The following is a 115,343-nucleotide window of genomic DNA, read 5'->3' as shown; positions in this document are numbered from 1 at the left end:
GTGGGGGAATTTAATGAGCAAGGAAACTGGTACCGAGGTGGTGCTGGGCAAATGCTATTTACTAATTGGCTCTATAGTGTACAACACGATCCGATGGCGCCTAAACTACCAAAAGACATTACTCAGAAGGACTTACTTAGACTACAGAGATTCTATGATATGTCTCCTGAATATCCAAGAATTGATTCCAAAGAAGCCTTGAGCCACCTTCCTATTCAGGATATTATCAAAAATCAGAATGGCCCGATGGGAATCTACGAAGAGATGATCACCAGAAAACCTAACGACACTAAATGGTTTGAAGGGGGATTGTATCATGATGATATGCCTTTTGATAAGCCAAGCTTCTGGTTTGTCTCCTGGTTTGATGTATCAGCCGGGCCAAACATTGCACTTTTCAATCATGCGCGGGAAAATGCAGTTTCGCAGATGGCGAGAGACAATCAATACCTGGTGATCGCTCCGGTACTTCACTGCTCCTACACCCGTGCTACAGAAAATACTATGGTGGGTGATCTGAATGTGGGTGATGCTAGATTGAATTACGATGAGATTATTACTGCATGGTTTGATGTATGGCTGAAAGGTGAAAAGTCTGAAGTATTGGAGAAAATGCCACGTGTACAATATTATACCATGGGCTCCAATAAATGGCAGACCTCAGATGTTTGGCCTCCTGCAGATGCAGTGATGACTACGATGTATTTGGACTCAGAAGGCAAAGCAAATACGCTTAACGGTGATGGAAAACTCACTGCGAAAAAACCTAGAAAAGATAATCCTGATACGTTCAAGTATGACCCAATGAACCCCGTAACTTCCTATGGCGGCAATGTCTGCTGTACAGGAAATGCAATTGATGGTGGAGGTGGCTCCAAAGATCAGTCTGAGATAGAGAAGCGCGATGATATCTTGGTTTATACTTCAGATGTTCTGGAAGAGGGAATCGAGGTTTCCGGTTTTATCGAATCCTACTTATACCTTTCTTCTGATGCAAAAGACACAGATGTAACGATCAAACTGATAGATGTCTATCCAGACGGAAAAGCATACAATCTAGACGAAACTATCCAGCGTGTACGCTACCGAGATGGATACGACAAAGAAGTTTGGATGGAAGATGGGGAAGTTTACGAAGTGAAAATGACTCCAATGAGTACCTCAAACTATTTTGACAAAGGACATAGAATCCGTATCGAAGTTAGCAGCTCTAACTTCCCTCGCTTCGATAGAAATATGAATACGGGCGGAAATACCTACGATGAGACTGAAGGCGTTATTGCAACCAACTCCATTCATCATGGTGGAAAGAATCTGAGTAGAATTGTGTTGCCGATAGTGAAGTAACTTAGAACACAATCCCACACCCAATTAAAAAAAGGAGAGATTAAGTTCTCTCCTTTTTTTAATTGGTAATTCAGAAATACGAATAAGCTAGTTTCAATTAGGCAATAATGTACCTATTTGAACAAAAAGGAGAAAAATTCCAAGCAAACAATAGAAAGTAAGGATATTTTTTAGGATTTTATAGAGGATTTAATATTTAACCTACAAACTATGATAAACAAACCTTTACTCACGATGATACTCCTTTTCTGTACGATTGGAGTATCGTGGGCACAATACAACATTAGGGGTACTGTGTCCGATGAAAGAACAGGCGAGCCACTCATTGGAGCCAGTATCCTTATAAAAGGAACTACTTCAGGAGCAGTGACTGATCTGGATGGAAATTACTCCTTGGATATTAGCAGCTCAGGAAGCGTAGAGCTGATAGTCTCATCTATAGGGTATTTAAAAAAAACCATTACAGTAAATCAAAATCAAACCGAAGTAAACATCCAACTGAATCAAGATGCTACAAACTTGGAAGAAGTAGTAGTAACAGGCCTAGCATCTTCTGTAAAACGCAGTAACCTTGCAAACGCCGTCACGTCAGTCTCCTCAAGAGATCTCACTGGTACAACAACGATTCAAACGACGGATGGCGCACTTTACGGAAAAGTACCTGGTGCTACGATCCGATCAAACGGTGGAGCTCCAGGCGGAGGAATCTCTATTCAGCTTAGAGGTATCTCCAGCTTACAAGGGGCGTCTCAGCCACTAATCATTGTAGATGGAGTGTATATCAATAACGCCTCCCAACGTACAGGTAGAGCTACAGTATCCGGCGCAGGTGGATCAAACCAAGATGATGGAGCGAACAGACTTGCAGATATAAACCCAGCAGACATTGAAAATATAGAAGTGCTGAAAGGGCCTTCAGCAGCAGCTATCTATGGAACTCGTGCCAATGCCGGAGTAATCATCATCACCACTAAACGTGGTGCTGAAGGCAGAACTAACGTCTCTCTATCTCAGGATATAGGCTTTGCCAAGCCATTGAGATTACTAGGGGTGGATGATTGGAGTGAGGAGAAAATTAATTTCTTCTTCCCTGAGTCAAGAAGACCCATAGAGCTTGAGCGCTACAGAGCAGCTGAGGCAAGCGGTACTTTTATAGATTATGAAGATTATTTTTATAACAATACTGCCTTACTTTTAAACACCAGAATTAATGTTTCTGGTGGTACAGAAAAGACTAAATTCTTTGTTTCTGGAAATATCACCAACGAAGATGGAACGGTCAAAAACACAGGATTTGAGCGTTATTCTATTCGCGCCAATATAGATCAAAAGATCACGGACAGAATCAGGTTAGGAGTCTCCACCAACTACATTAGATCCAACACGGATAGAGGCTTCACTGGTAATCAAAATAATACGGGAGCAAGTATAGGATATAGCATTTCTTATGTACCCAATTATTTTGACTTGAGAAGAAATGAAGATGGAACTTATCCTGTAAACCCGTACTTCTCTGAAAACCCTGTTTCTGTAACAGACAATGCTCAGAACAACTCTTTAGTAAATCGTTTTATTCAAGCGTTTACGTTAGATTTTGACATTCTAAAAACTCAGAATAGCTTTTTGAAAGCAACTGTATCAGGAGGTTTGGACTATTTGCAGAACTCCACTCAAATCTACCTTCCAGAGTTCTTACAGTTTCAGAGAGCTCAGGCTAACCCGGGAGACCTCTTCGTAGGAAGACAGGAAAGTTTTAACACCAACTTTCAAGCTGCATTGGTTTACAACTGGAATCTAGGCAGTATCAACATGAACTCACAAGCAGGTCTTGTCCGTCTGGATTTTGACAACAACTCCTTATTCAATAGAGGCAGAGGATTAGTTCCGGGACAGAGAAACCTAAAACAAGCCAATATTCAGGAGATCAACGAACAATTCAACAGCAAAATCCAAGAAGCAGGGGTTTTCCTTCAGCAAGAAGCAAACTGGGAAGATAAGATCATAGGAACGTTAGGCATCAGATGGGACAAATCCACACTGAATGGAGATCCAAACGAATACTATGCATTCCCAAGAGCAAGTGTGGCTTTTAATCTGGGAAATTTTGACTTCTGGAATAGCACAGTAATCAGTCAATTGAAGCCAAGACTAGCTTACGGAGAGACTGCTGGTCCAGTGCCATTTGGAGCTACTTTCACGCCATTGGGTGGAACTAACATAGGTGGATTGCTAGGTTCAACTGTTTCTACTTCCATTGGAAATACTCAGATTCAGCCAGAGACTGCTTCTGAACTTGAGTTCGGTGTGGATGCAGGTTTCTTTAACAATCGAATTAGTCTGGAAGCTACTTACTACATCAAAAACACGCAAAACAACCTTCAAAACCTTAATCTGGCACCATCAACTGGTGTGAACACTACACCAAGTAATGAGGCAGAACTTCAAAACAAAGGATTGGAACTAAGTCTGTCAGGTACATTAGTAGATAATTCAAACTTCAGATGGTTCTCAAGAATTCTATACTGGCAAAATGATATAGAAATGACAAGACTGGGCATCCCTACCTACATTTCAGGAGGTTTTGGATCCGGACTTGGTACATTTCTATATGCTGAAGGTTACTCTCCTACCACTATTGTGGGTACGCCAGCAGATCCTTCCATTCCAGGAGGATTTACGATATGGGGAGATGCACAACCAGACTTCAATCTTTCTTTCTCCAACTCATTCAGTATCTATAAAGGGATTGAATTCTCCTTCCTAGTAGATTGGAGAAGCGGCGGAGAAAATGTAAACCTTTCTTCCTTCTTGTCTGATGGAGGAGGAACGACCAACGGGTGGTTTGATGATGATAATGGAGATGGAATTCCAAATGGAAGACAAAGAGAACCAGAACCATACAACAATGCTGGTCGATGGGTTCAGGACGCTTCATTCGTGAAAGTCCGTGAAATAGGCCTTTATTATACTTTACCTAAAGAAACTCTTACTAACTGGTTTGGAAACACTGTTCAGAATCTACGTGTAGGCTCTTCTGTCAACAATGCATTCCTATTCACCGATTATGAAGGCTATGATCCTGAGACTTCCACCTTTGGAGCTCAAGCTGTAGCTAACAACGTGGATATTGCTCCATACCCTACTTCCAGAAGGATTTTCTTTCACGTAACCATTGACTTTTAATCCGACTCATCATGAAAAAAACAACAAGAAATATAGGATTTGCTATGATTGCAGCCACTATGATCGCTGGATGTAATCCTTTGGAATTCGACGATATCCAGGATCCTAATAATCCATCAATCGGAAGTATAGCTAATAATGCCAGCTCCGAACAGATACAATTTCTAATTACTGGATTGGAATCCAGACATCGAGGCTATGTGACTAACATTTCCCAAGCATGGAATACCTTTGGCCGGGAAATATGGTATCTCAATGCCTCTGACCCAAGGTTTCAAACGGATTGGCTAGGCCAGAATGGCCGAGTTCCAGATCGATCCTACTTTGGATTTGGCAATACCGGTGGAGGGTCTTGGGCCACGCCATACCAATCCATCAAACAAGCCGATGTACTGCAATTAGCTGCTGAAAATACTGTTAATATCACTGATGCTCAAAAAAGTGCAGTTATTGGGTTTGCCAAAACAATCCAAGGATACCAGTTTATGATTCCAGCGAATTTTGTCTATCAAAATGGAATCCGAATGGATGTGACTGATCCTCTGAATCCAGGCCCATTTGTAAGCTATGAGCAAGCACTTGATCAGATCAATACTATTTTAGACGAAGGTTTTCAAGCATTTTCCAGCGCAGGTTCAGGAGACTTCCCTTTCAGACTGACCAGTGGATTCAATGGCTTCAACACCATCGCAGGGCTTCAGCAAGTCAATAGAGCAATTGCAGCTAGGCTTAATGCCTACCGAGAAGATTGGCAAGGTGTTTTGACTGCGCTCAATGGGTCATTTATGGATCTGAATGGAAATCTAAATGCAGGCCCTGCTCATCCTTATGGAGCAGCACCAGACATTTTCAACCCACTCTTTTATTTGCCGAATGCAGCTGTGAACACCATCATCGTAGTGCACCCTTCTGTGCTGGATGATGCGACACCAGGTGACCTACGCGTTCAAAGCAAATTCCTTGAGCGAACTAATCCTGTCACCGTAACCACAGATGCCGGTGCATTAGTTGGTACACATCAAGATGCTAGATGGTCAAACAACACAGTTCCTATTCCTTTTATCAGAAATGAAGAACTGATTCTACTTAAGGCAGAAGCTCATGCTAACTTAAATCAAGCTGATGACGCAGTAGAGGCTATCAACATAATTCGAAATGCAGCTGGAATAGGTCCATACACAGGTGCTACCTCCACATCAGCTTTGATAGATGAGATTTTATATCAAAGAAGATACTCGCTTTGGGCAGAGCCTTGGGGACATAGATGGATAGATGCCAGACGATATGATCGCCTTAGCGACATCCCTACATCCTATGATGGAGGAGCTATTTTCACACAATTCCCTCATCCACAAGCAGAATTGAGCTGGGATGAATATGTTGGGAATTAAAATCCTAAATGATTATTATATAGGGAAGTTGTTAGCAGCTTCCCTTTTCATTTCTAAAATTTTATGGAAATGCCGAAACTTAAAATCAGCTAGCTTCATCTAGGATAATTTCTGAAAGAATAAATTAAAACAGTATTTCCAACCTAAATCCAATTAGCTGATGATTAGGCATAACTACTACCACTACTCTTCTTTTTAAGAAAAGTTAAAATAGATGAAAGCAATCATTTTTGAAAAGTACGGAAAACCGGAAGAGGCACTGGCATTAAAAGAAGTAACTATGCCTATTCCCAGTGATAATGAGGTTTTGATTAAAATACATTCTACTCCAATCAATGATTATGATTGGAGCCTAGTCCGTGGTAAGCCTTATTTGTATAGACTCATGTTTGGCATTTCAAAACCTAAAAATCCAATCGCGGGGATGGAGCTTTCAGGAGTTGTTGAGGGTATTGGGACAAAAGTGACTAAGCTTAAATTGGGTGATGCAGTTTATGGAGATATTTCAGGATTTGGTTTTGGGACTTTTGCAGAATACATCTGTATCCATGAGGATGCTGTCCTTGTCAAGCCTGATGAACTGAATTTTGAACTAGCAGCTGCGATCCCTCACGCTTCTACCCTAGCACTGCAAGCGCTTCAGGATATAGGAAAGATTGAGAAGGGACAGAAAGTACTCATTAACGGTGGCGGAGGCGGCGTAGGAACTATAGGTCTTCAACTGGCAAAACTTAGTGAATGCCATGTGACTGGAGTGGATTCAGGCGAGAAACTAAATATGATGAAGTCACTAGGCTTCGATCAGGTCATTGATTATAGAAAGGTGGACTTCACAAAATCTGGAGAAACCTATGATCTAATTCTGGATTGCAAGACAAATAAATCCCCATTTTCATACTTACGGGCTTTAAAACCATCTGGAATCTATGTATCCATAGGTGGTAATCCCTCCAGTTTAATCTCCGTCCTTTTTTGGGGTAAGATTTTCTCTTTATTCTCTAAAAAAAAGCTTCAAATCCTTAGCCTAAAACCTAATGAAGGATTGGATCAAATAGCCCAACTGGTCATCCAAAAGAAAATCAGACCTGAAATAGACGGCCCTTATCCTCTTGAAGACACCCCTAGACTAATTCAGTATTTTGGAGATGGGAAGCATACAGGAAAGGTGGTGATCAGGGTGAGTGAATAAAAATTTCTCAAATTCTGAATATGACAGTTAAGTTTAAAGCTTTGCCCTCCGCGGTCCCTTTGCGGTAAAAAAAACACTATTTTCACTGAACTAATGACAGCATTAGAAAACAATCTTATCAGCTACTTTGGTGTGATGCCAGAAGAGAGTTTGCAGGCTATCAGCTCGCGCTTTCATTTACAATCAATGAAAAAAGGGGATTGCTTTTTGAAAACAGGTACACCTTCAAGAAAGCTCAGTTTTATTAAATCAGGGCTTATGAGAATTTACAAGCAAACGGAGGACAAGGAAGTCACCCAGTGGATTTCTACTCCTGGTTATTTTGTAGCAGATCTTTCCAGTTTGCTTTTTGACACCCCGGCACGCTGGACCATTGAAGCCTTGACGGATGCTGAGCTTTTCACCATCAGCGGAGAAGACTATAAGTCCATCGGAAATGTAGTTCCCAATTGGCATGAGTTGGAAAAGCTATTTATCGCCAAATGCTTTACCTTTTTAGAAGACCGGGTTTTCACCCACCTTTCCATGACTGCCGAAGAACGGTATTTGCATTTCTTTGAATACAATAAGGAGCTTTTCAACCAAGTTCCGCTCCAATACATCGCCTCCATGCTTGGCATGACACCGGAAACTTTCAGCAGAATCAGAAATAAGCAACTCAGCCAATCTTCTTGATTTTTATCAAGAGCGCCCTCCTTGCTACTTGCCAATTTTGCCTCAACACTAAAACAATTAACAATGAGGAACTTATTAAAATTGGAAGAAGCTGCACTATTCCTACTCAGCATTTATCTTTTCAGCACTTTAGACTTTGCCTGGTGGTGGTTTCCAGCACTCTTGTTGGTTCCAGACGTAGGAATGATCGGGTATTTATTTAATCCGAAAATTGGAGCTTTCATTTATAATCTATTCCATAACCGGTTAGTGGCTGCCGGTATCGCATGCTATGGATTGGTATTTGAAAATGAGTATTGGATCCTAGCTGGGCTTATCTTATTTGCGCACATTTCTTTGGATAGAATGATGGGCTATGGTTTGAAATTTAACGATAGTTTTCACCATACGCATCTGGAAAAAATAGGAAAAAAGAGATGAAATCAGGGATTAACATAAGAAAACTCAAATCCAACTAACTCATTTTCAGATAATTGTTTTGATTAATCACTATTTTATGTAAATTAGGAATCTAATTCCAAAATTACATAAAATGGATTATTTTGATCGACATATAAAAGACAAGGCTCTATCACTATTAAGTAAATTCCCCTTATTAGCTATTACTGGCCCCCGTCAATCCGGAAAAACCACTTTCGCCAAAAGATTGAGACCAGATTTTACTTATGTAAATCTGGAATTGCCGGAAGCGAGGAATTTCGCTAAATCTGATCCTCTGGCTTTTCTCAGATCTTATCAAAATGGAGTTATTTTGGATGAAGTTCAGTGGGTACCAGAGTTATTCTCCTATTTACAGGTATTGACTGACGAAAGAAATATACCGGGAGAATATATACTTACCGGGTCTCAAAATTTCCTCCTTTCTAATCAAATCACCCAATCCCTAGCTGGACGGGTGGCTATGTTGAACTTACTTCCATTTTCAAAGGCAGAATTACCCCCTCATATCCAACTGCAATCATGGGAAGCACTGACTGTAAATGGTGGATATCCTAGAAAATATCAGTTTGACATCTCTCCAAACGACTACTATCCCAATTACATCCAAACTTACATCGAGCGTGACGTGAGGCAGATCCTAAATGTGATGGATTTGGGTAATTTTCAAAAGTTTCTCCAATTGCTAGCGGGAAGAGTTGGCCAGATCTTCAATCAAAGCAATTTCTCAAATGAACTGGGAATCGATCAGAAAACCGTAAATGCTTGGCTTTCCGTATTGGAAACATCCTTTATAGCATTTAGACTTCCTTCCTATTATCGCAATTTCAACAAGCGGATTTTGAAATCACCGAAAGTGTATTTTTATGACACCGGTGTACTGTGCAGCCTATTGGGGATCAAGCGTGCAGAAGATTTGAATGTACATTTTGCACGGGGTTCCTTATTTGAAAACCTAGTGATTTTAGAACTCATGAAAAAAGAACTCAATTCTGGACATATTCCAGCCATGTACTACTGGCGGGACAGCAATCAAAACGAAGTGGATCTTTTGCAAGAAAATAGCGGGAAATTGACGGCTATAGAAATCAAATCTTCAGAAACCTATCATTCAGATTTTCTCAAAGGCTTGAAATACTTCCGAAAAATAGCACCTGAAAGTGCTGCGAAACTCATTTACGCAGGAAGTCTAAACCAAGAACGAGAAGGTATTCAAATCAGTAATTTTCAAAATTTATAAATCAAGAACTCTCAATACTTAAGGAATCCCAGATTCTGGAGAAGCAGGGCAACTCTAAAAATGTGTACTCTGCGCAATCCTCCGCGGTCTTTGCGGTAAAATACTAATGACCTGCTTCTGGAGAAGCAAGACAACAAAGACCAGGGCAAAAGAATAATACGTTTATTGGTAAAAAAATATGAATAGCGCTCTCCGCGAAACCTCCGTGACCTCCATGGTTAAAAAAGGATTCCACAATCATGCCTCCGAAATTGGCTTTTTCCCTATTTTTGCCCCTCTAAATACAAATCCGATTATGTCTATTGCCAGCAAATACGATCCAGCAGCTACCGAAGCCAAGTGGTATGCCTACTGGATGGAGCACAAGCTTTTTTCATCGAAAGTAGATCCTAACAAGGAACCTTATGTGATTACCATGCCTCCACCAAACGTTACAGGCGTCTTACACATGGGGCATATGCTGAACAATACCATTCAGGATGTATTGATCCGTCGGGCTAGAATGCAGGGCAAAAATGCACTTTGGGTTCCGGGAACTGATCATGCTTCGATCGCTACCGAGACCAAAGTAGTAAACTTGCTGAAGGAACAGGGAATCGATAAAAAGTCCCTTACCCGTGAGAAATTCCTGGAGCATGCCTGGGAATGGAAAGAAAAATACGGCGGGATTATACTAGACCAACTGAAGAAGTTGGGTGCTTCCTGTGATTGGGACCGCACGGCCTTTACCATGGATGCAGGCTTGAGCGATGCGGTAATTTCTGTTTTCGTGGATTTGCACCAAAAAGGGAAAATCTATCGTGGTATCCGAATGGTCAACTGGGATCCCAAAGGCAAAACAGCCCTATCCGATGACGAGGTAATCACCAAAGAAATTGCGTCTAAGCTTTATTACATCAAATATCAGATCGAAGGGACGGAAAATGAATTCCTTACTATCGCTACCACGCGTCCTGAGACGATAATGGCGGATGTGGCAATCTGCGTCAATCCAAATGATCCTAGATTTACGCATCTGAAAGGCAAGAAAGCCATCGTTCCGCTGATCAATAAAGCCATCCCAATCATCGAGGATGAGTACGTGGACATGGAGTTTGGTACAGGTTGCCTGAAAGTAACTCCCGCTCACGACATCAATGATTACGAACTTGGACTGAAGCATAAACTGGAAGTAATCGACATCCTGAATGATGACGGAACGCTGAATGAAAAAGCCCAGATTCTGGTTGGCGAAGATCGTTTTGTTGCCAGAAAAATGATCGGCAAGAAACTGAAGGAAATCGATCAGTTGGAGAAAATAGAAGACTACAAATCTAACGTAGGTCACTCCGAAAGAACTGATGCGGTCATCGAGCCAAAGCTTTCTTTGCAGTGGTTCCTGAAAATGGATGAGATCACCAAACCAGCCCAAAAGGCTGTATTGGAAGATATCATCCAATTGTATCCACCGAAATTCAAGAACATGTATCGTGCTTGGATGGACAATGTACGCGACTGGTGTATCTCCCGTCAACTGTGGTGGGGACATAGAATTCCCGCTTATCACCTTCCAAACGGAGAATTTGTAGTTGCTAAAACTGCCGAGGAAGCCTTGCAACTTGCCAATGAGCAATTTGACGGTACGTTTACTTTGGCTGATTTACAGCAAGACGAAGATGTTTTGGATACTTGGTTTAGCTCTTGGCTTTGGCCTATCTCTGTGTTTGATCCGGAAGTATTCACTACGGGCAAGCCGAATGAGGAATTAAAATATTACTACCCAACTAATGACTTGGTAACTGCACCGGAGATTCTATTCTTCTGGGTGGCGCGTATGGTCATTGCTGGCTACGAATACATGGGCGAGAAACCTTTCAAAAATGTGTACCTCACTGGTATTGTTCGTGATAAACTAGGCAGAAAGATGTCCAAGTCTTTGGGCAACTCACCTGATCCTTTGGACCTGATCGCACAAAACGGTGCTGATGGAGTACGTACAGGAATGCTCTTCTCCTCTCCTGCCGGAAATGATTTGCCTTACGATGACAAGTTGGTCGAGCAAGGAAGAAACTTTGCCAACAAGATCTGGAATGCGTTCCGACTGGTAAAAGGCTGGGAAATAGATCCAAATTTGGATGGTTCTGCAAATGCTTCCAGTATTGAATGGTTTGAAAACAGATTCAATCAGGCTTTGGTAGAAATAAACGAGCACTATGAGAAATTCAGGATTTCCGATGCCTTGATGACTACCTACAAATTGGTTTGGGGAGATTTCTGCTCGTGGTACCTAGAGATGATCAAACCTGAATACCAGCATCCAATTGACCAAGCGACTTACGACAAGACGATTGAATTGTTTGAAGATATTCTGAAAATCCTTCATCCATTTATGCCATTTATCTCCGAAGAGCTTTGGCACCAAATCAAGGAAAGATCAGTAGAAGAATCATTGATATTAGCTTCTTGGCCTCAAGAAAAAGGATTTGACAGCAAGATCATCGAGGAAGCAAATCAGGTTTTCGAGGTAGTTTCTCAAGTGAGAAACCTACGTGCTTCGAAGGGTATGTCTCCAAAAGAATCGTTGGATTTGACCATCAATGCTAAAAATGAAGCATTGTACGGAAGATTCTCAGCGGTTTTGAATAAGCTAGCGAATTTATCATCGCTAAACTTCGGTGAGAAGGTGGAGAATGCAATCAGCTTCGTAGTGAAGTCTGATGAGTGCTTTATCCCAATGGGCGATTCTATCAATGTAGAAGAGGAAAAGGAGAACATTCAGAAGGAGATTGATTATACCAAGGGCTTTCTGAATTCCGTGATGAAAAAGCTCAGTAACGAGCGATTTGTAGCTGGAGCACCTGCACAAGTGATCGAAATGGAGCGCAAGAAACAAGCAGATGCTGAAGCCAAGATTAAGGCTTTGGAAGAGAGTTTGGCTAAGCTGGGATAAGATGATAATTCTCCCGCAAAGGTGCTACGGCGCAAAGGAAATCCTAAGGAATTGAATAATTCAAAAATAATTGCAAAACCGGAGGCTGATAAAGTCTTCGGTTTTTTTTATTTGATCTTCCTGGAAGAACGACCACAACTAATCACATAAAACAAAACTTCGAGATTTTGAAAATCTCAAAGGTTATGAAAAATAAATCTTGCCTTTTGCGAAAACCTCCGTGAACTCTGTGCCTAAAATTAAAAAAGCCCGGTTGAACTCAAACTCAACAGGGCTTTAACATTTATACTTTAGGAACTTATGCAGCGTTTCTAGCCGCATTGATTATTCCAAACATACTTCTTAAAATCAATTTTTGAAGTACCTCAGTGGTATTACCGGTTTCAAGGATTTGCTGAATCGCATATTGCTGTACCGTAATCAATGGCAACACGATACGCTCACGAATCTCGATTGACTTCTTGATCACTTTATTATCACCCATCAATTCCTCCATTGAAGAAACTTCTTTCAGTTTTTCAATAGATCTGAGATACTCATCATACATGATCTCCCAGAACTCTCCATAATTCTTATCCTGCTTCAAATATGCTGTAGCTGGGTAAAAACATTTCGTAAGCGACTGCATAGAATTCCCAAGAAGTGCTCTGAAGAAAAGACTGTTGTTATACAATTCTTTCAACTCACCCAATTTCCCTTTCTTTTCCAACACCTCAACCGCCGCTCCGACTCCATAAAAACCTGGAATATTCTGCTTCATCTGAGCCCAGGAACCGACGAATGGAATAGCACGAAGATCTTCAAACTTCAAGCCTTCACCTTTCCCTCTCTTCAAAGGTCTGGAGCCAATATTGGTCATTCCAAAATATTTCAAGGGAGTCACATGCTCCAGATATGGAACAAATTTCGGATGACTCTTGAATTTCTTATAGGACTCATAAGCCTCTCCGGCTAGCTCATCTATCAAAGCTCGCTGCTCAGTATTTAGATTCTTGTCGGCTCCTCCATACAGATGGTTTTCAAGACCTGCACTCAGGAGTTGCTCAAAGTTGTAAGTACAAGACGCTTGCTTACCGTAATTTGCAGAAATCGTCTGCCCTTGGATCGTAACCTGGATCTCTGAATTCTCTACTTTTTCTCCTAGCGAGGCGTAGAAATTATGCATATTTCCTCCACCACGGGCAGGTGGTCCACCTCTACCATCGAAGAACACGACTTCGATTCCATTCTCTCTGGAAACTCTGGTCATCTCTTCTTTGGCTCTTAGAATTGACCAGTTGGCCTGAAGATATCCACCATCCTTGGTTCCGTCCGAGAATCCAAGCATGATCGTTTGCTTATTTCCTCTAAACTCCAAGTGCTTTTTGTACTCAGGCATATTGTAAAGACTGGTCATGATTTCCGGCGCTTCCGCCAAATCATCAATCGTCTCGAAAAGCGGTACAATATCCAAAGGCATATTTTCCTTGCCTTTACCTAAGATCAACTTATTCAGTTTAAATACTTCAAGAAGGTGCTTTCTGGATTGGCAATTGGAAATAATGTATCTATTCATGATCTCCTCCCCACTTTCCTGCTGGATAGATTCAATCACGCCCATAGACTTCAAAATCTCTTGGTTGAATTCATCTTGTAAAGAATCGATTTCAGGCAGTTCAGTTAGGCTCATGATCTGGGCTATCTGCTCGTCTTCCGAACCTTGAAGTTCTTTACCTTGAAGTGCAAAAATCTCTTCAATCAACGTATCGTGCTTCCGGCTATCCTGACGCATATCCATGCAAGCGAAGTGGAAACCGAAGATTTTTACTTTGAGAATAAACTGATCTAAAACATCCAAGAAAAGTCCTTCGTGATGCTTGATTAGACCCTCTCTTGCAGAAAGCAAATCTGCAAGCAACTGCTCTTTTGTTTGATATACTGGATTATTTTCAAAAAGAGTAGAATAAAGTCCTCGCTCGATGTTGATCAAAATCTCTTCAACATGCTTGAAAGTAAGCCTTCTCCGCACCTTACGAACATCTTTGTAATAGCATTTTATAACCCATTTTTTCAGGCGAGCCGCTACTTGCTTGGTGATCTCGTGCGTCACAAATGGATTACCATCTCGGTCTCCTCCTGGCCAGAATCCGACCTTGAGCAATCCCGGATTATCCCAATCATGAAGCGGAATATTCAAAGAGCCGAGAAGTCGAATCATAATATCCGAAATACTCTCATAGAAAATGTTTTCGAGGAACCAGATCAAGCTGACAGCTTCATCGTAAGGAGTAGGTTTTTCACGTTTTGTGAAGCCTGTTTTCCCTAATTGCTGCAAAAGTGAGTTGATCTTACCGATATCATCCGTGCGGATAGCATTTTCTAGATCTGTGATGATCGCGAGTACATTGCCAGGATAAAACTGCGTCGGGTGAGCAGTAAGTGTAAGACGTACTGAGAACGTTTTCAACTTTTCGATCAGCTCTTCCCTTTTGTTGTCATTATCAGTTCTATCGACCAAAGCCTTGATTGTTCCTTTACCTTTAAGGTCATGGATTTTCTCATAAGCAGCATCCTCGATCGAGTCAAACAAAACAACTTGACGTTCAACGTATTGAATCATCTGGAAAAGCAGATCCGATTGCTGCTCAGGAGTAGAATCAGGCATCAATTCATCGAAAAACCCTGCAATAATTTCCTTCGGAGTCAATCCTTTTTGGAAACCATTCTGACATGCTGTCCCTAAAATCGGAAGCAGAGTTCCGGTACGGTAAATGTCATTGAAGGGAAGATCTAAAAATAAACTGTTGTAAATGGTGAAGCGCTTGGCTACTTGGGTATCATAAGTTTTATACATTATTCTTCTTCCGGTTTAATGGTTAAGCAAATTAGTAAAAATTCTAAAAACTGAAATAACTATTGACTATTCATTAAAAAATAATCCAATTCTCTTACTTTTCAGCAATCAAACAAGTCTTTTCTCGATAAAAACACAAATTCATCATTTCAGATAATTCAATATCTTTCGGTTATGCAACGATCACTTTTATTGGCAGGACTTCTCGCTATCTCTTTCTCTTGTACTACGGAAAAATCAACTGAAGAAATAATAGAAACATCCATGACTTACTCCTTCCTGGTAGGCACTTACACTGAAGATTCAACTCAGGGAATCAATCAACTTGATTTTACTCCTTCGGAAGAAAAATTAGAAATCAGAACGATCTTTCCAGGCATCAAAAGCCCTTCCTTTGTTTTGGCAAATTCAGCTGGAGACAAGGTCTTTACTTTAGAGGAAATAGACAATGTTCCGGGAGGAAATATTATAAGCCTGAGCAGAAATTCAGACAAACCTTCTCTCACTAAAATTTCTGAATTACCAAGTTTTGGAGATCATCCCTGTTATCTGGCACTTTCTCCAGATGAAAAATTCCTGACTGCTGCCAACTATAGTGGCGGAAATTTTAGTGCTTATAAAATTGACGAAAAAGGAAATTTAACCCATCTGCAAACTATTCAGCACGAAGGAAGCAGTGTAAATAAAGGCCGGCAAAGCGCTCCACACGTTCACAGCACGGTATTTAGCCCAGATGGTAAATACCTTCTTGTGGCCGACCTGGGAACTGATGAGGTATATGTTTATGATTTTGATGCAAATTCTCCTGAACCACTGACTTTAAACAATGCCTATAAAACAACTCCCGGTGATGGACCAAGGCATTTGGTTTTTTCCCAGGATGGAAAAGAAATTATGCTCGTGCAAGAGATGACTGCCGCCCTAGAAATCTTAAGTTTTGACGAAGGAAAAATCACTCCTAAACAACGCATTTCTCTCATTGCCGACGATTATAAAGGAGCTATTGGAGCTGCGGAAGTTCGGCTTTCTCCTGATGGAAAAAATATTTATGTCTCAAATAGAGGAGATGCTAGTAGCCTTTCCGTTTTTGCTAAAAAAGATGATGGCAAGTATTGGCTAATTCAACAAACAACATCCGGAGGCATCATGCCAAGAAATTTCAATCTGACCGCAGATGGCAAATACCTACTTTCAGCTCACCAGGCAAGTGATGATATTGTGGTTTTTGAGCGAGATTTGGACACAGGAAAGCTCACCCAAACGGACTGGAAGGTGAGTGTTCACCGTCCTGTTTATCTTTTCAGACTTGGTGACTAGGAAGGTTGCTCCCAAACAATCTCGGAATTGTAGCGAATGTGGCCTTGATCGATTTCCAGAGGAGAATGTAGATTATTCTCATATAATTTACCAGTCCCCAAACCCTGAGGAATAGTGGCGGCCAAGCTATCTGCAAGCTGAGCTACGGCATTCAGACCAATATTGCTTTCCAAAGCTGAAGTCATCCACCAGCCTATATTTCTTTCTTCTGCCAACTTAATCCATTCCTTGGTTTCTAAAATCCCGCCTAGTAAAGTGGGTTTTAAAATGATATGCTGAGGTTGAATTTTATCCAGCAATTCAGCCTTATTCCTCACTCCTATCAGCTCCTCATCCAGTGCGATTGGCAGTGCAGTAGCTTCGCAAAGCTTCTTCATCGCCTGCCAATTCCCAGCTGCAATTGGCTGTTCTATGCTGTGCAGACCATATTGGGCTAGTTGTTGAAGCTTTTTGAGTGCGTCTTCTGGAGAAAAGGCACCGTTCGCATCTACTCTAAGTGTGATCTGATCTTTTGAGAAACGATCTCTTATATAGGATAGAAGATCCAATTCCTGCTGAAAATCAATAGCACCTATTTTCATTTTGATGCAGTTAAAGCCATTGGAAAGTTTCTCTTTTATCTGAGACAGCATAAACTCTTTCTCTCCCATCCAGATCAATCCATTGATTGGAATAGTTTTATTTCCTTCAAAAAAATCATTCCCAAGAACCTTCTTTTGACCTCCATTCTTCAAATCTAGAATGGCAGCTTCCAAGGCAAAACGAATACTTGGTAACTCAAACGGAATCAGTTCCTTTAATTGATTTAAAACCTCTATTTCATCCTCGACAAAAGCAACCTGACACATTTCTGACAAGGTTTTTCCTAGAATTCCCTCAAAATCCTCCCGGTCATCCAAACTCAATTTTACCAGCGGTGCAGCTTCTCCCCAACCTATAACATCCGGTTGATCAGCGTAAAAAGCTTTGATCCAAAATACTTCTTTGGTTTTTAAAACCCCTCTCGAAGTACCTGCGTCAAACTTAAAAATCAAAGTTCTCTTAAGATAGTCAAAGTTGATTTTTGAAGAGTCTGACATGGATTAGGGAAGGTTTTGGAAGTAACTTGCAATGACTTGGGCTATATTTGCAGGCAGAAATTAACCCCACCATGCAGATCCCAGCAATAGATTTACGCGAGTACGAATATACATTACCAGAAGAAAAAATCGCCAAGCACCCATTGGCAAAGCGTGATGCTTCTAAACTTTTGCACTACAAGGACGGTCAGATTTCTCATTTAAATTTCAGCAACATTCCTGATTTGCTTCCGGCAGACACGCTTTTGGTTTACAATGACACGAAGGTAATTCCCGCTCGATTGATTTTTCAGAGGGAAACAGGAGCTAGAATAGAGATCTTTTTACTACAACCAATCTCTCCTACTACAGTGATCCCTGAGATCATGTTGGCGAAGCATCCCGTGATTTGGGAGACAATGATCGGGAATGTAAAAAAATGGAAGCCCAGCGAAGTACTAAAAGGCCAAATTCCATTTCAGGGTGGCACTATAACCCTTGAAGCCAAATTAATTGACAGAGAAACTCGAAAAGTAGAATTTTCCTGGGATAGAACTGATGTAGCATTTGTGGATGTGGTTGAAGCCAGCGGTGAAGTCCCACTTCCACCCTATTTGAATCGCAAACCTATTGAGGAAGATAAATCCCGGTATCAGACAGTTTACTCTGAAAAAGAAGGTGCAGTCGCTGCTCCTACAGCGGGGCTACATTTCACCCCAGAGATTTTCCAACAACTTAAATCCAAAGGAATCAAAGAGGCTCAAGTTACACTACATGTGAGTGCAGGCACTTTTCAACCTATCAAAGCAACTCATGTCACTGAGCACCCCATGCACAGCGAGCAAATCCATGTGAATCGGGAAACGATTGAAATGATCCTATTGCACCTTGGGAATGTGGTGACAGTTGGAACTACCTCCGTGCGGACTTTGGAAAGCCTATATTGGTATGGAGTAAAGTTGATCGAGGGAAAAGATGAGGAATTGAAAATAGAAAAGCTATTTCCTTATGAGGATAGAAAAAGTTTGCCGTCTGCTCAAAAATCCTACGAAGCTATTCTTATTTATATGAAGGAAAAGGGTTTAGAAACCATCATGGGAACCACAGAGATATTTATTTTTCCCGGATATCAGTTCAAGGTTGTAAAAGGATTAATCACCAATTTCCACCAGCCGGGCTCCACTTTGATTCTCTTAATCGCTACAATTCTTGGAGATGATTGGAAACGCGTTTATGTGGAAGCGCTGGAGAATAACTACAGGTTTCTAAGTTATGGAGATAGTAGTCTTTTAAGGATAGATTAATAGAAACACCAACAAAAATCAGTTGAAGACTGAGAATAGTCAGATTTAAGCTTCTTGCAAACTGAATTCAGCAAATTCTGAGTAGTCTATTTCTTTGACCATTAAAATCATAGCATTGGCAAATTCCTGTTTGCATGCAAGTACTTCATACGTATAATACAAGTCATCAGTGATGGTAATCTCTAAAGAACCGAAAAAACGATTTAGTTCATCCTGGGAATTTGAACGAATAGATACACATCCATTTTTCAATTCGCTTTTCTCAATCAAAAATTTGGCAGAAGATGTTTGGATTTTCATAGTTGGCTTTTTAATACGAACAAATTTAGCCCCGCTAAACTTCAATTCTATACCCTATACAGGGTATTTTTCATAATTTGGGTAAGAAAATGTCAAATTATTTTATTTGATTTTCAGCCCCTTAAGTAAAAAGAATTCATCATAGAAATCCTATCTGGTAATGATTTGTTAAAGTCTAATCAATTGGCTTATATTTGCATCGCTTTACAAGGTGGATGAGGCAAATAAATCAGCTTACATCCTAAAAATTCATCGAAAGGATGAAATCGTAAATCGAAAACTAAGCCGAGTAAAAATATCTAGAGAGTTGGGTGAGTGGCTTAAACCAGCAGTTTGCTAAACTGTCGTACGTGTCAAAGCGTACCGGGGGTTCGAATCCCCCACTCTCTACCAGTAGGCTACTGAAAAAGAGCGAGTTACGATCCTAAAAATTGTAAACTCGCTTTTTTTTATTGCTATAATAAATCATAATCACTTAACTATCATTTAGTTACATGATTTTCAGTGGGAATCAAACTACTGTGTGGACCAATCGGAAAAACTGCCTTTGCTGCATTTAATCGCGGTCATACCCCTATAATTTTCATAATTTCCTGTAATTCCAGTGCGTCATTCGTGGCGTTCGCCTAGTCAAAAAAAAAGACGCTCTGAAATCTTTATAAAATACTGAATTACAAAATGTTCAATATCTGATCATCTTGTGATTTAGAACTTGCATTCCGAGTTTTGTTCAACCTAACTAATCAAATCATGTTAGAAAAAAGCTTCGGATTGCTCTTCTTTTGAAACAATCGACAAAAAACACCAAAGGAGACAAGTATGTGTACTTGCGAATTACAGTTGACGGAACAGCTAAAGACCTGTCAACAAAAAGATTATGGAGCCCAAAACGTTGGAATTCAGCCATTGGAAGGGCAAACGGTAACAAAGAGGAGGACCGCACCTTAAACGCCTACCTCGATTCTCTCCACCACAAAGTACTTCAGGCGAAAAAACAGCTAATTGATTAAGATAAGGAAGTGACTTCTGAAGCATTAAAAAACGTGTTACTTGGAATTGGAGAAAAGAAAAGGATGATTCTTGAAATATATCAATTACACAACGACTAGGTAGAGACCTTATTGGATAAAGAATTTGCCTATGGGACACTTCAACGCTACCGCACATCCTTGGACCATACGCGAAGTTTTATTCGCTGGAAATACAATAAGGAGGATATGGATATCAAATCTCTTGATTACGATTTCATCTCTGGCTATTCCTTTTGGTTAAGGTCTATCCAATACTGCAGCCACAATACCACAGTAAAATACGTGGCCAACTTTAAGAAAATCGTCTTGATCTGCATAAAGAATGGCTGGCTTCTTAAAAACCCATTTATTCAGTTCAAGATGGTCAAAAAAGAAGTTAATCGCGTCTTTTTAACCTGGCATGAAATCCAAACTATCACTAACAAAAGATTTGTGACTGACAGGCTAAATCACGTGAGGGATATTTTTCTCTTTAGCTGCTATACTGGACTTACCTATATAGATGTCAAAAACCTCAGCAGAAATCAGACATCCACAGGAATTGACGGAGAACAGTGGATCTATACCCATCGGCAAAAAACAGACTCCCCTACCCGTTTGCCTTTATTGCCAAAAGCATTGCAGTTGATTGAAAAGTACCAAGACCATCCACAATGTAAAGATGGGACTAATGTATTGCCAGATTGAGTAACCAAAAGATGAATTCCTATCTAAAAGAAATCGCGGATGTATGTGAGATCAATAAACCGCTCACCTTTCATATTGCCCGGCACACTTTTGCTACAACCATAACCTTGGCCAATGGAGTCCTTATTGAAACCGTATCAAAAATGCTGGGACACAAATCCCTTAAGCAAACGTAGCATTATGCCAAAATCCTGGATATGAAGATAAGCTTTGACATGAAGGCGTTAAGGGAAAAGCTACAGTGAATTCAGACCACCCCTTTTTAATAAAGAGCCAGAAACTCAAAAATGAAACTTAAATTGAACAGTAACAATGGAAAATAAAATCGAAATATATCAAGGAGCAAATGGACAGACTCAAATTGAGGTAAGATTTGAGAATGAAACTACTTGGTTGACAAACAACCAGCTAGTAGAGCTTTTTAAATCCAGTAAAGCAAACATCAGTGAACATATCAAACACATTTTCGAATCTGAAGAACTGGACAAAGACTCAACTGTTCGGAATTTCCGAACAGTTCAAATGGAAGGTAAAAGAGCCGTTGAAAGAGAAAGAGTGCATTATAACCTAGATGTAATAATCGCTGTCGGTTATCGAGTTAACTCCAAAAGAGGCACACAATTCCGTCAATGGGCAACCCAACGGCTTAAAGACTTCCTTGTTCAAGGCTATGCGATCAATGAGGCAAGGCTTTCTCAGAAGCAACAAGAAGTCCAGACCCTGAAAGACGGAATCCGAATCCTAAGCAGGGTAATAGAACAAAAAGCAATAGATCAAAACTTGGATTGGCTCAATCATTTTGCCAAAGGTCTTGAGTTGCTCGATGATTATGATCATGAGAACCTGGATAAAAAAGGGTTAAATAAGAGACCTGCACATTATCCAGAGATGGCTGAATACAAAGAGGTAATCCTGTCAATGAAATCAGATTTTGAATCCGGTGTATTTGGGAAGGAAAAAGACGGAAGCTTTGAAAGTTCAATTGCACAAATCAGTAAAGGATTTGGTGAAGAGGACTTCTATCCGACACTTGAAGAAAAAGCTGCTACGCTTCTATATCTGATTGTCAAAAATCACGGCTTCGTCGATGGCAATAAAAGAATAGCCGCAGCTTGCTTCCTTCTCTTTTTGCAGACAAATGATCTATTGCACAATGGCGAAGGACATTCAATCATCAGCAATGATGCATTAGCAAGCCTAACCTTGTTCATTGCTTCCAGCAAACCTGAGAGCCTGTCCCGACGAATGTCGGGAAGATGGAAACGGTGAAGAAATTGGTGATCAGTGTATTAAATAGAAATTATTAAAATCTCCATCTCATACTATTCAATTAGGGGTAGGTTCATTCTACCCCTTCTTATTTGGTAAAAAAACATCTTTAGTCGATACTTTACTAAGTCCATTATAAAAACAGGATTAAAAGTTTCAAAAAATGATCTTTTCCTACGTTCCATGACATTGATTTTTGTTAGGTGAATACATGGAGGCTGTAGTCTATTAAAGCTAGGATAACGGCATAAAATGCAATTGTGATAGTTTCGTGATGATTAGACTTTATCTTTCCGACCCAGATTATTTTTCTTATGAAAAAAGTACTTGTCGTTGAAGACGATCCAAACATCAGTCAGTTGATTCAGATCCACCTGAAGGATTTGGACTATAAAATCCATGTAAGAAATAACGGTAGGGAAGGATTTGAGGAAGCAAATTCAAATACTTACGACCTCATCATATTAGATATCATGCTACCGGAGATGGATGGTATTGCCATCTGCCAACGCTTACGGGCTCTGGATAATTTCACACCAATTCTCATGATCACGGCTAAGTCAGAAGAAATTGACAAAGTCTTTGGTCTGGAGTCAGGAGCGGATGACTACATCACCAAGCCCTTTAAAATACGTGAGTTTATAGCCCGAGTAAGGGCAATCATGCGCAGGCAGGATCAGTTTGCCTTGCTTGCAGCAAAAGAGGTGAAGCTGATCAAATTTCAATCACTGGAAATAGATGAGAAAAAGCGGAAAGTGATCTTGTCGGGGAAAAGGATAGATCTCACTCCGAAGGAGTTTGATCTTTTGGCGCTATTGGCCAAGAATCCCGGTAGGAGCTATTCTCGCTCAGAACTACTCGAGCTAATCTGGGGATATGACTTTTCTGGCTACGAGCATACGGTAAATGCGCATATCAATCGTCTTCGCGCCAAAGTAGAAGCCGATCCTAACAATCCCGTGTATATCCTTACCACTTGGGGGGTAGGATATAGATTTAACGATGAATTTTAAGCCATAATCATGAAAAGTTTATTTCTAAGAATTTCCTTAATTTTTATTTTGGTCTTGTTGATTGTAGGCTGTTCCTATGTTCTTATTACAGCGGTAACTGCACAGCGCTATTTCCAGGAAACCACGCAGCGCCTCAATGCTACTGTAGCGGAATATATGATCAAAGAGGTCAATCCATTTGTGGACGGCGAAGTGAACGAGGCAGCACTTGGAACCATTATGCATTCAATGATGGCAGTGAATCCTGGCATTGAAGTTTACTTGCTTGACCCAACGGGTGAAATCCTATCCTTTGTGGTTTTAGATCAGCTAGTCAAGCTCAAGCGGGTTGATTTAGCTCCTATCAAAGAGTTTATAGCAGCAAAAGGAGATGGTTTTGTGATGGGCGACGACCCTCGAAACCCAGGAGAAAAGTCCGTTTTCTCTGCTACTGCTGTTTATGAGGAAGATCAATTGCTTGGGTATGTCTATATTATTTTGGCCAGCGAAAAATATGAAACCGTTGCTTCCGGAGTTCTGGGAAGCTATTGGATGCAGTTGACTTTTAATTCAATTCTGATCACCCTTGTTGTTGCCTTATTGATTGGCTTGGTCCTAATTGCGTGGTTGACCAGACACTTGAGAACCATAGTCAAAACTGTGGAGCGATTCAAAGACGGTGACTTGCATGCCCGTGTTCCAGATTACAAAACCAATTCGGAGTTTGCTGTATTGGGAGATACCTTCAACCACATGGCGGAAAGAATTCTTGACAACATTGAAGAACTCAAAAAAGTAGATAGTCTCCGCCGGGAATTGATTGCAAATGTGTCCCATGATCTCCGAAATCCTTTGGCTATCATCAATGGGTATATAGAGACGCTTCAGATTAAGGGTGATTCCCTTTCCTCAGAGGAGAAGGAAAGCTACTTGAAAATAATAGGAAATAGCACCGATAAGCTTACGCAATTAGTTGCAGACCTATTCGATTTATCCAAATTGGAGTCGGGGCAAATGCACATGAAGAAAGAGGATATAAATGTCCAGGAATTACTTCAGGATAGTTGCTTGAAGTATGAACTGCTGGCAAAATCGAAAAGAATTTCAATTGAAACCAGCATATCACCAAGCTTACCGATGGTTAGTGCTGATCTATACCTCCTAGATCGTGTGATTCAAAACCTGCTTGACAATGCCGTTAAATATACTCCTCTGGATGGTGAAATCAGTATTGAAGCCAACCCTAAAGGAAATGGAGTAGAAGTCAAAATCAAAAACTCTGGTGGTGGCATTCCTCAAGAAGATCTTGAAGCAATTTTTGATCGATATTATATGATTGATAAAGAAAGACAAGGAGTGGAAGGAACCGGGTTGGGCTTGGCAATAGTAAAGCGAATCTTAGAAGCCCATGGGTCTGAAATCCATATCGCGTCTGATTCTAGTAGTTTTACGGAGTTTGTTTTTGAACTGCCCGTGGAAGCATGAGTCAAGTGTATATAATATATGGATATACGGAATGATGCCAGTAACCAATATTTCTCTGCTCAACCGGCCTGAAGACCGATGACCGAAGACCGAAGTGGCCTCAATTCTTAAGTTTAACATATCCTATGCTGTTTTTGCCTTCTTACAGGTAGAAAAGTGGATATACATAATCTAAAATCTGGAAGAATTAGCCCTTCCAGATTTTTCTTGTCCATTTTTTGATTTCGAAAAATGGAAATTATGCATTTTCCCCCTACTCCATTTAATAACCTCAAATACGGTGGCCGAGCGAAGTCTAGGCCATTGTGATCTACTGGCAAAGAAGCGTATAATCAGAATATAATAAAAAGAAAGCCAACTAGGATTAATTAGTTGGCTTTTCCAGTTACTGCTAGTTTGGCGGATTCTATTTCAATTCAGCAAACCCAAATGGAATAGCAGCAGCACCGCACCAGATTATTCCATGAGTGAATTTAGAACTGGGTGGTCCGGTTAGCGAAAAAAAATGCTCACCGGATTTCCCTACGATAGATACCAATTGAAAGGAATCACTTTCTGCTAATTTAAGTCTATTAGAGGTTGACAAATACACGGTTACAGTTCCCGTGGTGAATTTTGACGTAAAATCTTCGGTAAGCCTCAAGAATAATTTTCCGTCTTTAGCCTCAACCAACTGAACCATGCCTTTGGTGCTTGTTCCACTTTGAGCCAAAAGGCTACCAGTCCTTAAAACTGTAATGGGGCCATCCACTTCGACAGCGTCTGCAGGTCTCATCATCTGATCAGCGTCATTCATTGAGCCACTGTCGCACCCTAGAAGAACAATGCTAGTGACTAGTGAAAAGAGGAGTTTGGTGAAAGTTTTCATGAGGGATCAATTAAAGGTTTGGAGATTTCTGAAGAGTATTCTATTTCTACTGTAGTTAATCATGCCCTGCCTTTTCAAGGCAGAAAGTGTCTTGGTGACGGTTTGTCTGCTTGAATCGGAAAGCAAGGCAAACTCCTCATGGGTCAGATTGATTTTCAGGAGTGTTTCTTCTCCATATTTATGACCGATTTTCAGTGCCAGTTCCTTTAATATAGACTTGATACGCTGCTCAGCATCTAAGGAGATCAACCGTTCATGACGTAAAGAAGCTTCCACCGCGCGATCAATTAATTTTTGGGTCAGCTGCGATTTGACTTCAGGGGAAAGGCTGGCAGAATCATCTATTTTCTGGATCATCGTCCCGTCTTCCAGCGCAATGGCATAACAGAGGTTTTTTCGATGGATCAGGGAATCAGGTTCTCCTTCACCGATTACATCACCCTCAGTGGCAATCTTTTGAATCGTTAGAGTCCCATTTGAAAGCATTTTTTGAAGTTTAATGCTTCCACTTTTTACTAGAAAGAACCCATATGAAGGTTGATCTTGCTTATAAATTACCTGCCCTTTTGAGTAGCTTTTGTAGCAAGGGAAATTTACTTGAACTGCTTCTCTATGCGATTGAATGTGGCTCGTTATCATTATTTCTTTGGTTTATATTCATAGTAAACTCCTAGGCTGAATACACCTGAGGAATAGATATTTTTCCTGGAGTAGATCCAGTCGTTGAAATTCCGGTAGTTCAAATTCACTTGAATGTTTTTATAGACAGGAACAGCCGCACCAAAACTATAGCTGGTGTATTCTGAACCGTCGCCACGTACAAAATCCGTCGCGACGGCTATATTGTCCACTGACTTTAATGCGTTTAATCGTGCATTTACCCAAACAAAACCAGAGATATGGTAGCCGATCTCAGCACCTAAAGCAAATTGATCGGAAAAGGAAATCCCCTCGTATTCTGTTCTGAAATTATAGCTGGTGAAAATATTCCCATAAAATGGGATGTTCGGCAGTGCAAACGAAGAAGCCAAAGTGCTCCAAACGTTAAATTCCCCGTCTCCAGACGGCAGGTTGATTTGCTCGAAGTCATTGACGATGCTTTGGGCAAAGTGGTTGGCTTTGCCAATAGGGAGCTCTGGAGCAACAGAAATACTTAGCGGAAAATACTTTTTAAGCAGTGCATGTTTAAACTCCAAACGTAAATCCCCAAGCCCACCCACCGTTTCAGTAGTTTCAAACCCATTCCAGGTTTGAAGAGGCCAATTAGCAATAATGTTGAATTTGTCAGTCACTCCGTATTCCCCATAAAAGACCAATGATTGTTGGGAGAATTGGTTGGTTTCAAGTTTCTCACCATTCAAAGCATAGTAATTGTCAGATTTCATAGTCTGAAACCCCAGTTGATAGAACCCTTCCGTTTTCTCTTTCGTCCACCCACTTTGTGCCGCAATTTCAAATGAACACAAGCACATAAACCCAAGGCTTATGGCCTTGAGTTTAGCGCGTACTTTGTTATTGGGTACCACCTGGCTATTAGAGCAGAGGAGCATTTCCAAAAGGAATACCTACTGAACCGCACCATAAAAGTACGTGAGAGTATTTTGCAGTATTCATTCCTGCGGGAATGGCAAAGAAATTCTCGCCAGCCATTCTCACTGGCCCTAATACCAATAAATCCGGATTTCCATTTCCGGGATCTGCCATGAAAGTGGAAGATGTAGAAAGATAAACCGTGACAGTACCTGTAGCCAGTGCCGTATTGAAGTCCTGACTTAATTGTAAGAATTCCTTGCCTTCGGTATCTGTCCCGATACTGGCGGTACCCATTGATCCGGCACTATTTTGATCAATAAAGCTACCACTTCGGGCTACACTTAGAGTTCCGGTAGGCCGGGTGGGATCAATGGTAACCGGATCATTGTCATCAGAGCAAGAGACTAAGCCTAAAAAGGCTACATAAAAGAGGATCAATACTTTTTTCATGATTGTTAGGTTTTGGTTTACCCAAAATTGCCCTTAGGGTATCACAAAAAAGTCACGGAAGAGTAACCATTCTATATCCGGGTGTTCTTTGGTTGAGGATTAAAAAGCTGAATTATGAAAGTGAATTCTTGATCTCCCGAAGAGGTCTAAAAATACCGAGGAAAATAGCATTAGCTAACTTGAAAGTCTCCGGAAAAAGTAAATAATCCTGTTCCTTTTTGAGGCATTGTGATTGTTTATGATCTCAGATTGAAATGCTTTCAGAATCATTGCACAGTTTGGGTTACCTCATAAAAAGCCGGAAAGCAGGCGATAAACTTTAGCCTTCTGTTAAATAACAAATTCAACCTTCATTCTTTTTTTAATCTCTGCCTAATATTTAATTCTAAAACATAAAAATCAATTGACATGCTGTAATTCCTAAGGAAATAGAGGGATTCTATCTTGCCTTACGATGAAAAGGAAAAAAAATAGGATTTGTCAAGCACAAAGAATTCTGGTTTACAGCCTGATCCCTATTACCCTGTTTGTTTCTCTATTGCCCAAAGGAAATTTGGAGCTATGGACCAACCAGTTTCACCATCCCGTTCTTGATTTTTTCTTTCTATACTGGACCAATCTAGGCGATGGAATTTTGTTTTTATGGCTGATTCCCATCTTAACCTTGAAGCGATTATCCTATGGAATATTTATGTGCATCAGCGCGCTCCTGCAAGGGATAGTTATAAGTATTTGTAAGCAGGGACTATTCAAAGGCATGCCAAGGCCAGTTGAATACCTCCAAGGAATAGACTTTTACCAGGTTCCTGGGTTAAACCTGCACCATTGGAACTCTTTTCCTTCAGGACATACAGCCACTGCCATGGGGATTTCAGCGGGGTTAATGATCATTTTTCACAAAGACCGAATACTAAAAACATGCATTTTTGCTCACAGGACTTCTGGTTGCATTCAGTAGAGTTTATTTGATGCAACACTTTTATATCGATGTTTTAGTTGGATCTCTGGTTGGAATAAGTTGTACCTGGGTAGCGAGAGAACTTACACTTCGGTATTTTTCAAAAAAAATCTTCCGAAAATCCCTATTCAAAACAAAGCCCTCCAAAACCCGAATTCACAGAATCAAACAACAGCTTACGGCAAGACGGGCATCTGCCTGATCAGGACTGTTTCCTTGTTTTCAAAAGGATCCTTCGCCCTGAAAATCTCCTGAAATTGAGCAGGAAATGATTCTAAATGCTTCGCATCCGTGATGATGATAGCGTCACTATTTTCATCTGGGACCCAGGCGGGGATTGTTTTCTGCAGTTGAAGTGGAAAGGCGGGATTGAAACTTCCCCAATAAACCACCTCTTCGCTAGTTTCCAGGTAAGGCATGGAGAGCACGACTGGATTCTGTCGGTCTAGCAATGGAAGGATCTCTGTGAAAAGTAAAAGTCTTAACACCCCATACCCCAAAGCCAAAGAAAGGAAGCTTCGCCAAGGGTTTTGACGCCAGAGGAATGCACCTAAAACAAAAGCCAAAAGTAGCGCAAACAGGGGTACCGAAAGTTCTTCTCCCAAATAGAGCAACTGTAGATCCCTGCCAAAAAAGATCACAACTGGAACGGCCATCAGCATAACTCCTATCAGTAGATTAGTGACGAAAACCCCCTTAAGTTTCTTGATTCCTTTAACCTGCCATCCCAACAGCACTGCCATAAATGGAAATGCAGGAGCTATATAACCTGGCAGTTTGGTGCTGGATAGCGAGAAAAAGCATAACGTGATCCCAATATATACCAGAGAAATCAGAAGGAGCGGTTGAGAAGTCAACTTTCTGAAACGTCCCCTCCATGGTAAAAACAAGAACAGGGAAGCAGGAAAAAAACCGCCAAGTGCGAACAAAAATGGCAAATAAAAAGGCCCACCATGTCCCTCCATGGGTTGGGAAAACCTGGAAATATTGTGTTTAAAAACAAACTGACTGAGCCACTCACCTCCATAATGATAGTAAACCAAAAAATACCAGGGCAAGGCAATCCCGCAGAATAACAAAACCGACATGGGATCCAGCATCCTTTTCCAAAGGGATTGTGGGGATTTGCGCTGCAAAAGTAGGTACCCCAGACCTGTCCCTGCTACTAACACCAATGCTACAGGCCCTTTGCTTAAAAAAGCCAACGCCAGATAAACAGATGCCAGACGCAGGTGCTTTTTGGGATGTTGCTCGTCTTGGAAAAAAGCCTCCAGTTTCAAAATACAAGCGGTAAGAAATAAAATCAAAAAAGGATCCGGAACAGCCAAACGAAACTGAATGCCCCATTGCAAAGAGGCAATCAACCCGACATAAGCCCAACCCGCTTCCTTTTCCCCAAATCGCTCCCGAACTCGGAAGAAAATCAAAAGACCGCAGACCCAACCCGCCAATGCTGGAAAGAACCTGGCAGCAAATGCGTTCACCCCAAATAACTTGTATGCAATACCAAAGAAAAAATAGTGCAAAGGTGGCTTATCGTATCGGGGTTCCCCATTGAAGGTAGGAAAAAACCAGGAAGCATTTTCCCACATTTCCCTGGCTGCTTCCGCATTTTTGGCTTCATCTAAAATATAAATACTAAAGGAATCCAAGCCCCAAAAGGCAGTGAATAAGCCAAAGGCCAATAGCATCCAAGATTCAAGTTTGAGGGGGATCATTTACCCCCGAAAGTAAACCCCACTGAAATAGAATAGGCTAAGCCTATGTTAATCTTCTGTTAGATAAAAAAAAATCGAAACACAACGTTTCGATTTTCCTAAAATTATCCGGCTTAAGGCTACTTCTTCTTTTTTTGAGCAGCTTTTTTCTTGGCCTTTTTTTCCTTCAGCTTCTTTTGCGCTTTCTCCTTTTTGGCTTTCAGCTTTTTCTTTTTCGCTGCTTTTTTCTTGGCTTTCTTATCCTTCTCCTTCTTTTTGTCCTTGTCTTTGCCTTTTTTCTCGGTTTTCTCTTTTTTCTTGGCTTTGTCTAGCTGCTTCTTTGATCCCTTTAGATCTTTGGCACTTTTTTCTGATTTATCCGTGCTTTGAACCTTCGCTATTTCTCCTTCCACTTCTCCCTTTATTGTTTTATCAGGTGCACTAGAACTAGTTTTCTGAGCAGTACCTGCCAGATCAGATTCTTTATTGCTACCCTGATCCTTAGTCCCCGAATTGTTATTTTCTACCATTTTATTACTTGATTAAAAGTACCTCATTGTTAATTTACTATGATGTAAATGTATAGATATGACCCCTATTGTTAATATTAAGTTTTCATTTAAAGCAAAAACTTAACATTGGGACAGGCTATTAGGGGAACAAGGGCTATAGCCTTGATGAGGTATTATCTGATGCCATTCAATTAAAACCTTTGCTCATGCGTTAAATTCTTAGCCAGGGAATCTTAAAATGAAACGTCCTGGACGGGGCTGGATAAAGGGTGATTTACTCAGTTCACAAATGAATTAGGCCATTTGACTTCAAGCTCCTTCAATCCATTCATATCCCGTATCCATGTTTCAAATTCCCGCTTACCTTCTTTTATCACAATCACTCTTCCTCCTGCCAATGGATCCTCCTCTAAGTTTTTCATCATTTTGGTCACCCGGCCGTAGGCTAATGCAATGCCATGGTGTACCCCTATGTAATCGTTGATATGGTCATGGCCTACAAAAGTACCCATGACATCTCCGGCTTCCAGCATGGCTGCAAACATACCCGTATTTATTTCCGGGCTACATTCCTCCTCATTTTTTACACCTATGGCTGGATTGGTTTCATTGCTCCAGGCTTGTGCATATTCTGGCAGCGGAATATGAAAAAATGCCAGCGCCGGCAAAGGATTTCCCCTGTTAACCTCAGTAAATCCCTTACTCTTTTCCCTATACCACTGTACTTGTGAAAAGTCAAACCATCCATATCCTCCTACTTGTGGCTGTAAGGTACTGTTGCTGTTGGAATCCATGATATAGATCAGCGCTTCCTCTTTGGATTCCTCTCCGGCAATCGTCAACACAAAATTTGAATTACCATATGTCTCTTCTTTGTCGGCATTGAGGCAATGAGGAAATTCAGCCAGAAAGTTGGCAATTTCTACTCTACTGGCATTATGCTGGGAATCATGGTTACCAAAAGCAACGACCCAAGGAATACTAAATTCTGCAAAAAGATCTTCAAACAACTGATATGCCTGAATGGGGTCATCCTGGGTCACTACATCGCCGGTCAATACAACCAGATCGGGTCTTTCTTCTAAAATAATGCCCCTTACTATTTCAAAGACATCCCTATTTTTATTCCCTGGAATATCTATATGTGTATCTGTAAACTGAACAATTTTAAAATCTCCACCAGCATTGAAGGAAAGTATGGGTTTATTCTGCGCCAGAGCTGTGTTGAAGAATACGGTTAAAAGTAGGAAGGAAGCTATTTTATATAGCATGAAACCGGATAGAAATGAGTAATGGAAAACTTTTAAGAAAGCAGTGCAACTACTAGAGAATTCATAGTAGTTACACTAGCCTTATCCCAACTAGAAAAATTAAGCTCGGCTAGCCTGCCAAGGCCCTGTAATCGCCAAAGTAAGCCCCGCATGTTGGATGTTAACAAACAGGGTTTTACCACTTGGGGAAAAACATGCGCCAGTCAACTCGGATTTGTAACCTACATTCAGGCCGAGGTGATAGATTTCACCTTTTGGCGTAATCCCGACCAACCGTGGATCAGAATTATCCTCGCAAAGGATCACATCTCCCCAAGGCGCTACAGTCAGGTTATCACAGGCTCTTAAGATATTTTTATCATTAGGTTCGGCAAAAAGCTCCAGGTGTCCTCCTGCTTTTTCATTACCCATTTTCTCCTTTCCAGAGGCAATGTACCGAAACACCTGACCCTGCTTGGCTTTCCCTCCATTGGTACAGGCAAAATACACTTCATCATTTCCATACCACATGCCTTCTCCCCTGGCAAACCGTGCTGCCCCCTGATCAAAGCCTCTTAATCTCAGATCGTCTTCCTCTGGATCCGTATTTTCCAGGTCTATCCATTCCACTTCAAGCTTATTCCCTGTGCTCATTGTCTGCAAATCCCAGTTTCTTGTATCAAATCCTTTTTGACCTTTAATACTGAGTGCCTGAAGCTTTCCTCCTGCCCGAAAATTCCCCTGCTCTCTTGGGATAAACCGGTAAATAAGTCCATCCCCCCGATCTTCGGTGAGATACACAAAGCCACTGTCCGGGTCCACTGCTACTGCTTCATGGTTAAATCTCCCCATCGCCTTTATTGGCACTGGCTCAGCCAAAACCGCTTGATCAGACAGAGGCACTTCAAACACGTACCCATGATTATGTTCATTGACTCCTTCCAACTTGCTGTCAAAAGTCTCTTCACAGGTAAGCCAGGAATTCCAGGGAGTGGGGCCACCAGCACAATTCCTGATCGTCCCGGCTAATGAGAGGTACTGGTATTCCATTTCCTGAGTATCCTCATTGAACAAAAACGTTGTAGTGCCTCCCAAACTCGGATTCTTGCCAAAGCCCCGATCATAAATATCAGATTCGGCCAGCTCCTGAAGCTTGGAATTATCCAATCCAAATGGCCCATTTTCCGGATCATCGGATGAGATTTCGTGATTTCTGATAACCCAGACTTTCCCGTCTTTGGCACTGAAGGCTGCCATGGCATCATTACGTCCTGGAGACACGAATCCGTCATCCATCAGTTCTCCCGATCTGGATATGATTTTATAGGAAAAGCCTTTGGGAAGATTGAAAATACCTTTTGGATCTGGCAGCAGCGGGCCGTATTGGTCATAAACTGAGGGAATATTTCCTGCAAAGGCAGATGCACCAAAAGACCTAAGTCCCATGAAGCCTATACTGACCATTACTGAGTTTTTCAAAAATGACCTTCTTCCAGGTGTGTCTTGCTGTTGCTTCCTAATCATATGTATAGCTTTCTGATTGATTTTTAAGATTTGTGCAATATTAGATTACCTACTTATTCTTACCATGAATCAAACATTACCCTTTTGTGAAATGGGATAGCCGGTTTTCCCTGCCTATAGTAGCCCCAAAATAGGGTTTTCACATTCCTCTTCCTGAAATCCGCTTCACAAATCTTTAACTTTTTGATAATGCGATAAGACTAGTCCCTTTTACCATTCTCAAGTCATTAGAATATAAAACATAGGCAGGATAACTGCTGAATTCTAATTAGGCAAGTAATAATGGATCGGTCAAAAAAAGAGATCAAACTACTGGTAGAGAACTATCTGGAGGGGACTATGAGCAAAACTGAGTTTGATCAATTCCTGACAGGATTGGACGATAAAGCTGTTAGTCAGGTCTATTCTGAAGTACTAAAATCAAATTTTGAAAAAACAATCGCCAAAGCTTATCCTGAGCCAACTGTCACACAAAAGCCCAAAGCGGAGAAGACTTTTGTTGCCAACTATCCCAAAATTGCGGCAACCGTGATTCTTTTGATTTGTATGGGAGTTGCGATCTTTAATTTCCTTCAGAACTCCAGCCAACAGGAAGTGATATCCTACCAAACTGCGCAAGGAGAGCAACGCAATCTTACCTTGCCTGACGGATCTGAAGTAAGCCTGAATGTAGCCTCCAAACTGGAGCAATTTCCTTTTGAGAATCAGGTCAAACGAGCGGTAAGGTTAGAAGGTGAGGCTTTCTTCCAAGTAGCTAAAGACAAAATCCATCCCTTTGAAATCCAGACCCAAGACATTAACATTCTGGTTATAGGCACGGCCTTCAATGTCAATTCTTATTCGGAAGACAACTCCATAGCGATTGCTGTCACAGAAGGGACTGTAAAAGTTTCCTTTCTTCAAGCAAGTGAGGAAATAGTAGAAAAGCTTACCCAAGGACAGCTGCTTACCCTAGATAAAACCTCCCAAAGCTATTCAGTCCGGGATTCTGAGGATCCTGTGTTCTGGAGGGAAAAAGTATTGCATTTCAGCCAGACGGATTTCTCTCAGGTAATCCATTCCCTGGAAAGATGGTACGACGCAGATTTAGCCGTGACCGATTCGAGTCTTTATCAAATTAAAATCACCGGTCAGTTTAAAAACAAAAGCCTGGAAGATGTAATCCAATCCATAGGATACCTGACCAATAGAGAAACTGAAATCACAGCATCTATCAAAATACATAACCCCCAGTGAACCAAAAGAAAAACCACACCGGAGAGAATTTGACGAAGACCTCCAGCGTGGCAGTATGATCAAGTAGTACACCACTTAAACACACACAAAGTATGGAAATTACATTTACTAAAAAAAATCCTTTGCCACCACGCAGCCTATGGTTATTGCTGCTCCTATTCCTGCCCCACTGGGCTGAAGCGGGGCTGCACCGCAGTGAAAGAATAATAGAAATGCATCAGACCAAGCTGAGTCTAAGGGAATTTATCACGGAAATTGAAACCCAGAGCGAATTCAAATTCATCTATGCAGATGGGGTTCATGAACTTTTGGGACAACAAATAAAAGTAAGCCCTAAAGCTACTGTCCAGCAGCATCTGAAAACTGCAGAAACCTTCACTCCCTTTCAATTCAAAATAACCGGAGAGAATATTCTGATCAGAAAATCACAACAAACGCGTGCAGCTATCCCGATCACAGGACTGGTCTTGGATGAAGACAACCAGCCCTTAGTCGGCGCTACCGTGCTGATCAAAGGAAGTACCTCTGGAGTAGTGACGGGTATAGACGGCACCTTTAGCATTGATGTTCCTTCCAATGAAGCCGTATTGGTGTTCAGCTACATAGGATTCGAATCTCAGGAAGTTGTAGTCCAAAACCAATCTTATATCAAAGTAGTCTTACTTTCCTCCTTTGCCGATATGGAAGGTGTGGTAGTCACTGCGTTGGGAATAGAACGAGATGAACGCTCCCTGGGCTATTCTGTTGCAGAAGTAGGTGAAAACGCCTTCCAAAACGGAAGCCAGGACAATGCCTTACGCTCAATCGCCGGTCGGGTTCCAGGTGTGAGTGTCAATTCCACCGGTGGGGCAGGTTCCTCTGTTAGTATGATCATCCGGGGAATCTCCTCGTTGAGCGGGGATAATCAGCCCTTATTCGTTGTAGATGGAGTTCCGATTATCAACACGCTAAACAACGTGTCAGAAATCGGTGCAGACAACAAAGTAGATTACGGCAATGCCATTTCTGATTTGAATCCGGAGGATATAGAAAGCATGTCTATCCTAAAAGGCCCAAGTGCAGCCGCACTGTATGGCTCCAGGGCGGGAAATGGGGTCGTATTGATCACCACCAAATCAGGTAGAAAAGTAAATGAGGTAACGGTGAGTGTTTCCTCCAATACCCTACTGGAAATCCCCTACAAGTATTTGCCATTCCATAGTAGGTTTGCTACCGGAGTACGGCCTTACACACCGGACAACAATCCCTACCCAGGAGGCCAATTGGTCATAGAAGAAGGTTCTTCGGCAGGTGCAGGACCGGAATTGGACAAAGGATATGAAGCCATTCAGTGGAACAGCCCCTTGGATGCCAATGGGAACCGAATCCCCACTCCCTTAGTCTCCCATCCGAATAATGTATCAGATTTTGTACGCACAGGTGTCACCACTACCAATGGAGTATCTGTGGCAAACAACAATGAATTCATCAACTATCGAATCGGATACACCAATCTGAGTAATTGGGGCATCATACCCAATTCAGATTTTGGCAGGGACAACCTATCGGTCAATACAACTTTAAGAATTGACCCTAAGCTGACCCTGAGCTCAAGCATCAATATCAACCAGACAGGATCTGACAACCGTCCTGCGGGAAACAGAGGTGCCAACCCACTGGAAGCTGCCTATAAAGTGTCTCCGCACATCGATATCAACGAGCTTCAATCCTACTGGGTACCCGGGCAGGAAGGAATCCAGCAGCGCTCCCAGGCTATTGGCGATTATGACAACCCCTACTTTCTTGCCTACGAAGTAAACAACAGTTTCAAAAGAAACAGGATATTTGGCAACCTGGGGCTGGAATACCAGTTCACAGAGAATTTTAAGGTAAAAGCCAGCTATATGCTGGACATGTATTCAGAGCGGAGAGAATCCAAAATCCCGATAAGCTATACTGCAGATCCCAATGGAGGATATGGCCTCATCAACCTGGACAGAACGGAAAGAAATGCCGACATCCTTGCCACCTACACCAAGGATTATGATAATTTCCACATGACACTTTCCACCGGGGGAAACCTGAGATTCAACCGCAACCATGCAGTGCAGAATTCTACCAAGGCAGAGGGTTCGGGACTGATCGTACCCGGTGTATATACCCTGAGTAATACTTCAGCAGACAACCTGATTTACAATTCATCCATTTCAGAAAAAGCCGTGAACAGTATTTACGGGCTGGCAAACTTTGGTTTCCGGGATTTGATTTACTTGGATGTAACTGCAAGAAATGACTGGTCCTCTACCTTGCCGGAAGCCAATAGGTCCTACTTCTATCCTTCTGCCTCACTCAGCTTGATCCTGAATGAAATGCTGGATATGGGCAGTTCCATAGACCTGCTGAAATTAAGAGCCGGCTGGGCCCAGGTAGGTAACGATACAGATCCATACAATCTCTATCAGGTTCTTGCCAATAACGGGGAATGGGACAGCCAAACCCGACTGACCGTACCGGACAACCTTAAAACACCAGACCTTAAACCTGAAATTTCCACATCCTATGAACTTGGGCTGGAAATGGCTGCTCTCCAAAACCGCCTGCGGTTTGATCTGACCTACTTTAATACAGACAATAAAAACCAGATCCTTCCTGTCACCTTGCCATCCTCTTCCGGCTTTACCTCCAAGTTTGTCAATGCCGGACTGGTAAACAGCAAAGGCTGGGAAGTAATGCTGGGATTTACCCCAGTGAAAACGACGGATTTCACCCTGGATCTGAACTTTAACTACTCCAAATACCGGAGCCGGATCGTAGAGCTGACAGATGAAGTCGATGTATTCTACCTATGGTCAGACTCACGTGGTGGGGCTTGGACTTATGTAGGCGATGAGATCGGGGACATTTATGACCGGGGATTAGTGACGGTAGAAGATAGGGAATCCCCTTACTTTGGATATCCTATTCTGGATGAAGATGGAAGCTGGCAAGCGATAAACCAGGCCTCTGCCAAAAATAAAATCGGGAATTTCAACCCGGATTTCTTAGCCGGTATGCAGGTAAACATGAGCTATAAGCGCTTTTCCCTAAGCTTAAATTTTGATATGAGAATGGGTGGGGATTTCGTATCCCAGACTTTCCGATATTCTGAATCCGATCTCAAAACCCAACGTTGGCTGGATCAGATCATCAATCCAAACGGACTTTCAGGTGATGCCCTTCGGGACTATTTAGTGGACAACCAGGATCAGTTTATCACCGATGGCCTGAATGTAGTGGGCGGACCTACTGCAGAAAGCGGCGGTTTTCCCTTCGATTACAATGTCACAGTAAACGATGGGGTATTTAACCCAGGCGTCATCGCCCAGTACGATGAGGAGGGGAACATTACTGGCTACACTGAGAATCTAGGCGGAGAAAACACCAAATACATCCCCTATGCAGACAACTATCCTTGGAGCTTCTTCAAACCGGCCACCTTCGATGCTTCCTACATCAAGTTACGGGAAGCTGCCATTTCTTATCAGTTACCAGTGGATTTGGTCAATAAACTGAAAATGAAGTCCATCAATGTGGGCGTGTACACCAGTAACCTAATTCTATGGACGAAAGCAAAAGTAGGAATCGATCCCGAAAATGCATTTCAGCCGGAAGCAAACGGAACTTTCAAACAGGGGATAGAGCGGTACAATGTCAATCCTTGGGTCATCCCGGTAGGATTTAAAATCAATGCATCTTTCTAATCAACGAGACTATTTTGGACATCAGATAATTCCTAAAATGAAAAAACACATCAAACATATCAATGCTTTTGCTATAGGATTAATCCTCTCAGGATCCATGACAGCATGCGTGGATTTGACAGAAACCAATATCAATCCAAACGGGGTGGAATCCACGGCTGTGCACCCCAACCTTTTGCTGACTACCATTCTTTCCAACACCGCTACCTCAGAGGTGAATCTGGGTTTTGGAGATATAGCGGGAGTAATGCAGCATACGCAAAAAGATGCATGGTTTACAGGTCATAACAATTATGAATGGAGTAACCAGAGCTGGACTGCCAACTACAGCATCCTAGAAGACATCAAAATGATGGAACAGCGGGCTGAAGCTTTGGAACTTCCCTTTTATGTGGGGGTAGCAAAAGTGATGGATGCCTACCACTTTGCCAGAATTGCGGACTTATGGGGTGATGCCCCTTATGCGGACGCGGTAAGTGGAGATCAGGGAGGGGAACAATTTCTCCTGCCTGCCTTTGACTCACAGCAAGAGATCTATGAAGGAGTGATTGCCGAACTAAAAGAGGCGAATGACCTGCTGGCAGCCTTAGGCACATTTGAGGCTACTCCTCAGGATATCCTTTTTGGAGGAAATGTGCTGAAGTGGAGACAATTTGCCAATTCTCTCCGCTTGAGACTTTACCTGAGGATATCCGAGAAAATGCCAGAGATGGCCAGTCAGGGAATGCAGGAAATCCTGAATGATGCGTCTCGCTACCCAATCATTACGGTTGCTTCGGATGATGCGGCCATCGCTTTCCCAGGTGGCACTTCAGCCAATTCCTGGCCTTCCAATACAGAATTTGACGGTTCCAATGGCAGCAATTACCGCAGGATAAAAATGTGTGCAACATTGGTAGAGGTGCTCCAATCCCTGAATGACAACAGAATTTCAGTATGGGCTGAAAAAGTACAGGTGCCGATCGTCCTAGATGAGAGCTTACCTGCCGGTACAGATGAAATCATAAACGGAAAGCGATACATAGATGCCGATATAGCTGCAGAAAAAACAGTGGACACCGACCCTGAGTATGTAGGCATTCCACCTGCAGTTTCCAATATACCAAGTGAGTACAACCTCAATCCCACTCCGGGACAGCAATCTTACAATCCCCACGTATCCTTTATCAATGAACGATACACTGCTCCTTCAGGACCATTACTGAAGGCTAGACTGCTGAGTGCGGCCGAAGTTCACTTCATTTTAGCTGAAGCTACGCTATCCGGATTGGTGAATGCAGGATCTGCAAAAGATCATTATGAAGCCGGTGTAAAAGCATCCTTTGAGGCCTGGGACTTGGAAAATGATTTTGAAGAATACATCACTGGAGAAGCTGCTTTTAACAATAGTCTGGAGCAGGTCATGACCCAAAAATGGATTGCAGCGTGGACAGCTTCCACAGAATCCTGGTTTGACTATAGAAGAACGGGCTATCCAGAGCTAGTGGCAGGACCCGCAGCAGTAAGAAGTGTTCTTCCCATCCGCTTTTATTACATGCAGGATGAATTGACCATCAATGAGAAAAATGCCAATGAAGCAGTAAGCCGCCTGGAAACTACCCAGTTTTCCCAAGCTGATGACAAAAACAGTGCATGGTCCAAGTTCTGGTTGCTACAGGGCACCGGAAAACCATGGTAAGCCCATTGCCCGGATTTATGGTTTCCGGGTAATATTCGAGTCTATTTGACAAAGCACAGGCTGCCCCATTCCCTTGGGTGCAGCCTGTTTTTTTTCTTGAAACTTAGCTCTTAAAGGGCTAAAGAAACCCACAAAGCGCACTAAAAAGGATTGGAGAATAAATGTTCACTAAACCCTGCTTGCATTCGCAAGAAACTATCACGGGATAGTCGCGGAAGACTAAAAAATTGAAAATTAAAGAAGCGTAACGCTCAAAATAAAAAGTAAAACATCAGTATCAGACCGTTGACCAATTCTGACCGAAGTCGTTTTTTGATCTGAACCAGGTGGTTTTTGACGGTATTGGCAGAGATATTTAATGTCTCTGCAATTTCATCATAGGATTGGTTTTTACCGTATTTCAGGGTTACGATTCGCTGCTTGTGTTCAGACAATTCGGATAGGGCTTTTTCCAGCTTTTCAAAATTCAACCCCTGCTGCTCTAGGCTATCTTTTTCATGGGGTTGATCCTGGATTTTCTGCCAGAGTTCTTCGGTTCCCTGCTCGGTTTTCTTAAGTTCTTTAAGCCGGTCAAAGGCTTTATTCCTCAGGCATATAAACAGGAAGTTCTGTACATCATCGATCTTATGAAGATTGTCTCTCTTTTCCCAAAGCTGGATGAAGACATCCTGTGCAATATTCTCCGCTTCCTCCCTATCCTTTACCAGCTTTATCACCAACTCCACGGCAGCATTCCAAAACTTTTCATAAAGCTTGGAAAAAGACTTTTCGTCAATGACTTCTATGCGATGGGACCTTCCAAATAGTATAGATTTCATGGGTTTGACTTAAAACCGAATTTATCGAATATCCTACCCAAAGTATTTAAGCCAGTATTAAGAATGGGTGAAGTAAACAAGATGGCAAGACTACTTCCTTTTTTTCAAGCCTACGGTTACCTTTCATCCCTGAGCTTAACCCAAAGTTCCGGCAGGTCTGTCTGAACCATGGATGCACCATATTCTAGCAGCTTCTGTGATAGTGGCGAATGGGGATTTACCCGAAGTTCATCATCCAGTGATCCCAAAGAATTGATCCAGGTCCGTAGTCCGAATTTTTGCGCCTTAAGCATAGTTTTAGGTGTATTGAATCCCGGGTCAATATGGACAACCACAGGAGCCAGCTTTCTGTAAGCCTTTCTTATTTCATTGGTTTTGTATAGTCTGGGCATCAAGAACGCTTCTGGTAGCTTGGCTCTTATTTCCCCTAGGACTTGCCATTCCGAATCAAAAAAAATGACTTCATCCAGCACATCCATTTCTTTTACCACTGTCATCACTTCCTCTACTTTATCAGTTTTCATATCCAAATCCACCATGATTTTACCCTTGGTCAAAGCCAGCGCTTCGGCTAGTGTGGGGATAGCTAATCCGGAATCTTTACCTTCTAAAACCAAGGTCACATTCTGGAGCTCAGCGCTGCTCATTTTTTCTATGTCCCCTGAGCCCGTGGTCGTTCGGTCTATGGTCTGGTCATGCATCAGATATACAATGCCGTCTGTGGTTACCCGGACGTCGATTTCGACTAGATCCACTCCCAGATCTATCGCTTCCTGTATGGCTTGAAGGCTATTTTCGGGGTAGCTATGATGTGCCGAACGGTGTGCTACGACCAGTAGTTCATCTGTATTCAGCAGTTTATCCCGGATTTGCTCAACCTGTGAAAATGCATCTAGGGCTGCAAAAAATAATAAGAGTACAGTCAGTACAACTCTACTCACAATTACGGGGGTATTTGTCTTATTTTTCATTTCTTCTGAAGTCTTTCTGGGGAGCTGGGAATGTTGTTAACAAGGGTATTTTCGCCTTGGGGATTTTTATGAATCTCAAAGGAATCATATAGTTCACCAAGCGCAGTGTAGGTTTTAAAGCTGAGTATATTATCCTTTACCTTGATCCACTGATAGGTCTGGGTGCCGTAAGCTTTTCGCTCCATCCACTCATCTGTTTTGACCTCATACATTTTCGGCCCGCCCACGGATACCACATAGACGGTACCTTTTCCGTAATCCAACTTCCCCTTTTCATCAAAAGCCCTGCCCCGGGCATAGGCATGGTCATGCCCCTGTATTGCCAGATCCACCTTGAACTCCTGTAAAATCGGCCGGATATAATCGATCATCTTATCGTGGTATCGATTTGGGTGAGTGGCATATACCGGATAATGAAACGTGATCACAGTCCATTTCCGGGGATTATCAGTCAGGACTGCTCTCAACCAATCCATCTGTGCTTTTCTGTACTCCGGGGATTCATCGATCTGCTCTCCATCGAGTGAAATGATTTTGAGCTCCGGGAAATTTACTTCATAGGTAGTCTCCTCCAGTCCTTTGGGCCCGTTGGTAGGCAAGTTGAACTGGGCATTCCAGTGTGGGGTAAGGGTAGCAGGATTTTTGGAAAACTCATGATTGCCTGGAGTCATCATAGAAGGGATACTGGCGTGGATCCATTGCCCGGCTCCAAACCACCCGCCCCATTCAAAATCTGCACTTTCATGGTTGACCAGATCACCTGCATACACCGTAAAATCCATTTTGGGCAAGTTGATGACTGCTTCACGAAAAACCCGGCTGAACATCGCTACCACCTCATTTTGCACGTCACCGAAATACAGAAAATTCACTTCCTTATCGTCTTCAGGAATGGTAAACTGGAACCATTCAGACCAGAATTCGCCCCCACCCACCCGGTACACATAACTGGTTCCAGCCTTCAATCCAGTCAATTTTACCTGATGGTAGTTGGCATGTATGGTTGGCTCCTCATCCTGTTGGGAAACGAGGGTTTCGGTCACTGCCTTAAGCTGTGTCGTCTTATCCCGGAATTCAGGTCCGGCAGTAGCCTGGGCAACTTCCAGATGAGAAATAACCCGCGTGGTATCGGTACGCCAGTTCACATGGATTGCCTTCAAAGGATTTTCAGATAGATTCAGGATAATCCGGTCCGGCCTTGGACTTGGCAGAAGGTACGAATTAGGATTTAGAGATGATGTATTCTGGGAATAAGACAGCGTTGGGCATACCAGAGCCGTCACCAAAAACAGTCGTTTTAGGACACTTAATTTACTCATTATCAATTTTTTAATAGCTATTTCCTAAGTTTTACTTAGCTTTGAGTGTTGATTTTCACGATAGCTTTTGTTCATACTAAAGACTTCAATAGCCTACGTTCAGGCCATTGATTCATGTTAACTTTATATGAAGATGAAAAGAATTATTCTTAATGTCCTGGCACTCTTAGTGCTGGTGATTACATCGAAGCCCGTACAGGCTCAAAGCACCAAAACTCCCTTGTCTGATTTTCTGGCAAAAGACAATCCAGCATTCGATTTTGAAATCAAAGACAGCATCCTGCATCAAGGAATCACCCAATACGAGCTGGAACTTACCTCACAGGAATGGAAGGGCATGATCTGGAAACACCGCCTGGTGATCCTAAAACCCGCACAACTCAGTTCTGACAAAGTCCTGCTTTATATTGGAGGTGGTAAAACAGAAAATGGTATTCCTGTCATGCGTGAACGTGACAATGCTATTGTGGAGAATATGCAAAGAATTGCAACTGAAAACCAAAGCTTAGTAGCCCTTGTATTTCAGGTGCCCAACCAACCCATTTTTGATGGAAAGACAGAAGATGAGATTATTTCCTATACCCTTCATCAGTTTCAGCAGACAGGGGACTTAGAATGGCCGGCATTGTTTCCCATGGTCAGATCAGCGGTATCCGCCATGGATGCTGTCTCAGATTTTAGCAAAAGGTTTTTGGATTTTCCAGTGCACACATTTACACTCACCGGACTCTCCAAAAGAGGCTGGACTACCTGGCTCACAGGATCACAAGACCCAAGGGTAACCGCCATTGCCCCTATGGTGATCGATGTACTGAATATGCCAACGAGTCTTCAATATCAGATTGAGACCTGGGCAGATTACAGTCCTGAGATTCAGGATTACGTAGATTTGGGCATTCCCCAACAGGCAAGCAGTGCCATGGGACAGGCAACAATGGAGATGGTCGATCCCTATTCTTACCGCGCAAAGCTGACTGTCCCCAAGTTGATATTTATCGGGACAAATGATCCATACTGGCCTGTGGATGCGGTTAAAAACTACATCGACAGCATTCCTGGACAGAATAACCTGATCTATATTCCCAATGTCGGGCATGATCTGGGAGATGGAAAAATAGCTTTTCAGGCCTTAGATGCCTTTGTAGCCTATCAGAATGCGGCAAAGTCTCTTCCTGAAGTTTTTACCACATTTGCTTCTCCAAAACACAATAAGCTAGTCATTCAATTGAAGGCATCCGAGCCCCCGTTAAAAGTGGAAATCTGGGAAGCTGAATCAGTAGAAGACAAGGATTTCAGGGATGAAAAATGGAAGTCAAAGGCGCTGGAATACAATTCCGAGAATGAAATTTCACTGCCCCAAAAAGGGCAGAAGGCATTCTACATTGCGTATTACTTCAAGTCGCCTACGGGGAAAGATTTCTATGTAAGCAGTAGAATGTTTAGAGCAGACAGTCAGGGATTGGTGAAGTGATTCCATGGATTAAGAACTCCAAGGTCTTAGCCCAGAACAGTTTCCTGATCAAATAAACTCATACGGTGAAGTTGTCTAACCAATAAGGAATTATACCGATTGTCGCCCGTTGACTATTACATAGATCGGCTTTCATATCAGTATCCCAATTTCATTTCCTTTCACTTTTATCACCTGCCATCATTGCAAACCTACTTCCCAAAAAACCCAATAAAACAACTGAAGATCAGCACTTTATCATAACAGCTAATTTCGATAAAACAAATCCAAATGATAGATTCTTTGCTGCACTTCTTTACTTTCCATGGGCTCAAAATGAAAAACTTCTACCCCCTGTTTGACTACCTGTATTTGATATGGCTGATCTAATTTGTTTGTCAAATGATGGATGGTAGTAAGCTCAGCGAGGTCCTCAAACCATGAAGCCATTCCATACAAGGAAACAAAGGGTGTTTGCGCCAGGCTTTGATAGACCTCTGGAGCAAGCGTCATAGAAACTGGCCCACCACCACGAAATCGTGTTTTTTCAAGGATAGTTTTTCGATAGGATTGAGTTGGGGCATTCATCGAAGACCAAGTATCCAGAGTAAATCCTGTAGCGGTAGAAAGGGAATCTAACTTCTCCTGCTTTGGGGAGATTCCAAGTACAGCATCGACCACATGGGTTGCCTCATGAAGTAAGATATATACCATCGCATTTAAGTCACCGGCATCAACAATTACTTTGACATCGGAATTCGGTTCATAGTTCCCCTGTTCTTTCCAGGTCGCCCATTCAGAGATGGTCTGTTGAAGAATTTCTGCACGAAAAGTAATGGTAAACATCTTTGTGTCCTCTGAATCGCCAACTGGTGAAGTGAGTGCGGTATTAGGCATATTATCAAGAAAACTAATACTGTGGAGATGTTCTTTGAGAATTTCCTGATGTACTGGTGGAAGCACATCGAATGCCTGTTCTACTATTTCCTGCTCTTCAATAGTGAGTATATGATTCACTGGATCCATTCCCATTTCCTGAAAATTCGAAATTATTCCATCCGGAGTTAAGTCAACTCTTTCATTCAGACGGAATTCATCTCCGACTTTCTGAGCGCTAACCTTTACGGTGAAAAGGACTAAAGCCAGGGCTGCTAAGATGTATTTGTTGCTATTCTTTGTTAACATATAGAAGGGTGATTCGGGGTGTATAACCACAAAATTAAATCAGAAAGCATGATTAAATGAGAAAATGTCGCTAGGTAGGCTCCTGATTAAGCCCCTTTCTGGTCACTTTTTCAAACTATGAAGGATCATACCCAATAATACAAGAAAACCTCCTGAAATCGCATAACTATCCGGTATGGTATCATTCAAAAGAATTAGCTCTCCAGCCAATGCAAACAGCACTTCGGTGGATTGCGTAGCTTCAACTGCAGCCAATGCCTTCTGGTCTTTTTGGACTTTGTCAGTAGCCTTAAAGAATAATACCGTTGCTATTACCCCAGAGAAGATAGCAATCCATAAGGTGGTGCTTACCTGAGCGGCTGTTGGGAACTTTTTGAATGCAATTCCAAGGATAGAGAGTAAAATCCAGAATGGAAGGCTGGCTAGCGTCATGCCAAATGTTCTCTGTAGGGCATCCAGTTTTCCATTGGTGACTTCCATCATTTTTCTGTTTCCAATGGGGTAAGCAAATGCGGCGATCAAGACCGGGGCAAAGCCTAGGATTAAATTGTTCACAGAAACCTGCCGGGCATGACCGGCCTGCATGAGTACTACCCCCAAGAGAATAATGAGTGAAAACAGTATCGTTTGAAAGGGTAATGGTTTTATAGACTGGGTTTGCTGCAACCAGGGAGCCACTACTATTCCGGCAAGAATGGTTATTTGCCAGGTTCCTGCTATCAGCCAAGATGGACCAAAAGCGGATGCAAAAGTGAGCGGTGCATAAAAAAAACCAAATCCAATGGTACTCCACAGCAACCATTGGCCTGGTTTTTCTTTAATAGCAAGGATTACTGGTCTGAATTTTTTGGATAAAAGGACCAAAACCAACAACAATAGTGTAGTCCAGAAATATCGCAATGAAGCGCTCCATATCCAATGTCCACCTCCAACGGCCATAACCCTATTCAAGACAAACGTAAGAGCAAAAAACAGCGCCGATAGTAATCCTAAGATTAGTGCATAGCGTTTATTGGATTTCATGTGTTTATACTTGTTTTTCTATTGTCATATGAAATCGTCTAATTAAGAGGTTGGATGTTGATTCGGACTTTACGATGGAATGGTAGAATCCAGAAAAACCAGCAATAAACGCTTAACCCTACATCAGGGACAAGCATTCTTTAGTTAAAATTTCTTTCTGAAAGCTGTAGGTGAAAACCCCGTGCTTTTGGAAAAAAAGCGGATAAAATAAGCCACGTCCTCATAATTTAATTGGTGTGCTATTTCTTTTACAGTGAGTGAGGTATGAACAAGAAGTCGTTTGCTTTCGTGAATAATCCTGTTTTTGATAATGGTATTCAGCCTCTCATTACTCAGCAGTTTTATTTTCTTGCTTAGGTTTTTAGGTGTGACAAATAACATATCCGCATATTCTGAAACCGAATGATGCGTTTTAAAATTCTGCTCAACCAACTGACTGAATTTGCGCAAAAACTGCACATCTGCATCCTGGTGTATTTCTGTAAACTGGTGAACCTGTTTCCAAATCCGTGTAGCTTTAAGAATTACCATTTTCAATAAAATGCGCAACATTTCCTCTGTACTGCTATCCTGAAGGGACATTTCTGCTTTTATTTCCTGTATGACCTGTTGTACCTCAGCAGACTGCTCCGGAGTCAATTCAACAAATGGAACTTCAAATACATTATTGTAGAGAATGCCATCACAAGAAACCTCATGGTCATGCATTTCAATACAATAAAAATCCCTGTTAAAAAAAATGAGTTCCCCTCCGTGAATAGTGCTCAAGGCTTGGATCATTACCTTAGGATTGAGAAAGAGAAGAGCGTCACTTTGTAAATGATATTCCTGAAAATCAACCTTCAACTCATACCCTATAGGCAAAAACAACAGCTTAATGTGGTCATGATAAGGCTTGAATTCATTCCCGCTTTTGGGTAGCATGCTAAGCTCTAGATGGCCAATTTTTTTATAGTTGAATTCTTTAATCATTATCGGAAAGTAAAATGGTTGGTTAATTAAGCCAATCGAAATTGAAAAGAATAGACCCTAGGGGTATTTCAAGAGTTTAACAGGAGTTTCGCAGTGGGCAAATCCCTGCTGTAAAACCCCCGTTCTCAACTTGAGGAATCAAACAATTCTTAGGCTATGGATCTGTTCATCTTTACAAGCAAACTGATAAGTCAAAACCAATGGACTACCCGGGAAATTTCCGGATATTTCAGCTTTGAGTTCCTGCGTATCAGTCAAATATTCAATAGGTCGCATCATGGTTTTATAAGTATCATTCGCTCCCCCAATCCATGATTTAATTTCATTTCTTCCGATATATTTATGAGCTTCGTCATGGACTATAGCAGTTTCAGCAAAACAATTGGAGAATTTAATACTATCGTAACTGTTTTGTGCTTCTATTAAACTTGCAATAAGCTTTGGTAAATTTGACATGGCGTGAGTTTTTATGGTTGAAAAACTTGGAGCTCCATCTGCAGAGCTCCAAAAAAGAGAGACTCATTAGTTCAGGGCAAACTTTTCAAGCTCAGTATTGAATTTTTCTGCCTCTTCAACAAACAGTGCATGTCCGCTATTCTCAAACCGCACAATAAAGGAATCCTTGATTCCTTTATTAAGCTCTTCAGCAAAAGGATATGGGCATAGCTTGTCCTGAGTCCCTTGAAATATGGCGGTAGGGATTTTTATTTTTGAAAGTTCAGGGCGTAGATCGAGATCCTTTAAAGCACTTATTGATTCAGTTACCGCATAGGGAGAAGCCTGTAAATTGATGTTCTCCAGCCATTTTTCCACATTTTTAGAAATAGTGCCCTCTTTGGCAACAAAGGCACTCCCCAGTCCTGCGATCAAATCCTCCCTTGCTGTCATCGTTTGCATAATTAAACCATCCGCATCTGCTTCGGATATACCGTAGGGAGATCCTTCCCGCTGTTTCCAAGATGGAGCCGCAGCTCCAAAAAGCGCAAGTTTACCCACATGTGCCGCATCGTATTTAGTGACATAATGCAGTACCACAGCTCCTCCCATCGAAAATCCACCCAAAACTGCATCTTGGATATTTAGCTTTTCCAATACCACTTTGATATCGTCGGAAAAGACTTCAAAATCATACCTTCCATAAGGTTTGTCTGATTCACCAAAACCTCTCAAGGTGATACCAATTACCCTAAACCCTTTTCTACTCAAGTACTGGTATTGATATTCATACATCTCATCACTTAATGGCCAGCCATGAATCAAAACGATTGGTTGCCCCTCGCCTAGGTCAGTAATATGTAATTTCACATTTTTTTCGACCTCAATATATTCTGCTCGCCCTGCCGAAGCATCGACTCTCTTGCTTTGTGCCATAAGGCTGCCAGTGAAAAGAGAAACCGCAAGTGCTAGTGCTAAAATTGATTTTTTCATTTTTCTGATTTGATAAAAATTGATAACAATAAGTCCTGCAATGTTAGAGCGGAAGGATCTAGCTTCCATAGCATGATTTCGGCCTAACAAAGCACCTTAGGAGTTAAGAGTTTATAAATTCCAGGATATCTTTATTGATTGTTTCTGCCTCAGTGGTTGGCATTCCGTGGGAGAAACCAGGATAGGTGATCAATTTTCCGTTTTGTAACAGTGAAGCTGCTGGTACAGCAGTAGTAGCATAGGGAACAATTTGATCATCCTCACCATGAAGAACCAAAACTGGGAATTCCACACTTTTTAAATCTTCCGTGAAATCAGTTTCAGAAAACACTTTGATGCAGTCGTATTGGGCTTTAATTCCACCCATCATACCCTGACGCCACCAATTATCCTGGATGCCTTTGGTTATTTGCGCACCCTCCCGGTTATATCCGAAAAATGGAATTGTAATGTCTTGATAAAACTGAGCTCTGTTGTATCGGGTATTATGACGAATATCATCAAACACGGCTAATGGGACACCATTTGGATTCCTTTCATCTGCAATCATATACGGAGTGATTGCACTGATTAAAACCACTTTAGCAACGCGGCCCTTGCCATGTTGAGCTGCGTATCTAATGGCTTCCCCACCGCCAGTAGAATGACCGATATGAATGACATGATCAAGGGCTAAAAACTCTACCAGTTCAGCTACATCAGCTGCATAGGTGTCCATGTCATTACCGCTGAAAGTTTGTGTTGAACGCCCATGACCACGCCTGTCATGCGCAATAACTCTAAAACCATGCGCCAGGAAAAACATCATTTGTGCATCCCAGTCGTCTGATGACAAGGGCCATCCGTGATGAAAAAATATTGGCTGGCCTGAGCCTAGATCTTTGAAATAAATTTCTGTTCCGTCCTTTACTGTGAATTTGTTCATGACAATAATTTTTATTGGTTAGTATGATTTGATGAAGCAAAGTTGCCGGTATATTAAAAGGCTAACAATGGATGAATTCCCCTTTGGATTGGAGATTTTCCCCTGAGTTGGTTATTGACAGGAGGATAACTCAAACCTGAGAGGGTTTCATCCCAAAAGAATAGACAATAAGCACTGCAGCTTGCATGTTTTCCCTTCTGTTAGGAGTATGAATTCAATCAAGATTACTTATATAGCTGTGGACTATTTATGCAAAAATACTGCTGTCCCAGAGCGAAAAATGATGACAAATGACAATAAAAAGTGTAGATAAATGTCTATTTAATCAATGAAGCAATTAGGAATTGCCCACTCGACTCCGCTGCGATTCGTACTGTTTTAAACGATCATTCCTTACTTAAAACCCAAACAGGGAAATTTTGAGCGTTTATTTAATAGAAGTTTGTTTACGTATTCGGCTAAGGGTGTCTTTCGTAACTCCTATGTAAGAAGCAATGACATGTTGCGGGAAGCGTTGCAACAACTCCGGGTATTCACTTACAAAATCAGCATAGCGTCTTTCAGAGGTATAGCTGATAGATGAAGTTATTCGCTTTTGAGTTGCGATATTATTCCGCTCATCCATTTTTCTCATCACTTCCATGATTGAGGGGACTAGTTTTATCAACTTCAATAAATCCGAATTAGTAATTACAAACAACTCCGAATCTTCCCAAGCATCAATCGTATATCGGGATGGAGCAAGCGTCACCCAGCTTTCCCTGTCTCCTACCCACCAATTTTCAATAGCCAATTGCACAAAGCGTTCAACCCCTTTTTCATCCACATAATACTGACGCAAGGCCCCCTTGACGATGAAAGCAAAATGTTTACACACTCCACCTTCTTGTAAAAAATATTGTCTTTTCCTTAACCTTCTAAAAGAAAAATGACTCTTGATGGCCGTACAATCATCGTCTGAAAGTAAAACTGAAGAGTGTTTTCTTATATAGTTAAATAATGACTCCATCGAAAATGCTATCAATCCTTCAAAGATAGCTTGAGAATGGAAAATAAGCTAAGTCTATGGTTTACAATTCCAACAGATATACCTGATAAGCAAGGATAGCTGTGTGAACTTAAACCAATTTTTAATTCAAAATAGGTCAACTCAAACCCTCAAAGTTTTGGCTGTAAATAACCTGCTGAAAAAAAACCGCCATCCTTAAAAAAAGAGGATAAAAGAGTGTCTTGATTTTCATAAAAAGAAGTTCCATCAAATTAACTATTGACTTTAAAATCACCCCTTCCTAATCACCAAATGCCTCTTCGCCGGATCATTCACCAGCCTATCCATTTCAAAAAGGATAATATCCCGCACATCCTGCTTGGTCTGCAGGTAGTTTCTCTGCACAATAGCATGATCCAACTTTCGGATTTCAGGGATAGGCACATAGTTTCCTTGCTCCTTTTTGAGGGCATTGTTGTCATTGATAATCTCGGAATGAAAAGCTTTTAAAGCCATTTTTTAATCTGGGTTATCGGCTACCATCCCGACAAATTCTCCTGATGAAAGAGAGGATATGGTGGAAGTTGGAACAGCTGATTCCAACTGTTTAGATTTGCTGATGGAAGTGTCTGCGCTGTTAACAGATAAATTTCTCCTGTCTTGCATAATAGCCCAATTTTCTAAGAAAATTGCATTGCAGATTGCTTAGGCAACAATTCAGCAACAATGAACTAGCATCTCTAGACGCGTATTTCCCCAAATACCTTTATTTGAATAAACTTCGCAGTATTAAAAACCCAAAAAAAAGAAATCTTATTTCAACGTTGTAATCGACCTTTCCAACACAGGCAACATCTCAGTTCTCAACTCATTAAATAACTTACGGATACGGCAAGTCTCTTCATCTTCACATTCCGAACAAGGTTCATAATACCGTTCCGATACACAAGGAATTAAAGCAATGGGACCATCAACGATCCTCATTATTTGGGCGATTGAAATACCCTCTGGATCCTTTCCAAGGGTATAACCTCCTTCAGCCCCCCGTACACTTTTTACCAACTGGTGGGATTTAAGGTCTCGCAAAATGTTCTCCAAAAACTTATAGGGGATATGTTCTTTTTCTGATATTAATTTGGCAGACATGGGTGCCAATTCAGGATGATCATTAATAAAAAGAATCGTCTTGATGGCGTATTTTGCTCGTTTTGATATCATATCATTCTAAAATCGACCCAAAGTACAAAATTTTAGTCCTAGCCAAAAATATGATAGAAGACCTGCTGTCACCATTTAACAGAATATATCAACTATCCTTAGTTACCTGTTTGAAAATAGAGTCAAAAAATAATTTCAAAGCATTTTAAAGTTTATAAAAAAACAAAAATTACATTTACCTATTATTCCTACCAATTAGATAGGATTAATAGGTATAATTGTTTTAATGTCTCAAAATATAACATCATGAAAAAAGTAATTGCATTAACACTCACCCTATTGATTTGGCAACATGTGGTCAAAGCTCAGGCAACTCTAACAGGAATAGTACTAGACCAGGATAAACTTCCGCTGATCGGTGCCACCGTGAATATTAAGGGAACGGACAAGTTCACCATCACCGGTGAGCAGGGAGAATTCTCCTTAGCATTACCAGCCAGGTTTCCTGTCACACTCAAAGTGAATTTTGTAGGATTTAAGGAATTTCTACTTCCACTGAAAGCTGAACCGGTAAACCCACTTTCCATTACACTGGAAAATGATGCGGAATTGGCTGAGGTGCTGATCACTGCCAGAAGAAGAACCGAAGCTGTGCAGAAAGTGCCCATACCGATTGCCGTGGTGGGCGGCCCAAGGATTGCCGATGCAGGTGCATTTAATGTAAACAGGATTAAAGAACTGATCCCTACCGTCCAGCTCTACTCTTCCAACCCACGTAACACCACCTTAAACATCAGAGGCCTTGGTTCCACCTTCGGGTTGACCAACGACGGAATAGATCCGGGAGTAGGCTTTTATGTGGATGGAGTTTATTATGCCCGGCCTGCTGCTACCACACTAGATTTTATAGATGTGGAGCAGATTGAGGTGTTACGTGGACCTCAGGGTACTCTTTTCGGAAAGAACACCACTGCAGGTGCATTCAACATCACCACTAAAATCCCGGAATTTACCCCAGGAGGCAAAGTTGAGCTTAGCTATGGAAACCTGGGCTTTATCCAAGCGAAGGCATCGATTACCGGGCCGCTCTCCAAATCACTCGCTGCACGACTTTCATTTTCCGGTACTCAGCGAAATGGTACAATTGAGCATGTTAACTCAGGCAAGTTCATCAATGATATTAACAATCTTGGCTTTAGAGGACAACTCCTCTACAATCCATCCAGCAAGCTGGAGATAATCCTGGCAGGTGATGCCAGCTTCCAGCGTCCCGACGGGTATGCGCAGGTTCCGGCAGGCGTGGTCACCACCCAAAGACCCGAGTTCAGACAGTTTGATACCATTATCAAAGATTTGAATTACAGTCTTCCAAGTACCAACGCCTTTGACAGGCTAATAGACCATGATACGCCCTGGAGATCAAAAAATGACCTGGGAGGCATTTCGGTAAACATAGATTACGAACTGGGAAATGGAACATTGACTTCCACCACCGCATGGAGGTATTGGATCTGGGGACCTTCCAATGACAGAGACTTTACCGGATTACCCGTTCAGACACTCTCCCAGGCTCCTTCCAGGCATGACCAGTTTTCACAGGAAATCCGCTACGCAGGAGACTTTTCAGATAAGCTCAGTGGTGTCGCAGGCATCTACTTCCTTGGACAAAACCTAGAGACCGATCCTTTCCACTCAGAAGAAACAGGGGCTTCAGCATGGCGGTTTCTGCAGAACAACCAAGACCCGCTTTGGCAGACGCCTGGGCTTTTGGATGGGTATGGAATCCGAACTACCAGCCAGCTAAAATCAAGCAGTGCAGCGGTCTTTGGACAACTTGACTGGTCAATTACAGAAAAATTAAGTCTTCTCCCCGGGATACGCTTCAATTACGATAAAAAAGATGTGGATTATAACCGGACCACCTATGGAGGACTCCAAACTGACGATCCCGAACTTCTTGCTCTAAAAGCCCGTGTCTATTCCCCACAAAGCTTTCAGGTAGATGTATCAGAGCAGAACTTTTCCGGACAGGTGACGCTCGCCTACCGTCCAACAGAGAAATTGAGCACCTATGCCACTGCATCCACAAGCTATAAGCCCGTTGGGGTCAATCTGGGAGGATTACCGACAGAAAACGGTGAGCCCCTGACCGAATTGGCAACGGTTAAGCCAGAGTATGTAACCCATTTTGAACTGGGTCTCAAAGCAAGCCCTACTAAGGGAACAAACTTTAATGTGTCAGCCTACCACACCTCAATCGAAGATTTTCAGACCTTGGTACAGACCCCTGAACCAGGGGTGAACAGGGGCTATCTTTCCAATGCCGAAGAGGTACGGGTGATGGGAGTGGAAATCGACGGCAATGTCCGCCTTTCCCGGAATTTCACCATTACAGGCTCGGTGGCCTACACCGACGGCATCTATGAATCATTCACTAACGCACCTGTTCCCTTGGAGGAAGTGGGCGGAGAGATTACGTTCAAGGAAATTTCAGGGGAAAGACTACCGGGCATATCCAAATGGGCAGGCTCTCTTGGAGCTGAATTTACAATCCCTACAAAATTCTTTGACCAGCAGTCCAATTTCTTCCTAGGCGCTGACTCCTATTTCAGGTCAGAATTTTCCTCTAGCCCTTCTCCATCGGAATTCCTGAATGTGCCCGGTTACGGTCTGGTCAATGCGAGAACGGGATTTCGTAATTCAAATGGATTGTCTGCTTTTATCTGGACACGGAACCTACTCAATAAAGACTATTATGAGCAGTTGCTTCCAGCTTCAGGAAGTACCGGCTTGTACGCAGCAGTGCTGGGAGATCCTGTCACCTATGGCATCACGCTGAGGTATCAATTCTAAGAAAATCCAACCAACCGCACTGAAAAAAATCCCGGAACCTAACTCTAAGGTTTCCGGGATTTTAACTTTTATAGATACCAACTGTATACCCCCCCATCAGCAGGGATCACTTTTTCACCAAGAGCAGATTTGGATAGAAAGGAACCATCACTTTGTAGATGAAATTTGAAAATGGGAATAAAGGAAAAACTTGCGAAAAGCCAAACTCCTTGCGGTACTCTGTTTTTTAACTGACTATACCATCTACCAATAAACATTTTAGCTTAAATCAGTTTCAATTCCACACTTCAGCTACTGTTGAAATTAATAACACACCAACAATTCGAACTTTTCATTAAAAAACATTTGTGTTGCTGAGCACATCCCAAGAGGATTTAACTGGTCAAACTATCAAGGGAGATGAAATCAAAAGAAGGATAAATAAAATGTTCTGATGCTCAGGGAAATAATCAATATCCCGACAGCTATCATCAGGTACTTTGGCTTCACCAGTTTACAGATGTACGCAGCAAATGGAGCCGCAATAATTCCTCCCAAGATCAGTCCAAGAACCGGAGCAAGACTTAATTCTTTGACAAAAAACAGGAATGTTGAAGCGCTGGCCAGAGAAACAAAAAATTCCACAAAATTTCCCGTACCTATTGCATAGCGTGCTATTTTTCCTTTGCTCAACAAAGTACTGTTGACAATAGGACCCCAGCCCCCTCCTCCTATGGCATCTGCAAACCCTCCTGTGGTGGCAAGTACCGGTAGGCTTTTACTTTCACGGTTGAATTTTGGTGCATGCTTTTTCTTTACCTTTCTGAGGATCACAATTCCCATTACTAACAGGTAAATAGCGATAACAGGCTTGATCATGTCCCCGTTTACATTTGAAAGTAAAAATGCCCCTATCACAGAACCCAATACCCCGGGGATCAAGAGCTTTTTAGCCAATTTCCAATCTACATTTCCCATTTTCCAATGCGAAATTCCGGAAGCTAGACTAGTAAACACTTGAGCAAAGTGAACCCATGCAGAAGCGGCTGCAGGTGGAATTCCGATACCCAATAAGATCGAATTGCAACTCACTCCATAGGCCATTCCCAGGGCTCCATCTATACTCTGTGCGACAAAGCCCACCAATAAAAACCATAAAAACATCTCGGCATCTACTTCCCAGCTTTTGATTGATTGGGTAAGTGTCTGGGTCACCATCAATACGAACACCATTGCCGCAAAGGCAAAAAACATAGTCCAAAACGGCTCACTCTTTAATCGGGATACTAATTTCTGCATGGTCAAAAGAATTGATTCTTCAAATCTAAGAAGTATTTATACATATCATATTAAACAAGTAGGAATTATATGCTTTAAATTCCTGGAAAGGTTTAAGTAAAAAGCAGAAATAATGGAATCTATATAAAAGCTATTGAAAGCTAGCGTCAGAATATTTCAAGGAAGTTATTCAATATCCAAAACAGAACCCAAATTCCAATTTTAGCCCAATTCTGGAAAACTGATTTTACTATTTTAGTTTGCACTAGATTAAATCAAACCTAAAACAAAGAAGTAGATGAAATTTTAATAATCATCCGTTCCTAATCACCAAATGCCTCTGACCTGGATCATTCACCAGCCTATCCATTTCAAAAAGGATAATATCCTGCACATCCTGCTTGATCTGCAGGTAGTTTCTCTGTACAATAGCATGATCCAACTTTCGGATTTCAGGGATAGGCACATAGTTTTCCTGCTCTATTTTGAGGGCATTGTGGTCGTTGATGATCTCCGAATGAAAAGCTTTCAGAGTCATTTTACAATCTGGGTTATCGGCTACCATCCCTACAAATTCACCGGAGGAGAGCGAAGAAATAGTAGAAGGAGGAACGGCTGATTCCAGTTGTTTTGATTTGCTGATCGAAGTGTCTGCACTGTTGATCGAAAGGCTTTGTCTGTCCTGCATGATCTTCCCAATTCGATCCGACAATTGCTTTGCCGAGTCTCCAGTCACCTGCCCCGAAACAATATTCCCAACGATACCCATGATCACATCTGCAAGCTCACGCCCATAGTCTTTTCTGAGCTGGCTGAGATCCTGAATGCCCAAGGTGGTTGCTACTTTATTACTCCGAGCCGTGGCAATCAGACTGTCCATACCATTCAAATATATCGTCGGAAACTAATCGAAAATCAGACTACTTTTTAGCTTTCCTTTCTGCTTAACCAGTTCATCGATATTCAAAGATTTCTTACCATCAATGCGTAATAATCCAATTAACCGTAGATTCAAAAAAAGCTGCTTCGACTTCTAAGCAGCTTTTGAAATTAACCTTCAACCAAATTAAATATTACGTCACCTATCCTCATGAAAGCCCACCCTCATAATAGTTACCAAAGGGGTATCTAGTGGCATAGTATGAACCAAATTCAAATCCTCTAAATCGTACACTTTGATGTTAGTTCTTGAACCCCCTAGCGCATATAGATAGTTCTGTGAAGCTGTCAAAACAGGAGATGGCTCATCAAGAATCCTATATTTTTCATATTCATCACGGACTACTCTTGCTGCAGGGTTCAGGTTTGTGGCAATTGACATGGATTTAGCTAGCAATTCGTTTCCTGAAATAGCATCCAGAACTATGATCTGATTCGCCTCATTTTGGATGATAAATTTTGAACCATCTTCATTGAAAAAGTAACTTACTACATCATCGCCACTATATACATTAGTGATACTTTTAGCGACTGGGTCAATTTTGAAAACTCCCCTATTCCCGGAGTTTCCATAAAATACCTCTGATTGGTCATGTGCCTTAAGGCTACCTAGCCAGTTCCCTGATTCCGAATTCAATCCATCGCTGTTCGGGATCAAAAAGAGCTCCTTCTCTTTCGATGCTACCAAAACCCCTTCCATACCTCCGAATAGCGCATATTTCCCATTGGATGCATCGCCGTGAATTCCACTTACCACAGCCGTTTCAGACTCCGCGACTAGAGCACCTTGCTCATCGATTAATTTTATGGTTTCCGGCAAAGGACCCGGAATAGCTGGATTCTTGAAAGTAACCGCGAAGTAATCGCCTGCTAGCCAGGTCGCAGCTCCATGGTGCACACCATTCCCCATGTCCTTGATGATCTTAGGTTCAAAAGATGGAAGTCCGATTTCCTGCTCGTGTGCCCAAGTAATAGATCCATCGCCGTCGTTAAATATGACAATGTTTTCATGTGAGGTAGAAAAGTGTGTGGGAAGCGGTGCCATGGCAGCAGTTGCTACCCACTTTGGCTCATATTCATGTCCATGATCAATATGGAACTCGATCCCAGAATCGAAAAACCGAACTTCTCCTTCATTTCTCATGACAGAGGTAATATATCTTCCAGAAGAACTTAGATAAGGACGGCTTCCTGCTGCAAATGGTGCAACGCTGAGAGCCCGAGCCGAGCCAGCCACTGGATTCATTAATCCGATGTTTCCGGATTCATTGATTGTGACTAACCTGACCCACTCGCTTTCTGTGGCGTCAAAAGTTTCCTGCTGGTCAATAATTGGATCTTCATTTTCCTGACAGGCAAATGCTGCCAATAGCACAAGGCCATAAAATTTTGTAAATCTGTTCATGCTGTGTTTTTATAAGGTGTAGCAAAGTAAAATCAAATCACTATTAAATGCAACATAATTGCAATTAAATTGCAATTATGTTGCATAACCTTTTTATAAAAACCATGAATGCTAGTAGCTGGAAAAACTATAGACTTAAAGGATTTTAATACTAATCCCCTGTAGCGTCTGCCAGCCTTCTTTGTCTGTCACCCGGATCAAAAAATGATAATCACCCGGATCTATACCAGAGGGAATATCGATTTCAGCCTCCGCTTCATATTCAGTTAAACCAGTAGGTATAGTGTAAGTCTGGATAAACAGCATAGGATTAACTGCCGCCTTGACAGGATCCGACTCGCAGTCATTGACCTCTGTGCTATGGGTGTGGTGGTCAAAATTGTGGTGGATGTCGAGACTGTAGCTTCCCAGCTCCACATTGTCGCTAAACGATGCTCGGAACTGCATGGTCTCTCCTCTTTCCACTACACTGCATTGTATAGGAAAAGAATTCGCTGTAGCGATAATCTCAGGATATTCCAGGTCGATCGCCGGCTTTTCATCTTCACCACAGGCAGTCAGTACCGATACTGCTAATAAGACTATAATGTAGTTTTTCATATTTTATCTAAATTGATTTTCACAGGCTGATTTCATATCGAAAAGGGACATTTTCACAATCATATCCCAGATGCATTCTAGTTTCCCACTATTTCTCGCGTTACCCAAGATTAAAACCCTGTCACATCAAGCTCAAAATAATGGTATAGGCTGATGTCATAAGTGGAATTGGTATAGACAACTCCGAAATAATACTCGTCTGACTGCCATGCATTTTCGCCGGATGTAAGATCTCCAGAAGGATCGTTGTTGTCCACGGGCGACCCGATTTTAAACTCCGGGGTTGGCCGTGTAAATCCGCCATTCCCATCGTAAATAACATTGGCAAAAGAATAAACATCCTCTTCATTTTCATGTGTGAACGTATCGTACACAATCACCTTGGAAAAATCGATGCCATCTACCGATTCTGGTTTATGGTTAAGGTCTTTTCTGATAAGCAACAAGTACAATTCACCATCTCCCTTTACATTATTGATGGCTACATCAGATTTAAGGATTTCATCTTTGGAAAACTCCACATTTTCGGGATTGATCAAGTCTTCATTCACATAGTGAAAATCTCCCTGGTCAGTGGTAATCATCCAGATATAAAGTATAGGATCAACCTCCAGATTGGAAGGATCTACAATCTGTATTTCAGCTTTTTCCTCCAATACAGTCCCATTCTCATCGGTCACGATGATAATAAATTCGTATTTGCCTTCCACTGCATTCTCAGGAATATCAAAATGCTGATGAACGTTGGTATTTTTCGCACCTTTAAACTGCTCCCAAGTCACTTCATAACTCCAGTCTCCAGCATAAGACTCACCCGCTATTTGCTCAATCTTCACCTGGACCAGATTAATCTTATCACCTGCCACGATATCCGCATTTAGGTGAAAGTCTCTTCCGATTACTCCGATATGATTGTTACCCGACCCTATCTCCACATTTTCCAGTGTAGGAGAAGGTAAGATCGGCTCCGTTACATCCTCGCAGGAGCTGATCAAAAAAGCACTTAAGAAAACGATTAGTAGAAAGTAGAATCTATTTTTCATTGTATTAGTTGGTTTAGTTAAAAATTGTAATTCAGTGAAAGCGTGATATTCCGCCCAGCCTCAGGCAGATTAATGAGCCTATAAAAGCTCGTGTGGTTCAGGTACCGGGTATTAAAGAGATTCTGCACCTGGGCATCTACCTGGATTTCTTGACCCAAGAGAGAAATGCCAGAACCTGCGCGTAGATTGACCAACTGATAGCCTGGGGTAACTGTCTCCGGAGGAACGATATTGGCCTGCTCAGCCGTCATGCGAAAGTCCACAGCGAAGTAAGGATTGCTAAAACCCCCTTTGCTTAGAGGCTTGTAGGTAGCGTTGATAATCCCAGATGGTGGCGGGGAAAAAGGAAGGGTAAATCCTTGCTTATCGCCAGACATTTGCTCGCTATAAACGAACTCGCCTAGGAATTCAAAACTTAGCTGCTCTGTCAATTGATGCAGCACGCTTAGTTCGGCTCCGTATCGTAGGACTTCAGCTTCAGTATAATTAAACACCTGGTTTCCGGCACCATACAGCACATCCATTTCGGCAGTGGGATTTAAGTAGATGTAGTTCGAGAAATAATTGATAAAAGGACTGAAGGACAGCAACCATTTCTCCTTTTTAAGCTCAGCGCCCAGATCCAGCTGTAGGGATTGCTCCGGATTTAGGTCAGCATTGCCCCGCTCGTAGCGGAAATAGTGATAATTGACCCCATTGGCCGCCAGCTCCTTTGCAATTGGCATACGGAAACTGGTACCCAGATTTCCCTTTAAGATCAGATCTCCCGGAGTATAATTCACACCCACCGACCAGACCAGGCTGTTGAATTCTCTTTGAAAATCGACCGCTCTATACAGGTAATCATCTGCATTAGCCTGGGAAGCATCTTCTACACTGGGAAACCAATCCTGGTATTCCTCCACGTGAATCTGGCTGTGATCATAGCGCAGGGCAGCGGTAAGCTGCCAAAGCGGAGTCAGTTTAAACTTATCAAGGACATAAAATCCATAGCTGTATTGCTGAAAAGCCGGGATCAAAAATCCCCATCCTCCTATATCATTGTGCTGGTATTCCCCACTGGCACCAAACGCCAATTCGTGGCTATCCAAAAAGAGCTCATCTTTTAGGTTTACAGAAAATACTTCTTTATCAAATGCTCGCTCCAGATCAGAAGGATAAAGCATCTCGGAAGGATAGATTGCCGGCATATACCCATGATTGACATATTGGCTCCATTCCTTACGGTCATTTCGCTGATAGCCGAGGTCAAGTTGGAAAAAGTTATTTCCGGCAACATAGCTGGATTTATTGATCACTTTGGTATGCGTCACCTCCTGAAAAGGCAGGAGAATATCCCGACTCGATCGGTCATGAAGTTCAGTGTCCACCTGTCTTGGCTCCAATCCATGGGCATTGGCAAAAAAACCGGCTTTAGTGCTGACTCTACTCACTCTAAGTGTATTTCGGAAATTCTTACCCAGGTACCCTACCCTACCCGAGAAATCAAGTTCATTCCCGGCAGAATTTCTGACTTGCCCCTCATGAAGTGCCACACCAAAATCATATACAAACACGGAGTCTGTAGGGACTTTGAAATCACCATAATCAGCCATTGTCAGTCTTCCTTCGGCAAACCAGTTATTTTTCCTGTAAAAAAGATTAGCGGAACCACCAAACCAAGCATTGTTTGACCGGGCCCCCAGCTCTATCGAACCACCGATGCCATCCTCTGAAGGAGGGAGCTTTTCCCGGATATCTATCACGCCGCCTATTGCATCTGAGCCATACTTGAACGATGCAGGACCTTTGATGATCATGATCTGATCTGCAGCAAACTGATCCACTTCAAGCCCATGATCAGCCCCCCATTGTTGGCCTTCATGTTTAATGCCGTTCTCCACCACCATCACCTGATTAAATCCAAGTCCCCGGATCAGAGGTTTGGAAGCTCCCGACCCGATCCCAATCATGCTGATACCGGGAATTCTCTCCAGGGATTTCATCAGGCTCCCACTGCGGTTTTCACGGATAAAATTCTGCCTGACCATCTGGATACTGTTGGATTCTTCTCGGCGGATCATCTCGGCCTGATCCATGACCACCACCTCTTCCAGTTCCTGGATTTCAGGAGTGGTGTCCGATACATATTGCCCAAGGGAGTCAAAACTCGAAAATTGGAAAGTAGTAGAAATTCGGTTTGCAGAAGCTCCCATCAGGGAAATAGCTTCGCTTGCTCCCGGCAAAAACAAGACAGAAATAAAGAAGGTAAGACGGGTCACTGACATTTAAATGCAATTATATTGCAAATATAAACTTAAAAAATACTGAAACAATGTTGCATATAAAATAGTGGTACATTTTATATAAATCGCCTCATAGCGCCATATAACACATTTTTTAATTCCATACCGTGGTAAATTATAAGGTTTTTAAATGCAATTCATTTGCATTTAAAAACTATTCACACATATTTGCAATAAAGTTGCACAAATGTAAACTATGGGGAAAACAATTGCCAGAGCGACCATTTTGAGAATAATTCAACACGCTAGTCATCCAGTCAGCTACTCTGAAATAAAGCAGCAGTTAGAAAATACCTGCAGCAGGGTGACACTCTACCGCATGCTGCTCAGGCTGGAAAAGGAGAAATCAATCTATAGATTTCCTGATTTCAATGGGGATTTCAGATACTCATTATGTACGGAAAAGGATCATTCCTCTACCCACAATCATTTTCAATGCCTAGCGTGCGACAAAGTTTATAGCCTAGAGGCAGAACACATAGAAACTTCAATTCCTGAGGAATACTTAGTCCAGACAGTACATATTATGACAGCAGGTATATGTCCTCATTGTCAAATTTTTAAAGAAAACTAAATCAAATCTATAACCAACAAAAAGTAAAAAACAATGAACAAACTTAAACACGCATTACTTATCCCGATTTTGGGACTTGCACTTTTCTCCTGCCAGGATGACGAGGATGTAAACTTTGACGCTCCGGTAATCTCCGAATTTCAATTTGGTGAAGGAGGCACACATGCTACAGACGGGACTGCCTATAGAGGTTCTGACCTACATCTGGAAGCCGAAATTTTGGCAGAAGCAACTGTAGCATCTATCACTCTTACCATTCATGGACATGACTTAGTGGTAGGTGAAGGTGAAGAGGAATGGGATTTCTCCCAAACCTACACGGATGAAAAATACTTAGTCAGAAATCCTACTTTCCATGAGCATGTAGATATTCCTGCAAACGCTCCAGCTGGAGAATACCATATCACCCTGGAAGTTACAGATGAGGCGGGAAATACCTCAGAGGTAGAAGGACACCTAGAAGTATTGTCATTGGTAACTATCAGTGGTCTTGAAATGGACGAAACAGTGGCTAGAGGCAATGATTTTCATGTTGAATTTATGATCAATGCAGTACACGGCATCCATCAGGTCTCAGTTGATATCCATGCCCATGGAGTTACTCCTGGGGCAGGTGAAGTGGAATGGGAATTCGAAGAAATCTATGAAGAAGGTTACCATGGTTTGACCGAGGCTGAATTCCACGAGCACATCGATGTACCTGCAAACGCACCTGCTGGTGAGTATCATATCACCTTCTCCATTGAGGATGAGGAAGGAAATATCCAGGAATTTGAATCACATATTGATGTGACTGCCTAAGGTATTTACACTATACTAACAACAAGGGCTGCCTAATCGCAGCCCTTTTTTTTATGGATCCAACTTCAATTAAACCTCTCTTCCTGATACATTTATTCACTAATAATTTATATTTTCATCCCAAGACATTCCTTGGAAAATAAATACATCTACTCTCCTCCCTTCCTAATCACCAAATGCCTCTGTGCCGGATCATTCACCAGCCTATCCATTTCAGAAAGGATAATACCCCGCACATTCTGCTTGATCTGCAGGTAGTTTCTCTGAACAATAGTGCTGTCTATCTTCCGGATTTCAGGTATGGGAACATAGTTATCCTGCTCCTTTTTCAGGGCATTGTGGTATGGCCGATCTTCTTTTTGCCTAAGCCCTTTTCCGGCGGCACAAGGAAGGGGCTTAGACTACTTTAGGGGTAAAAATTAAAAGTTAAGCTTATCTCACCGCTCATCGAACCTAGCTGACTTAGCTATGTAGACTAGCTTTCATAGGGATAATATCCAGTGATCTATGCTAAAAAAATAAATGCTAGATAGGCACCTTCATTTTTCCCGCTTGGCCAGATCAAGGTAGGCCGGGCCTTCCAATACTTTACCATCAACTGAAAAGCGGCTACCATGGCAAGGACAATCCCAGCTTTTCTCGGCACTATTCCAATGTACCACACACCCCAAATGTGTACACACTGAAGAGACCAAATGTAACTGTCCACTATCATTCCGATAAGCCGCCACCTTTTCTTCACCAACTTCCGCAATCTTACCCTCTCCTTTTTTCAAGAGATGTGCAATTGCAAACATTCACACCAGGAATTTTTTTCTGGTAAATTGGCAGTAAATAAAAAATCCATGAACAACTCAGATTATTTGACCATTCAGATAGGAAACAAGCTCAAGGCGATCCGAAAAGAAATAGGATGGAAACTCGGTGAACTGGCAGAAAAGTCAGGTATGAGCATGGCCATGATCTCCAAAATCGAGAATGGACGTGTGATCCCCACGTTGCCTTCCTTGCTTCAACTTATTCAAACCCTCAATCTGAATGTCTCGGATTTCTTCGCTGACCTGAAGTCCGAAAACGACTTCAAAGGATATATACTCCGGAAAAAAAGTGAGTACACCTCTGTAAACAAAGAGGAAGAGTCTATAGGCTATGAGTATGAGATGATCCTGAACTACCCCATTGAAAAATCCTCTATGGAGATCTCTCTGCTCACATTAAAAAGCCATGCGGAAAGAGCCAGAGTGTCCACGGCCGGATTTGAATACATCTATCTAGTAAAAGGAACTATCAGCTATGAGTTGGGATCTGAGACGTTTCAGCTGGAAGAAGGAGATTCTCTCTTTTTTGATGGAAATATCCCACATGTACCAAAAAATGAAAACACAGAGGATGCTGTCATTCTGGTAGTCTATTTCATCACTCTTAATTAAGTATTAAGCGCTAACTCATGCTGCTTTTTTGATTTGAACTGCAACAAAAAAAGGGTAATAATGCACACAGCAGTCATGATCACACCTGCAATCTGATTGAGATCCCCCAAGAAGTTTACCCAAGTGACTTGCGTGGTACTGAATTCCTTGAAAAGCATCACTCCCACACTTCCTGTGTACCCAAGTGCATCTGCTGTGTAAAACAAAAAACCAACATTGCCGCTGAAACGGAGAAGTGCTACAAAACGCTCAAAAATCAAACAGTGGAACAGGATATAAGGAAGGTAAAGCCCTACCCCATTGATCACCATCCACCAGACTGGAGATACCATCCCCCTTTCAAAGAACCAGGTCAGGACCACGATCCCTATACAGCATACCATACTTAAGTAAATACCGTAGTTAAATGCCTTGCGGTTGTCCCGGATCAAAACCCCAAACGCAGCCAATACCAGCACCAGAACTGCCACAGGGATTTCTGTGTAGGTAATCAGCTCAGGGCTGCCCTGCATCCCGAGCTCTGCCCAAAACTCCACCATAAAATTGTCCCGGAAATCCCGTACTATAGTCAGCAAAACATACACGACCACCAGCCCTCCAAATACAAGCCCGTGCTTTCTCAGAAAGTCCCAGCGTTGTCTGGCATTCATAGGCAGGCGCTCAGAGCGCAGAGTTAGATCTTCTTCACTTCGCTGCTGGGAGACACTCAGCATCCTGACAGCTACTAGAAAGAGAGGAAAAAATAGCAGACCGGTAAGAAATGGCATGATGTACTCTCCCACCCCAAAATCCTGCATCAGCCATACCCCCACAGTTTTTACAAAACCTGTCGAGAAAATAAACGTCGCACTCAGTGCCGCAGCCAGCAGCTCAGTATTTTTCCTTCCTTCCAGGTAAGAAAATACCAAACCGAAAACCATCCCTAGTGGCATACCATTCAGGAACAATGCAATTGGCTTGAAATCAGTTGGTAAAAGTGCAAATGCCAAAAGCATTAACAGACCGAAGCCTACCAATCCTACTAAATAGGTCGCTCGTTTGGCTGAGGTCATTTCAGAAACCAACTTGATTCCGACAAACTTCGAAAACATATAGCCCATGACCTGGCTGATCACAAGAACTGTCTTAAAGTCCAAGCCGAAAAATTCTAAATCCAGGTATTGACCGGCCAAAAATGCCTTCCTCACCGCATACATACCCGTGTAACATAAAAACGCACCCACCATCAGCAATACTGTTGATTTCTGAGGAAGGTATTTATGTAAGAGGGTGTATGTATTTTTCATGTTGTGAAATTTTTCCTTCTTAACCAGAAAGGAATCATCTATAATTGCTTAAACTGGCAGTTATCCTCTCCTTGAAATCTATTAAAACTGTCCAAACAAGGTAATAGGCTTCAGAGCAAGCAGTTAAGAACCCCTTCTGATTGATGTCTCAAAGGTATTGGAGGGAGATCTGAAATATGAATATTGAATGTTAAGTGATTATTATGTTTTCTAACAGGAAATTAATTTTCCAATTAGGAAATTTTTTAAGTTTATTTGCAATCGAAACCGATGGAGCTATCCTACAAGGTGACAAGTAGAAGGAAATTTTAAAAGATGGATAAAGAAGCCTTAGCAATGGTATTTACCGAAGCAGAAAAGCCATTTTCTGCCGTGGAAGTAAATATTCCCAAATTAAAATCAGGAGAGGCAATCGTAGAGATCACCTATACTACTATATGCACCAGTGATCTGCACTCCTATTATGGGCGCCGCTGCGCACATGTCCCTAGTGTGCTGGGTCACGAAGTCATTGGCAGGATCACAGCACTTGCAGCAGATGGAGTTGCTGATTTCTATGGAGAAAGCCTAAGAATCGGCGATCTGGTGACCTGGTCTGTCTATGCGCATGACCACTCAGGAGCCATGGCTGTCAAAGGAATTCCGCAGAAGTCCCAACCTCTATTTAAATACGGTCATGAGCGTATCGGAGAAAATGACATACTCAGCGGGGGTTTTGCTACCCATTGCCATTTGAGAAAAGGAACAGACATCTTTAAGATCCCTGCAGAGCTATCTGCCAAGGAATCCACCCCTCTGAACTGCACCCATGCCACCATTGCCGGTGCTCTGAGGCTGGCCGGGAACTTGAAGAATAAAAATGTACTGGTAATCGGTGCAGGAATGCTGGGGATTTCCGCCTGTGCTATGTCTAAATCCAATGGGGCGGATCAGGTATGTGCAATGGATCAAACAGCACAACGCGCAGAAAACACCAAGAGATTCGGAGCAGACAAAACTATTGATGCCAGCCTTTCTACTGAAGAAGTGCTGGAAATCACACAAGCTATCGGTGGGATAGATGTGGTCATAGACACTTCCGGTTCTGCTGCTGCCATGGAAAAAGGCCTAAACATTTTAAACATTGGAGGAATTGCCGTCTGGGTAGGTGCAGTATATTCGGAGCGGAATATTTCCATCAGTGCTGAGTCCGTGGTCAGAAGAATACTGACGATCAAGGGGCTTCATAATTACATTCCGGAGGATCTTGCTTTTGCCATCAAATTTCTGGAAGCAGCACATACACAGTATCCTTTTGAAAGTCTGGTGGAAGCGGATTTTCGGCTGGAAGAACTGGATGAAGCATTTAAAACTGCCCATGAATCCGGCAAATACAGAGTGGGAATCACTCCAAACTAACCAAATAATTCAAGTAAACAATCCAATAAAATGACAGATAAACACTACATCAGCCTGATCGTTTTTGACATGGCAGGAACAACGATAAATGAGAACAATGTGGTTTACAAATCTCTTCAGAAAGCAATCAATAAAGTAGGCCATGATTTTTCATTAGACACAGTGCTTTTGATTGGTGGTGGAAAAGAGAAATTACAAGCGGTAAGAGATATCATGAAGTCTGCATATACCAGTACAGAAGAACTGGAAAACGACGCACAAACAGCTTTTGCAGACTTTCTGAATATTCTCAAAGAAGCTTACTCCATGCTCGAGGTGAGCGCCTATGAGGGCACTTTAGCGCTTTTTGGCTATTTAAGAGAACACGGTATCAAAGTAGCACTGAACACCGGGTACAATAAAAAAACAGCGCTTTCCCTTCTGGAAAAGCTGGCCTGGAAAGAAGGGGAAACCTTCGATGCGCTCATCACAGCCGACGATGTGACAAACAGCAGGCCGGCACCGGATATGATCTTTGCTGCTATGGAAAAGTGTGGGATAAGCAATGTAAAGGAAGTGGCAAAGGTAGGTGACTCTATCGTGGATATAGCCGAGGGGAAATCTGCCGGATGCGGACTGACACTAGGTGTGACCACAGGTGCCCAGACTGCTGAGCAGCTGAATACTGCCGATCCCGATTTTATCATTGATTCCTTGTTGGAACTCAAAGACATTGTTGCTTTAAAAAACTGATATCCGACACCTTCTACCCACCCTCCATGAACAGACGCATTTTTCTAAAGAATTCAGCCTTGGCAGGTTTTAGTTTTGTCCTTCCTAAGATCAGCCATTCCTTTGCAGGCAGACTTAATAAAACCATCCAACTTGGACTGATTAGCGATCTGCACCAAGACATCATGCACGATGGGTATTCCCGCATGGAGCGCTTTGTGAAGGAAGTAAAAAAATCAAAGCCTGATGCGATCGTTCAACTAGGTGATTTCGCCTATCCCAAGCCCGAAAACGCAGCGGTAATCGATCTGTTCAATGGTGCAAATCCCAACGCATTTCATGTGATTGGAAACCACGACACGGACTCAGGCCACACCAAAGATCAGTGCCTGGAAAAATGGGGTATGCCGTCTCCCTACTATTCCAAAGAAGTAAAGGGACTGAAATTAATTGTATTGGACTGTAATGAAAAAGGCTCTGCTACGCATACAGGAGGCTATGTTTCATTTGTGGGATCAGTTCAGATGAAATGGCTAAAGGAGGAATTAGAAGCTACCGAACTACCAGTTCTGATCATTTCCCACCAGCCTCTAGCCGGGATTATTGCTGTGGATAATGCCAAGGAAATCCAGACCTTATTAAGCCAGCATGCTGAGAAAATTATGCTTTGCCTGAATGGACATTCCCACCTAGACCAGCACCTGCTGATTGAGGGGGTAAATTATCTGCACATCAATTCAGCCTCTTATTATTGGGTAGGTGGAGATTATGAGCATGAAAGTTACAGTGAAGAAATAATAAAAGAGCACCCCTGGATAGCCATGACCTGCCCCTATGAAGAAAGTCTTTTTGCATTTCTGACCCTGGATCCAGCCTCCAAAACTGTAACAGTGAAAGGAAGAAAAAGCAAATGGGTGGGCAAATCTCCTAAACAACTGGGATATAAAATTGAGGAGGAACCCAAGCTCTTAGACTGGGTGATGCCTGAAATCAAAAACCTCAAAATCTCCTGATAAAATTTAAATTCTAGTTCTGTTTTTTCAAATAAGCAACCATATGAATCAACCACATGCAATCGTAATCGGCGCTGGAATCGTAGGCTTGTCTATGACCCGGGCGCTTCATGCCAAAGGCTGGAAAGTCACCGTAATCGAGCGACACCCACAGGCTCAGGGAGCATCGGTAAGGAATTTTGGAATGATCTGGCCAATCGGACAGGCGCAAGGCCCAAGCTATCAAAGGGCAATGCGTAGCCGGGAAATCTGGCTGGAAATGGCTGATAAAGCAGGTTTCTGGGCTGAGCAGACTGGCGCATTGCATTTGGCCTATACCGATCTGGAGCTTCAGGTGGTAGCTGAATATGTAGCTGCCATGAAAGGTAAAAACTCCGCCCAGCAGCTTGCGGTGGAAGAGACCCTGGTAAAAAGTCCGGCAACTGTGAAAAAAGGACTGAAAGGAGCACTCTGGACCGAAGAAGAGATGATCGTGGATCCTAGGGAAGCAGTGGCAAAAACTGCCAATTACCTAGAAAGTCTGCCTGAAGTTGACTTCGTATGGAACAGGTCGATCTCAAGGATTGAAGGAAATACCGTTTACAGCGGACAGAAATCCTGGTCAGGAGACAAAATATTTGTATGCAGTGGGGCGGATTTCGAAACCTTGTATCCGGAATTGTTTGAGTCCACTCCTATCACAAAGTGTAAGCTCCAAATGATGCGACTCGTGCAGCAGCCACAGAACTGGCGAATAGGCCCGCCTCTATGCGCAGGGCTCAGCTTTATACACTACAAGGGCTTTCATGTGGCCGAGTCACTAGAAGCTTTAAAGGAAGTATATGAAAAACAGTACAAGGAGCTATTGGACCTAGGCATACATGTGATGGTATCACAGAATGGAATCGGAGAACTCACGGTAGGCGACAGCCATGAATACGGGCTTAATCTCACCCCTTTTGACACCCAGCATATCAATAAGCTGATCCTAAATGTACTGAAGACATTTGCACACTTTAAAGACTGGGAAATCGGCAGTTCCTGGCATGGTATCTATCCCAAAATGACCAATGGCGCAACGGAATTTGTACACCAAGTAGATGATACCGTCACCATTGTCAACGGGATGGGTGGCGCAGGAATGACACTCTCTTTTGGACTGGGCGAAGAAGTAGTGGCTTCCAGCCTAAGCTTATGAGGTGACAGCTAGAACAGATCAAAGTGTAATCAATTGATAATTTGGTAATGGGGTAGTGCGGGGAATACCTGGAAAGGCACAAGCACCCATGGTGACAGGCGACTTCAGCCGATCATAAGACTTATGGAGAATAACGGAGTGCGGGTGATGTTCTTTGGACATCTACACACCTACATGCGTACGCTACCGATGAAGGAAGATAAAGTCAACCTCGGTGAAGGCATACACTTTGTACAGGTAGGCGGAATGGGAGGAAATCTGGAGGATTTTGCACCGACCAGAATTCCATTTGCTGCCAAGACGTACAGAGGCTATCATTATCTTACTGGCAACCTCACCTCGGAGGGATTTGAGTTGAGAATGTATAATACCGAAGGAGCTATGCTAGACCAGCTACTACTTTCAAAATAGCGAGTCATTGATCCTTTCAGATAGGCTATGCTTTCTCCTCAAAGAAATAGACTACCAGCATCTGAACGGGCGCATCCCCTATGTTTACCGGATTATGCTCAAGTCTCCCGTCAAACAACATAGAATCACCAGGCTCTAGGTCAATTTCCTGATCTCTGAAAAGGTAGCGTACAGAACCTGAAATGATATACTTGTATTCAAAAGCCTCCGTCTGTACAAAATCCCGGCTGGACCCTGGCTGTATCTCCAAAAGCACAATATCTATAGTACTCTGCTTTACTTTTTTGGTGAAAATGCGAGAATACTCATAGCCACTTGCTGCTTCCTTTTCAAATCTCACATAGGCGGACTTTCGCTGCACTAGGATGGGGGCTTCCCGCGCATGTAGGTCTAGTTCGGAGAAAAAGGAATCCAGATCCACTTTCAAGGCTTTGACGATCTGAATCAATACCAGCAAGGAGGGAATGGTGCGGCTGTTTTCGATCTGTGAAATCAGACCCTTGGTGACTCCGGCAAGATCGGCAATGTCCTGCAAGGTCATCCCTTTTTCCTTGCGAATGCTTTTAATCTTATTGCTGATCTGTACGATCACTTCATGCTCCATTTCTTGCTATTCTGGTGTTGCTAACCTATCTATTTATACATGAGCAAAAAAACATACCTCGCTAGATTTAGCTAAAATGTCCAATAATTTGATAAAATATTGGCCAAAACAGTAGGTTGATTGAGAATATAATGAAAAAGAAGGGAGCTTCATGCAATGCATTAACTCCCCAACATTAACAAACCAATTGATCAATGTTTAGTAAAATTAAACATCAAAGTTGTTTTAAGATAAATAATCAGATTATCTGTATGTTAATTTATACGAAGGTCAAAATGGATTTGGCTAGAGGCGGTAGAAAACCAGACTGGCAAAGTTTGTATTTAACAACTCATTAATATATTGACTATTAAAAGTAATTATGAAAAAAAAGATACGCTGACCCAGGTTCAGAAAAAACATATTGCTTTTGTAAATGTGAAATATCAGGGGTGTTTTGAAGACATCACAAATCCTTAATGCTGTTTATATTGGAATTTTGTAGTCAACACTTTATTTAGTATTTATAAACTTAGTAATTATGCAAAACAGTAGCGCCAAGCTCAGTACTGCCATGAGAATTGAAATGGTATTTGATCTTTATAGAAAATTCGGTCAGGAAGACTACATAGGTGAACCTGTATCCCAGATCGAGCATATGAGTCAGGCTGCTCAGATCGCAGAAAAAGAAGGATATGAAGATGAAGTGATCTTGGCTGCATTTTTTCATGACATAGGCCATCTATGTGTGACCCAGGGAGATGTAGAAACTATGGAAGGCTACGGAGTTCTCAGCCATGAGAAAATCGGAGCTGACTTTTTAAGAGAGCTTGGATTTCCGGAAAAGATAGCGAAGTTGGTCGAAAACCATGTCCAGGCAAAGCGATACCTGACTTACAGGCAGCCGGAATATTTCGAAAAACTCTCTGAAGCAAGCCGGAAAACGCTGGAGTTTCAAGGTGGAAAAATGAATGAGCAAGAAGCTGTTGCCTTTGAGACAGATCCCCTGTTTGAGCTATCCCTAAAGATGCGTACCTGGGACGAAATGGCAAAAGAAGAGCATGTACCTTTGCCTGATCTAGCCAAGTACATTCGGATAGCGGATCGAATGCTATCCTAAACCCAAAAATCCAGAAATAGTATAAGACTGACTAGTCACTTTTTTGATCTCCAATTCGTCTCTCTCACCCGAATCAAACAGGTGAAGAAAATAAGCTTTTCTCCCAACATAAAAAACACCTCTGCGATAGCCGGAGAGGTGTGAGTAAAAGCCGGATCCCTAACTGGGATCAAGAACCTGAAAATAGAAGACAAGCAAGTTATTTCACCATCTCTTGGATAGCAGGAGCAGCTTTAGCTTCAGGATAGTCCATTCCCAGTAATTGAAAGATCGTCCGGGCAATCATGGCAGATTGCCATTGACCCTGAGACTTCATCTCCCCTGTAGCCGGTGTATCTGGCCCTATGGCCGCCATCCAGATTTCCCCTGCTTCAGGCACAGATTCACCGTGACTTCTCCAGGAGGTTTTGCTGATGCCACGACCGTGGTCGGTGGTGATGATCATGGTAGTTTTGTCTTTGTATTGAGGATCAGTTTGTACAAAGTCCCAGATTTCCCTGATGTAAGCATCAGTCTGCTTAGCTGACCAGATGTACTGATCGTAGTGATTTTCGTGAGCCCAGTCATCGGTCTCCCCATAGGAGATATACAGCACTTTTGGCTTCTTGTTTTTCAAAGCAGCCATGGCATAACTTTGGGTAAAGGCATCCAATCTCACCCCGCCCCAAGGGCCACGGATCTCTGATTGCAGTTTGTTGGTCAGGATTTCTTCGGGAGAAAGATCATCTCCTTCTGCGATATCAAATCCTGCATTCACCGGAACCCCGCTCCGCTCCTCATTGACTATAAACGGAAACACATCCCAAGAGCCAAAGGCCATAACCTTATTCTGAAACTCAGGCAGGCGATTCAGATACTCCAGCAGGGTCACATTAGGATTGTTGATTTTATCGTTGCTGTTAATGTGCTGATCATCTGCAAACCCACTTAGCACTTCATTGTACCCAGGGTAGGAAAACCACATTTTATTGCTGTTGTCCACTTTGTTTCCATAGGCACGGTTGCCATAGAGCTGACCTTCTTTTGCGAGGGTATTCCAGAAAAAAGGCATCAGCATTTCCCGCCTTACCAATGGATCTTCATTCCAAAAATCGGTTAGCAAAGACCCCGGCACTTTGATCATACCAGTATCATCCACCAGTAAGGAATCAGCACCTGTAAATACTTCCTGCCACCTAATACCATCCAGGGTAATCAAAATGATATTTTCAGTTTTATAATCCTGTGCCTTCAGGCTCAGTGCCTGGAAAAGAAGCAGCGTGAAAAATGCACAAGCAATTGATTTGTTAAGCATGATAGTTCTAGCTAAGTTGATTAGTAAAAAGTCACCCTCAGAAACAAATCCAAGGGTGAGCTTTCATTCAAGTTAAAGAAATAATTAATCTACATCCCACCAAACACGGGTGGTAATAGCATCAGGGCCCTGACGTCCTACTGCGATCTCGTAATTTTCTCTATTCAGCGCCTGCACGCTACCTGGGTACATAAAGCGAACGGGAACCGTATTGATGTAAGCAGCAGGTCCTGGAGTGATTTTAGGGTAATCCGTTCTTCTCCAGTCATACCATGACTCCAAACCCGAGAAGAATAAGGCCAACCATTTTTGAGTGCCTATTTTCGACAGCTTTTCTTCCGTAGAACCCGTATAGGCTACCCTTTCCTGTGCCAAATAAGCCTCGTCAACTACCAGTTTATCTGCGATCTGTGGAAGATTGATGATTTCATATCTACTTTTGTAATACGCAATAGAAGACTCAATTCCGTTTGTATAATAATCTTCTGCAGTACCTGCGGAGATATACCCTTTCTCTCTGGCTTCCGCCAAAATAAACTGCAACTCAGGATAACCCATCAAGATCGCCTGTGCACCTATCGGGTTTGCCAACGGAGTACAAGCTGAACAAGACCACAGGTAGCCTACCCGGGAGATAAAGTTAGAGCCTCCTTTTAGCGGATCCCCGGATGGAGAGTAAGCTAAAGCTTCTTCGTCTGCCAAACCATTTGGCACTCCCTGATAATCATCCTCCTCACCGATGACACCAGCACCTGAATCGTTGGTAGGCTGTGCATAGGCAAACAATCTTGGATCATCCAGCTCTTTTAGCACTGTTTCCATTCGTTCACTCAGTCTATATTCATCAAATGAACCTGATCTGGTCGTGTATAAAGAGTGCTGGTTTGGCACATCCTGAAGTGGCTGCAAGGCTGCCTGATCCTCGTTTGAGGTGAAAATCGGGAACTGGGTAGGATTGGAAACAATTGCCTGCATCCCTGCTGAAGGGTCCATACGGTCAGAAAGCCTCATCAAAATTCTCAACCTAAGTGAATTTGCGAATTTTCTCCATCTCATAATATCGCCACCGAATAAAATATCCCCTTCTACCCCTTCTGAGGTAGATCCTAGTAGGGTATTTGCCTGCTCCAGCTCTGCAAGGATTCCTTTATAGATATCCTCTTGGGTATCAAAAACAGGATAATTCGTACCATCCTTGGCATTGATCGCCTGACTGTATGGCAAATCCCCATAAGCATCTGTCATAAATGAGTACAAGCTGGCTCTTAGAACCAGGGCAATACCCACATAATTGCTTTGTTCAGCTTCTGTGGAGATTTCTATCACATTGCTGATATCCCGCAGGGAATTATAGAAGGAGCCATAAGGATTTCCTTCAGGCCCCCAGTTGTACCGGTCTTCATTGGTAAACTGGATTTTGGCGGTCTGCTGCATCACTACGTTGCCTATTCCCCAGGCTTTACCGGAGATTTCGCCAGCCGTATTTCTGATTACTGTAGGCAAAAGCAAATTTGAAGAAACGGTCTCGGGACTGTTGGGATTAGTATTTATTTCATCGAAATCCTTATCACAGCCACTCAGCGACAGCATAGCCGCCAACCCGATTCCTGCTATATATTTAGTATTAAAATTCATGTTTTTCTGTTTTAGCGATTTTAGATTCAAACTTGAGCGACTTAAAACTTCACATTGATGTTAAAACCCATACTTCTAGTAGAAGGGAAAGCCATATCTTCCACACCTGGAATAAGAGTACCTCCACCCATTGAGAGAGTTTCAGGGTCAAAATGAGGATTCTCAGTCCAAAGTGCCAGATTCCTTCCTACCAAAGAGACTTTCACATCTTCAAAAGGAGTCCTGCTCAAGATGGACTTAGGAATGGTGTAACCTATAGTCACCTCTCTTAATTTCAGGAATGTGGCATCGTATTTCGCAGCCTCCACATTAGATCTGTTGTAGTAGGTATTGTGCCAGTTTCTGGAAGTAGTCTCATAGGTGTTCGGACTAAAGCTACCGTCAGCATTTTGGACTACCCCAGGAGAAACTATTCCGTTGCCTTCCCCTTCCAAATCATACCCAGTCTCACGTCCGTAAAGCGTCTCAGCCAATTGACCTGAAGTACTTCCGATAGTTTTGGTTCGTGACACCACTATGCCTCCGTATCTGAAATCAAACAGGAAACCCAGATTGATTCCTTTGTAGCTGAAGTTGTTTTGCAAGCCCAGCATCCAGTCCGGATTATAATTACCCTGATATTTCAATTCAGGTGCAGTAATTGGAGTTCCTGTGCTGTTGTGGATGATCTCGCCAAAAAATTCTGAGTTTTCATCTTCCACCCTAGCAAAGCCCTGTCCGTAGATATTGCCCATTCTCTCGCCTACTCTAGCTTGGATATTCGCACCGTTTCTCCCGGTCAGGGTATAGGTATTCAGTCCTTCAGTCAGCTCAAGTACTTTTCCTCTGTTTCGGGTGAAGTTTGCCAAAAAGCTCCAGTTAAAACCATTGGTCGTGTTGACAGGATTGGCACTCAAAACGATTTCTATCCCTTTGTTCTGTATTTCCCCGGCATTGATAATCCTGGATGCATAGCCCGTGGCAATATCCAGCTCGATAGGGATAATCTGGTTTTTGGTTCTGTTGTCGAAATAGGTGAAGTCCAAACCTAACCTCCCGTTAAAAAACCGTGCGTCCAGGCCTGTCTCGAAAGCAGCTGTTTGCTCAGGCTTAAGCTCTGAGTTAGAAAGTCTGTTTGATTCGGATTTGGCCTGAATAGATCCCCATGCGGTCTGGGAACTGTACACATTAGAGAGGCTGTAAGGATCTGTATCATTCCCTACCTGGGCGTAGGCAACTCTGGCTTTCAGGAAAGAAAGGAATTTTGGCATAATCACCATATCAGAGATCACCGCTCCGAAGGTTGCTGATGGGTAGAAATAACTGTTGTTATCTGCCGGCAGGGTGCTAGACCAGTCATTTCTTCCGGTCAAATCAAGGAAAAGGATATTTTTATAACCAATCTGCCCAAAACCATAGAGGGAGTTGATTCTCTTCTCCGAAGTATATTGGTTCACCTGAAGATTCACCGCAGTATTGGTGAAATTATAGATCCCCGGTATCAATAACTGCGGTGCAACAGTCTGCACATATCTGTTTTCCTGACGCATCTGGTTACCGCCAACGGCTATACTATAAGTAAAAACGTCATTGCTGCTCTCTGAGTAAGTCAGCAAGAAATCAGAGTTCATCTCCGAGAAATAAAGTGCATCTTCCCGGTAATTGCCCTTAGGGAAACGCTGGGTGCTGAATGCTCGCTTTCTATCTCTCAATTCATTGTACGTATCCAAACCTGTACGTAGCATTAGGCTCAGCTTGTCTGTAAACTTATAGTTGACTGAGATATTTCCATAAATTCTATCCTTAGCCTGTCCATTGGTATTTTCATACACATTGAAGTACGGGTTGTCGTGGTAGTTGTAGTTATAGTTAAACTGCTGCTCACCTTCCAGCCCTGGCATCCAGTAGTCTCTCAGGCTGGCAGTATTCACCTGACGGCCATACCAGATCCACAAGTACATGAGGTTTTCTGTTCCGTAGCTGATGTTTGGTCTATTACCACTATCGCTTCTCTGATAATTAATGGTAGAGTTTACTGTTAGCTTATCTGTAAGATTGAGACCTCCATTCATTGAAATGGTGTTCCTTTTCAAATCTGTATTGGGAACTATCCCTTTTTGATCCAGATTAGTGTAGGAAAGACGGATGTTTGCGTTTTCATTTGAAGCAGATAGCGCTATGTTATTAGAAAGCGTTACTCCAGTCTGAAAAAAATCATTGATGTTATCCGGGCTGGATACCCATGGCGTAGCAGTAATTGTACTTCCTGCGGGAGCATTCAGGTCACCTCCTCTAAAACCAGGCACATCTCTAGGAGAATCAAACTGTGGAATCATCAATCCAGCATCCAGTCTTGGTCCCCAGCTTTCATCCACACCATCTGCAATCCCGGAACCTGCACCATTCACAAATTCAAATTGTCCACCATTTCCCTGTCCGTAAGTATTTTGCCAATCAGGCAGCATCAAGGGGTTGTCAAACGTAGTGTTGGAATTAATGGTAATCCCCAAGCCTTTTTTGTTCTTACCAGATTTGGTGGTGATCAAGATTGCACCATTTGCAGCTCTGGATCCATAAAGAGCAGCCGCAGCGGGACCTTTTAGTACGGTCATGGATTCGATATCATCAGGATTTATCTCTCCAGCGGCATTTCCATAATCCACTTCCTGGTTGGATGATCCAGAGGATCCCACAATATTGTTGGAGATGGGAACACCATTAACCACGAAAAGGGGCTGATTTGCATTGATATTCAGGGAAGACTCTCCTCGGATAGTGACCCGGCTGGATCCGCCTATTCCTGAAGAGCTATTAGTCACCTGCACACCCGCTACTCTCCCACTTAAGGAATTGATAACATTAGTTTCCCGGGCTTCGGTAAACTTATCACCATCCACGGCCTGAACAGAATAGCCTAGCGCTTTAGATTCCCGCTTTACGCCCAGTGCAGTCACTACCACTTCATTGAGAGCCAACCCTTCACTGAGTGTAACATCAATCACCGTGGAAGATCCAACTGCTTTTTCAAGGGCTTCAAATCCTACAAAAGAAAAAATCAAGGTTTCGCCTTCGGAGGCCTGGATGGAATATTTTCCATCGATATCCGTCACTGTACCACGGCTGGTGCCTTTCACAAGAACTGTTGCTCCCGGTAAAGGATCATTGTTAGTGTCAATTACTTTCCCTTCTATCATGCCTTGTTGGGCGAAAGAAAAGTTGATGATAAACAGCAGCACAGCTGTTATCAAACATTGCCAAATGCTTTTTTTAGCAGTCATTTTAAGGTAGAGGTTTTGAATAAGAAATAGTTAAGTTTAAAATTTTACTAAAACTATACTCTATCTGACTGAGAGCAGTTAAATCTGCTTTATCAAAAAATGAATTAATTCCGAACTAACTTCTCAAAAACTATATATAGACATATAAACAGCAGAAAAGTTATTACAAAAACCTAGATCTGAATCCTGTATTTACTTTTTATTAACAAAAAAGTATGGATTTAAAAGTAAACAAATATTAAACTTTCGGAGTTAGGTCACCGGAAATTCTATTCAAAACTTATCTCTATCAGCAAAGTATCAAATTGCTAAAATAGTTTAACTGGTAGATATTGACGAGAAACTAAAAAGGTGACCATCTTTCCAGTCCGCCTTATGCCAAGCAATCCATGGACGCAAGGGAATGATTGCTTGGGATGGGGCGGATCTTCTTGCTGCCAACGCCATCTTCCGCCGGAACTAGGAAGTGGGCTGAGGGATGTTTTTTTGCTTTAGTTAGGGCTTGCTGAAAAAGTCTCAGGCATGCCAGGTTCAAGGCGGCCGAGTGAAGATGTATGCTTATATTTCGAATGAGGCCAACGTAGAAGATGGTATGGCTGAGGCTAGCTTGAAAATCCCTATTTTGGGATTTTCAAGCGCCTGGATAATGACCTATAGTCGTCAAAAAGCTTGTAGTTGCTGAAAAACCGCTCGCATAAAAAATGGGCTAATCATTCAAAATAATAGATTTTAATCTATTCATGGCGTTTTTCAGCAGGCCCTAGTTAAATCTAGATCATAAACATGTGATAATCTTACATCACTCAGCCTAGCAAAGACAGCAAGGCATACAAGTTCATAGACTTACATGTAATTTACCAGTTTCTAATCATGAGAAAAAACCCTAATTGTTTGGCTAAATAACCCAATAATTCAGGTAGCCTGAAGGTGTTTCAAGGACCACTTTATAAATATCAGATTCAATATTGTTGAGTGGAATAGTCATTCCCCCCTTTTCTAAGAGCACATCAGCTACCAGCCAATAATTGTCCAACCCGCCGGTTTTGAAACTGTTAGTTGTAGCAATCCAGACTCTGCCTTTTTGCTCTTTGGAAAGTGGTTTCCAGGTCAGGGAGATTTCACCGTTTTTCAATTCAGCTTTAAGATTAGTTGCATCTACAGTACCGATAAAGGGTGTACCATCCAGTTCCATGGCAATTTTCTTTGGAATTCTTAAATCCATATGATGGACGATGGAAGGCAGAATATCGACCATTGTAGGTGTTTGCCTGAAATGGATATTTGTATTTTTGGAATTGGTAACTATCCAGGTTGCGCGTTCCCTTTCACTATGCCCTCCATGACCAAATCCATCTTCGGTTCTACCATGGTCAGTAGTGATAACAATCAGCCAATCCTCCTTGTATTTCTTCTGCCTGTATTGAATGGCGTCCCAAACCCGTCCTATCTGAACATCTGCTTTTTTAACGCCTTCAATCATTTGGGGGCTGTTTCCGAAGGTATGTCCCATATCATCAGAATATTCAAGATACATCCAAGATAGATCAGGACCTTCATCCTGGATATAGCGGGCAGCCTCCTTTGAAACTGCTTCATCGATGTGATGGATATACATCCTATCCTCATCGTGTGGGAAATTCAGTGTATCCAACTCCATTCCATCGAAGAAATAGTCAAAGTTATAATTCCCGGTCTGTACCAGATTAGCACCCACTAACTTAGTCCTGTTATCTAACCACGTAGAAAATATTGCAGATTTTTTGGTAGGGTCTGCTTCTTTCAACATGCGGAAAATTGTCCAATAATTATAGTTGGGGGCCTCTATCCCATTTCCCCAGACATTATGTTTGTTTGCCCACACACCTGTTATTAGACTATTATAGCCAACTGCCGAGATAGTTGGGGTTTCGGAATACCCCCCGACTTCCCCTCCCATACTAGCCACTGTAAAACCGCCAATAGCACTGATCTTATCTAAATTTGGGGTAGCAACTGTATCAATAACATCAGCTGGTATGCCATCGACAATCACGAAGAGTACTTTTTTGGAATTTTTTTGAGCATATCCCTGGTTGATAAAAAGGGCTATAAAAGCAGCGAACAATATTCCTTTCATTCTTAATCGTATTTTTGGCTGAATTGGCCTGACAAAAACGCCAGGCCACTTTTGAGTTGAATCATTCATATCAATTCCAGCCAAAAATCTGCTGTAAATTTGGATTAAGCGTCACCTGCTGAATTGGAATTGGGCGGTAGTAGTATTTTGGCTCCTCAAAATTCCTAGCTTTTGATTCAGTAACCATCATTCCACCATTTTCCCCATTTTCCAGAAAGACATCTACATTTTCATCAATAGTACCTGCTTTATAGTAGATCAAGTCAACCCCTAGGCTGTTTTTCTCCTTGGCTTCTCCGACTGGAATGATCGTATCTTTACTCACTAAAATCACATCTTCGATACCGTCACCTGTCAGATCATATTTTCCCAAGCCGGGAAAACACATTCCCTGAGGAATATTTTCGAGTAGCTTACCAGCTTTCCACCGCATTATGTCGTCGTATCGGTAGCCTTCTACTGCCAATTCAATTCTTCTCTCTCTTCTGATTTCCAGAAGAACCCCCACATTGGAGCCACCTATATTGGAATACTTTCCTACCAGAAAAGGATCCGGAGAGTTGTTTGCATCTGTCATACTCAGATCAGGCATGCCTGCTCTTTTCCTGAGAATATTCACTGACATATCCAGATCTGCCTGCGTCAGCTCCTGTAGTTCCGCCTTTGCTTCCGCATAATTCAACAAAACTTCAGCATATCGATAGACGGGGAAATCCGCACTTGCAATCCCTATGTTATCAGTCGTATTCTGATAGCCTTTCAGTTGATGGTACCCTGTAAAATTCTTATTCAAACTTTGAATGTAAGGAACGGTATTTGGCTCTCGCACCCATCCGGGATAGACCAACGTCTGCATCAAACGGGGATCTCTATCCTGAAATTCTTCTACAAATCCCTTGGTCATATGGTTGGGCACAGAAGAATAATACGATCCATCCTTCATTAGATAACTCATTACTAAATCTCTGGAAGGCGACTGTTCATAGTCTCCAAACACGCCGGTATTCACATTGCCCCCCCTGTCTTTATTGGCATCATATGGGTTAATCAAAATAACTTCCGGGTTACCGGTAAGATCCTGGCTGGTAAATAATTTGGAATAATCGGTTTCCGGACTGCCTGTCGAATAAATAGAAAACTTTCCTGAACTAATAATCTCACTGGCTAAGTCCCGTGCTTTCTGCAACAATTCTGGGGATGTGGCCTCTAATCCAAGTTCATTATGGTATTTTCTATAAGTACCTTCATACAGCGCTAGACGTGAATAGAATGCTTTCACTGCCCATACATCAGGAGTTCCTGAAGGGACAGATTCACGTACATTATTTGCCGCGAACTCTAGATCTTCCATGACTTTTCCCATCACTTGTTCTCTTGGATCCCTCCCTTTATATAACTGCTCAGAATCACCGGGATCAAGGGTATTTTCATACCAAGGCACATCAGAATAACGCTTTACCATTCCGAAATAAAACACGGCCCTATAATACCTAGCCAACCCCACATAATGTGCAATAGCTTCCTCTGAGGCTACTGCTTTTTCATAATTATCCAGGAAATAATTGATATTCCTTAACCCACCCCAATTCCAACCACCTGTCAAGGTCTGTGAGCTTGGTGATCCTGTCATTATATTTTTGATTTCCACCGCGCCAGTTGTAGCCATGTTATCACTGCTTTGGTCAGCTTGGTAGCTTCCCGGTCCTGCCATGGTTAGCAGCCCATTCACATAAAGCTCAAGGTCTTCCTCAGACTTGAAAAACTCCTCAGGTGCCACTGATGTCTGTGGATACCTATCTAGAAAATCATCGTTGCAGGAAGACAAAGCTAGCACTGCACCTAATAGGACGATATATTTTTGCATGATCTTTTTCATTTCTAATTACAAATCGATATTAAGTCCAAATGAGAATTTCCTTTGGAACGGGTAAGCCCATCCATAGCCACCATCATTGATGGCTTCAGGATCTACAAAATTTTTGATGGGTGAAAATTCAAAAATATTTTCACCTGAAACATATAGCCTGATTCTGGTCACTTTTAGTCGCTCCAGAAGGGGAGCCGGCATGCTATACCCCAAGGTTATGTTTTTGATCCTCAGGTAAGCGGCATTTTTAAGATATTTTGTTTGTGGGATATCCAAGCCAGCGCCATAGTTATTATCTGCAAGCCAAGATTGTAGCACAGGGAATTCTGAATCCAGATTTTGCTCAGCCAATCCAGCATCGATGTAAGACTGGGAATGTTGTGCTATCAATGCCTCGCTATCTGCCTCACCTCTATAGAAATCCAGGTTCCATGGATAGATGTTGGCGTATGGCTGCTGGTAAGGCCCCCAATACAGATAATGCCTTGGGTAATAATCCCTTTTTCCCACTCCCTGAAGGAAAACAGAAAGGTCAAATCCACTGTAGCTCATGTCCAGATTAAAACCGTAGCGATATCTGGCAGTTGTATTGCCTATCAAAGTGAGATCTTTCGGATCATCTGCGGTTTGTCCTTCCTCAATCTTTCCGTCTCCATTCAGATCTTTGTATTTAGGCCATCCTGGCACAACAGCTATTGCTCCCCATGGTACTACTGCTGATTGATCCAGACTTTCAATTTCATCCTGGTTATCCATGATGCCGTCATTTACCAAGCCCCAAATCTCACCTATTTCCTGGCCGACCCGGTAAGCCGATAAAAGATTGTTTTCATTTTGGAAGCTGGTTATATGGGATCTGGAATCAGAAAGGATAGCTTTAATGCCATATTTCACAGGATTTGAAGGACTGCCAAATTGGTCTCTATAACCTAAAGAAAGTTCAAAACCCTTGGTCCGAAGATCAGCTGCATTTTGCTTTGGAGGACTTGTACCGAGTACCGCAGGAAGTTCCACCGGATCAGTCAGCATCCCCTTGGTATCCCTGATGAAATAATCAAAAGTTCCACTCACCCGATCGCCAAAAAAGCCAAAATCCAAACCAACATTGTTGGTGATTACCTTCTCCCAGGTATAATTCGTAGGGTCCACTGCCAGTGAAGGGGATGAGGTAATCACGGTCTGTCTATTTCCATCTATCAAGTAACTGGAAAGTCCTGTCGGCAATGTCTGGATATAGCCGAAGTTGGATACATTCTGATTTCCAAGGCTGCCGTATGAAGCTCTTAATTTAAACGTGGAGATGACATTAGTCAGGCCGGAGAAAAAGCCTTCATCCATCATCAGCCATGAGCCGGATACCGACGGGAAAAATCCCCACCGATTGTCACTCGGGAATCTTGACGAGCCATCATATCTCCCATTAACTTCGAGGATATACTTGTTTTTAAAAGAATAATTAATTCTACCGAACCCACTTCTTAACGCGTAAGTGCTATAAGACGGAGTTACAAATGCATCTCCTGTTGTCAAACCTATGTAGGGTAACGAAGAAGAAATCAACACCCTTCTTTCAGCCTGAATGGTAGAATATTCGTAATTCTCCTGGTTAAATCCCGCCAACACATCAAATCTATGTTCACCCAAGTTTTTGGAATACTTTCCGAAAAGATCAAAAATCGTATTGATCAAGGTTCCATTTCTTTCAACCACTGAGCCAGCCCCGCCTTCGGTGCGAACATCATCAGGGCCAAAACCAATGTTGTATTTTCTCTGGTCCCAATGATATTTCCACTGCTCTCTTTTAAAACTTCCTCTTCCTGTAAATGATAAATCACCTTCCAGAAAGGAAGCTGTAGCCTGAATGATATCCTGAAAGCCAATCATATCCTCCTGATTTCTTCCACCGTCCACCAGCTGGGCCGCAGTCCTTCCGGCTGAAGTATTTGCCCAGGTGCCATCAGGATTCTTTGCCACGTCTGTTGGCTGCAGGAAATAGATGTCTGTGATGTCATTGGTAGGATCAGCACGCTCTGTCTGATAGATATTCAGGTTATTGTCAAACGAAAGCCAATCCAAGGGCTTAACATTTATTTTTGCCCGTAAGGAGTAGCGATCCCAATAGTCGGGAGCCAATTTATTCAAACCATTTTCCTTGGTGTAATCACCGGATACATAATATCCGATTGGCATTTTTCCGCCGCTGTTTCCACTGATCGACAGACTTTGGTTGGTTGAAAAACTTGAAGAATTAAAAAAGTAATCGTTCCAATTATTGCTGCCCATGTAGGCCCAAAGGTTAGGGTTATTGGGGTCAAGTCTGGTATCGGCTATCGAAGGATCATCAGAACGCTCCTTTGCCCATTGGTAATGTGCATCAGAATAATTCACATAATCCCAAGGGGTATTATTGGTGGAAGTCTCCAACACACGTGAGTATATATAAGGGTCGGTTACCGGTTCAGGTAATACAGAGGGTTTACCCCAGGCAAAATAGCTGTTGTAAGAAATCTGTTGTTTACCTTCTGCTCCGTTTTTGGTTGTGATCAAAATCACTCCAAACGCTGCTCTAGCCCCATAAATAGCCGCAGAAGCCGCATCTCTAAGTACAGAGTATGACTCAATATCTGAAGGGCTTAATCTCAATAAATCGCTTTCATTACCTGGAATACCGTCAATTACAATCAATGGCCCCCCTCCATTGATAGAGGTAAAACCACGGATATTAATATTCGGAACAGTACCTGGTTTTCCACCCTGATAAGTTATGTTAAGTCCCGGACTCATTCCCTGAAGCCCCTGAACCACATTCGCTATGGGGCGGTTGGCAATATCCTCCCCAGCCAATTGATCCACAGCTCCGGTCACATTGATCTTTTTCTGAGTCCCATATCCGACCACCACAACTTGATCGAGCAGCGTATCCTCTTCTTTCATCACCTGATCTATGACAGATTCTCCATTGATAGCTTGCTCAATAGACTGAAATCCGATAAAAGAGAAAATAAGAATTGCGTCCTCGGACTCTGGAATAATGGAATATCTACCATCCAAATCCGTGATCGTTCCTTGTTGGGTGCCCTTGATTAAAACTGAAACTCCGGGAAGCCCCAGACCGGATGCATCAGTTACCGTTCCGTTCACTGGGTTTTGTGCCAGTGACTGAAAACTGATCAAAAACATCATTAAGACCAACGTAATGGCCCAATTGATTTTCCTCTTCCCAAAAGAGGCTTGTCGTAAATAGTCTTCCATAAAAGTTTGATTTTACTAAGTTTTCTTCACTAATATTTCTCTCCTGAATAATTCAAAAGACGAAAATTTTATTGAACATTCATTCAATATTAAATATTGATATTATAAAATCAAAGCAATTTTATTTCATTTAACCGTTACTTAATAAATGAATAACAATGAAACCTATAGCTTTACAATTCCGCAAAGGGAATTTAACAGTATGAGTATTTTCTGAAATTAGAAGAAATTGTGGTTAAAAAGTCCCTACTCACCAGCAAGGAACCCGGATAAACAAGAAGCTGTCTAAAAAGTGACGAAGGTGTCCGGCTGAGGCTTTGACCCCGCTCAGGTCGAAACGGTTCCAAGTTAATTTTCAGCAAATAGAGCCCTATTTAGGCTTTGCCTAATGGTACAGCCAACAGATTGACAAGTGGGCTAAGACTAATTATGTCAAAGGAAAATATTCGTTTTCCAAGGTTCCGTCAGAAAAAAGCTTTAGAATGGCAAAGCCAGGAGGTGTTTCCAAATAATATTGCTTACCAGCAGATTGTTCATCACCATCACCCCACCAAAATCCACTTAGGGCTCCGTTGCAGAAGTAGTGAACATCATTGTACCAGGTTCTGTGCAACAGATGCTGATGCCCACTGAGACAGACTCGTACCTTATCTTTATGCTCGTAGAAAAGCGTTTTTAATTCCTTGTGATCGCTGTGTTGTCCACCTACCAAATCGTGGGTAATTGATGTAATCGGGAAATGTGACATAATAAGTGTTGGCGTATGGGCAGGTAAACTTGCCAAGTCATTTTTAAGCCATTCCATTTGTTTCTCCCCGAGACTAATACCTTCATGATTTCCATCCAGAATAATAAAATGCCACCCTTTATCATCAAAACTATAATAAGCAGCCGACATTTGTAAACGCTTTATTACATAAGGTTTGCCATACATCTCATCTTCTTTGGAAGGTGCATCCCACCAAGGATCATGATTTCCTATACAGCTATAAACCTTTGCTCCTTTGAGCTCACTTCTGAACAAATCCCATGATTGCCACTGCTCTAACATCCGCTCACGGGTCACATTGTCATAAGACGCATCATGTATGCAATCCCCTCCGTTCAAATAAAAATCAGGATTATGCTCTTTCACAATTCGGAGCCAGGCAATAGCCCGGGCGGGGATATTTTCTTCGGGACGGATATGCACATCGGTAAGGTGTGCAATAGTTAAGACAGGAAGTTCGTTTGCTCTAGTTTGCGCTGCCTGGGACGTTAGTAAGGGGGTCGTAGCTGCCACCGCAAGTGTAGCAGAGTTACTTAAAAATTTTCTTCTTTTCATTTCTACTGCTTAATCAATGTCAATCTAGTCTGGATAAGGAAGGAGGTTTGTGATTCTAGTAACCAACATTTTCTTCACGATTTTTGTAATTACTATTAAAATCATAAATTGAACATCCGTTCAATATTATATACTGAAATCTGATTATCCAAAGAATAAAACATCACAATACACACTATTAATATTTTTTTAATACTTCAATAACATGGCGAACAAAATTTCGGACGAAAGAAAAAAGGAAATTATCGAGGGCTTTTACCAGCTGTCAGTGCAGAACGGGCTGGAGAACACCTCAATAGCTAAAATCGGAAAGCATCTCGGAATGCCCCCTAGTCTCATCATGCATTATTTTCCAACCCGTGAAATATTGATCTCAAATTTGATTTCCCATATTCTGGATCAGTACCTGATGATATACGAACCTGTTATCAGGGAACTGGAAACTAAAAACTATGCGGATCCTAATACCTTCGTGGACAGCTTATTTTCCCGAGATTGGAATATGCTTTTTGATGATGGGGTATTTTACAGCTGTTATAGTCTGATTTTCCGAAATGATCGAATCAAAAAAGAATATCGTTTGCTACATGACAAACTACGGGAATCTTTGAAAGACATATTGGATAGAGATGATAATTTTGCAGGCAAGGACACAGATTTACTTGCTGAGCAGATTTTCGTAGTGGTAGAAGGGGCCTATTATTACTTATCTATGATCGATGATGAAAATGTTTACAACAGGAAATTGGAAGCCTATAAAAGCCAGGTTTATGACTTACTCCGAAAATATGAAGTCCAGCATTTGTAAAGAGCCATTAGTGCAATACATGCCCATACTCCGTTGACAGCTAAGTTAGCATGGTCTGAAAAATGCATTGCATTGATCATCAAGCATACTGCTCCCAATAAATTGAAAACATGGTATTTAACCTCCTCCTGCTTCCAGATGCCTTTGGATAATAGAAAATAGGATAGAATAAAAAAGAATGCTCCTATCCAGCCGATTAGTTGGAATATCATAAGACTAATATAGACCTAAAATAAATTGGTATGAATTCTTCCAAAGTAAGTAAACTTTTATCAATGAATTAAAACTGACTTGTCGGTTGGCTTTTTGAAACAAATCCCCCTTGCCCCCTTTGATCATAGCATGTTTTTCAAAAAAAAACTAAAGGTAAAGGGGGAGTCTGTGAAGTGAATCTTCTGAAGCAGAGTTGATTTTCCTCACAATTATCTATCGTACCAATGGCATTATAGAAGTCCCATCGGCCAGTCAGAATGGATTAATCTGAGCGAAGAGGGACTATCATTAGCATAGGCTTTCAAAACTAGATTATAGCCCTGAAAGGGCGGCAATATTCTAACCCAGGGTAAGGAGGCACGACACAACCCTGGGTAATGAATCACCGAAATAAAACAGCGAGCCTTTAATCCATATACTAGACAGGAAAACTCTCCCGCTCTAACACTAAAACCAAGGTTATAAAAACGAGTTATCTAGTGCGAATATTAGCCAAAGCGCTGTAGGCGCGGAACTTTTGTAGCCTAGGCCCTTGGGGTTTAATTTATATCATTGCAAATGCCTTATTATTTTCAGGAAATGAATTCATATTCTTCAAACAAGGACTTTTGATATACACCTCCTTTGATTTTATTCATCAATTCCCGTATGAATTCGTAATGTTTGACATAGAGATTTGGGATGGCAATGCTGGCTATACCCTTGGAATGAAGGAGTTGCATTTTTATTTTATCTGAATCTATTCGCTTCTTGTTTCTGTAATGTTCAGCGCCGTTGATTTCAAAAACTACTTTTGGAATCCGACCCTGATAAATCACCCCATCAAATTCTTTCTTGTTTACTGCATGATTGTTGATTTCTTCAGGAAAGACATCCAGAACCTTTACATTTCGCTCAAACCGGCTGCCCTGTACGGAGCAATAGTGGCTCATGGTTTTGTAAAATTCATCTTCAAATTTTGAGTCATTGGAAAAGCCGATGGTAAACCTATTGGCAGTGCTTTGTCGAATCTGTGTTGTACCGTTATTTTGAACATATTCTACCAGGGCATACAGATCATCATCCTTTCTCGACAATATATCTATGGCTTTTTTATCGGCTACCACAATTAGATTCTCCTGAGCCCTGGTGACTCCGACATTGATTAACTGACTGTTGTTCTTTATCCAGTCGTACGTTCTAGTCGTGGTGTTTCGTGAAATGGAAGTGGATATGATGATGGTCTTGTTCTCTTGCCCTTGTATTTTGTGAATCGTACCGCAGCTTACTGATTTATCTATTTCATTTTTGGCTTTTGCAGTTCCCAGGTATTGATTTAAAACTGCTTCCTGATTTCGGAATGGGGTGATGATGAAAACATCCTTCAACTTATTGTCTGCTATGTATTTTACAATCTCATCTGCTTCTTCAATGGCCGCATTTTTAAGCTGCTGATTCACATTGTTCACATCAATCAACTTCAGTTCGCCATTTATTTTAATCTTCGACAGGTTCAACTTATTTTCATAAAAGCGCATGTTTGAGTAATTGATAATCTTCTTGCCACAGCGATAATGATAGCTCAGCAAAATATCCCTCGAAATATTATCAATCCTTTTATATACGGAGAGGATAGAATTGCTGTGGTAATCGTAAGTCTTATCAATATTGAAAATACGCATCAAGCGTTGACCTATACTTTCTTCAAAAACAACGATTGGCTTTAGCTGGTTTGTGTCGCCAATAAGTACCATATTTTTGCATTTTGAAATAGGAATCAAACCTGTTGCAACATCGCACTGCCCCGCTTCATCTATTACCAGTAAATCGAATTTATATTTTCGTCCCAGCTTACGGCTCGATATATTGGTGGTAAGGATAATAGGAAAGACTTTCGTAAGCTTTTCCATATTCTCATCAAGCGCAATCCATTTATTAAATTCTTTTACCTGCTTTTTTGATTCTTCAATTTCCAGTATTTCTATCAGCTGTGCATAATCCTTGGACCTGAGGCGTTTTACATACCTCAGTGACTCGAAGTAAAAAAACTGTAAGAGCTGGTGATTGTCTTTAATGACTTCATATAAATCGTCTAGATCATCATTATTGGTTTCGGGTATCTGCTTGAGTTTCTCTTCAATCGCGAGTTTTTCTTTTTCCAGCAAATGATTCCCACCTTTTGATAGCATGCTGGTTACAAACTCGAGATTTTGAGACTGTTCAATTCTAGTTTCATGATTTTTAATTCTCTCAAGCAATTTTCTGTTTTTCTCTTTCGACTTTTCTTTGAGATTATAAAGCAATTCTTCCTTGGGCACATCCTTAGTCTCAAAAGCAAACCGTTCTTTAATTACCTGGATGGCCTGTGCTACGCGTTCGTTGTTCCCTAGCCTGAGTACCGGAAGCAGTATTTCTTTGTTTCTGTATTTACCTAAATACAATTTGTCTTTAATCCCATCAATAGGCACATTATTATTAGACGATATCAACAGGGTTTTGCCATTGGTAAGGCAATTCACTATAATGTTTAATATGGTCTGTGTTTTGCCTGTGCCCGGTGGTCCCTGAACATAGGTGATCGGGTATTTTAAGGCATTATAAATGGTTTGGATCTGATCTATATTGATATTCTGATCGTACAGTGCAATGTGTGGTTCCTTTCGGTTTTGTCGGTCTAGTAATGACAGATTTTGAAAGAATGCCTTTAAGGGAACCTCCATTTCTTTCTGCTCAAATTCTGCATGTATAGTGTCATAGATTCCGGATATATCTATCTGTGCATATCCCAACACGACAATTTCAGGCCTTGTATTTATCAATTCGGCCGTTCTGAAGTTGGCCTTCAATAATTCTTCAGCTGCATGTTTATCGTTAGTGTAAATCGCTTCAAAATCTGCTGGGCTCAAATCGGTGTAGTACGCCAATGAGTACTTGGCATCTTTAATGTAAAAGTTCGAATTGAACTGTGTTTTGCTGCCCAGATGCAATTTTTTATTTACAGGGTCTAGCGTGAGCTTTTTGTATGCAATTACAAATTTGCCCTTTGAGGGTAAATCTATTGACAATTCACAGATAGCCAGTTCGTACTCATAATACCTTTGGTAATCGCTGTGATAAATATCTTTAATGATCTGTTTCTGCTGCTGGTTTGTTAATGGAAATGGATTTTCCTTTTCAAGCTCAGTTAAATCCACTCCCTGAATTAAATGAGCTTTGTGTAAAAATGGGTCATTATTGGCTTTGTAGCATTCCAGGTAGTAGTTCAATACGTTATTGTCATACCGTTCAAATTCATAAACCTGCAAGCTTTCATCTTCATCCAGCCTTTTGATCAGTTTCTCGGAAGATTCCCAATGTGAAAACTTTAGGATTTCGGCAGTCTGGATTGATGAAATAAATATTTTTCTGTTTAGGAGGGGTTCATCCTTTGTCACATTAAACATATTTACCCGCAGTTCATCTTTTGCATTTATATCGAGTAAACTGATCCAAAAAGGTGTGATCTCCCCATCCTTGTTTTTATAGGTAATGCTCAGATATTTCCCTTCCCGGATGGCTTTACCAATAAGTGAAGTGATTTTTTTGTCAATCATTTCGCTGAAATTTCATTAATCATGATTCTGGAAGCTCATCTAATGAGAATGTTATTTGAAGATTTTGAATTATCTAAACTTTACCAATTACTAGTTTATTGATATGCCTAAATGGAATATAGGTTACCACTTTGATCATGCACATACTCTTTTGTGCTTTTTGTTATTGCTAGAGTTAAACTTAGAACTAATCATCTAAAAATCCAATACCTCCTTTTAATCGAGGTTTTTGAATGTTAATTATATCCTCGAAGCACCCTTCTTCCTTCGTATCCTCCCGTCTGAACCCATTTGCCTACTCTTTTAACCTTTTTCATAAAACAAACTTAACCTCACTGTAAAATGGTACAGGGTAATTTTCTCTTTCTTTGCCGACAGAAAATATGCGAGTGTTTTGATTTTATCTATCAAGAAAATCGCATGCATCAGGAATCAATCTTGTGAAATTCTCCCCCAGGAAGCAATTGACCGGACAAGCAAAATGACATTTAATCAGCAAATTATCATTACATGAATTACCCAGTAGATTTTACTCAGACAAAAAGCCAAAAATATTTCTCAGGTATTAAAGGGTTAATTGACATTTCCAGCCTAAGAATATTCAGTATTTGCCTCTTTGTTGGGCTTCTTTCTACTGCACTAATCTTCGATGCTATGGGACAGTCTTCTAGCGAAAACCCTTGGGCGGCTAAGAAAATTGAGTATCTGCCAACCCCTGCCAGCATTACCGAAGGCGTCTGGTTATCGGGTGATTTGCATTTGCATTCCCGTCATAGTACTGAATCTACGAACAATCCCCTACCCAAGATATTTGCTTTTGCAGAATCCATGGGAATGAGTTTTATCTGTGTGACCGATCATGACAATCATGTGAAAGGAGACGTGGCCAACCATACCTGGGCAGATCCTGAATTTAAATCCGATTCGCTGATTCTACTATATGGTGCGGAATGGACCACTACCCGTGGTCATGGAAATACATTTTCTGCCAAACCCTATGATCACCAGCTCTTCTATACTATCCGTGATCAGCGGGACACCTTAATCGGAAGAGTGAAAAATGAAATGGGCATACATCTCTCTGCCAATCACCCCAGCGGGAAAGATCATTTTGGCTATTCCTATGATATCATTAACTCCATCGAAGTATGGAATTCTGCTTTATGGGAGAGAAATGTGGAGGCACTTATGATTTGGGACGATATGCTTTCCTCGGGCCGGATGATCACAGGTCGCGGGGGCAGTGATGCGCATCATGGCTATCCTGACAAACCTGAAGATACTACAAAAAACACCCCTGAACGCAATTATAATTACATAGGCACTCCTACCACCTGGGTTTTTGCCACCCAGAAATCTGGGGAAGCGGTGGTAGATGCATTGACCAATGGACGTGTTTCCATCTCTGTGAATCCAAAATCCCCCAGGGTAGAGTTTTATGCTGATCTGGATGAAGATGGCAGCATGGACATGATGATGGGAGATAACGCCATTGCTCCTACCAACCCTGTTAAATTCAGGGTAAAATTATCAGGAACTACCCTACCTGATTCAACCTACACCCTCAAAGTAATTAAAAACGGTAGGGAGTTCGAAACCATGGAAGCTTCCGGAAAGGATATTGAAGTTGAATTTGTGGATACGCCAGAAGAAATCGGACGAACGTATTATAGAATTGTGGTAGAAGGCACGCCCACACCTTTTCCAGAAGTACCGAACTCTATGAGTATCAGTAAAAACATGATTGGCTTGTCAAACCCTATTTATTTCAATTTTGACCCAGAGTTCTGATCCACTGCTAAGCCTAGTCAAATCACCTTAGTTTCCAGATATGAGTTGCCCCATTTCAACCGTACAGTTAGCGGGGCTGGCTCAAGACTACAATCTTCCTTAAAAAGGTTTGTTGAAGGTTCGTCCTACCCTGATATTTTTGACCAATTTGTAATAGGCTTTTCTTCATCGTTTACGTTTTTTTTGTAAACCTATTCTAGCGCTAGACAATCTAAAATGAAATCTAGGTTATTACGACCCAAAAGGGGGCTTCCAACCTAAACAATCTTTCCAAAACTCTCCCTATCCTATCTATCCAGCACTTCATCCAGCTTCTTCTTTCTGCTTTTGTTAGCCTCTGCTTCTTTGGGATAAAGATCAGGATTAGCTCCAACAGCTACTTCCATAGCCCCTTCTCCACTAAACCAAATGTATTCTGACTTAAGGGTTTATCAGTCTGCTACAAATAATACCTATAATACACCAGCAGAATAGCAAGCAGGTTATAAACCCCATGAGCAACAATTGAAGCCGTCAATCGGCCGGAATAGAGAAACAAAGCAGTATAAAGAATGGATGGAACCAAAATATCAAACCAGTCCAAACTTGTTGAGGGCATATGTCCTACTGCAAAAAGCAGCACGGACAAGCCAGCTGATACCCATATTCCCAGCTTTGAATTTTGGAATGTATCCCTTAAAACTGAAATAAAATATCCTCTGTTGAAAAGCTCCTCAGTAATCCCACCTCCAATAACACCCAGCGCTATAAAGGACAACAATCCAACTAGTGTCCCATCGTACATGGTCAGCATACCCTGAATATCCGACCGGTTTGCACCTCCGGTATTAGGGATGATAAGTGCAAACTGAAGCATTGTCCACCCAGAGCCAACACCCAGACCAAGCAGCGCATCCTTCTTCCAATTTGCAAACCCGAACCCTATTGATGAAAAATCCCTAGGTAGTGATTTTAGGGAAAAGTAGAGCAAAATAGCTATGGAGACTAACTGGAAAATCGCAATATAAAATAGGTTAATCCCTATTTTCCCTCCGTTGATTTTGGTCACACCAAAAAAAACATCCGGAATCACAAAGAATATATAGCCCAGAATAACAGTTCCTATAAAAATCAGTAGGGTTTTCCCTTTCCCTATTTTTCGAGGAACCTGATCACTATTTTCCATAATAAAGTAACTTTTAAAAAAGAATCTCTCAAGCAACGTGCACTACCCTTTTTTAAGCAAATGCTTTCGTATTATAATTCATAACCGGTAGCAAGCACAATTAAACTACAACCTCAGTAATAAATTTCACCAGAATGTAACTTTGCGAAAATTATACCATCCACCCATAATCACTCAGTTAAAAGGTTCATTATCATGACTGTTGAAAGTCAGAACCTGATTCAAAATCACGTATTTGAACCGTATCATTATCCAACATGGCCCCTTGATAAAGAAGCATTTTTTCAACTTATATGCTTTTTAACCCCCGGTTGCCCCTTTAGCAATAGTTTATCCAGGCTTAAGTTTGACAATTGGGTTGAAGTGGAAATTCGACCAACTAGGTGCACCCTTCAGTTTAAAAAATGGATAAATAATCTCTGCACATAGCTGAATAACAATTCCAATCCTAAGTACTATGTACCTTATCGCACACCCAACTGCCCGATTCTATTCACCTGCTCTATCTTTTACTTCAAATGCTCTCTGAAAAAACCTTACAATTTTTCAAATGGAATGACATCTATTTTATTGTATAAATCTACGTGAACGGCATTGGGAATAAAATCCGGTGGCGCTTAAAATCAAAGGATCTGATCAACGGCTGGTATGCAGTCATAGCCAGCCTCCCTCGTATCTGAAGTGGATTGAGAAACAAAAGCAGACAATTACCTTCTCAGTGTCTTTCTCCATCCAAGTGGGAAGAGAACTTTATGGAATAAAACCTGTACACTTACCTAACAAATATCACCCATATCAATATGTACAACTGGGCAGAGGTATGCAGTGAACTCAAAGTGCTGGAGAAAAAGGCAAAAGAAAAACTTGACAAGTTAACGTTTGAAACCCCTTCGCTCCCTTATGACCGCTTGCGCAAAGGCAAGGAAATTATTGCTCTATCCAAATCCATCCGTCTGCTGATGGAACAGGATTTGGATAAAGATGCTGAGATGATCCTAAGAATTCTGTTGGAAAAAGGAATTAAGCTTAAATCTGTAAGGGAATAGTGCTTAATCAAGTTTAATGTGAGTTTTGCGTCAAGAGAAATCAGGCAGCAGGCAATCTGGTGACAACAACTTGGGGAGTATTTTACCTATTTGCAGCAGAGAAGTAGAGAGGCATGAGAAAATTAACCGTCCATTTTATAGAGAAGGACAAAAAAAGCAAGGAAGCTATCCAGATCCTCAAGATCGGAGGAGTAAACAATACGGGTCAGCGATGGGCTATCAGTACCAAAGAGGCTATTGAAGGAATTCGATCCGGGCAGTGGGAGCTGTTTATTTTGGCCAACAACAATGAAATACCGGTGCGGATCAGGCAGGAAGAAAATCAACCCCCGGTATTGATCGCCCAGGGAGACGGATACCTCCATAACCTGCTGGAAGATCTGCCGGAAATCAATTCCGAGGAAATTATTTAGTCTGATTATTCGAAATAACGCCAACAACCATATTTCCTTGCTTAATCATTGGGGTAAAAGAAAACGAAAGAAGCGTTGTCAGAATAGCTACAGCTGAATATTTGCCTGGGGGATGTATCGCAAACGCACTGAATGCTTAGTTTTTTTTTCTATAAACCCGCTTTTCCGTCAGTAAGGGGATCAAAGCAATCTAGGATATTTTAACCGTAAGAATTGAGGCCACTTCAGCCTGTCCCGCCAATGCGGGAGTCATCGGTCTTCTGGCCAGTTGAGCAGAGGAACATTCGCTATTGCCATCATTCCGTATATCCATGTAGTTTTATTTTTTCTTATGCCATCACGGCAATCATATCGAATATTTTCTCACCAAGTCTTTTATTACCGATAATTTCCGATGAGGCTATCGCTTCTTCTCTCGTCATTCCTTTTGTGAAGATTTTCCAAGCATCCTCATTTCTGATTTTAACTTCACTCGTAGGTATTTCATTGACAGAGGTAAATAGTTCCCACCCATTATCATAGCGTAAAAACCAACTTTTTTCTGTCGCTGCAAAAAAAGTGAATTTCACTAGGTCTTTAGCTGTTCCTTCTACATTTCTATAATGATGTGGAAGTGCCCTAACGGATGTGTCTAAGTAAGGCAAATACCATTTCTCTTTCAACAAAACTTTCTCCTCACCAAGTGCGAGCCTTATTTGTTGCTGATGATGCCATTTTTCAGTGTATTCCCGTGCTATATGAAACCAATTCTTTGATTCATTTTCACCTGCCCAAGCGACAGAAAAATCAGCTTTATCGTCAGGATTTAAAGTGGCTAAGAAATCGCAGTATTCTTTTCCTGATAATTTTAATAGATCAATAATAACTTTTGGACTAAGCCTTTTGGCTGCAGTGACCCAATCAGCATTTAACTGATTTAAGAAATCTATTAAATCCTGATAGGAATTTATTGTGCTTGCCTTTTCCCCATAATAGTTATCCCGCAACATTGAAAGTGTCCTCAAGTTGCCGTCCAGCAAGTGGACGGCGATATCTTTGACTTTCCATTTTGGAGCTATTGTTTGCCGCTCCCAATCCTCAGCGGACAATCCTTCCAGTAACTTGAAAAGCATCTTGTCAAGCTCTGGCATTGAGGCTATTACATCTATTTTTTCTGGACTATTCATTTTTCTTACTAACTAACAAACTAACCATGAGGTTAGTACTAATCTGCAGTATAAGACTCAGGTTGCCTGCTTTGAAACAAATTTATCAATCTACTTCTTCTTGACCCTTATAACTAACCCTAATTTTATCCTTGATTAGGTGTTTGTCAAAGGCATTCATAAATAGTTCACATTTGTAATTCTGTGACTCCGGTTTGAAAGTTATCATGAATGGGGATATGACTTTATGCTAAAGAATCAGTAGATTATTTTTGTTGGCCTTATCCTAGCCATTTGTTCACGCCCATGTTCAAATGACTTCCAGAGTTCCTCCTTAAATCCCATTTTTATTTCTAAAAGAACCGATTTTTAAGTTTTAACAATAGTCTCAAATAAAAAAACCTAGTTCATTATCTCCTGAAAATTATCCTCCCGGTTTTGGTCTGACCGTGTTCCCCAAGGATCCAAGGCGATCCAGGCAGGGACTTGATGCAGCTTGATTTTAAGCTGTCCCTTGCCAGAATGAATCCTCACCGGTTGGGAAAAGAGTATTTCTTGTTCACTTTTCAGATTTTTGGGATGCACAGCAAATGCCGTTAATTCTAAGTCTTCGGCCATAGGAATAGCCTGCTCAGATCCATCAGCCTGTCGTTCGTTTTTAGCTGCTTCATAATCAATCGTGACCTGGGTAAGCCCATTCTCCGCTTTTTCAATCTGCGTATTTAGTATCCGAATGTCATATGTGATGATTTTCTGAAACCAGTCTGCAAGAAGTTCCTGACCCTCAGGTGAAGTTTTCTCCATCATTTTGTCCAAGAAAAGTTGAGCATCTACTGTCGGGATGGTGTTGCTTTGAGCTATTTCTAATAGCTCTCTGATGATTCCGTTGAGAACCTTTTCTCCCAACAGATCTCTGGCTGCCAGCAGTGCTGCCAGACTTTTCCCGTAGGCCAAATAGCTTTGGCGTTCCTGTTTGGAAAGGCTATTTTCTGGCTGGGAATCATTGGCCCGCCCTGCAAAATACGTCCTGTTTGCCTGATCACACAGATACCAGGTTGTTGACTTGCCTAGCAGTTTTTCGAGCAGCAAGACTTCGGCATATTTCGCTAAACCTTCGACAAACAACCCCGCCCCTGGCACATTCCTGGGAGCCAAGAGGTGCCCAAACCATTGATGCGCTACTTCATGGACTGCCCGCTTGGTTTGCAGGTCAAACTGCGTTCCTCCATCTCTGACCAAATAGTACTTGTCCTCCACCATGCTGATCACCGTGGGATGCGCATAGCCTCCAAAGCCCCAAAACCCCGGGATTTCTACCAGTTTCAATTTGTCAAAGGGGTATTTTCCAAAATTTATAGCAAGGTAGTCCAGCGTTTCTTTCATGGTTTGAAGGGTCTTGGCATTGGACTGGCTATGCGCTTCTGAGGAGTAAACCTCCAGATGTACAGCGCCTGATTCTACACTGTCTTGATGGTAATTTCCTGAAAAGAAAGCCACTCCCGGAAGAATAGGTCTCGGAGATCGGTAGTGAAAAATGGATTGGTTTCCCTCCTGTGCCACACGAAGTAAGTCTCCGGAGGTAAGGGCCACCTGTGGAGACTCCGTCCGAATGATTGCTTCAAAATTCACTTTGAACAGGTTTTGTTCAATCATGCTCCGATGCTCTCCCAATTCTTGCCTACTTGGCTTAGGAGGTAAGTTTCTCTTTTTTCGCTCAGCGTAATCGGAAATTTCCTGATATTCAGCATAACCAAAAAATGGAACAAAATCCCTTAAATTCAAGTAGGAGCCGTTTTTTACGATTGATTTCTTTTGTCCTAGCAAGTTGTTCTCGGGAGCAAGGCCAAAGGAAAATTGCAAAGTATCGCCCGGTTGGATTGCTTCCGAAAACTGAATCCGGAACAGACCCAACTCTTCGATATAGCCATAGTCTGTTACTTTTTCCAATCGGAAATCAATGAGTTTTTCATTTTCCTGAATCAAAACCTCTGAAATCGGATCTTGGAAAGGGTTAAACAGTTTACCTTCCACTGTAGCGGTGTAATTTCCTTTGGATGGCTGCATGTCCAGATCGATCTTTAGCTCAGCATAAGCCAATACAGGTGAATCTTCAAAGTGCTTGAACGCTTTCTCATAGCGCTCCTTTCGATCTAATTTTTCGGAAGGAGAAATGAAGCTGCCTTCTTGCCTGATTTTCCAGTCAAAGCCAACCCAGAGTCCAAGAAAAAGGACGAAAAAAAATAGGGCAAGACGGAAGGAAGGAGTATTTGGCAGCTTTCTTCTTCGAAGGTAAATGGGTTTTTCCCAAGAAGTATAAAGCCAAAGGACAATCGCCAAACCCAGAATTCCCCAAAGTAGACCAAGGTTGAGAAAAGACTTCCATTGAAGCTCAAATCCAGCTAGTTCGCTGTAGATGAGAAAGGGGGTGTTTCCGAGTCTAAATAAAGGATATGTCAGACCAATTGTCGAGCCCAGCGGCCCTGCAAATACCCCAATGGCCAATGCAGAAAGTCCCATTCCCAGGTATTTGCGTTGGCAAAGGTGCTGAATGAGAAGAAACAGCACACTGAAAAAAAGCAGATTCCAGCCCGGACTGAGGTAAAGCGAAAAGATGACCCAAGTATGTTGATTCCAAGGTGTGTCTGCGAGTTGGAAACCCAAGCAAATCAGGACCGTCAAGCTCAGCATGATGATACTTACCAGCACCAAAGCAGTTAGATTGGCAAGAAAAACCAAGCCTTTGGGCGAAGGGGTCGCATGCACCAAGTCCTGCATCCTATTGTCTTTTTCCCGCCACATCAAGGAGCTGCTCAGGAAAATCTGAAGTAGTATCCCGAAGAGAAATAAAGGTTGCTGCACCCTATCCAGGAGGATTTGAGAAGCGGGCAGGTAGCTTTCTTCATAGGAGCCGCCAGAGAATAGATGGGAGTAAATCTCCGAAATGGCAATGATCGCCCATGCTCCCAAAATTGCCCAGAAGGGGATGCTCTTGAGGATGAACTGCAGTGATATTCGTAACTGAGAACCGAATACAGCGCGATAATTTCCGGTTTTTGGAGAGATCCTTTTGAAAGTAAAATCCACCGAGTTTTCCGCGTCCTGCTTCTCCTTTGATTTTTGACTTTCATTAGCCATTCTAAAGGAGAAAATCCGATAAGTCGCTGCCAACAGAAAAGTAGAAAATGTCAGCCAGATCAGCCTATTCCAAGCAAAAAGACCGGAAAAGGAAATACCCAGCTGATTCTTTTCGTAACTGGTCCAGAGGTTCGTTTGGTGAAAAAATGCGGACAGTCCAAATGGGTCTGCCAGGGCTGCCCAGGTGAGATTTTCTGCGGAGATCGGGGCTGAATTGGCGATCAGAGGTGAGTTCAAAAAGATCGAACAGATAAAGTAAACCGCATAAATCCCTACAGCCATTGCATAGGTTGCAAGCGGGTTCTTACTCAATAATCCAACCGTAAATAGCAAAGCGGTACAGGTAGTCCATGTGGGAATGAGTAGTTTGACGATCACCGAGAAACTCGTCCAAAGCCGGAAATCGGCGATTCTGATAGGATCCAGATCCGAAAAGCTAATTCCTAAATGAAATCCGAGGATAGCCGGCAACATGACCAACAAGGAAAGTAACCAAGCACCCAAAAATCGGGTGATGAAAAATTGTTTTTTGGAGATCGGCGTGACGAAGATCAACGCTTCCATCTGGGACTGCCTGTCCCGTTGAGTGGCTTTGACTACGAAAAACATGATGGAAAACACTGCTCCCAAGCTCAGGAGTCCCATTTTGAAAAAGAGCTGGAATTCTGAATTGTAAATCAAATCTGAAGCTACGGCGCCTTGTTTTCCCATAAGGAAGGCAAAGCCAAAGTAGGCCAGCGCAAAAAACGGCACTGTCAATGTCTTGGATTGAATGATCAGTTCGAATCGGATAAGTTGAAAAAACTGTCTCATGACTTTGACTTTTGAGTTTGTAGCATGCTGAAATAAAAATCCTCCAAACTGGGCTGGATGGGTTCAAAGCCTTCTCCCGGATTAACTTCCGAGCTAATGTGAATCTTGGTTTTTCCGGCGATCAACTTGGATGAAATCAGGTTAAAATCTTTTTGGTACCGGGACATCTCCGCTTTTTGGATTTTCTTGGCCCAGATTTTACCTTCCAGACTTCTTGTAAGCGATTGAGGATTTCCTTTGGTTAGAATTTTCCCCTGATTTAGGATGGCCATTTGCGTGCAAAGCTCCTGCACATCGTCCACTAGGTGGGTAGATAGAACAACAATGATATGCTCCCCAATCTCAGAAAGCAGGTTGAGAAAGCGGTTTCGCTCCTCCGGATCCAATCCGGCAGTAGGTTCATCTACAATAATCAGCTTGGGGTTTCCGAGCAAGGCCTGAGCAATGCCAAACCGCTGCTTCATCCCTCCTGAAAAGGAAGAAACTGCCTTCTTCCGATGCTGAAATAGGTTGGTTTGCTGCAGCAGTTGATTGATTTGGGCAGTTCTTGACCGACCGTCCGAAATTCCTTTTAGGACCGCAATATGATGAAGCAGTTCCCATGCGGAAAGGCCTGGATATACTCCAAACTCCTGCGGCAGATAGCCCAAGACGGAGCGGATTTCCTCAGGTTTTTGTAGAACCTCCGAACCGTTGAAGAGGATCGTTCCAGACTCTGCAGTCTGGAGCATGGCAATGGTTCGCATCAGGCTGGATTTGCCGGCTCCATTGGGCCCCAAGAGGCCAAACATCCCATTTTCTATGGTAATGGAAATGTCATCTAGCGCTTTCACGCCATTTGAATAGGTTTTGCTTAGATTGAGTAGTTCAAGAGAGTTATTCATAGCACGGGGTTTTGACTTTGCGAAGCTTGAGAATTCCCCTGAGCACCTCTAATTAACATGTCGAACCCCCGCAAAATGAGGACGAACCAACAAATCCGATGGAATCATCCCGAAAAGTCGAATCCCATGTGTTCGACACGAAAACTGGCCAGTTGGTCATCTTTATTTCCTAAAAGTCATGGCATGGCTATCTTAGAAGCATGTTTCCAAAAGCCTCCTTTTTCAAAGCCCTTGGTTGGGGATTTGCAGTCACATTGCTTGTCACCTTTTTGCTCCAAAGAATGGGTTTTATCAGAATTGATTTTGATGAATATCTGGAGAATATCCTGATACTCGGATCATGGTGGATGCTGTGCAGTTTGGTGTTTTATTACAGCCGAAAAATCCGATTGCGAAAACAGAGCTTACTCAGGATTCTTTACCTGTCCCTTTTCCTCACAGGGCTTCTTCTTCTGGATCAATGGATGGCCATTCCAGACAATCCTGTTTCTATCTTTTTGTTGATTTTGTTTTGGATGGGAATTGCCCATTTTGTCTCTCCTGTATTTTTCAAAAAATATCAAACGATCATTTTTTCAGTTTATGGTCTGATTTGGGCTTTGTTTCTTTTCCTGAGATGGGCCGAAAACTACTTTGAGGAGTATCATGAACTGGCGATTTTTATGCTCCTGCTGCCCATTCCGTTCTTCCTGATGCTTTGGGTATTTGAGCAATGGAAAAGGATCAAGGATTTAGAAAATCAAAAAAACAGGGCTGAGCTGGCCATGCTGAAAAATCAGATCAATCCGCACTTTCTTTTCAATACGCTTAATAATCTCTATGGACTCTGTGTGGAAAAATCCGATGACGCACCGGAAGTGGTGTTGAAGCTTTCGGATATGATGCGCTATACGATCTATGAAGGGAATGCAAATGAGGTTTTGCTGAGCAAAGAAGTGAATTACTTGGAAAATTTTCTTGCCTTGCAGAAATTAAGACATCGACACCAGCCCGAAATTGACTTCCAGGTAACGATCAAGGAGGATAGGATGATTTCGCCGCTGTTGTTTATCGTGCCCGTCGAAAATGCATTTAAGCATGGTGTGGAGAAATTGACCGAGCAGGGATTTGTCAGGATTTCGCTTTATTCTGATCAGGAAAAGCTGAATTTAAAAGTAGAAAACAACTTCGAGGTGAGTCCGCAAAATACGAAGGTAGGGATAGGCTTGGAAAACCTAAAAAGAAGGCTGGAACTGGCCTATCCCGAAATGCATTCCTTGCAAATCACCCAAGAAAAAGGTGTTTATCAATTGATTTTGGAGATTCTATGGAGCTGATCAATTATGTGATTTTGGATGATGAGCCGATCGCTCACAGAGTGATTGAGGGATATTGTGAAAACTTTTCGTTTTTGAAAAAGCGAGGAAATTTTTACAATGGATTCGAGGCGCTGGAATTTTTTAGAACAGAAAAAGCTGACCTGGTTTTTTTGGATATCAATATGCCCAAGTTGACCGGGTTTGAGATGCTCAAGTCTATTTCAGATCCGCCAAAAGTAATTGTTACCTCAGCCCATCAGAAGTTTGCGCTGGAAGGCTATGAGCTGGATATTACTGATTATTTATTGAAGCCCTTTGGTTTGGACCGGTTTATTAAAGCGATCAATAAACTGAGAATTAGCCGGGAAAATTCAAATGAGCATTCTACTGTCGATTTTCCAAACAAAATCTTCCTGAAATCAGACAAAAAGCACGTCCAGTTGGAATTGCAGGATATTCTCTATGTGGAAGCTATGGGTAACTATACCAAGGTTTTTCACACAGGCGGGATGTTGATTTGCCCTGATAAGATTTCAGATTTGGAAGAGAAGCTTCCCTCCCCCAATTTTATTCGAGTTCATAAATCCTACCTGATCAATCGGGATCGAATCGAGTTTGTGGAAGGGAACCAAATCAGGATTTCGGGGAAAATGGTGCCTATAGGCCAGACTTATAAGGCAAATCTTCATGGTTTTTTTAATTGAGCATGTTCTTGTTGAAATACCCTTGGTTTTCAAAATCCCTGATATTCAAAGATATAACGGTAAGCTCTGGAAAAAGCTGATTGAGCCCTGCTACTATAATTTCCGAAAGCGTATTTTTCTGATCCGCTGTTCGGCCTTCCATGATATTTCGAAAGACATGAATAAACTCGGATGGTGAAAATGTTCCAAATGAACAGGAAAAGGGTCTTATTCTGACTTTTATAACTTCCGGCTGAAATAAACCTGATGAGCTTGCTGTTTCAAAAACAGTTTTCATGATCTTTTCCAGTGATTGCTTATCTAAAAGCACTTCTGAACAGTCGATAATAAAGTGGGAATATTTCTATTGAATTTGAATTATTAGATGCTCGGAATCAAAATAGATTGGACGGAGCAACCTGAATAATTTCAGATTGTTTTTTTTTAAAAGGCATCCACAGGTAATCTGCAGACACCCTTTCTTTTTTTGAATTTGCGAGCTTTTACTTTCTCACAATGGTGGTAGTTGGAGCATAAATCCCGAAAGTCAATACATGGACCAATCCATCCACGAAGGTATGCTTGGTGGTGACTTCATAATCCTTTGCACCGCGAGCCATTTTTTCTGGATCGGATATTTTCAATGGTGCCAATCCCTCGATCAGGTAATGGTTTTTCTCCTTGTATTCAATACCGGTTTGGGAGCCCTGTCCTACTGTGACTGTATAGGATTGGCAGGAACTCAAAAGAAGAGTAGTGGCAAGAATCACTGCGAATGTTGATACGATTTTTTTTACTTTGTTTGTGTTAAATTGTAACTAGTTGAATTAGTTTTTTCTGAATCCTTTGATTATTAAGTAAATGCACAAGGATATTTTCTGTCATTTCCGGTAAGGATGCCTTGGCAATTAGAAAAAGATTTGTGTCCGAAAGCAATCTTGTTTCTTGCTAAGCCATTTCGGCTTTTTCTCTTAACCGATGTCTTTGCTGATGATTTTGCAAGTGTCTTCAAAGTCATTTGTGTTTTGGTTAGACAAATGCTTACGAAGCTGCACCAGCCTGAGAACAGCACTACCTGCAAGTGGAAACGGAACCAGCAGAGGCAAGAGCGTTGGCTTTATGCCGTAAGTTCTTGCCTCGTGTGACGGGATCAGGCTAAATTGGCGGAAGAAGGAATGGAAAAAAAAATTCCTTTTAGTAGCCAGCCAGTAACTGCCAGAAAAACACGCTTGTGAAAGGATTACATAGAATGTTTTATAAATCAAAATTCCCCCTTAGTGTTTCAACTGCACAGGCGGAGGCCAATGATCATATGATATACCAGACTTAGGCCCCTATAGTTCTCAGCTAAGGTTTTTATCATAGGGAATAATATATCTAAAACTAAATGGATCAGAATAGGAAAGAAGCAAATGATCCGGGCTTATTTAGGTACCTTTGCACGCCAGTAAGCAATACTCCTGATATCATAGATGCCAAATCACTACAAATCCTTGATTTTGAAAAAGTACTGGATCAAAATAATCAAACCAATTAAATTTCTGGATCTCTTTCATCTTTATTCGTAAGTTGGAAAAATCAGTTAGGAAACATTTCCAAGCCTGTTTCGACAAAGAGCGGAAGGAAAAGTAACAATAAGTGCGCATCGGACTATCGCTTTAAAAAGATATCTATTATGGATCAGCACCTGGAAAATTCACTTTGCATAAACCCAGAGACAAAAGCAAACAATTCAACAGTATTGAAATAAATATCATGAAGGGTCTAAACAGAAGACGCGGAACTTCTAATAATTTTTTATGAAAGGTTCTCTCACCCGAAAGAATGATCCTATATTCCCATTTGATTTACAGTATTAAAAAATGAGACATCCACAGTTTTCCCCTCCTTCTTTCCATCCACGCGAAGGATTCTTTAAACAGGGCAGTTTTCAGATTCTCTAAAATTTAAGTTTTTTATGACGAAGGTTAAACTTTGGTATTCCTGTCTTTTAACAATGTATTTTTTTATGAATTGCTTGGTTGTAAAACCTGCATTCACACAATCCCAACCTGCATCAACTGATAACCTCGAAATTGCACAAAACTACGTAATGGAAATTTGGGATAATACGAAAGGCATGCCCCAAAACACCATTTTTGCGATGGAAAAAGACAATTTTGGATTTTTATGGGCTGCAACCGAAGAAGGACTGGTCAGGTTTGACGGGAAAACTTTAAAGGTTTTCAGCCAGGACAGTTATCCTGAAATGCTTGAGCAGACTTATTACACTTTTTTTAAAACCAAAGGAGGTATTTGGGCAAGCGGGGACCGTAGCATTATTCTGATTGACAAAACCATCAAAACTGTAATTGATTGCTCGGAAATAGCAGATAAAACCTGGATCCGGGGAATAGCAGAAAATGGCAAAGGAGGTCTGCTTATCGGCAACCAAAAAGGAGAAATTTTCTCCTGGGACCAGGGGACTTTTAGCCCGCTGTCCTTTTGGAACCCCAGTATCCGACTGGAAATTCTAGGCTTCCACTCGATCGAAAACTCAATAATCCTAGTGGGAACTACCCAGGGGATCTATGAACTGAATCTTGAAACAGCCCAATCAAAATTGATTACAGCGCAGGATTTTTCTGCTTTAAAAATATTCTCCAATGCCAACTCCCTATATGTATATGGGCAGGAAAAAGGGATTTTTCGCATTGAAATGGATTACCGTCTGGAGAAAGTGTATTCTTTTGAGCAATTGGATGGGGTCAATCCTTCCAGCCTCATTGTAGATTCAGATAACACCATCTGGGCCGGCTCCCTGGAAAATGGACTCATTAAAATGTCAGATGGAAAGGTAGATGAGGTTATCTTCCCCGAACTCCATTCTTACACCGTCCGGAAGATCATCAAGAAAGATGACAATGTGTACCTCGGAACTGTGGGAAAAGGGTTGACGGTGGTAAGACCAGCCAAAATCAAGCAACTCACTGCAGAGGCGCTGAAACAAAAAAACATCAAGCCTATCTACCAGGCTGGGGACAGCAGTATTTGGATAGGCACCAAATCTGACGGACTTTTCCAACTAAAAAATGGGGTAGTAAACTCTTGGACGGATCAGGATGGGTTATTGCAGAACAGGGTAAACACAATTGGATCTGCTAACGGCAAGGTGTATGTGGGAAGCACCTCGGGGGTAACAATTATTGACCAAAAAAGTGGTAAAGTCACTGGATACCTTACCCAGGAGAACGGCCTGCTTAGTAATTATGTAGGGGCTATCTTCCGGGATTCAAAAAATTGGCTTTGGATTCTGACCCGCAAAGGCGGGATTCATTATTTTGATGAAAAGGGGAACTTCAACCAGATCGAATTACCCGAAAACTATTCAAATACCATTTTTATCAGCATTCTGGAACTGAAAAACAAACAGGTTCTGGTCGGCTCTATCAATCATGGGTTTTTACGATTTGAAAACAACCAATTGGTTGAAAATGAAATACTACCTTTAACCCCCGGAGAAGACGTTATCTACAGCTTCTATGAAGACGCTGCCGGAGATCTATGGTTTGCTACCCACGGAGGCATCGTGCTTTTATATCAGGGAGAATTCAAAGTTTTGAGAAAGCGCCACGGACTAAAGTCACGCAGTGTATTCTCTATCATACACGATGGCAACGTCGGTGTCTGGGTAACTCATAATTTTGGGATCCAATACTTCCCTGATTCCGAGCTGGAAAAGTTTAAATTAGATACAGACGAAGATTTTCACATTGCCACTAGCTTTTACAGTGAAAGTCAAGGGATGCCCAATTCAGAAGCGAACGGTCTGATCTTCCCCTCTACCATAAAAGACAACATGGGAAGAATCTGGATCCCTACTGTAGAAGGTGTAGGCATCATACAGGATCCATTGCCGAAGGAGGAACTCCCCAAAGACTTCCTGTTTATCTGGGACAACCTTCAGATAGGTGATCAAAAAATCGACATTCAAGACGAAATCCTCATTCCTCAGGGAGTAGGGATGTTTCAGGTATCTTTTAGTTTGATTGACTTTGAAAACCCAAATCAATACTCTCTATTTTACCGCATCAATAGCAAATCGGAGCAATGGCAACCTATCAAAGACCAGCGATTCCTTAATTTTACAGGCTTAAAGCCGGGGGATTATACCCTGCAAATAAAAATCCATCTCCATGGCAATCTAGAAGAGATTCACACCTTGCCTATCCGGGTAAAGGCAATTTGGTTCGAAAGCATCGCCTTTAAAATTCTAGCGCTGTTAGCTTTCGGGATTTTGATCTATTTTGTGATGAAGCATTATTCGCATATCCGGTTAAAGCGGAAACTGGAACGGATGGTTAGTCTGAGAACCGCTGAACTGAGCAAGGCAAACAGGCAACTGAAAAAGGCATTTTCTGAAATAGAGAATAAAAACAAAGTCCTCCTGGACATCACCTGGAATCAGTCCCATTTGGTAAGAGCTCCATTGACGAAAGCAATGGGGATAGCAGAGGTATTAAATAACTATACAACTTATCAAGAAATCGGCCTAAGCAAAGAAGAGCTGGAAAAAGAGCTCTTAGAAACGCTGGAGCTCTTAGACCAAGTAGTGCGTGAAACGCACGCTATGTCGGAAAACATCAAAAACAATGAAAGGTAATCCACCAATCGTCTATATTATCGACGATGATCAAGTAGTTCTACTACTCCACAAAATACAAGTCAAAAAACAACAGTTATTTGAAAATATCCAGGCATTTTTTGATGCACGAGAAGCGCTGGAGAACATCACATCTTTGGATGACAAAGAGCAAAGAATCCTAATATTTTTGGATATCAACATGCCCAAAATGAATGGTTGGGAATTTTTGACAATGCTGCAGCAACAAAACATTCTCGCAGACATCAAGGTAGTTGTTGTAACCTCCTCATTAAGCAAGTCAGACAGGGAAAAATCTGCGGAATTTAACCTGGTGATAGATTTCTGGGAAAAACCAATGGTGCCAGATCAATTGATCAAACTAAGAGAACAATTGGGGGATTGGTTGCTCGGCAGTTAATAGTTACAATCAGCTCATTTGGATCAATGCTATATACTTCCCCCTTACCTTGTTTAAAAAGAGAAAGAAACCACCAGCCAATCATCAATTTGAAAAATCCCCTGTTCATCACAGCGGGAGAAAAAGCATTGAATGAGTATAGCTTCTAGAAAAAATATTCTCTGCACGGACTATAGTTACCTGGATTTAAATCTATCTAATCCCAACAAAAACTCTAATACTAAGTTTAACATTGTAACTATTCGGGGAACCCCATATCTCATTCACCCTACCACTCTTATCCTTAAATAAATACAATTTTTTTTTAATTCTTAGAATGGACATTTAGCAGATTATCTTTCTATTTTCGACACTTATTTAAAGTCGAAATACAAATTAAGCACCTTGTGATACCAAATTACACTATTAATTCTACCGACTCGGAACGAATGCATCTTTTAGCCCAACTGGATTTGGACTATTCCGCTATACAGACGACGTTTTCAAATATCACAGAACTTGCCGCTAAGATTTCAGGCTGTAGAATTTCTTTGCTGAATTTTATAGACCAAAATACGCAATGGAGTGTGGCTTCCTATGGAATGGATATTCATCAGACTTCCAGGCAAGATACTATTTGTAAATTCACACTAGAAGGAGAAAAATATGATTTTGAAGTATTGGATCTTTCTGATCACAGTCATTTTAATAACCTCCAATTTATCCGCAGTAACCCTGAATTAAAGTATTACTACGGAATACCTTTTTATTTCGATAAAAGAGTGGCCCTTGGTACCCTATGCGTAATGGATAATGTTTCCAAACCACTTTCAGATGAAAAAAAGAACCTTCTCAAACTTGTGGTTAAAGAAATTGAAGAGCGCCTGTTGCTTCTTTTCAATGTATCCGATTTAGAAGAGCAATTAACTCAAGTAGAAAGGAAAAAAACCAAGTTGGCGCATGATATTAGGGGGCCATTGGGAGGGATAATTAGTCTATCCGAAGTAGTGAAATCCGAAGGGCTTAAAAATTCACCTGAAGAAATGTTGGAGTACTTTGATGCAATACACCATAGTAGCTCGACCATGATTGAACTTGCCACTGATATATTGACCAAGAATATAAAAAATGGTTCAACAAGTAAGGATAAAAGGCTTTTTGACTTATACACTTTGAAGGAAAAAGTCAATCAATTATACGCTCCCGCAGCACTTGCGAAATCAATAGAATTTGAAGTTGAGGTAAATGACTTAAATTCTGAGAAAAAATTCCCAAAAACAAAGCTGCTACAAATACTCGGGAATTTAGTTTCCAATTCCATCAAATTCACCCCAGCGTTTGGTAGAATAAAAGTTAACTTAGCTATTACGGCAAAAGAACATGCTAATCTTTTACGTATCAGTATTGAAGACTCGGGCATTGGAATGGATACCATGCAGATAGCCTCTATCGGCAGAGGAGAATCAAGCAGCAATTTGGGCACAGGAAGTGAACACGGGTTTGGCTTAGGGCTAAATTTTGTGAGGGAATTGATCGATCAACTGAATGGAGAATTCCATATTGACTCGGATCTTGGAGTAGGAACAACCATTAAGATTAGTATTCCATTTACCTAATTCCCTTTGCCAAGTAAGCATTATCGGTACCCGCCAAAGAGTCCCAATAGTTAACAACATACCGCAAATTTCTCTGCTAGGTATCTCCTAATGCATCCTACTGTGTGGTATTTTTTAGCTATTTAGCATTTCCATTCGTTCATTTATTCAAATGAAAATCTACCACATCACCACTTCCTGAGACTCAGTCCTGACATTATCCCTGAAAATATTGAACACCGCTGTGAACTCGTGGGTGTTACCCGGGAGGTTATAGCTGGTAGCATTGGGAAACTCGTACAGGTAGCCTATCCTTAGCCGCTTGGTCAGAACCCCTACCTGGGCGTTTGTGGCATAATCAATCCGGTGTCCCAAACCCAACCACAGTCTATCCATCAGCAAGGCCTTTATGTTAAATTCAATGTTATCATCCTGGTTCTTCTGCGTACTGTACATCCCGTTTAGGATAACTGCGATATTTTCACTTACCGCACTTCGATAGCCAGCCTGAAAGATGGAGCTTGCAGGATAAGCATCCATGAATTCATCCCCTGAGGTGATCTTGCCACCATTCACCCGGTGGATACCATAGGAGAAATAGTAATTGGCATGGGTCAGTGCTATTCCCAGGTTGAAGTCCACCACATTCATATTCGAGAACTGCCCGATGTACTGGCCCAATGTGGGATCGTTCTGTTCTTCCGTGGTCAGCGCATTTCCATCCAGACGGATGCTCTGGTAGTTCAAGCCCGCTCCCAGTCTGAGGTTGTGTTTTTCTGTCAGCCTGATTCTGCTCGCGTAACCCAGCGTGAGTTCCGTTTCCCGAAAAGCCCCATAGGTATCGTACAGCAGATTCACAGAGACAGCATTTTTTCCCATCAAAGCCGGATCCTCCTCCCCTGCCAGCTCACCAAAATCCAGCTCAGTGCTGAAGAAATAGGTTTTAGGGGCTCCTTCCACTCCAGACCACTGGTTTCGGACGAAGCCCCTGACCGCAGATCCTTCGTATCCGGTCAGGGCGGGATTGTAATAGCTCTGGAAAAAGTCAAAGTTTGAGATGAATTTTCTCGATTGGGCATGAACCTGGGATTGCCCAAGCATCATCAGAAAAAATGCCGCCGCGATGTATTGTATTTCCTTCATGGTATTCTTCTTTAAAAATAGGTTAAGTGGAAGCGCCTTCAATGAGTGTTCAGACGCTTCCTGTATTCCTGCTCTTTTTATCTTGATTCTTGGCTCCAATTTCTTGAGTCTTGAGTCTAAATTCTAAATTACTGTCTCAATAGATTCAGCATTCCCCGTTGAATTTCTCCAGACTCACCAACTTCGATCACATATAGGTAAGCTCCCACAGGCATGTCTTTGCCGTTGAAAGTTCCATCCCATTGCACATCCGGATCTTCGGTGTAGAACAATCTGTCACCTCCTACAGCAAAAACCGATATTCTCACCCCGGTATAATATCGTAATGCCGGCATACCCCAAGTATCATTTACCCCATCTGCATTAGGAGTGAAAGTATTCTGAACCTCCAACTGATCCAGAGGTGTGCGTTCGCGGGTAATATTGAATTCTTTTTCCAGCACATTGCCTGCCCTGTCCGTTACGCTAAGCATAATGGTAAAGTCCGTCCTGCCTTCTGCCTGCTCTGCACTGCTCCAGAAGAGAATTCCGTCCAACACCTCAAAGAATCCATTATCCTGAACTCCTTCAGGTAGGCTAAATGTATGCTGATCATCAGTAGGATCAATCACCGTAAAGGCTCCAATTTCCTGGAAGAATTGATCCGGGATTCCTACAAATGTATTAGCACTAAGGGTCACATCCTGAGGCGCAGGCTTAGTCAATACAGTGATTTCCAGCACCGGCTGCAGCCCATCAGGATTGAATAATCCCGCAGGAAGTTCTATCATTCCGCTATAGCTGGTCGTTCCTGACATCATTGGAACATAGCCTGCAAGATCCCAGGTAACCGCCAAGTTGATAAATTCACCGCCTGCCGTGATCATCACCACCTCTTCCGGAACCTTTAGCTCATCTGCTTCCGTGCCCCAAAGGGCTTCCAATAGCTGGCTAATAAATTCAACAACTGATCTTTGGTTGACATAATCCGGAATCCCGTCTTCATCTGAATCTTCAAAGTCTGTTTCTTCATTCGGATCTGTTCCCTGCTGCTCTTCCAAATAATCCGGCACATCGTCTCCATCGGAATCCAAATAATCTCCGGCATCCACAGGGTCTGTTCCTTGGACACCCTCTACATAGTCAGGAACAGCATCTCCGTCTTCATCCTGGTAATCCATCGGGTCATCAGGGTCGGTACCCTGCTCCTCTTCCACCTTATCAGGAACGCCGTCTCCATCTGTATCCACATTCGGCTCCTTAGTGATCAGGAAGTCAGCTCCGGTATAGTTAATTGTGTAATTGGCGCCTGCACTTAAACTTCCGAGTGTAATCGCATAAGATCCTATATCCTCTCCGGATTCTCTACTCAATGTTCCAGCCAGTATAGCTTCTGTATCAGAACCCTGAAGACCTGAAATCTCATAGGTCAAGTCAGGATCTTCCATTCCGAACTCCTTGCTTTGACCTTCATCCGCCATCACCAATAAGGTGGCTGGTGTGATAGACAAGTCAGCAATTAAGGAAACCTCAATGAAGTTAACGCCACTGATTATTGCAGTGACTTCCTGCGTGCCCACATCCGTTCTACCATTGTTTGTATAGACTACTGATGTTCCCGCCGGTAAAGTACCGTTTATTGCCAGCGACTTGGCTGTACCATCATAAGTGAAGGTTCCACTATCAAAGGCAAGTCCCGGTATGACAGCATCAGTTACTTCCAGATCAGCTGTAAGTATCAACGTAGTAAAGTTAGATCCAGTGATTGTAGCTGTTACTTCCTGAGTACCTACCTCCGTTCTGGAATTGTTGATATACTCGACTTCAGTCCCTTCTGGAAGTGTACCTGAAATCGCAAGTGATTTAGCTGTTCCATCAAAAGTAAAGCTTCCATCAATGAGTGTAACTCCTGTGATCGTAGCTGGAGTGATCGTCAGATTTGCTTTCAGTTCCACTGTCGTGAAGTTTGATCCACTGACAGTAGCAGTGACTTCCTGCGTGCCCACATCCGTTCTACCATTGTTTGTATAGACTACTGATGTTCCTGTCGGTAAAGTTCCGCTTATTGCCAGCGACTTGGCTGTACCATCATAAGTGAAGGTTCCACTATCAAAGGCAAGTCCCGGTATGGCAGCATCAGTTACTTCTAGATCAGCTGTCAACACCAAATCTGTGTAGTTGGATCCAGTGATTGTAGCTGTCACTTCTTGAGTCCCTGCCTCCGTTCTGGAATTGTTACTATAAACTACTGCCGTTCCAGTTGGAAGTGTACCTGTGATGGTAAGAGACTTGGCTGTTCCATCGAAAGTAAAGCTTCCATCAATGAGTGTAACTCCTGTGATCGTAGCTGGAGTGATCGTCAGATTAGCTTTCAGTTCCACTGTCGTGAAGTTTGATCCACTGACTGTAGCAGTGACTTCCTGCGTGCCCACATCCGTTCTTGAATTATCAGCATAGCTTACACTAGTGCCCGCAGGAAGTGTTCCTGAGATAGCTAGGGACTTGGCTGTGCCGTCATAAACAAAGCTTTCATCTTCGAAAGTGATTTCTGATATCGTAGATGGGGTAATTGTCAAATCAGCAGTCAATACCAACGTAGTGTAGTTCGATCCAGTGATCGTTGCAGTCACTTCCTGAGAACCCACATCCGTTCTTGAGTTATTGGCATAGCTTACACT

93 protein-coding genes and 1 tRNA gene (1 of these 94 running past the window's edge) are annotated in these 115,343 nt (G+C 42.0%); 43 read left to right on the top strand and 51 right to left on the bottom strand.

Translation table 11 applies throughout. From position 1 onward, the window contains the following. The 8 genes from BM386_RS00460 to BM386_RS00425 all read left to right on the top strand — a co-directional run. Nucleotides 1-1,347, top strand: partial view of a CocE/NonD family hydrolase gene (locus tag BM386_RS00460; RefSeq protein ID WP_091691105.1) — the 3' portion only. It extends 540 nt beyond the left edge of the window; 1,347 of the gene's 1,887 nt are visible here — the last part of the coding sequence; the start codon falls outside the window, past its left edge; its stop codon occupies nt 1,345-1,347. 210 nt (nt 1,348-1,557) lie between these two features. Continuing rightward, nucleotides 1,558-4,530 (top strand): SusC/RagA family TonB-linked outer membrane protein, encoded by a 2,973-nt coding sequence (locus BM386_RS00455; RefSeq protein WP_091691104.1) that lies wholly within the window; start codon nt 1,558-1,560, stop codon nt 4,528-4,530. A gap of 11 nt (nt 4,531-4,541) precedes the next feature. Then, entirely contained in the window at nt 4,542-5,921 is a 1,380-nt protein-coding gene (locus BM386_RS00450; RefSeq protein WP_091691103.1) for a RagB/SusD family nutrient uptake outer membrane protein, read from the top strand. Nucleotides 5,922-6,135: 214 nt separating this feature from the next. Further along, a complete protein-coding gene (locus BM386_RS00445) occupies nt 6,136-7,110 on the top strand; it encodes an NAD(P)-dependent alcohol dehydrogenase (RefSeq protein WP_091691102.1) in 975 nt (324 codons plus the stop codon). Nucleotides 7,111-7,203: 93 nt separating this feature from the next. Beyond that, complete coding sequence (locus BM386_RS00440) at nt 7,204-7,785, top strand: Crp/Fnr family transcriptional regulator (RefSeq protein WP_091691101.1); 582 nt, start codon at nt 7,204-7,206, stop codon at nt 7,783-7,785. A 63-nt stretch (nt 7,786-7,848) separates the two neighbouring features. Continuing rightward, nucleotides 7,849-8,205, top strand: a complete 357-nt coding sequence (locus BM386_RS00435) for a DUF4260 domain-containing protein (protein ID WP_091691100.1) — start codon at nt 7,849-7,851, stop codon at nt 8,203-8,205. A 112-nt stretch (nt 8,206-8,317) separates the two neighbouring features. Beyond that, the gene (locus tag BM386_RS00430; RefSeq protein ID WP_091691099.1) at nt 8,318-9,463 is read left to right on the top strand and encodes an ATP-binding protein; all 1,146 of its coding nucleotides are present in this window, start codon (nt 8,318-8,320) and stop codon (nt 9,461-9,463) included. 295 nt (nt 9,464-9,758) lie between these two features. Further along, nucleotides 9,759-12,392 (top strand): valine--tRNA ligase, encoded by a 2,634-nt coding sequence (locus BM386_RS00425; protein WP_091691896.1) that lies wholly within the window; start codon nt 9,759-9,761, stop codon nt 12,390-12,392. A gap of 298 nt (nt 12,393-12,690) precedes the next feature. On the opposite strand, the gene BM386_RS00420 is transcribed toward BM386_RS00425, so the two are convergent. Then, on the bottom strand, nt 12,691-15,225 hold the full coding sequence (locus BM386_RS00420) for a phosphoenolpyruvate carboxylase (RefSeq protein ID WP_091691098.1): 2,535 nt from the start codon (nt 15,223-15,225) through the stop codon (nt 12,691-12,693). 174 nt (nt 15,226-15,399) lie between these two features. Between BM386_RS00420 and BM386_RS00415 the strand changes: the two genes are divergently transcribed. Next, nucleotides 15,400-16,542, top strand: a complete 1,143-nt coding sequence (locus BM386_RS00415; RefSeq protein ID WP_091691097.1) for a lactonase family protein — start codon at nt 15,400-15,402, stop codon at nt 16,540-16,542. On the opposite strand, the gene BM386_RS00410 is transcribed toward BM386_RS00415, so the two are convergent. Further along, nucleotides 16,539-17,621 (bottom strand): o-succinylbenzoate synthase, encoded by a 1,083-nt coding sequence (locus BM386_RS00410; RefSeq protein ID WP_091691096.1) that lies wholly within the window; start codon nt 17,619-17,621, stop codon nt 16,539-16,541. The two genes, BM386_RS00415 and BM386_RS00410, sit on opposite strands and share 4 nt — an antisense overlap. 71 nt (nt 17,622-17,692) lie before the next feature. Here BM386_RS00410 and BM386_RS00405 point away from each other — a divergent pair, with 71 nt between their 5' ends. Next, complete coding sequence (locus BM386_RS00405; RefSeq protein WP_091691095.1) at nt 17,693-18,904, top strand: S-adenosylmethionine:tRNA ribosyltransferase-isomerase; 1,212 nt, start codon at nt 17,693-17,695, stop codon at nt 18,902-18,904. 45 nt (nt 18,905-18,949) lie between these two features. Here the strand turns inward: BM386_RS00405 and BM386_RS00400 are convergent, their stop codons facing one another. After that, the gene (locus tag BM386_RS00400) at nt 18,950-19,204 is read right to left on the bottom strand and encodes a hypothetical protein (protein ID WP_091691094.1); all 255 of its coding nucleotides are present in this window, start codon (nt 19,202-19,204) and stop codon (nt 18,950-18,952) included. 301 nt (nt 19,205-19,505) lie between these two features. Between BM386_RS00400 and BM386_RS00395 the strand changes: the two genes are divergently transcribed. From BM386_RS00395 to BM386_RS00375, 7 genes are all read left to right on the top strand, one after another. Further along, nucleotides 19,506-19,597, top strand: a tRNA-Ser gene (locus tag BM386_RS00395). A 428-nt stretch (nt 19,598-20,025) separates the two neighbouring features. Continuing rightward, nucleotides 20,026-20,214 (top strand): Arm DNA-binding domain-containing protein, encoded by a 189-nt coding sequence (locus BM386_RS23860; protein WP_244545456.1) that lies wholly within the window; start codon nt 20,026-20,028, stop codon nt 20,212-20,214. Between the two features lie 111 nt (nt 20,215-20,325). Next, a complete protein-coding gene (locus BM386_RS23855) occupies nt 20,326-20,922 on the top strand; it encodes a tyrosine-type recombinase/integrase (protein WP_244545421.1) in 597 nt (198 codons plus the stop codon). Nucleotides 20,923-20,933: 11 nt separating this feature from the next. After that, nucleotides 20,934-21,098: a tyrosine-type recombinase/integrase gene (locus tag BM386_RS23850; protein ID WP_244545420.1), complete on the top strand. Its 165-nt coding sequence runs from the start codon at nt 20,934-20,936 to the stop codon at nt 21,096-21,098. Between the two features lie 136 nt (nt 21,099-21,234). Next, nucleotides 21,235-22,191 (top strand): virulence RhuM family protein/type II toxin-antitoxin system death-on-curing family toxin, encoded by a 957-nt coding sequence (locus tag BM386_RS00385; protein ID WP_091691093.1) that lies wholly within the window; start codon nt 21,235-21,237, stop codon nt 22,189-22,191. Nucleotides 22,192-22,505: 314 nt separating this feature from the next. Beyond that, entirely contained in the window at nt 22,506-23,204 is a 699-nt protein-coding gene (locus tag BM386_RS00380; protein WP_091691092.1) for a response regulator transcription factor, read from the top strand. Nucleotides 23,205-23,213: 9 nt separating this feature from the next. Further along, the gene (locus BM386_RS00375) at nt 23,214-24,668 is read left to right on the top strand and encodes a sensor histidine kinase (protein WP_091691091.1); all 1,455 of its coding nucleotides are present in this window, start codon (nt 23,214-23,216) and stop codon (nt 24,666-24,668) included. 406 nt (nt 24,669-25,074) lie between these two features. Here BM386_RS00375 and BM386_RS00370 read toward each other — a convergent pair whose 3' ends face one another. From BM386_RS00370 to BM386_RS00355, 4 genes are all read right to left on the bottom strand, one after another. Continuing rightward, complete coding sequence (locus BM386_RS00370) at nt 25,075-25,536, bottom strand: DM13 domain-containing protein (RefSeq protein WP_091691090.1); 462 nt, start codon at nt 25,534-25,536, stop codon at nt 25,075-25,077. 6 nt (nt 25,537-25,542) lie between these two features. Then, nucleotides 25,543-26,175 carry a Crp/Fnr family transcriptional regulator gene (locus tag BM386_RS00365; protein WP_091691089.1) on the bottom strand — a complete coding sequence of 211 codons (633 nt, stop codon included), beginning with the start codon at nt 26,173-26,175 and terminating at the stop codon, nt 25,543-25,545. After that, a complete protein-coding gene (locus BM386_RS00360; RefSeq protein ID WP_139235806.1) occupies nt 26,175-26,921 on the bottom strand; it encodes a hypothetical protein in 747 nt (248 codons plus the stop codon). Before BM386_RS00360 ends, BM386_RS00365 begins: the two co-directional genes overlap by 1 nt. A gap of 148 nt (nt 26,922-27,069) precedes the next feature. Continuing rightward, nucleotides 27,070-27,519 carry a DM13 domain-containing protein gene (locus BM386_RS00355; RefSeq protein ID WP_091691087.1) on the bottom strand — a complete coding sequence of 150 codons (450 nt, stop codon included), beginning with the start codon at nt 27,517-27,519 and terminating at the stop codon, nt 27,070-27,072. A gap of 454 nt (nt 27,520-27,973) precedes the next feature. Between BM386_RS00355 and BM386_RS00350 the strand changes: the two genes are divergently transcribed. Then, the gene (locus BM386_RS00350; protein ID WP_091691086.1) at nt 27,974-28,477 is read left to right on the top strand and encodes a phosphatase PAP2 family protein; all 504 of its coding nucleotides are present in this window, start codon (nt 27,974-27,976) and stop codon (nt 28,475-28,477) included. A gap of 10 nt (nt 28,478-28,487) precedes the next feature. Continuing rightward, nucleotides 28,488-28,679, top strand: a complete 192-nt coding sequence (locus tag BM386_RS24065; RefSeq protein ID WP_091691085.1) for a hypothetical protein — start codon at nt 28,488-28,490, stop codon at nt 28,677-28,679. On the opposite strand, the gene BM386_RS00340 is transcribed toward BM386_RS24065, so the two are convergent. The 4 genes from BM386_RS00340 to BM386_RS00325 all read right to left on the bottom strand — a co-directional run bounded on the left by BM386_RS00340 (nt 28,654) and on the right by BM386_RS00325 (nt 33,460). Next, complete coding sequence (locus BM386_RS00340) at nt 28,654-30,195, bottom strand: ArnT family glycosyltransferase (RefSeq protein WP_091691084.1); 1,542 nt, start codon at nt 30,193-30,195, stop codon at nt 28,654-28,656. The genes BM386_RS24065 and BM386_RS00340 overlap by 26 nt on opposite strands. A 119-nt stretch (nt 30,196-30,314) precedes the next feature. Then, nucleotides 30,315-30,704 (bottom strand): hypothetical protein, encoded by a 390-nt coding sequence (locus tag BM386_RS00335; RefSeq protein WP_091691083.1) that lies wholly within the window; start codon nt 30,702-30,704, stop codon nt 30,315-30,317. Nucleotides 30,705-30,964: 260 nt separating this feature from the next. Continuing rightward, nucleotides 30,965-31,957: a metallophosphoesterase family protein gene (locus tag BM386_RS00330; protein WP_091691082.1), complete on the bottom strand. Its 993-nt coding sequence runs from the start codon at nt 31,955-31,957 to the stop codon at nt 30,965-30,967. A gap of 99 nt (nt 31,958-32,056) precedes the next feature. Then, nucleotides 32,057-33,460, bottom strand: a complete 1,404-nt coding sequence (locus tag BM386_RS00325) for an alkaline phosphatase PhoX (RefSeq protein WP_211482866.1) — start codon at nt 33,458-33,460, stop codon at nt 32,057-32,059. 282 nt (nt 33,461-33,742) lie between these two features. Here BM386_RS00325 and BM386_RS00320 point away from each other — a divergent pair, with 282 nt between their 5' ends. The 3 genes from BM386_RS00320 to BM386_RS00310 all read left to right on the top strand — a co-directional run bounded on the left by BM386_RS00320 (nt 33,743) and on the right by BM386_RS00310 (nt 40,093). Further along, nucleotides 33,743-34,696, top strand: a complete 954-nt coding sequence (locus tag BM386_RS00320; protein WP_091691080.1) for a FecR family protein — start codon at nt 33,743-33,745, stop codon at nt 34,694-34,696. A gap of 92 nt (nt 34,697-34,788) precedes the next feature. Next, complete coding sequence (locus BM386_RS00315) at nt 34,789-38,415, top strand: SusC/RagA family TonB-linked outer membrane protein (protein ID WP_091691079.1); 3,627 nt, start codon at nt 34,789-34,791, stop codon at nt 38,413-38,415. A 37-nt stretch (nt 38,416-38,452) separates the two neighbouring features. After that, complete coding sequence (locus BM386_RS00310) at nt 38,453-40,093, top strand: SusD/RagB family nutrient-binding outer membrane lipoprotein (protein ID WP_091691895.1); 1,641 nt, start codon at nt 38,453-38,455, stop codon at nt 40,091-40,093. Nucleotides 40,094-40,344: 251 nt separating this feature from the next. Here the strand turns inward: BM386_RS00310 and BM386_RS00305 are convergent, their stop codons facing one another. The 3 genes from BM386_RS00305 to BM386_RS00295 all read right to left on the bottom strand — a co-directional run bounded on the left by BM386_RS00305 (nt 40,345) and on the right by BM386_RS00295 (nt 43,201). Beyond that, nucleotides 40,345-40,911, bottom strand: a complete 567-nt coding sequence (locus BM386_RS00305) for an RNA polymerase sigma factor (protein ID WP_091691078.1) — start codon at nt 40,909-40,911, stop codon at nt 40,345-40,347. Nucleotides 40,912-41,027: 116 nt separating this feature from the next. Next, complete coding sequence (locus tag BM386_RS00300) at nt 41,028-41,882, bottom strand: glycerophosphodiester phosphodiesterase family protein (RefSeq protein ID WP_091691077.1); 855 nt, start codon at nt 41,880-41,882, stop codon at nt 41,028-41,030. After that, on the bottom strand, nt 41,879-43,201 hold the full coding sequence (locus tag BM386_RS00295) for a purple acid phosphatase family protein (protein ID WP_091691076.1): 1,323 nt from the start codon (nt 43,199-43,201) through the stop codon (nt 41,879-41,881). Before BM386_RS00295 ends, BM386_RS00300 begins: the two co-directional genes overlap by 4 nt. A gap of 133 nt (nt 43,202-43,334) precedes the next feature. On the opposite strand from BM386_RS00295, the gene BM386_RS00290 reads away from it, so the two are divergent. Then, nucleotides 43,335-44,672, top strand: a complete 1,338-nt coding sequence (locus BM386_RS00290; RefSeq protein ID WP_244545419.1) for a PhoPQ-activated pathogenicity-related family protein — start codon at nt 43,335-43,337, stop codon at nt 44,670-44,672. Nucleotides 44,673-44,918: 246 nt separating this feature from the next. Here BM386_RS00290 and BM386_RS00285 read toward each other — a convergent pair whose 3' ends face one another. The 10 genes from BM386_RS00285 to BM386_RS00245 form a co-directional block, all read right to left on the bottom strand. Further along, on the bottom strand, nt 44,919-45,836 hold the full coding sequence (locus BM386_RS00285; protein WP_244545418.1) for a hypothetical protein: 918 nt from the start codon (nt 45,834-45,836) through the stop codon (nt 44,919-44,921). Between the two features lie 102 nt (nt 45,837-45,938). Next, on the bottom strand, nt 45,939-46,859 hold the full coding sequence (locus tag BM386_RS00280; RefSeq protein WP_091691074.1) for a DMT family transporter: 921 nt from the start codon (nt 46,857-46,859) through the stop codon (nt 45,939-45,941). Between the two features lie 144 nt (nt 46,860-47,003). Continuing rightward, nucleotides 47,004-47,831, bottom strand: coding sequence for a helix-turn-helix domain-containing protein (locus tag BM386_RS00275; RefSeq protein WP_091691073.1), 828 nt, complete (start codon nt 47,829-47,831; stop codon nt 47,004-47,006). 138 nt (nt 47,832-47,969) lie between these two features. Then, entirely contained in the window at nt 47,970-48,287 is a 318-nt protein-coding gene (locus BM386_RS00270; protein WP_091691072.1) for a hypothetical protein, read from the bottom strand. A 66-nt stretch (nt 48,288-48,353) separates the two neighbouring features. After that, a complete protein-coding gene (locus tag BM386_RS00265) occupies nt 48,354-49,259 on the bottom strand; it encodes an alpha/beta fold hydrolase (protein WP_091691893.1) in 906 nt (301 codons plus the stop codon). 103 nt (nt 49,260-49,362) lie between these two features. Further along, nucleotides 49,363-50,184: an alpha/beta fold hydrolase gene (locus tag BM386_RS00260; RefSeq protein WP_091691071.1), complete on the bottom strand. Its 822-nt coding sequence runs from the start codon at nt 50,182-50,184 to the stop codon at nt 49,363-49,365. A 427-nt stretch (nt 50,185-50,611) separates the two neighbouring features. Then, a complete protein-coding gene (locus BM386_RS00255) occupies nt 50,612-51,193 on the bottom strand; it encodes a Crp/Fnr family transcriptional regulator (RefSeq protein ID WP_091691070.1) in 582 nt (193 codons plus the stop codon). Nucleotides 51,194-51,463: 270 nt separating this feature from the next. Continuing rightward, a complete protein-coding gene (locus BM386_RS23775) occupies nt 51,464-51,688 on the bottom strand; it encodes a hypothetical protein (protein WP_211482865.1) in 225 nt (74 codons plus the stop codon). Between the two features lie 3 nt (nt 51,689-51,691). Next, nucleotides 51,692-51,838: a hypothetical protein gene (locus tag BM386_RS23770; protein WP_211482864.1), complete on the bottom strand. Its 147-nt coding sequence runs from the start codon at nt 51,836-51,838 to the stop codon at nt 51,692-51,694. 147 nt (nt 51,839-51,985) lie between these two features. Then, nucleotides 51,986-52,390: an RrF2 family transcriptional regulator gene (locus BM386_RS00245; protein WP_091691069.1), complete on the bottom strand. Its 405-nt coding sequence runs from the start codon at nt 52,388-52,390 to the stop codon at nt 51,986-51,988. Between the two features lie 246 nt (nt 52,391-52,636). Here BM386_RS00245 and BM386_RS00240 point away from each other — a divergent pair, with 246 nt between their 5' ends. Then, entirely contained in the window at nt 52,637-55,183 is a 2,547-nt protein-coding gene (locus BM386_RS00240) for a TonB-dependent receptor (RefSeq protein WP_091691068.1), read from the top strand. Between the two features lie 405 nt (nt 55,184-55,588). On the opposite strand, the gene BM386_RS00230 is transcribed toward BM386_RS00240, so the two are convergent. The 6 genes from BM386_RS00230 to BM386_RS00205 all read right to left on the bottom strand — a co-directional run bounded on the left by BM386_RS00230 (nt 55,589) and on the right by BM386_RS00205 (nt 62,694). Beyond that, entirely contained in the window at nt 55,589-56,461 is an 873-nt protein-coding gene (locus tag BM386_RS00230; RefSeq protein ID WP_091691066.1) for a sulfite exporter TauE/SafE family protein, read from the bottom strand. 292 nt (nt 56,462-56,753) lie between these two features. Then, complete coding sequence (locus BM386_RS00225) at nt 56,754-57,320, bottom strand: TraM recognition domain-containing protein (protein WP_091691065.1); 567 nt, start codon at nt 57,318-57,320, stop codon at nt 56,754-56,756. 198 nt (nt 57,321-57,518) lie between these two features. Then, complete coding sequence (locus BM386_RS00220; protein WP_091691064.1) at nt 57,519-58,784, bottom strand: hypothetical protein; 1,266 nt, start codon at nt 58,782-58,784, stop codon at nt 57,519-57,521. 135 nt (nt 58,785-58,919) lie between these two features. Further along, on the bottom strand, nt 58,920-59,384 hold the full coding sequence (locus BM386_RS00215; RefSeq protein ID WP_091691063.1) for a DUF4625 domain-containing protein: 465 nt from the start codon (nt 59,382-59,384) through the stop codon (nt 58,920-58,922). Between the two features lie 110 nt (nt 59,385-59,494). Next, nucleotides 59,495-60,427, bottom strand: coding sequence for a DUF4625 domain-containing protein (locus tag BM386_RS00210; protein WP_091691062.1), 933 nt, complete (start codon nt 60,425-60,427; stop codon nt 59,495-59,497). Nucleotides 60,428-60,444: 17 nt separating this feature from the next. Further along, nucleotides 60,445-62,694, bottom strand: coding sequence for a TonB-dependent receptor (locus tag BM386_RS00205; RefSeq protein ID WP_244545416.1), 2,250 nt, complete (start codon nt 62,692-62,694; stop codon nt 60,445-60,447). A gap of 214 nt (nt 62,695-62,908) precedes the next feature. On the opposite strand from BM386_RS00205, the gene BM386_RS00200 reads away from it, so the two are divergent. After that, nucleotides 62,909-63,286, top strand: a complete 378-nt coding sequence (locus tag BM386_RS00200; RefSeq protein ID WP_091691061.1) for a transcriptional repressor — start codon at nt 62,909-62,911, stop codon at nt 63,284-63,286. A 33-nt stretch (nt 63,287-63,319) separates the two neighbouring features. After that, nucleotides 63,320-64,087: a DUF4625 domain-containing protein gene (locus BM386_RS00195; RefSeq protein ID WP_091691060.1), complete on the top strand. Its 768-nt coding sequence runs from the start codon at nt 63,320-63,322 to the stop codon at nt 64,085-64,087. A 539-nt stretch (nt 64,088-64,626) separates the two neighbouring features. Here BM386_RS00195 and BM386_RS00190 read toward each other — a convergent pair. Further along, on the bottom strand, nt 64,627-64,884 hold the full coding sequence (locus BM386_RS00190; RefSeq protein ID WP_139235804.1) for a Rieske 2Fe-2S domain-containing protein: 258 nt from the start codon (nt 64,882-64,884) through the stop codon (nt 64,627-64,629). Nucleotides 64,885-64,932: 48 nt separating this feature from the next. Here BM386_RS00190 and BM386_RS00185 point away from each other — a divergent pair, with 48 nt between their 5' ends. Then, nucleotides 64,933-65,517, top strand: coding sequence for a helix-turn-helix domain-containing protein (locus BM386_RS00185; RefSeq protein ID WP_091691059.1), 585 nt, complete (start codon nt 64,933-64,935; stop codon nt 65,515-65,517). Here the strand turns inward: BM386_RS00185 and BM386_RS00180 are convergent. Continuing rightward, nucleotides 65,514-66,803 (bottom strand): DUF5690 family protein, encoded by a 1,290-nt coding sequence (locus BM386_RS00180; protein ID WP_091691058.1) that lies wholly within the window; start codon nt 66,801-66,803, stop codon nt 65,514-65,516. The genes BM386_RS00185 and BM386_RS00180 overlap by 4 nt on opposite strands. A 315-nt stretch (nt 66,804-67,118) precedes the next feature. Between BM386_RS00180 and BM386_RS00175 the strand changes: the two genes are divergently transcribed. The 5 genes from BM386_RS00175 (at nt 67,119) to BM386_RS00155 (ending at nt 71,513) form a co-directional block, all read left to right on the top strand. Beyond that, on the top strand, nt 67,119-68,201 hold the full coding sequence (locus tag BM386_RS00175) for a zinc-binding dehydrogenase (protein ID WP_091691057.1): 1,083 nt from the start codon (nt 67,119-67,121) through the stop codon (nt 68,199-68,201). Nucleotides 68,202-68,231: 30 nt separating this feature from the next. Further along, nucleotides 68,232-68,933 carry a phosphonatase-like hydrolase gene (locus tag BM386_RS00170; RefSeq protein ID WP_091691056.1) on the top strand — a complete coding sequence of 234 codons (702 nt, stop codon included), beginning with the start codon at nt 68,232-68,234 and terminating at the stop codon, nt 68,931-68,933. Between the two features lie 26 nt (nt 68,934-68,959). Further along, entirely contained in the window at nt 68,960-69,925 is a 966-nt protein-coding gene (locus BM386_RS00165) for a metallophosphoesterase family protein (protein WP_091691055.1), read from the top strand. A 43-nt stretch (nt 69,926-69,968) separates the two neighbouring features. Next, the gene (locus BM386_RS00160; RefSeq protein WP_091691054.1) at nt 69,969-71,102 is read left to right on the top strand and encodes a TIGR03364 family FAD-dependent oxidoreductase; all 1,134 of its coding nucleotides are present in this window, start codon (nt 69,969-69,971) and stop codon (nt 71,100-71,102) included. A gap of 123 nt (nt 71,103-71,225) precedes the next feature. Beyond that, the gene (locus BM386_RS00155; RefSeq protein ID WP_139235803.1) at nt 71,226-71,513 is read left to right on the top strand and encodes a hypothetical protein; all 288 of its coding nucleotides are present in this window, start codon (nt 71,226-71,228) and stop codon (nt 71,511-71,513) included. Nucleotides 71,514-71,538: 25 nt separating this feature from the next. Here the strand turns inward: BM386_RS00155 and BM386_RS00150 are convergent, their stop codons facing one another. Beyond that, nucleotides 71,539-72,117 carry a helix-turn-helix domain-containing protein gene (locus BM386_RS00150; RefSeq protein WP_091691052.1) on the bottom strand — a complete coding sequence of 193 codons (579 nt, stop codon included), beginning with the start codon at nt 72,115-72,117 and terminating at the stop codon, nt 71,539-71,541. A 520-nt stretch (nt 72,118-72,637) separates the two neighbouring features. Here BM386_RS00150 and BM386_RS00145 point away from each other — a divergent pair. Further along, nucleotides 72,638-73,216, top strand: a complete 579-nt coding sequence (locus BM386_RS00145; RefSeq protein ID WP_091691051.1) for a phosphonate degradation HD-domain oxygenase — start codon at nt 72,638-72,640, stop codon at nt 73,214-73,216. 199 nt (nt 73,217-73,415) lie between these two features. Here BM386_RS00145 and BM386_RS00140 read toward each other — a convergent pair whose 3' ends face one another. From BM386_RS00140 to BM386_RS00105, 7 genes are all read right to left on the bottom strand, one after another. After that, nucleotides 73,416-74,510 (bottom strand): phosphoglyceromutase, encoded by a 1,095-nt coding sequence (locus BM386_RS00140; RefSeq protein WP_091691050.1) that lies wholly within the window; start codon nt 74,508-74,510, stop codon nt 73,416-73,418. An 84-nt stretch (nt 74,511-74,594) separates the two neighbouring features. Further along, nucleotides 74,595-76,145: a SusD/RagB family nutrient-binding outer membrane lipoprotein gene (locus BM386_RS00135; protein ID WP_091691049.1), complete on the bottom strand. Its 1,551-nt coding sequence runs from the start codon at nt 76,143-76,145 to the stop codon at nt 74,595-74,597. 41 nt (nt 76,146-76,186) lie between these two features. Continuing rightward, nucleotides 76,187-79,402 carry a SusC/RagA family TonB-linked outer membrane protein gene (locus tag BM386_RS00130; protein ID WP_091691048.1) on the bottom strand — a complete coding sequence of 1,072 codons (3,216 nt, stop codon included), beginning with the start codon at nt 79,400-79,402 and terminating at the stop codon, nt 76,187-76,189. An 895-nt stretch (nt 79,403-80,297) separates the two neighbouring features. Next, complete coding sequence (locus BM386_RS00120) at nt 80,298-81,518, bottom strand: alkaline phosphatase family protein (protein ID WP_091691891.1); 1,221 nt, start codon at nt 81,516-81,518, stop codon at nt 80,298-80,300. Between the two features lie 70 nt (nt 81,519-81,588). Beyond that, nucleotides 81,589-83,382, bottom strand: a complete 1,794-nt coding sequence (locus BM386_RS00115; RefSeq protein WP_091691890.1) for a RagB/SusD family nutrient uptake outer membrane protein — start codon at nt 83,380-83,382, stop codon at nt 81,589-81,591. An 18-nt stretch (nt 83,383-83,400) separates the two neighbouring features. Further along, nucleotides 83,401-86,637: a SusC/RagA family TonB-linked outer membrane protein gene (locus BM386_RS00110; protein ID WP_091691046.1), complete on the bottom strand. Its 3,237-nt coding sequence runs from the start codon at nt 86,635-86,637 to the stop codon at nt 83,401-83,403. Nucleotides 86,638-87,064: 427 nt separating this feature from the next. Further along, a complete protein-coding gene (locus BM386_RS00105; RefSeq protein ID WP_091691045.1) occupies nt 87,065-87,961 on the bottom strand; it encodes a metallophosphoesterase family protein in 897 nt (298 codons plus the stop codon). Nucleotides 87,962-88,166: 205 nt separating this feature from the next. Between BM386_RS00105 and BM386_RS00100 the strand changes: the two genes are divergently transcribed. Next, nucleotides 88,167-88,769 carry a TetR family transcriptional regulator gene (locus tag BM386_RS00100; protein WP_091691044.1) on the top strand — a complete coding sequence of 201 codons (603 nt, stop codon included), beginning with the start codon at nt 88,167-88,169 and terminating at the stop codon, nt 88,767-88,769. On the opposite strand, the gene BM386_RS24060 is transcribed toward BM386_RS00100, so the two are convergent. Then, nucleotides 88,730-88,981 (bottom strand): CBU_0592 family membrane protein, encoded by a 252-nt coding sequence (locus BM386_RS24060; protein WP_091691043.1) that lies wholly within the window; start codon nt 88,979-88,981, stop codon nt 88,730-88,732. The genes BM386_RS00100 and BM386_RS24060 overlap by 40 nt on opposite strands. A gap of 573 nt (nt 88,982-89,554) precedes the next feature. After that, nucleotides 89,555-92,554 carry a DEAD/DEAH box helicase gene (locus BM386_RS00090; protein WP_091691042.1) on the bottom strand — a complete coding sequence of 1,000 codons (3,000 nt, stop codon included), beginning with the start codon at nt 92,552-92,554 and terminating at the stop codon, nt 89,555-89,557. Nucleotides 92,555-93,064: 510 nt separating this feature from the next. Here BM386_RS00090 and BM386_RS00085 point away from each other — a divergent pair. Next, a complete protein-coding gene (locus BM386_RS00085) occupies nt 93,065-94,345 on the top strand; it encodes a CehA/McbA family metallohydrolase (protein ID WP_211482863.1) in 1,281 nt (426 codons plus the stop codon). A gap of 439 nt (nt 94,346-94,784) precedes the next feature. Here the strand turns inward: BM386_RS00085 and BM386_RS00080 are convergent, their stop codons facing one another. After that, on the bottom strand, nt 94,785-95,510 hold the full coding sequence (locus BM386_RS00080; RefSeq protein ID WP_091691041.1) for a CPBP family intramembrane glutamic endopeptidase: 726 nt from the start codon (nt 95,508-95,510) through the stop codon (nt 94,785-94,787). Between the two features lie 800 nt (nt 95,511-96,310). On the opposite strand from BM386_RS00080, the gene BM386_RS00075 reads away from it, so the two are divergent. Next, entirely contained in the window at nt 96,311-96,556 is a 246-nt protein-coding gene (locus BM386_RS00075) for a hypothetical protein (RefSeq protein ID WP_091691040.1), read from the top strand. Nucleotides 96,557-96,669: 113 nt separating this feature from the next. Then, complete coding sequence (locus BM386_RS00070; protein WP_091691039.1) at nt 96,670-96,969, top strand: DUF3892 domain-containing protein; 300 nt, start codon at nt 96,670-96,672, stop codon at nt 96,967-96,969. Between the two features lie 190 nt (nt 96,970-97,159). Here BM386_RS00070 and BM386_RS24000 read toward each other — a convergent pair whose 3' ends face one another. From BM386_RS24000 to BM386_RS00055, 4 genes are all read right to left on the bottom strand, one after another. Continuing rightward, entirely contained in the window at nt 97,160-97,282 is a 123-nt protein-coding gene (locus BM386_RS24000) for a hypothetical protein (RefSeq protein WP_280140983.1), read from the bottom strand. A gap of 16 nt (nt 97,283-97,298) precedes the next feature. Further along, complete coding sequence (locus tag BM386_RS00065) at nt 97,299-98,135, bottom strand: maleylpyruvate isomerase N-terminal domain-containing protein (protein ID WP_091691038.1); 837 nt, start codon at nt 98,133-98,135, stop codon at nt 97,299-97,301. A 381-nt stretch (nt 98,136-98,516) separates the two neighbouring features. Beyond that, nucleotides 98,517-102,062 (bottom strand): ABC transporter permease/M1 family aminopeptidase, encoded by a 3,546-nt coding sequence (locus tag BM386_RS00060; RefSeq protein ID WP_091691037.1) that lies wholly within the window; start codon nt 102,060-102,062, stop codon nt 98,517-98,519. Further along, nucleotides 102,059-102,946, bottom strand: coding sequence for an ABC transporter ATP-binding protein (locus BM386_RS00055; RefSeq protein ID WP_091691036.1), 888 nt, complete (start codon nt 102,944-102,946; stop codon nt 102,059-102,061). The genes BM386_RS00060 and BM386_RS00055 overlap by 4 nt, the downstream gene beginning before the upstream one ends. A gap of 200 nt (nt 102,947-103,146) precedes the next feature. On the opposite strand from BM386_RS00055, the gene BM386_RS00050 reads away from it, so the two are divergent. Beyond that, complete coding sequence (locus BM386_RS00050) at nt 103,147-104,262, top strand: sensor histidine kinase (RefSeq protein ID WP_091691035.1); 1,116 nt, start codon at nt 103,147-103,149, stop codon at nt 104,260-104,262. After that, complete coding sequence (locus BM386_RS00045) at nt 104,253-104,948, top strand: LytR/AlgR family response regulator transcription factor (protein WP_091691034.1); 696 nt, start codon at nt 104,253-104,255, stop codon at nt 104,946-104,948. The genes BM386_RS00050 and BM386_RS00045 overlap by 10 nt, the downstream gene beginning before the upstream one ends. On the opposite strand, the gene BM386_RS00040 is transcribed toward BM386_RS00045, so the two are convergent. Further along, nucleotides 104,941-105,273: a 5-carboxymethyl-2-hydroxymuconate Delta-isomerase gene (locus BM386_RS00040; protein ID WP_280140995.1), complete on the bottom strand. Its 333-nt coding sequence runs from the start codon at nt 105,271-105,273 to the stop codon at nt 104,941-104,943. The two genes, BM386_RS00045 and BM386_RS00040, sit on opposite strands and share 8 nt — an antisense overlap. 157 nt (nt 105,274-105,430) lie before the next feature. Next, nucleotides 105,431-105,697, bottom strand: a complete 267-nt coding sequence (locus BM386_RS00035) for a Bor family protein (RefSeq protein WP_244545414.1) — start codon at nt 105,695-105,697, stop codon at nt 105,431-105,433. A gap of 617 nt (nt 105,698-106,314) precedes the next feature. Between BM386_RS00035 and BM386_RS23545 the strand changes: the two genes are divergently transcribed. The 4 genes from BM386_RS23545 (at nt 106,315) to BM386_RS00015 (ending at nt 111,564) form a co-directional block, all read left to right on the top strand. Then, complete coding sequence (locus BM386_RS23545) at nt 106,315-106,464, top strand: hypothetical protein (RefSeq protein ID WP_170856994.1); 150 nt, start codon at nt 106,315-106,317, stop codon at nt 106,462-106,464. Nucleotides 106,465-107,019: 555 nt separating this feature from the next. Beyond that, nucleotides 107,020-109,569 (top strand): ligand-binding sensor domain-containing protein, encoded by a 2,550-nt coding sequence (locus BM386_RS00025; RefSeq protein ID WP_170856993.1) that lies wholly within the window; start codon nt 107,020-107,022, stop codon nt 109,567-109,569. Continuing rightward, nucleotides 109,559-109,969: a response regulator gene (locus tag BM386_RS00020; protein ID WP_091691029.1), complete on the top strand. Its 411-nt coding sequence runs from the start codon at nt 109,559-109,561 to the stop codon at nt 109,967-109,969. Before BM386_RS00025 ends, BM386_RS00020 begins: the two co-directional genes overlap by 11 nt. A gap of 386 nt (nt 109,970-110,355) precedes the next feature. Continuing rightward, on the top strand, nt 110,356-111,564 hold the full coding sequence (locus BM386_RS00015) for a GAF domain-containing sensor histidine kinase (protein WP_139235802.1): 1,209 nt from the start codon (nt 110,356-110,358) through the stop codon (nt 111,562-111,564). A gap of 159 nt (nt 111,565-111,723) precedes the next feature. Here BM386_RS00015 and BM386_RS00010 read toward each other — a convergent pair whose 3' ends face one another. After that, nucleotides 111,724-112,686, bottom strand: coding sequence for a PorP/SprF family type IX secretion system membrane protein (locus BM386_RS00010; RefSeq protein WP_091691888.1), 963 nt, complete (start codon nt 112,684-112,686; stop codon nt 111,724-111,726). 128 nt (nt 112,687-112,814) lie between these two features. Beyond that, nucleotides 112,815-115,343 (bottom strand): MBG domain-containing protein (locus BM386_RS00005; protein ID WP_091691027.1); only part of this gene is annotated, 2,529 nt, incomplete at its 5' end.

Origin of the sequence: Algoriphagus locisalis (genome assembly GCF_900116615.1) — a bacterium.
Taxonomy (GTDB): domain Bacteria; phylum Bacteroidota; class Bacteroidia; order Cytophagales; family Cyclobacteriaceae; genus Algoriphagus; species Algoriphagus locisalis.
Note: the sequence above shows the minus strand (reverse complement) of the source record. Positions and strands in the feature narration are given on the sequence as shown.

What these genes read in the sequence shown, in the direction of transcription:
- BM386_RS00455 (WP_091691104.1), top strand. Translation starts at nt 1,558, where the DNA reads ATGATAAACAAACCTTTACTCACGATGATACTCCTTTTCTGTACGATT.
- BM386_RS00450 (WP_091691103.1), top strand. Translation starts at nt 4,542, where the DNA reads ATGAAAAAAACAACAAGAAATATAGGATTTGCTATGATTGCAGCCACT.
- BM386_RS00445 (WP_091691102.1), top strand. Translation starts at nt 6,136, where the DNA reads ATGAAAGCAATCATTTTTGAAAAGTACGGAAAACCGGAAGAGGCACTG.
- BM386_RS00440 (WP_091691101.1), top strand. Translation starts at nt 7,204, where the DNA reads ATGACAGCATTAGAAAACAATCTTATCAGCTACTTTGGTGTGATGCCA.
- BM386_RS00435 (WP_091691100.1), top strand. Translation starts at nt 7,849, where the DNA reads ATGAGGAACTTATTAAAATTGGAAGAAGCTGCACTATTCCTACTCAGC.
- BM386_RS00430 (WP_091691099.1), top strand. Translation starts at nt 8,318, where the DNA reads ATGGATTATTTTGATCGACATATAAAAGACAAGGCTCTATCACTATTA.
- BM386_RS00425 (WP_091691896.1), top strand. Translation starts at nt 9,759, where the DNA reads ATGTCTATTGCCAGCAAATACGATCCAGCAGCTACCGAAGCCAAGTGG.
- BM386_RS00420 (WP_091691098.1), bottom strand. Translation starts at nt 15,225, where the DNA reads ATGTATAAAACTTATGATACCCAAGTAGCCAAGCGCTTCACCATTTAC.
- BM386_RS00415 (WP_091691097.1), top strand. Translation starts at nt 15,400, where the DNA reads ATGCAACGATCACTTTTATTGGCAGGACTTCTCGCTATCTCTTTCTCT.
- BM386_RS00410 (WP_091691096.1), bottom strand. Translation starts at nt 17,621, where the DNA reads ATGTCAGACTCTTCAAAAATCAACTTTGACTATCTTAAGAGAACTTTG.
- BM386_RS00405 (WP_091691095.1), top strand. Translation starts at nt 17,693, where the DNA reads ATGCAGATCCCAGCAATAGATTTACGCGAGTACGAATATACATTACCA.
- BM386_RS00400 (WP_091691094.1), bottom strand. Translation starts at nt 19,204, where the DNA reads ATGAAAATCCAAACATCTTCTGCCAAATTTTTGATTGAGAAAAGCGAA.
- BM386_RS23850 (WP_244545420.1), top strand. Translation starts at nt 20,934, where the DNA reads ATGAATTCCTATCTAAAAGAAATCGCGGATGTATGTGAGATCAATAAA.
- BM386_RS00385 (WP_091691093.1), top strand. Translation starts at nt 21,235, where the DNA reads ATGGAAAATAAAATCGAAATATATCAAGGAGCAAATGGACAGACTCAA.
- BM386_RS00380 (WP_091691092.1), top strand. Translation starts at nt 22,506, where the DNA reads ATGAAAAAAGTACTTGTCGTTGAAGACGATCCAAACATCAGTCAGTTG.
- BM386_RS00375 (WP_091691091.1), top strand. Translation starts at nt 23,214, where the DNA reads ATGAAAAGTTTATTTCTAAGAATTTCCTTAATTTTTATTTTGGTCTTG.
- BM386_RS00370 (WP_091691090.1), bottom strand. Translation starts at nt 25,536, where the DNA reads ATGAAAACTTTCACCAAACTCCTCTTTTCACTAGTCACTAGCATTGTT.
- BM386_RS00365 (WP_091691089.1), bottom strand. Translation starts at nt 26,175, where the DNA reads ATGATAACGAGCCACATTCAATCGCATAGAGAAGCAGTTCAAGTAAAT.
- BM386_RS00360 (WP_139235806.1), bottom strand. Translation starts at nt 26,921, where the DNA reads ATGAAATCTGACAATTACTATGCTTTGAATGGTGAGAAACTTGAAACC.
- BM386_RS00355 (WP_091691087.1), bottom strand. Translation starts at nt 27,519, where the DNA reads ATGAAAAAAGTATTGATCCTCTTTTATGTAGCCTTTTTAGGCTTAGTC.
- BM386_RS00350 (WP_091691086.1), top strand. Translation starts at nt 27,974, where the DNA reads ATGAAAAGGAAAAAAAATAGGATTTGTCAAGCACAAAGAATTCTGGTT.
- BM386_RS24065 (WP_091691085.1), top strand. Translation starts at nt 28,488, where the DNA reads ATGCAACACTTTTATATCGATGTTTTAGTTGGATCTCTGGTTGGAATA.
- BM386_RS00340 (WP_091691084.1), bottom strand. Translation starts at nt 30,195, where the DNA reads ATGATCCCCCTCAAACTTGAATCTTGGATGCTATTGGCCTTTGGCTTA.
- BM386_RS00335 (WP_091691083.1), bottom strand. Translation starts at nt 30,704, where the DNA reads ATGGTAGAAAATAACAATTCGGGGACTAAGGATCAGGGTAGCAATAAA.
- BM386_RS00330 (WP_091691082.1), bottom strand. Translation starts at nt 31,957, where the DNA reads ATGCTATATAAAATAGCTTCCTTCCTACTTTTAACCGTATTCTTCAAC.
- BM386_RS00325 (WP_211482866.1), bottom strand. Translation starts at nt 33,460, where the DNA reads ATGATTAGGAAGCAACAGCAAGACACACCTGGAAGAAGGTCATTTTTG.
- BM386_RS00320 (WP_091691080.1), top strand. Translation starts at nt 33,743, where the DNA reads ATGGATCGGTCAAAAAAAGAGATCAAACTACTGGTAGAGAACTATCTG.
- BM386_RS00315 (WP_091691079.1), top strand. Translation starts at nt 34,789, where the DNA reads ATGGAAATTACATTTACTAAAAAAAATCCTTTGCCACCACGCAGCCTA.
- BM386_RS00310 (WP_091691895.1), top strand. Translation starts at nt 38,453, where the DNA reads ATGAAAAAACACATCAAACATATCAATGCTTTTGCTATAGGATTAATC.
- BM386_RS00305 (WP_091691078.1), bottom strand. Translation starts at nt 40,911, where the DNA reads ATGAAATCTATACTATTTGGAAGGTCCCATCGCATAGAAGTCATTGAC.
- BM386_RS00300 (WP_091691077.1), bottom strand. Translation starts at nt 41,882, where the DNA reads ATGAAAAATAAGACAAATACCCCCGTAATTGTGAGTAGAGTTGTACTG.
- BM386_RS00295 (WP_091691076.1), bottom strand. Translation starts at nt 43,201, where the DNA reads ATGAGTAAATTAAGTGTCCTAAAACGACTGTTTTTGGTGACGGCTCTG.
- BM386_RS00290 (WP_244545419.1), top strand. Translation starts at nt 43,335, where the DNA reads ATGAAAAGAATTATTCTTAATGTCCTGGCACTCTTAGTGCTGGTGATT.
- BM386_RS00285 (WP_244545418.1), bottom strand. Translation starts at nt 45,836, where the DNA reads ATGTTAACAAAGAATAGCAACAAATACATCTTAGCAGCCCTGGCTTTA.
- BM386_RS00280 (WP_091691074.1), bottom strand. Translation starts at nt 46,859, where the DNA reads ATGAAATCCAATAAACGCTATGCACTAATCTTAGGATTACTATCGGCG.
- BM386_RS00275 (WP_091691073.1), bottom strand. Translation starts at nt 47,831, where the DNA reads ATGATTAAAGAATTCAACTATAAAAAAATTGGCCATCTAGAGCTTAGC.
- BM386_RS00270 (WP_091691072.1), bottom strand. Translation starts at nt 48,287, where the DNA reads ATGTCAAATTTACCAAAGCTTATTGCAAGTTTAATAGAAGCACAAAAC.
- BM386_RS00265 (WP_091691893.1), bottom strand. Translation starts at nt 49,259, where the DNA reads ATGAAAAAATCAATTTTAGCACTAGCACTTGCGGTTTCTCTTTTCACT.
- BM386_RS00260 (WP_091691071.1), bottom strand. Translation starts at nt 50,184, where the DNA reads ATGAACAAATTCACAGTAAAGGACGGAACAGAAATTTATTTCAAAGAT.
- BM386_RS00255 (WP_091691070.1), bottom strand. Translation starts at nt 51,193, where the DNA reads ATGGAGTCATTATTTAACTATATAAGAAAACACTCTTCAGTTTTACTT.
- BM386_RS23775 (WP_211482865.1), bottom strand. Translation starts at nt 51,688, where the DNA reads ATGGCTTTAAAAGCTTTTCATTCCGAGATTATCAATGACAACAATGCC.
- BM386_RS23770 (WP_211482864.1), bottom strand. Translation starts at nt 51,838, where the DNA reads ATGCAAGACAGGAGAAATTTATCTGTTAACAGCGCAGACACTTCCATC.
- BM386_RS00245 (WP_091691069.1), bottom strand. Translation starts at nt 52,390, where the DNA reads ATGATATCAAAACGAGCAAAATACGCCATCAAGACGATTCTTTTTATT.
- BM386_RS00240 (WP_091691068.1), top strand. Translation starts at nt 52,637, where the DNA reads ATGAAAAAAGTAATTGCATTAACACTCACCCTATTGATTTGGCAACAT.
- BM386_RS00230 (WP_091691066.1), bottom strand. Translation starts at nt 56,461, where the DNA reads ATGCAGAAATTAGTATCCCGATTAAAGAGTGAGCCGTTTTGGACTATG.
- BM386_RS00225 (WP_091691065.1), bottom strand. Translation starts at nt 57,320, where the DNA reads ATGGACAGTCTGATTGCCACGGCTCGGAGTAATAAAGTAGCAACCACC.
- BM386_RS00220 (WP_091691064.1), bottom strand. Translation starts at nt 58,784, where the DNA reads ATGAACAGATTTACAAAATTTTATGGCCTTGTGCTATTGGCAGCATTT.
- BM386_RS00215 (WP_091691063.1), bottom strand. Translation starts at nt 59,384, where the DNA reads ATGAAAAACTACATTATAGTCTTATTAGCAGTATCGGTACTGACTGCC.
- BM386_RS00210 (WP_091691062.1), bottom strand. Translation starts at nt 60,427, where the DNA reads ATGAAAAATAGATTCTACTTTCTACTAATCGTTTTCTTAAGTGCTTTT.
- BM386_RS00205 (WP_244545416.1), bottom strand. Translation starts at nt 62,694, where the DNA reads ATGTCAGTGACCCGTCTTACCTTCTTTATTTCTGTCTTGTTTTTGCCG.
- BM386_RS00200 (WP_091691061.1), top strand. Translation starts at nt 62,909, where the DNA reads ATGGGGAAAACAATTGCCAGAGCGACCATTTTGAGAATAATTCAACAC.
- BM386_RS00195 (WP_091691060.1), top strand. Translation starts at nt 63,320, where the DNA reads ATGAACAAACTTAAACACGCATTACTTATCCCGATTTTGGGACTTGCA.
- BM386_RS00190 (WP_139235804.1), bottom strand. Translation starts at nt 64,884, where the DNA reads ATGTTTGCAATTGCACATCTCTTGAAAAAAGGAGAGGGTAAGATTGCG.
- BM386_RS00185 (WP_091691059.1), top strand. Translation starts at nt 64,933, where the DNA reads ATGAACAACTCAGATTATTTGACCATTCAGATAGGAAACAAGCTCAAG.
- BM386_RS00180 (WP_091691058.1), bottom strand. Translation starts at nt 66,803, where the DNA reads ATGAAAAATACATACACCCTCTTACATAAATACCTTCCTCAGAAATCA.
- BM386_RS00175 (WP_091691057.1), top strand. Translation starts at nt 67,119, where the DNA reads ATGGATAAAGAAGCCTTAGCAATGGTATTTACCGAAGCAGAAAAGCCA.
- BM386_RS00170 (WP_091691056.1), top strand. Translation starts at nt 68,232, where the DNA reads ATGACAGATAAACACTACATCAGCCTGATCGTTTTTGACATGGCAGGA.
- BM386_RS00165 (WP_091691055.1), top strand. Translation starts at nt 68,960, where the DNA reads ATGAACAGACGCATTTTTCTAAAGAATTCAGCCTTGGCAGGTTTTAGT.
- BM386_RS00160 (WP_091691054.1), top strand. Translation starts at nt 69,969, where the DNA reads ATGAATCAACCACATGCAATCGTAATCGGCGCTGGAATCGTAGGCTTG.
- BM386_RS00155 (WP_139235803.1), top strand. Translation starts at nt 71,226, where the DNA reads ATGGAGAATAACGGAGTGCGGGTGATGTTCTTTGGACATCTACACACC.
- BM386_RS00150 (WP_091691052.1), bottom strand. Translation starts at nt 72,117, where the DNA reads ATGGAGCATGAAGTGATCGTACAGATCAGCAATAAGATTAAAAGCATT.
- BM386_RS00145 (WP_091691051.1), top strand. Translation starts at nt 72,638, where the DNA reads ATGCAAAACAGTAGCGCCAAGCTCAGTACTGCCATGAGAATTGAAATG.
- BM386_RS00140 (WP_091691050.1), bottom strand. Translation starts at nt 74,510, where the DNA reads ATGCTTAACAAATCAATTGCTTGTGCATTTTTCACGCTGCTTCTTTTC.
- BM386_RS00135 (WP_091691049.1), bottom strand. Translation starts at nt 76,145, where the DNA reads ATGAATTTTAATACTAAATATATAGCAGGAATCGGGTTGGCGGCTATG.
- BM386_RS00130 (WP_091691048.1), bottom strand. Translation starts at nt 79,402, where the DNA reads ATGACTGCTAAAAAAAGCATTTGGCAATGTTTGATAACAGCTGTGCTG.
- BM386_RS00120 (WP_091691891.1), bottom strand. Translation starts at nt 81,518, where the DNA reads ATGAAAGGAATATTGTTCGCTGCTTTTATAGCCCTTTTTATCAACCAG.
- BM386_RS00115 (WP_091691890.1), bottom strand. Translation starts at nt 83,382, where the DNA reads ATGCAAAAATATATCGTCCTATTAGGTGCAGTGCTAGCTTTGTCTTCC.
- BM386_RS00110 (WP_091691046.1), bottom strand. Translation starts at nt 86,637, where the DNA reads ATGGAAGACTATTTACGACAAGCCTCTTTTGGGAAGAGGAAAATCAAT.
- BM386_RS00105 (WP_091691045.1), bottom strand. Translation starts at nt 87,961, where the DNA reads ATGAAAAGAAGAAAATTTTTAAGTAACTCTGCTACACTTGCGGTGGCA.
- BM386_RS00100 (WP_091691044.1), top strand. Translation starts at nt 88,167, where the DNA reads ATGGCGAACAAAATTTCGGACGAAAGAAAAAAGGAAATTATCGAGGGC.
- BM386_RS24060 (WP_091691043.1), bottom strand. Translation starts at nt 88,981, where the DNA reads ATGATATTCCAACTAATCGGCTGGATAGGAGCATTCTTTTTTATTCTA.
- BM386_RS00090 (WP_091691042.1), bottom strand. Translation starts at nt 92,554, where the DNA reads ATGATTGACAAAAAAATCACTTCACTTATTGGTAAAGCCATCCGGGAA.
- BM386_RS00085 (WP_211482863.1), top strand. Translation starts at nt 93,065, where the DNA reads ATGAATTACCCAGTAGATTTTACTCAGACAAAAAGCCAAAAATATTTC.
- BM386_RS00080 (WP_091691041.1), bottom strand. Translation starts at nt 95,510, where the DNA reads ATGGAAAATAGTGATCAGGTTCCTCGAAAAATAGGGAAAGGGAAAACC.
- BM386_RS00075 (WP_091691040.1), top strand. Translation starts at nt 96,311, where the DNA reads ATGTACAACTGGGCAGAGGTATGCAGTGAACTCAAAGTGCTGGAGAAA.
- BM386_RS00070 (WP_091691039.1), top strand. Translation starts at nt 96,670, where the DNA reads ATGAGAAAATTAACCGTCCATTTTATAGAGAAGGACAAAAAAAGCAAG.
- BM386_RS24000 (WP_280140983.1), bottom strand. Translation starts at nt 97,282, where the DNA reads ATGGATATACGGAATGATGGCAATAGCGAATGTTCCTCTGCTCAACTG.
- BM386_RS00065 (WP_091691038.1), bottom strand. Translation starts at nt 98,135, where the DNA reads ATGAATAGTCCAGAAAAAATAGATGTAATAGCCTCAATGCCAGAGCTT.
- BM386_RS00060 (WP_091691037.1), bottom strand. Translation starts at nt 102,062, where the DNA reads ATGAGACAGTTTTTTCAACTTATCCGATTCGAACTGATCATTCAATCC.
- BM386_RS00055 (WP_091691036.1), bottom strand. Translation starts at nt 102,946, where the DNA reads ATGAATAACTCTCTTGAACTACTCAATCTAAGCAAAACCTATTCAAAT.
- BM386_RS00050 (WP_091691035.1), top strand. Translation starts at nt 103,147, where the DNA reads ATGTTTCCAAAAGCCTCCTTTTTCAAAGCCCTTGGTTGGGGATTTGCA.
- BM386_RS00045 (WP_091691034.1), top strand. Translation starts at nt 104,253, where the DNA reads ATGGAGCTGATCAATTATGTGATTTTGGATGATGAGCCGATCGCTCAC.
- BM386_RS23545 (WP_170856994.1), top strand. Translation starts at nt 106,315, where the DNA reads ATGGATCAGAATAGGAAAGAAGCAAATGATCCGGGCTTATTTAGGTAC.
- BM386_RS00025 (WP_170856993.1), top strand. Translation starts at nt 107,020, where the DNA reads ATGGAAATTTGGGATAATACGAAAGGCATGCCCCAAAACACCATTTTT.
- BM386_RS00020 (WP_091691029.1), top strand. Translation starts at nt 109,559, where the DNA reads ATGAAAGGTAATCCACCAATCGTCTATATTATCGACGATGATCAAGTA.
- BM386_RS00010 (WP_091691888.1), bottom strand. Translation starts at nt 112,686, where the DNA reads ATGAAGGAAATACAATACATCGCGGCGGCATTTTTTCTGATGATGCTT.